Source organism: Flavobacterium sp. T12S277, from assembly GCF_048514875.1.
In the GTDB taxonomy this organism is placed as follows: Bacteria; Bacteroidota; Bacteroidia; order Flavobacteriales; family Flavobacteriaceae; genus Flavobacterium.
Genome location: NZ_JBLYEG010000005.1, coordinates 1 through 115343, shown reverse-complemented (window position 1 = coordinate 115343; position 115343 = coordinate 1). Strand labels below are relative to the sequence as shown.

89 protein-coding genes and 3 tRNA genes (1 of these 92 running past the window's edge) are annotated in these 115343 nt (G+C 35.9%); 54 read left to right on the top strand and 38 right to left on the bottom strand.

All coding sequences use genetic code 11. From position 1 onward, the window contains the following. From nuoL to ACN1CN_RS09665, 5 genes are all read left to right on the top strand, one after another. Positions 1-1003: the 3' portion of an NADH-quinone oxidoreductase subunit L gene (gene nuoL / locus ACN1CN_RS09685; RefSeq protein ID WP_419135490.1), read on the top strand. Its footprint begins 881 nt before the window's first position; 1003 of the gene's 1884 nt are visible here — the last part of the coding sequence; its start codon lies off the left edge, out of view; it ends in the stop codon at positions 1001-1003. Between the two features lie 10 nt (positions 1004-1013). After that, positions 1014-2453 carry a complex I subunit 4 family protein gene (locus ACN1CN_RS09680; protein ID WP_419135489.1) on the top strand — a complete coding sequence of 480 codons (1440 nt, stop codon included), beginning with the start codon at positions 1014-1016 and terminating at the stop codon, positions 2451-2453. Positions 2454-2521: 68 nt separating this feature from the next. Further along, positions 2522-3913 carry an NADH-quinone oxidoreductase subunit N gene (locus ACN1CN_RS09675; protein ID WP_419135488.1) on the top strand — a complete coding sequence of 464 codons (1392 nt, stop codon included), beginning with the start codon at positions 2522-2524 and terminating at the stop codon, positions 3911-3913. A gap of 166 nt (positions 3914-4079) precedes the next feature. Continuing rightward, on the top strand, positions 4080-4853 hold the full coding sequence (locus ACN1CN_RS09670) for a Bax inhibitor-1/YccA family membrane protein (protein WP_017494595.1): 774 nt from the start codon (positions 4080-4082) through the stop codon (positions 4851-4853). Positions 4854-5452: 599 nt separating this feature from the next. Beyond that, positions 5453-8299, top strand: coding sequence for a T9SS type A sorting domain-containing protein (locus tag ACN1CN_RS09665; protein WP_419135487.1), 2847 nt, complete (start codon positions 5453-5455; stop codon positions 8297-8299). A gap of 78 nt (positions 8300-8377) precedes the next feature. On the opposite strand, the gene ACN1CN_RS09660 is transcribed toward ACN1CN_RS09665, so the two are convergent. Next, positions 8378-9931, bottom strand: coding sequence for an aldehyde dehydrogenase family protein (locus ACN1CN_RS09660; RefSeq protein WP_419135486.1), 1554 nt, complete (start codon positions 9929-9931; stop codon positions 8378-8380). A 181-nt stretch (positions 9932-10112) separates the two neighbouring features. Between ACN1CN_RS09660 and ACN1CN_RS09655 the strand changes: the two genes are divergently transcribed. Further along, positions 10113-11072 (top strand): MBL fold metallo-hydrolase, encoded by a 960-nt coding sequence (locus ACN1CN_RS09655; RefSeq protein WP_419135484.1) that lies wholly within the window; start codon positions 10113-10115, stop codon positions 11070-11072. Positions 11073-11290: 218 nt separating this feature from the next. Here the strand turns inward: ACN1CN_RS09655 and ACN1CN_RS09650 are convergent, their stop codons facing one another. After that, entirely contained in the window at positions 11291-11830 is a 540-nt protein-coding gene (locus ACN1CN_RS09650) for a 3-hydroxyanthranilate 3,4-dioxygenase (RefSeq protein ID WP_264525957.1), read from the bottom strand. A gap of 127 nt (positions 11831-11957) precedes the next feature. After that, complete coding sequence (locus ACN1CN_RS09645; protein ID WP_419135483.1) at positions 11958-13055, bottom strand: endonuclease/exonuclease/phosphatase family protein; 1098 nt, start codon at positions 13053-13055, stop codon at positions 11958-11960. Between the two features lie 229 nt (positions 13056-13284). Between ACN1CN_RS09645 and ACN1CN_RS09640 the strand changes: the two genes are divergently transcribed. The 3 genes from ACN1CN_RS09640 to ACN1CN_RS09630 all read left to right on the top strand — a co-directional run bounded on the left by ACN1CN_RS09640 (position 13285) and on the right by ACN1CN_RS09630 (position 15485). Beyond that, a complete protein-coding gene (locus ACN1CN_RS09640) occupies positions 13285-14184 on the top strand; it encodes a S66 peptidase family protein (protein ID WP_419135482.1) in 900 nt (299 codons plus the stop codon). 165 nt (positions 14185-14349) lie between these two features. After that, positions 14350-14709, top strand: coding sequence for a YraN family protein (locus tag ACN1CN_RS09635; protein WP_419135480.1), 360 nt, complete (start codon positions 14350-14352; stop codon positions 14707-14709). A 119-nt stretch (positions 14710-14828) separates the two neighbouring features. Continuing rightward, positions 14829-15485 (top strand): hypothetical protein, encoded by a 657-nt coding sequence (locus tag ACN1CN_RS09630; RefSeq protein ID WP_008466087.1) that lies wholly within the window; start codon positions 14829-14831, stop codon positions 15483-15485. A 68-nt stretch (positions 15486-15553) separates the two neighbouring features. Here the strand turns inward: ACN1CN_RS09630 and mfd are convergent, their stop codons facing one another. Both mfd and ACN1CN_RS09620 read right to left on the bottom strand, forming a co-directional pair. Next, positions 15554-18919 (bottom strand): transcription-repair coupling factor, encoded by a 3366-nt coding sequence (gene mfd / locus ACN1CN_RS09625; RefSeq protein ID WP_419135479.1) that lies wholly within the window; start codon positions 18917-18919, stop codon positions 15554-15556. Further along, positions 18912-19538 (bottom strand): hypothetical protein, encoded by a 627-nt coding sequence (locus ACN1CN_RS09620; RefSeq protein ID WP_419135477.1) that lies wholly within the window; start codon positions 19536-19538, stop codon positions 18912-18914. The genes mfd and ACN1CN_RS09620 overlap by 8 nt, the downstream gene beginning before the upstream one ends. Positions 19539-19848: 310 nt before the next feature. Between ACN1CN_RS09620 and ACN1CN_RS09615 the strand changes: the two genes are divergently transcribed. Beyond that, positions 19849-20787, top strand: coding sequence for an L-threonine 3-dehydrogenase (locus ACN1CN_RS09615; protein ID WP_264525951.1), 939 nt, complete (start codon positions 19849-19851; stop codon positions 20785-20787). Positions 20788-20993: 206 nt separating this feature from the next. Here ACN1CN_RS09615 and ACN1CN_RS09610 read toward each other — a convergent pair whose 3' ends face one another. Then, the gene (locus ACN1CN_RS09610) at positions 20994-22874 is read right to left on the bottom strand and encodes a M1 family metallopeptidase (protein ID WP_419135476.1); all 1881 of its coding nucleotides are present in this window, start codon (positions 22872-22874) and stop codon (positions 20994-20996) included. Positions 22875-22935: 61 nt separating this feature from the next. Further along, entirely contained in the window at positions 22936-24570 is a 1635-nt protein-coding gene (locus ACN1CN_RS09605; RefSeq protein ID WP_419135475.1) for a S8 family peptidase, read from the bottom strand. A 291-nt stretch (positions 24571-24861) separates the two neighbouring features. On the opposite strand from ACN1CN_RS09605, the gene ACN1CN_RS09600 reads away from it, so the two are divergent. The 4 genes from ACN1CN_RS09600 to ACN1CN_RS09585 all read left to right on the top strand — a co-directional run bounded on the left by ACN1CN_RS09600 (position 24862) and on the right by ACN1CN_RS09585 (position 40383). Continuing rightward, positions 24862-30303 (top strand): leucine-rich repeat domain-containing protein, encoded by a 5442-nt coding sequence (locus tag ACN1CN_RS09600; protein ID WP_419135474.1) that lies wholly within the window; start codon positions 24862-24864, stop codon positions 30301-30303. A 164-nt stretch (positions 30304-30467) separates the two neighbouring features. Continuing rightward, positions 30468-36191 (top strand): T9SS type A sorting domain-containing protein, encoded by a 5724-nt coding sequence (locus ACN1CN_RS09595; RefSeq protein ID WP_419135473.1) that lies wholly within the window; start codon positions 30468-30470, stop codon positions 36189-36191. A gap of 2 nt (positions 36192-36193) precedes the next feature. Beyond that, entirely contained in the window at positions 36194-36883 is a 690-nt protein-coding gene (locus ACN1CN_RS09590; protein WP_419135472.1) for a hypothetical protein, read from the top strand. Between the two features lie 170 nt (positions 36884-37053). Further along, complete coding sequence (locus ACN1CN_RS09585) at positions 37054-40383, top strand: T9SS type A sorting domain-containing protein (RefSeq protein ID WP_419135471.1); 3330 nt, start codon at positions 37054-37056, stop codon at positions 40381-40383. A gap of 73 nt (positions 40384-40456) precedes the next feature. On the opposite strand, the gene ACN1CN_RS09580 is transcribed toward ACN1CN_RS09585, so the two are convergent. Beyond that, the gene (locus ACN1CN_RS09580; RefSeq protein WP_419135470.1) at positions 40457-41314 is read right to left on the bottom strand and encodes an MBL fold metallo-hydrolase; all 858 of its coding nucleotides are present in this window, start codon (positions 41312-41314) and stop codon (positions 40457-40459) included. A gap of 339 nt (positions 41315-41653) precedes the next feature. Between ACN1CN_RS09580 and ACN1CN_RS09575 the strand changes: the two genes are divergently transcribed. From ACN1CN_RS09575 to sufD, 6 genes are all read left to right on the top strand, one after another. After that, positions 41654-41983, top strand: coding sequence for a HesB/IscA family protein (locus tag ACN1CN_RS09575; protein ID WP_055097560.1), 330 nt, complete (start codon positions 41654-41656; stop codon positions 41981-41983). A 78-nt stretch (positions 41984-42061) separates the two neighbouring features. Beyond that, positions 42062-43510 (top strand): Fe-S cluster assembly protein SufB, encoded by a 1449-nt coding sequence (gene sufB, locus ACN1CN_RS09570; protein WP_264525943.1) that lies wholly within the window; start codon positions 42062-42064, stop codon positions 43508-43510. A 7-nt stretch (positions 43511-43517) separates the two neighbouring features. Further along, positions 43518-44006, top strand: coding sequence for a flavodoxin family protein (locus ACN1CN_RS09565; RefSeq protein ID WP_264525942.1), 489 nt, complete (start codon positions 43518-43520; stop codon positions 44004-44006). A gap of 13 nt (positions 44007-44019) precedes the next feature. Beyond that, positions 44020-44766: a Fe-S cluster assembly ATPase SufC gene (gene sufC, locus ACN1CN_RS09560; protein ID WP_017494567.1), complete on the top strand. Its 747-nt coding sequence runs from the start codon at positions 44020-44022 to the stop codon at positions 44764-44766. 86 nt (positions 44767-44852) lie between these two features. Further along, positions 44853-45242 carry a four helix bundle protein gene (locus ACN1CN_RS09555; RefSeq protein WP_264525941.1) on the top strand — a complete coding sequence of 130 codons (390 nt, stop codon included), beginning with the start codon at positions 44853-44855 and terminating at the stop codon, positions 45240-45242. Between the two features lie 106 nt (positions 45243-45348). After that, positions 45349-46665, top strand: a complete 1317-nt coding sequence (gene sufD / locus ACN1CN_RS09550; RefSeq protein WP_264525940.1) for a Fe-S cluster assembly protein SufD — start codon at positions 45349-45351, stop codon at positions 46663-46665. Between the two features lie 60 nt (positions 46666-46725). Here sufD and ACN1CN_RS09545 read toward each other — a convergent pair whose 3' ends face one another. Continuing rightward, complete coding sequence (locus ACN1CN_RS09545) at positions 46726-48075, bottom strand: serine hydrolase domain-containing protein (protein WP_419135469.1); 1350 nt, start codon at positions 48073-48075, stop codon at positions 46726-46728. Positions 48076-48295: 220 nt separating this feature from the next. On the opposite strand from ACN1CN_RS09545, the gene ACN1CN_RS09540 reads away from it, so the two are divergent. The 6 genes from ACN1CN_RS09540 (at position 48296) to ACN1CN_RS09515 (ending at position 52419) form a co-directional block, all read left to right on the top strand. Continuing rightward, a complete protein-coding gene (locus ACN1CN_RS09540) occupies positions 48296-49507 on the top strand; it encodes an aminotransferase class V-fold PLP-dependent enzyme (RefSeq protein ID WP_419135468.1) in 1212 nt (403 codons plus the stop codon). Between the two features lie 12 nt (positions 49508-49519). Then, positions 49520-49945 carry a hypothetical protein gene (locus ACN1CN_RS09535; protein ID WP_291286463.1) on the top strand — a complete coding sequence of 142 codons (426 nt, stop codon included), beginning with the start codon at positions 49520-49522 and terminating at the stop codon, positions 49943-49945. Between the two features lie 2 nt (positions 49946-49947). After that, the gene (locus tag ACN1CN_RS09530) at positions 49948-50373 is read left to right on the top strand and encodes a SufE family protein (RefSeq protein ID WP_264525937.1); all 426 of its coding nucleotides are present in this window, start codon (positions 49948-49950) and stop codon (positions 50371-50373) included. 108 nt (positions 50374-50481) lie between these two features. After that, positions 50482-50805, top strand: a complete 324-nt coding sequence (locus ACN1CN_RS09525) for an SUF system Fe-S cluster assembly protein (RefSeq protein WP_017494560.1) — start codon at positions 50482-50484, stop codon at positions 50803-50805. Between the two features lie 73 nt (positions 50806-50878). Beyond that, the gene (locus ACN1CN_RS09520; RefSeq protein ID WP_291286462.1) at positions 50879-51388 is read left to right on the top strand and encodes a DUF2480 family protein; all 510 of its coding nucleotides are present in this window, start codon (positions 50879-50881) and stop codon (positions 51386-51388) included. Positions 51389-51468: 80 nt separating this feature from the next. Next, positions 51469-52419 (top strand): DUF3078 domain-containing protein, encoded by a 951-nt coding sequence (locus ACN1CN_RS09515; protein ID WP_291286461.1) that lies wholly within the window; start codon positions 51469-51471, stop codon positions 52417-52419. Positions 52420-52462: 43 nt separating this feature from the next. Here the strand turns inward: ACN1CN_RS09515 and hflX are convergent, their stop codons facing one another. From hflX to ACN1CN_RS09455, 12 genes are all read right to left on the bottom strand, one after another. Beyond that, positions 52463-53692, bottom strand: coding sequence for a GTPase HflX (gene hflX, locus ACN1CN_RS09510; RefSeq protein ID WP_264525934.1), 1230 nt, complete (start codon positions 53690-53692; stop codon positions 52463-52465). A 188-nt stretch (positions 53693-53880) separates the two neighbouring features. Then, the gene (locus ACN1CN_RS09505; RefSeq protein WP_419135467.1) at positions 53881-54750 is read right to left on the bottom strand and encodes a hypothetical protein; all 870 of its coding nucleotides are present in this window, start codon (positions 54748-54750) and stop codon (positions 53881-53883) included. Between the two features lie 139 nt (positions 54751-54889). Next, positions 54890-56239 (bottom strand): DUF5689 domain-containing protein, encoded by a 1350-nt coding sequence (locus tag ACN1CN_RS09500; RefSeq protein WP_419135466.1) that lies wholly within the window; start codon positions 56237-56239, stop codon positions 54890-54892. A gap of 19 nt (positions 56240-56258) precedes the next feature. Further along, positions 56259-59096 (bottom strand): carboxypeptidase-like regulatory domain-containing protein, encoded by a 2838-nt coding sequence (locus ACN1CN_RS09495; protein WP_419135465.1) that lies wholly within the window; start codon positions 59094-59096, stop codon positions 56259-56261. Between the two features lie 253 nt (positions 59097-59349). Continuing rightward, entirely contained in the window at positions 59350-60567 is a 1218-nt protein-coding gene (locus tag ACN1CN_RS09490; protein WP_419135464.1) for an MFS transporter, read from the bottom strand. A gap of 251 nt (positions 60568-60818) precedes the next feature. Continuing rightward, a complete protein-coding gene (locus ACN1CN_RS09485; protein WP_419135463.1) occupies positions 60819-61859 on the bottom strand; it encodes a Gfo/Idh/MocA family oxidoreductase in 1041 nt (346 codons plus the stop codon). Positions 61860-61928: 69 nt separating this feature from the next. Next, complete coding sequence (locus ACN1CN_RS09480; protein ID WP_419135462.1) at positions 61929-62999, bottom strand: NADH:flavin oxidoreductase/NADH oxidase; 1071 nt, start codon at positions 62997-62999, stop codon at positions 61929-61931. A 214-nt stretch (positions 63000-63213) separates the two neighbouring features. After that, positions 63214-63384 (bottom strand): hypothetical protein, encoded by a 171-nt coding sequence (locus ACN1CN_RS09475; RefSeq protein WP_291286454.1) that lies wholly within the window; start codon positions 63382-63384, stop codon positions 63214-63216. Between the two features lie 113 nt (positions 63385-63497). Next, positions 63498-63968: a hypothetical protein gene (locus tag ACN1CN_RS09470; RefSeq protein ID WP_419135460.1), complete on the bottom strand. Its 471-nt coding sequence runs from the start codon at positions 63966-63968 to the stop codon at positions 63498-63500. Positions 63969-64113: 145 nt separating this feature from the next. After that, the gene (locus ACN1CN_RS09465) at positions 64114-64320 is read right to left on the bottom strand and encodes a hypothetical protein (protein ID WP_419135459.1); all 207 of its coding nucleotides are present in this window, start codon (positions 64318-64320) and stop codon (positions 64114-64116) included. 274 nt (positions 64321-64594) lie between these two features. Next, positions 64595-64732 carry a hypothetical protein gene (locus ACN1CN_RS09460; RefSeq protein ID WP_419135457.1) on the bottom strand — a complete coding sequence of 46 codons (138 nt, stop codon included), beginning with the start codon at positions 64730-64732 and terminating at the stop codon, positions 64595-64597. Positions 64733-64849: 117 nt separating this feature from the next. After that, positions 64850-65095, bottom strand: coding sequence for a hypothetical protein (locus tag ACN1CN_RS09455; protein ID WP_264525926.1), 246 nt, complete (start codon positions 65093-65095; stop codon positions 64850-64852). A 383-nt stretch (positions 65096-65478) separates the two neighbouring features. Between ACN1CN_RS09455 and rseP the strand changes: the two genes are divergently transcribed. The 3 genes from rseP (at position 65479) to ACN1CN_RS09440 (ending at position 67089) form a co-directional block, all read left to right on the top strand. Further along, the gene (gene rseP, locus ACN1CN_RS09450; protein ID WP_291286453.1) at positions 65479-66819 is read left to right on the top strand and encodes an RIP metalloprotease RseP; all 1341 of its coding nucleotides are present in this window, start codon (positions 65479-65481) and stop codon (positions 66817-66819) included. Positions 66820-66905: 86 nt separating this feature from the next. Continuing rightward, positions 66906-66979: transfer RNA gene (locus tag ACN1CN_RS09445), tRNA-Asn, on the top strand. 36 nt (positions 66980-67015) lie between these two features. Continuing rightward, positions 67016-67089: transfer RNA gene (locus ACN1CN_RS09440), tRNA-Asn, on the top strand. A 148-nt stretch (positions 67090-67237) separates the two neighbouring features. Here the strand turns inward: ACN1CN_RS09440 and ACN1CN_RS09435 are convergent. The 4 genes from ACN1CN_RS09435 to ACN1CN_RS09420 form a co-directional block, all read right to left on the bottom strand. Beyond that, complete coding sequence (locus tag ACN1CN_RS09435) at positions 67238-67768, bottom strand: SRPBCC family protein (RefSeq protein WP_419135456.1); 531 nt, start codon at positions 67766-67768, stop codon at positions 67238-67240. A 198-nt stretch (positions 67769-67966) separates the two neighbouring features. Further along, positions 67967-69415 carry a MutH/Sau3AI family endonuclease gene (locus ACN1CN_RS09430; RefSeq protein WP_419135455.1) on the bottom strand — a complete coding sequence of 483 codons (1449 nt, stop codon included), beginning with the start codon at positions 69413-69415 and terminating at the stop codon, positions 67967-67969. Continuing rightward, complete coding sequence (gene dcm / locus ACN1CN_RS09425) at positions 69402-70676, bottom strand: DNA (cytosine-5-)-methyltransferase (RefSeq protein WP_347343900.1); 1275 nt, start codon at positions 70674-70676, stop codon at positions 69402-69404. The genes ACN1CN_RS09430 and dcm overlap by 14 nt, the downstream gene beginning before the upstream one ends. Before the next feature lie 249 nt (positions 70677-70925). Beyond that, a complete protein-coding gene (locus ACN1CN_RS09420) occupies positions 70926-71828 on the bottom strand; it encodes a helix-turn-helix domain-containing protein (RefSeq protein ID WP_155103979.1) in 903 nt (300 codons plus the stop codon). Between the two features lie 1159 nt (positions 71829-72987). On the opposite strand from ACN1CN_RS09420, the gene ACN1CN_RS09415 reads away from it, so the two are divergent. The 3 genes from ACN1CN_RS09415 (at position 72988) to ACN1CN_RS09405 (ending at position 76105) form a co-directional block, all read left to right on the top strand. Next, the gene (locus ACN1CN_RS09415; RefSeq protein WP_419135454.1) at positions 72988-73134 is read left to right on the top strand and encodes a hypothetical protein; all 147 of its coding nucleotides are present in this window, start codon (positions 72988-72990) and stop codon (positions 73132-73134) included. Positions 73135-73288: 154 nt separating this feature from the next. Continuing rightward, positions 73289-73966 carry a recombinase family protein gene (locus tag ACN1CN_RS09410; protein WP_419135453.1) on the top strand — a complete coding sequence of 226 codons (678 nt, stop codon included), beginning with the start codon at positions 73289-73291 and terminating at the stop codon, positions 73964-73966. A 537-nt stretch (positions 73967-74503) separates the two neighbouring features. After that, positions 74504-76105, top strand: a complete 1602-nt coding sequence (locus ACN1CN_RS09405) for a recombinase family protein (protein ID WP_419135641.1) — start codon at positions 74504-74506, stop codon at positions 76103-76105. Here the strand turns inward: ACN1CN_RS09405 and ACN1CN_RS09400 are convergent. Next, positions 76059-76138, bottom strand: a tRNA-Leu gene (locus ACN1CN_RS09400). The two genes, ACN1CN_RS09405 and ACN1CN_RS09400, sit on opposite strands and share 47 nt — an antisense overlap. A 228-nt stretch (positions 76139-76366) precedes the next feature. Here ACN1CN_RS09400 and ACN1CN_RS09395 point away from each other — a divergent pair. The 4 genes from ACN1CN_RS09395 to ACN1CN_RS09380 all read left to right on the top strand — a co-directional run bounded on the left by ACN1CN_RS09395 (position 76367) and on the right by ACN1CN_RS09380 (position 79854). Continuing rightward, positions 76367-77308, top strand: coding sequence for a ribose-phosphate pyrophosphokinase (locus ACN1CN_RS09395; RefSeq protein ID WP_264525923.1), 942 nt, complete (start codon positions 76367-76369; stop codon positions 77306-77308). 123 nt (positions 77309-77431) lie between these two features. Then, positions 77432-78043 carry a 50S ribosomal protein L25/general stress protein Ctc gene (locus ACN1CN_RS09390; protein ID WP_264525922.1) on the top strand — a complete coding sequence of 204 codons (612 nt, stop codon included), beginning with the start codon at positions 77432-77434 and terminating at the stop codon, positions 78041-78043. Between the two features lie 437 nt (positions 78044-78480). Continuing rightward, entirely contained in the window at positions 78481-79107 is a 627-nt protein-coding gene (pth, locus tag ACN1CN_RS09385; RefSeq protein ID WP_264525921.1) for an aminoacyl-tRNA hydrolase, read from the top strand. A gap of 138 nt (positions 79108-79245) precedes the next feature. Further along, positions 79246-79854 (top strand): superoxide dismutase, encoded by a 609-nt coding sequence (locus ACN1CN_RS09380; protein WP_291286451.1) that lies wholly within the window; start codon positions 79246-79248, stop codon positions 79852-79854. Between the two features lie 555 nt (positions 79855-80409). On the opposite strand, the gene ACN1CN_RS09375 is transcribed toward ACN1CN_RS09380, so the two are convergent. From ACN1CN_RS09375 to ACN1CN_RS09360, 4 genes are all read right to left on the bottom strand, one after another. After that, positions 80410-82308 carry an amidophosphoribosyltransferase gene (locus tag ACN1CN_RS09375; protein WP_419135452.1) on the bottom strand — a complete coding sequence of 633 codons (1899 nt, stop codon included), beginning with the start codon at positions 82306-82308 and terminating at the stop codon, positions 80410-80412. 82 nt (positions 82309-82390) lie between these two features. Beyond that, positions 82391-83314 carry a PfkB family carbohydrate kinase gene (locus ACN1CN_RS09370; protein WP_419135451.1) on the bottom strand — a complete coding sequence of 308 codons (924 nt, stop codon included), beginning with the start codon at positions 83312-83314 and terminating at the stop codon, positions 82391-82393. Positions 83315-83554: 240 nt separating this feature from the next. Further along, on the bottom strand, positions 83555-83950 hold the full coding sequence (locus ACN1CN_RS09365) for a hypothetical protein (protein WP_419135450.1): 396 nt from the start codon (positions 83948-83950) through the stop codon (positions 83555-83557). Beyond that, positions 83934-84521 (bottom strand): RNA polymerase sigma factor, encoded by a 588-nt coding sequence (locus tag ACN1CN_RS09360; RefSeq protein ID WP_419135449.1) that lies wholly within the window; start codon positions 84519-84521, stop codon positions 83934-83936. Before ACN1CN_RS09360 ends, ACN1CN_RS09365 begins: the two co-directional genes overlap by 17 nt. A gap of 308 nt (positions 84522-84829) precedes the next feature. Here ACN1CN_RS09360 and ACN1CN_RS09355 point away from each other — a divergent pair, with 308 nt between their 5' ends. Further along, complete coding sequence (locus tag ACN1CN_RS09355) at positions 84830-85177, top strand: DUF6249 domain-containing protein (RefSeq protein WP_264525916.1); 348 nt, start codon at positions 84830-84832, stop codon at positions 85175-85177. Positions 85178-85245: 68 nt separating this feature from the next. On the opposite strand, the gene rnhA is transcribed toward ACN1CN_RS09355, so the two are convergent. Both rnhA and purN read right to left on the bottom strand, forming a co-directional pair. After that, a complete protein-coding gene (rnhA, locus tag ACN1CN_RS09350; protein ID WP_055097607.1) occupies positions 85246-85722 on the bottom strand; it encodes a ribonuclease HI in 477 nt (158 codons plus the stop codon). A gap of 141 nt (positions 85723-85863) precedes the next feature. Further along, positions 85864-86427 (bottom strand): phosphoribosylglycinamide formyltransferase, encoded by a 564-nt coding sequence (gene purN, locus ACN1CN_RS09345; RefSeq protein ID WP_291286447.1) that lies wholly within the window; start codon positions 86425-86427, stop codon positions 85864-85866. 175 nt (positions 86428-86602) lie between these two features. Here purN and ACN1CN_RS09340 point away from each other — a divergent pair, with 175 nt between their 5' ends. The 9 genes from ACN1CN_RS09340 to ACN1CN_RS09300 all read left to right on the top strand — a co-directional run bounded on the left by ACN1CN_RS09340 (position 86603) and on the right by ACN1CN_RS09300 (position 96090). Next, positions 86603-86839 carry an acyl carrier protein gene (locus tag ACN1CN_RS09340; RefSeq protein WP_007137004.1) on the top strand — a complete coding sequence of 79 codons (237 nt, stop codon included), beginning with the start codon at positions 86603-86605 and terminating at the stop codon, positions 86837-86839. Between the two features lie 243 nt (positions 86840-87082). Next, positions 87083-88336 (top strand): beta-ketoacyl-ACP synthase II, encoded by a 1254-nt coding sequence (fabF, locus tag ACN1CN_RS09335; protein ID WP_264525914.1) that lies wholly within the window; start codon positions 87083-87085, stop codon positions 88334-88336. A 9-nt stretch (positions 88337-88345) separates the two neighbouring features. Next, positions 88346-89086 carry a ribonuclease III gene (gene rnc / locus ACN1CN_RS09330; RefSeq protein ID WP_264525913.1) on the top strand — a complete coding sequence of 247 codons (741 nt, stop codon included), beginning with the start codon at positions 88346-88348 and terminating at the stop codon, positions 89084-89086. 125 nt (positions 89087-89211) lie between these two features. After that, a complete protein-coding gene (locus ACN1CN_RS09325) occupies positions 89212-89700 on the top strand; it encodes an IPExxxVDY family protein (RefSeq protein WP_173964763.1) in 489 nt (162 codons plus the stop codon). A 5-nt stretch (positions 89701-89705) separates the two neighbouring features. Further along, positions 89706-91139, top strand: coding sequence for a pyruvate kinase (pyk, locus tag ACN1CN_RS09320; RefSeq protein ID WP_419135448.1), 1434 nt, complete (start codon positions 89706-89708; stop codon positions 91137-91139). A 382-nt stretch (positions 91140-91521) separates the two neighbouring features. After that, positions 91522-92103 carry a DUF4136 domain-containing protein gene (locus ACN1CN_RS09315; protein ID WP_419135447.1) on the top strand — a complete coding sequence of 194 codons (582 nt, stop codon included), beginning with the start codon at positions 91522-91524 and terminating at the stop codon, positions 92101-92103. A 366-nt stretch (positions 92104-92469) separates the two neighbouring features. Further along, the gene (locus ACN1CN_RS09310; RefSeq protein WP_264525910.1) at positions 92470-93666 is read left to right on the top strand and encodes an aminopeptidase C; all 1197 of its coding nucleotides are present in this window, start codon (positions 92470-92472) and stop codon (positions 93664-93666) included. Between the two features lie 204 nt (positions 93667-93870). Continuing rightward, complete coding sequence (locus ACN1CN_RS09305) at positions 93871-94548, top strand: hypothetical protein (protein WP_264525909.1); 678 nt, start codon at positions 93871-93873, stop codon at positions 94546-94548. A 54-nt stretch (positions 94549-94602) separates the two neighbouring features. Next, entirely contained in the window at positions 94603-96090 is a 1488-nt protein-coding gene (locus tag ACN1CN_RS09300; protein ID WP_419135446.1) for a Dyp-type peroxidase, read from the top strand. Positions 96091-96841: 751 nt separating this feature from the next. On the opposite strand, the gene ACN1CN_RS09295 is transcribed toward ACN1CN_RS09300, so the two are convergent. The 5 genes from ACN1CN_RS09295 to ACN1CN_RS09275 all read right to left on the bottom strand — a co-directional run bounded on the left by ACN1CN_RS09295 (position 96842) and on the right by ACN1CN_RS09275 (position 102787). Next, positions 96842-97312, bottom strand: coding sequence for an OsmC family protein (locus ACN1CN_RS09295; RefSeq protein WP_419135445.1), 471 nt, complete (start codon positions 97310-97312; stop codon positions 96842-96844). 478 nt (positions 97313-97790) lie between these two features. Beyond that, positions 97791-99017 carry a DUF4374 domain-containing protein gene (locus ACN1CN_RS09290; RefSeq protein WP_419135444.1) on the bottom strand — a complete coding sequence of 409 codons (1227 nt, stop codon included), beginning with the start codon at positions 99015-99017 and terminating at the stop codon, positions 97791-97793. A 25-nt stretch (positions 99018-99042) separates the two neighbouring features. Further along, entirely contained in the window at positions 99043-101406 is a 2364-nt protein-coding gene (locus ACN1CN_RS09285; RefSeq protein ID WP_419135443.1) for a TonB-dependent receptor, read from the bottom strand. Between the two features lie 120 nt (positions 101407-101526). Next, a complete protein-coding gene (locus ACN1CN_RS09280) occupies positions 101527-102186 on the bottom strand; it encodes a hypothetical protein (protein WP_419135442.1) in 660 nt (219 codons plus the stop codon). Positions 102187-102199: 13 nt separating this feature from the next. Further along, a complete protein-coding gene (locus ACN1CN_RS09275; RefSeq protein WP_419135441.1) occupies positions 102200-102787 on the bottom strand; it encodes an RNA polymerase sigma-70 factor in 588 nt (195 codons plus the stop codon). Between the two features lie 671 nt (positions 102788-103458). On the opposite strand from ACN1CN_RS09275, the gene ACN1CN_RS09270 reads away from it, so the two are divergent. After that, positions 103459-104148, top strand: coding sequence for an NUDIX hydrolase (locus ACN1CN_RS09270; protein WP_264525902.1), 690 nt, complete (start codon positions 103459-103461; stop codon positions 104146-104148). Between the two features lie 51 nt (positions 104149-104199). On the opposite strand, the gene ACN1CN_RS09265 is transcribed toward ACN1CN_RS09270, so the two are convergent. After that, positions 104200-105198: a GntR family transcriptional regulator gene (locus ACN1CN_RS09265; protein ID WP_419135439.1), complete on the bottom strand. Its 999-nt coding sequence runs from the start codon at positions 105196-105198 to the stop codon at positions 104200-104202. Positions 105199-105299: 101 nt separating this feature from the next. On the opposite strand from ACN1CN_RS09265, the gene ACN1CN_RS09260 reads away from it, so the two are divergent. The 7 genes from ACN1CN_RS09260 to ACN1CN_RS09230 all read left to right on the top strand — a co-directional run bounded on the left by ACN1CN_RS09260 (position 105300) and on the right by ACN1CN_RS09230 (position 115117). After that, a complete protein-coding gene (locus ACN1CN_RS09260; protein WP_419135438.1) occupies positions 105300-106355 on the top strand; it encodes an aldose epimerase family protein in 1056 nt (351 codons plus the stop codon). 52 nt (positions 106356-106407) lie between these two features. Then, complete coding sequence (galK, locus tag ACN1CN_RS09255; protein WP_419135437.1) at positions 106408-107568, top strand: galactokinase; 1161 nt, start codon at positions 106408-106410, stop codon at positions 107566-107568. Positions 107569-107585: 17 nt separating this feature from the next. After that, positions 107586-108641: a UDP-glucose--hexose-1-phosphate uridylyltransferase gene (locus ACN1CN_RS09250; protein WP_419135436.1), complete on the top strand. Its 1056-nt coding sequence runs from the start codon at positions 107586-107588 to the stop codon at positions 108639-108641. 240 nt (positions 108642-108881) lie between these two features. After that, on the top strand, positions 108882-110567 hold the full coding sequence (locus tag ACN1CN_RS09245) for a sodium/sugar symporter (RefSeq protein ID WP_264525897.1): 1686 nt from the start codon (positions 108882-108884) through the stop codon (positions 110565-110567). 415 nt (positions 110568-110982) lie between these two features. Next, a complete protein-coding gene (locus ACN1CN_RS09240; protein ID WP_419135435.1) occupies positions 110983-113835 on the top strand; it encodes a T9SS type A sorting domain-containing protein in 2853 nt (950 codons plus the stop codon). Between the two features lie 176 nt (positions 113836-114011). Next, positions 114012-114392 (top strand): hypothetical protein, encoded by a 381-nt coding sequence (locus tag ACN1CN_RS09235; protein ID WP_419135434.1) that lies wholly within the window; start codon positions 114012-114014, stop codon positions 114390-114392. A 119-nt stretch (positions 114393-114511) separates the two neighbouring features. Then, positions 114512-115117, top strand: a complete 606-nt coding sequence (locus ACN1CN_RS09230; RefSeq protein ID WP_264525895.1) for a hypothetical protein — start codon at positions 114512-114514, stop codon at positions 115115-115117. Positions 115118-115343: the final 226 nt, after the last annotated feature.

The following is a 115343-nucleotide window of genomic DNA, read 5'->3' as shown; positions in this document are numbered from 1 at the left end:
TGCGGCAACAATTGGTCTGGTTCAGACGGATATTAAAAAAGTATTGGCCTACTCTACTGTTTCTCAGTTAGGATTAATGTTTTTAGCCTTAGGATTTGGTGCTTACGAAGTAGCCGTTTTTCACGTAATTACTCATGCTTTCTTCAAAGCCTGTCTGTTCTTAGGTTCAGGATCTGTAATTCACGGTTTACACGGAGAGCAGGATATGCGTAAAATGGGTGGTTTGCGTAAAGCGATGCCAATCACTTTCTGGACAATGTTAATTTCATCATTAGCCATTTCAGGTGTTCCGTTTTTCTCTGGTTTCTTCTCAAAAGACGAAATTTTATTAACGGCATTCCATCACAATATTCCACTTTATGTAGTAGGATCTGTTGCTTCGATCATGACGGCATTTTATATGTTTAGATTGATGTTCCTTACTTTCTTCAAAGATTTCAGAGGAACCGAAGAGCAAAAACACCACTTACACGAAAGTGACGGATTGATTACTTTCCCATTAGTAATTTTAGCAATTCTGGCTACTTTTGGCGGATTGATCAGTTTACCAGGAAACAGCTGGCTGAATGGTTATTTAGCTCCTCTTTTCACGAAAGTGGCAGGCGAAGAGCACCATTTAGGTACAACAGAATACACTTTAATGGGTGTTGCCGTTTTAGGCGGATTACTGGGTATTTTAATTGCTTATGTGAAATACTTCAAACAGGATAATGTTCCGGAAGCGGATGAAAACATTAGTGGTCTGACCAAAGTGTTATACAATAAATATTATGTAGACGAAGCTTACGATGCTATTTTCGTTCGCTCTATCAACGGATTATCAAGATTTTTCAGAGACTATATCGAAACAGGTTTGTCTGCTCTGGTTTTTGGATTAGGAAAAGTAGCCAATGAACTGGCTTTTCAAGGTAAAAAATTACAAAACGGAAGTATCGGATTATATCTTTTTGCATTTGTTTTAGGGCTTTGTGCCATTGTTTCCTATATATTTTTAGCTAAATAATTTTACAACTATGAACGTTTCTCTTATATTAATTATTCTTCTAATTGGTGCATTTGCCACTTATTTTGTTGGTGACAAACTAGCATCAAAAGTAGCTTTGTTCTTTAGTTTGGCGGCTTTAGGTTGTTCAATTGTTTTATTAAATCATTTTAGTGCCGGCGAAAATATCAGCCTGATCAATACGTGGATTACACAGCCTAAAATTTCATTTGCTCTAAATGCAGATGGTTTGGGTATGGCCATGCTTTTATTGACTGTAGCGCTAACGCCAATCATCATATTCTCTTCTTTTGGAAATGAATACAAAAATTCAAAAGCATTTTACGCGTTAATTTTATTTATGGCATTTGCTATGACAGGAACTTTCCTGGCAGCAGACGGTCTTTTATACTATATTTTCTGGGAGTTAGCTCTTATTCCTATTTACTTCATTGCCCTAATCTGGGGTAATGGTGATGCCGAAGAGCGCAGAAAAGCAGTAGTTAAATTCTTTATCTACACACTGGCAGGTTCCTTGTTCATGTTAGTAGCTTTCATCTATTTGTACCAGAAAGCAGGTAGTTTCTTAATCGAAGATTTATACAAATTAAATTTATCTGCTTGCGAGCAATTGTGGATATTCTTAGCTTTCTTCCTGGCTTATGCTATTAAAATCCCAATCATCCCCTTCCACACCTGGCAGGCAAATGTGTACCAAAAAGCACCAACTGTTGGAACGATGCTTTTATCAGGTATCATGTTAAAAATGGGATTGTACAGTGTGATTCGTTGGCAATTGCCACTTGCACCATTGGCTGCAAAAGAATACATGAACATCTTTATCGCGCTTGGAATTGCGGGTGTGATTTACGGATCAATTGTAGCTTTAAGACAAAAAGATTTGAAGAAATTATTGGCTTATTCGTCTTTGGCGCACGTTGGTTTAATTGCGGCAGGAACTTACACCTTAACGATTGATGGTTTACGTGGAGCTGTATTGCAAATGATCGCTCACGGTTTTGTGGTAGTAGGTTTGTTTTATGCTGCTGAAATTATCTTCAGAAGATATGAAACCAGAGAAATTTCAAAATTAGGAGGTATCCGTACACAATCTCCAAAATTCACTTCTATGTTTTTAATTTTGGTACTGGCTTCTGTAGCTCTACCAAGTACTTTTAACTTTGTTGGAGAATTTACTGTTTTGTATAGTCTTTCTCAAATTAATATCTGGTTTGCTGTTTTAGGCGGAACCACTATTATTTTAGGAGCTTATTATATGCTTAAAATGTTTCAAAATGTAATGTTGGGAGAAACCAATTCGAAAACATTTGCAGACGTGTCTGTTAATGAAGGAATTTCATTAGTTGCAATTATTGCCGTTTTAATTTTCTTCGGATTCTATCCAAAACCAATTACAGATTTGATTACACCAAGTTTAGAAACGATTCTGAACGTTATCAATAAAAATTAAAAAATATTTTAAATAAAAATAAATTAGGGCGTCATTAGTTTTAGATTTCCTAAATCAAAAAAACAAAAATGAATACATTAATAGCTATAACAGGATTGGGTATTTTCTGCCTATTGTTTGAAATTCTTAATTTAAGAAAGGCCATTGTTCCTATTACCATCGTTGGTTTACTAGGTGTTTTGGCGCTTAACTTTTACGAATTCGGATCAACAGCAAGTTACTATAACAACATGATTACAGTGACTAAATTCTCTGTTACCTTTTCATCGTTGTTTATTGTGCTGACTATTTTCCTGGTAGCATTAAGTCATAATTTTTACGAAAATCATCCAACCAAAATCTCCGATTTTGTTGCGATCAAAGTATTTTTATTAGCTGGTGGAGTAGCAATGGTTTCTTTTGGAAACTTAGCTATGTTTTTCTTAGGAATTGAAATCCTGTCCATTGCCCTTTATGTTTTAGCAGCAAGCGATCGTTTGAATCTAAAAAGTAACGAGGCGGGTATGAAATATTTCCTAATGGGATCTTTCGCATCAGGAATCATTTTGTTCGGAATTTGTTTGATATATGGAGCAATGGGAACTTTTGACGTCGCTGAAATACATGAAGTATCTTTATCTGCCGAATTGCCAATCTGGTTTCCAATCGGAATGATTTTGATGATTATCGGTATGTTGTTTAAAGTAGCAGCAGTTCCATTTCATTTCTGGGCTCCGGATGTTTACGAAGGTTCTCCGGCATTAACTACTGCTTTGATGAGTACTTTGGCAAAAGTAGTAGCCATCGCAACACTTTACAAATTAGTTTATGCCTTAAACTTAGTTCCGTCTTTAGACAACCAGGATCTTTTAGGGACTTTTGAAACGATTGTAGTGATCATTTCAATTGCTTCTATGACTGTTGGAAATATAATGGCATTACGTCAGGTAAACGTAAAACGTATGTTGGCATTCTCAGGAATTTCACATGCCGGTTTTATGTTGATGACTTTGCTAACGATTGCAACCTCAGCAGGTGTTTTATTGTACTATACTGCTGCTTATGCATTGGCCGGAATCGCAGCATTCAGTGTTGTTTTATACGTATGTAAAAATCAGGATAACGAAGATATCACGAACTTTCACGGTTTAGGAAAAACAAATCCGCTATTGGCAGCAATCCTTACAGGATCTTTGTTGTCTATGGCCGGTATTCCTATTTTCTCGGGTTTCTTTGCTAAGTTATTTTTATTCAACCAAACCATTCAGGCAGGATACATTGCTTTAGTGATTGTGGCGGTTATCAACTCCATTATTAGTGTTGGCTATTATTTCAAACTAATCCTGGCGATGTACTCTAAAGAACCTAATCAGGAGCGTACAGGAAAACCTTTCCTTATTTATGCGGTTGCCGTGATTTCAATTGCTTTAAACATTGCTTTAGGTTTATTCCCTTCTTTAGTTTTAGACCTTTTAAAATAAGAAATTAAAAACAACTATACGAGCCGTCAATTTTCATTGACGGCTTTTTTATTTAGAAGAATAACGCCTCAAAACAATCCCCCCGAATTGTTAAAAATTCCATAGTATTAAAGGCGTATCAAAAAATATCGATTATATTTGATGAGTTTTTAAAACCAATTACATTATGAACTTTAATTCAAAAAATCCATTTTTAAGCAACAAGCGTTTCTCCTCTAATGCTGTTTCAAAAGCTGAAGAAGTACACCAGGCACAAATCATTGATTACAATCAGGAAATGACTTTGTCTGGTACGATTAACAAAACAGCTATCTTGTTTTTAATTTTATGCGGATCGGCCATGGTAACCTGGTGGATGGCATTTAATGGAATGAATGTGATGCTGCCTGCTATCGGAGGTGCTATCATTGGACTAATTTTAGTTGTAATTTCAGCCTTTAAACCACAAGCTTCTCCTTACTTAGCTCCTGGTTATGCTTTATTTGAAGGATTATTTATAGGAGGAATTTCAGCCATTTTTGAAGCCAAATATCCCGGAATTGTAATTAATGCCGTTGGAGCAACTTTGGTTACTTTTTTAGTATGCCTTGGTTTGTATAAATTTAGAATTGTAAAAGTTACCGAGCAATTTAAGTCAGTAGTGGTTGCGGCAACATTAGCCATTGCAACTTATTATTTAATTTCATGGCTGGTTTCTTTATTCACAAGCTGGACTCCGGTTCATTACGGAAACTCAATGATGAGTATTGGAATTAGTGTTTTTGTAATTATTATTGCTGCATTAAACTTATTCCTTGATTTTGATCAGATCGAAAAAGGAGTACAGCAAAGAATGCCAAAATTCATGGAATGGTATGGCGCAATGGGATTAATCATTACCCTGGTTTGGTTGTACATCGAATTCTTACGTTTATTATCAAAATTATCAAGCAAAGATTAATTTCTTTTCTTTACTTACCATAAATCAAAGCCTTTTGAACATTCAAAAGGCTTTTTTTATACCCCCTTGTCAAACATTCTCTAAGTAAGAAATACTCAAACCACTCCCCTTACTTTTCATTCCAATTACCCATTATTTTTCTGCACCCAAAGTTAAAATGTCTGCTGCTGCAGAAGTCTGTACTTCTCTTTTTTTACTCAAAAACGATTCCTTTTTTAATCTAAAAAATACAACTAGCGTATAAAAGGGATCATTTTTAGCTTTAAAATATAACTTTTTTCTTACTATAAAATGCTGTTGCTAAAATTGCCGAAAACTCACTATTTTATCCTTTTTGCATCGATTTTATTTCCCAAACAGTACTCCAAATTACATTAAAAATGAACATCGGCGAGGCTTTTTCAAATTATGTAATAAATTGCATTAAATGCAATTTATTACATAATTCATATTCAAAAGCATAAATTTTTAGTACTTATATTATTTTATAGCAAATATTTTACACATATCAAAAAATAAATATATTTTTGTGTAATCGATTACAAGAAACTTATTGATTCAATAACACAAAAAACTTTATTAACCGAAAAACCACAATTATGAAAAGAAACCTACTTATTCTGATGCTTTTACTGCTCACCATTCCCCTATGGGCACAACAAGTTCAGATTACAGAATCTTCAGGCTGGCTCGAGTCGGCATTTGTTAAATGGCAGCCTGTAAGCAATGCACAAACCTACAATGTTTACTACTCCGGTAACGGCATTACCGATCAAAAAATCGACGACCAACTGATCAGAAGTTACGGAAGTTATTTTCGCGCAGACATCCCCGGACTTAAAGCCGGATCGTATACCGTTAAAGTAAAACCGGTTATTTCGGGTGCAGAAGGAACAGGTTCAGTAACTGGTACCTTAACCGTTGCCGCACAGGATCGCAATGGATTTGCTTTTGAAGGCGGTCGTGTTCCCGGAGGTTACAAAGCAGATGGAACGCCAAAAGACAATGCTGTTATTCTATATATTACCCAAAACACCAAAAACACCATTTCGATGAACATCACCGGTGCCAGTGCAAATCCTTGCGTTGGCTTGCAAAACATACTGTATGCGATCAAAAAAGGAAAAGATACGCGTCCGTTTATCATTCGTTTAATTGGAAATATCACTGACCTGACGGTTATGGAAGGCGGAGATGTTGTTATCGAAAATGCCAACAATGCGGCAAGTTATGTAACACTCGAAGGAATCGGAAATGATGCTGTAGCCAATGGCTGGGGCGTACGTCTCAAATCGGCATCCAACATAGAGGTAAGCAATCTTGGTTTTATGAACTGCAACAGCACTGCCGGCGACAATGTTGGCATGCAACAGGACAATGATCACGTTTGGGTACACAACTGTGATTTGTTCTACGGAAATGCAGGAAGCGACGCCGATCAGATCAAAGGAGACGGAGCTCTCGACAATAAAACCTCGACCTACATCACGCTATCGTACAATCATTTTTGGGACAACGGAAAAGCAAGTCTTCTAGGTTTAAGCGAAGGCACTACCAGCGGATTGTATATCACTTATCACCACAACTGGTTTGATCATTCTGATTCACGTCATCCTCGCGTTCGTTATTATTCGGCACACATCTACAACAACTATTTTGATGGTGTATCCAAATACGGTTCGGGTTCTACCTTAGGCTCTTCCTTATTTGTGGAAGGAAATTATTTCCGCAACAGCAAACATCCCATGCTGACTTCTTTGCAGGGTACTGATATCTGGGACGAAGCCAATCAGGTAAACAATGCCGGAACTATGGGAACTTTCTCAGGGGAAGCCGGAGGATCTATAAAAGCCTTCAACAATACTTTTGACGCTTCAAACGGAACTAATAATATGCGTTTTGTCGCTTACAACGACCCTAATCCGTTATACAATATTGCCGGAAAAATTAGCTCAACGACAGATTTTGATGCTTATGTTGCGGCTACAAGAGGGGAAACGGTAAGCAGTTCGGTTAAATCCAAATCGGGAGCCAATACCTACAACAACTTTGATACAGATGCTGCACTATATGTCAAAAATCTAACCATAGAACAGCCGGCAACAGCCAAAACAAAGGTCACTCAATACGCAGGACGTGTTTCGGGAGGTGATTTAAAATGGACTTTCGACAACAGCATAGACGATACCTCTTCACTTGTAATCACAGCATTGAAGTCGGCACTTACCAATTATACAGGAGCTTTGGTTGCGATTCAGGGAGAAGGCAATCCGCCTGCAAGTACTCAAACCCTAACCTCAACCGCCAATAACAATCAAACGGTAAGCAGCGGTACTGCTATTGCCTCTATCGTATTTACCTGGGGAGGAAATGCCACTGACGCAACGGTTACAGGATTGCCTGCTTCAGGAATCAGTTTTGTAAAAAACACTACTGCTAAAACCATCACTATTACCGGAACTCCAACCGCTACTGTTTCTTATTCGATTGCCACAACCGGAACCGGAACTCCTGCTACAGGCTCAGGAACCATTACCCTTTCAGGAGCGGGAGCACAAACCTTAACTTCAACCAGCAACAACAACCAAACTGTTGCCAGCGGAACTGCTATTGCCTCTATCGTATTTACCTGGGGAGGAAATGCTACTGACGCAACGGTTACAGGACTACCTGCTTCGGGAATTAGTTTTGTAAAAAATACCACTGCCAAAACCATCACTATTTCAGGAACTCCAACCACTACTGTTTCTTATTCGATTGCCACAACCGGAACCGGAACACCGGCAACAGGTTCAGGAACGCTTACGGTTACTACCGGAACGCCAACTAGTGATGAAATTCACAACTTTACAACATCGGGAAAAACAAGTTCATTTTACACCATTACCGGAAATATGAATTCAACCAATGGATCAGTAACTTATGCCGGACTCACGCTCACGGCACGTTTAAAAATGGAGTCAAGCACTACAATTGCTTATACCACTACAAACCCTTCTACTTTAACCCTGGTTTTTGATTCTAATTTTACCGGAACCGTTAAAGTAAATAATGTTTCCTATACCGAATCGGCCGGAATTGTAATCGCATCTATCCCTGCGGGTTCCAATACCATTACAAAAGGATCTGTTGCCAATCTGTTTTACATCAGTACAGAATACAACAACGGACCTACATTACGAATGGCACAAGCGACTGACGTGATAGCTGAACCAAAAGCTTCAAAGGTGATTTTATACCCCAATCCGGTTGCTGATGTTTTATACTTCTCAGAATCTAATCAGACTGTAGAGAAAGTGTTCCTTTATAACATCTCGGGCAATCTGGTAAAAACCTCCGGAAAAGAAACTAAAAGTATGGACCTAAGTACTCTCATATCTGGGACTTACCTGCTAAAAGTCGTTACTGCTGACGGTTCCTTTACGCAAACTGTTCTTAAAAAATAACCCAAAAAACCATTCTAAAAACAAAAGGCTTCCCAATTGGAAGCCTTTTACATTTTATCATTTTACAGAAAACAACTATTACAAATCAAATTTAATTCCCTGTGCCAATGGCAAACTTGTCGTATAATTGATTGTATTGGTCTGACGACGCATGTAAATTTTCCAGGCATCAGATCCTGATTCACGTCCACCACCGGTTTCTTTTTCTCCACCAAAAGCGCCTCCAATTTCAGCACCTGAAGTTCCAATGTTTACATTCGCAATACCGCAATCAGAACCCACTACTGATAAAAATCTTTCTGCTTCACGAAGATTATTGGTCATAATAGCAGATGATAATCCTTGTGCAACTCCATTTTGAAAATCGATAGCGTTATCCACTTCACCTGAATATTTAATCAGATACAAGACCGGAGCAAATGTTTCGTGCTGTACAATTTCAAATGAATTTTGTGCTTCTGCAATTGCAGGTTTTACATAACAGCCGCTTTCATAACCTTCACCTGAAAGCACTCCGCCTTCTACCAGGATTTTACCTCCTTCGGCAACTACTTTATTTAAAGCTTTTGCATACTGCTCCACCGCGTGTGTATCAATAAGCGGCCCCACATGATTGTTTTCATCCAACGGGTTCCCAATTCTTAATTGTTTGTAAGCCGCAACCAAAGCATCTTTTACTTTATCATAAATACTTTCGTGAATAATTAGTCGGCGTGTTGAAGTACAACGTTGTCCGGCTGTACCAACAGCTCCAAAAACAGCACCAATAACGGTCATTTTAATATCGGCATCCGGAGTCACAATAATAGCATTGTTTCCTCCTAACTCTAACAATGATTTCCCTAAACGTCCTGCAACCGCCTGTGCTACAATTTTCCCCATTCGGGTTGAACCTGTAGCCGAAACTAACGGGATTCTGGTATCCGCTGTCATTAATTCTCCTATTTTATAATCGCCGTTGATCAAACAAGAGATCCCTTCCGGTAAATTATTCTCTTTAATCACCTGAGCGATAATGTTCTGACAGGCAATTCCACAAAGAGGTGTTTTTTCAGAAGGTTTCCAAACACAAACATCCCCTGAAATCCATGCCAAAGCCGTATTCCACGACCAGACCGCTACAGGAAAGTTAAATGCCGAAATAATCCCTACTACTCCCAACGAATGGTATTGCTCGTACATACGATGTCCCGGTCTTTCAGAATGCATGGTTAAACCGTGAAGCTGACGTGACAATCCAACTGCAAAATCGCAGATGTCAATCATTTCCTGCACCTCACCATAACCCTCCTGCAACGATTTCCCCATTTCGTAAGAAACCAATTTACCAAGTGCCTCTTTATTTTCACGAAGCTTTTGTCCAAACTGACGTACAATTTCTCCACGTTGCGGTGCCGGAATTAAACGAAAAGTTTTAAACGCTTCTGTAGCCGCCTGCATTACTTTTTCATAATCCTGAGGCGTCGACATTTTTACCGATCCTATTAGTTTTCCATCAACCGGTGAAAAGCTCTCTAAAACTTCTCCCGAAGAAAAGTTTTGTAAACCTGTAGATGTTCCTTCGTTGATCGCTTTGATGCCCAATTTTTCCAGAGCCTCATTCATTCCAAACTGTGATGCTATTGTTGTCATTGTAACTTTTTTTGTTAAAATTGTTATATTTTTATGTAAAGATATTATTTCAAGCCGAAATTTAATCGAACTAAGTTGTTAAAATCAGGTAAATTTAGCTTTAATTAAAATGAATTACAGCGCGATAGCATGATTTATTCGTCTTAATTGATGAAATTTGCGGAAATAAAAGTACTCAAATATGTCCATTTTCAGTCGGTTTTTAGTTTGTTTCGTCCTAATTTCAGTTCCTGCTTTTTCTCAAAAAGAGCAAAAAAAATCCTTTCAGGTCGTTCCTTTAGGGATAAAAGGAGGGATAGACGAGAAGAATCTTTCAGCCTATTTAGTTGCACCTGCCAATACGCATGATTTTATCTGTTTAGATGCCGGAACGGTAAACGCCGGAATTGAAAAAGCAATTGAAAATAAAGTGTTTAAAGTTTCAACCAGCGAAGTTTTACGAAAATACATTAAAGGTTATTTTATATCGCATGCTCATTTAGACCATGTTTCGGGTTTAATCATAAACTCTCCGGCAGATTCTTCGAAGACGGTTTATGCCACTGAAAAATGTATGGAAATGATGGAAAACCATTATTTCAACGATCAGACTTGGGCCAATTTTGGAGATAAAGGTCCCGGAACTCCGTTAAAAAAATATCATTTTCAGACTTTAAATGTCGGAGAAGAAATTCCGATTACCAATACCACGATGACGGCAAAAGCATTTCCGTTAAGTCATGTGAATCCGTTTGAGAGTACTGCTTTCCTGATTAAAAGTGGCGAATCGTATGTGCTTTATCTGGGTGATACCGGACCCGATGCTGTAGAGAAAAGCGACAAGTTAAAGTCGCTCTGGACCGCAGTTGCACCTTTGGTTAAAAGCAAACAACTGAAAGGTATTTTTATTGAGGTTTCGTTCCCAAATGAACAACCGGATCAATTTTTATTCGGACATCTGACGCCAAACTATCTGATGAAAGAACTTCACACCTTAGCGGAGTTATCGGGAAAAGATACTTTGAAAGGTTTCAGTATTATCGTTACGCACCTAAAACCGCCCACTAAAAACATTATAAAACTGAAAGAACAGCTGCAAAAACAAAATGATCTGGGACTAAAACTTATTTATCCTGAACAGGGGAAACGTTTTGAGTTATAGTTATAGCATTTAAATTTAAACCCGACAGGTTTTTGAAACGGTTTTAACACATAGAAACATAGGTTCTTCTGCTATAAAAGAGGCGTTTCACTTCATTTAAATACACATATCTTCTGTGTCTTTATGTTTACTTTTTTGTTAATTACGCCAACTGGTATAAGATTTAAATTTTAAACCCGACAGGTTTTTGAAACCTGTCGGGTTTGTTGATTATATCCTTATTTCTTCGCAACAAATCGAGGATCTGATTCCATTACGGTTCCGCAATTATCGCAGGTTCTTAGTGCTACCGAATTATAAAAATGTTCGAAGTGCGGCAGAAAATCTTTTTCTATATTATGCAATTCAAAAAACACTTCATAGAGTTTGTGATTGCAGTTATCACAGTGCCAAAGCAATCCGTCAGTATAACCTAATCCTGCACGTTTGCGTTCGATAACCAATCCAATTGAACCTTCGGAACGAACGGGCGAATGCGGAATTTTAGCCGGATGTAGGTACATATCACCCGCATGTAATTCCATTTCCTTTCGCTCTCCATCTTCCTGAATGATGACTTTTATGCTGCCTTCCAACTGATAAAAAAGCTCTTCGGTTTCATTGTAATGATAATCTTTTCGGGCATTTGGACCCGCAACGATCATCACTATATAATCACCGGAATCAATGTATAAATTTTTATTTCCAACAGGCGGTTTTAGTAAATGACGGTTCTCATCGATCCACTTCGTAAGATTGAAAGGTTTTGCTATTGCCATTTTAAAAGGTAGTAAGTTTCTAAGTAGCTAAGTTAAGGAAAAGTTTTCAGTCGCAGTGCCTGTTTTTAGTCTCAGTCCCAGTCCCAGTTTACAGTGATGAACTGAGACTGAAAACTGAGACTGTGACTTATTTCACCTCTCTGATCAAATAGATGTAAACCGGAAAATGATCGCTGAATCCAACTTCGGTTAAACTATGCCGTAACGGATATCCTTTGTACTGTCCTGAACGCTGAACCAGAAAGGACTTATTGAAAATCCCCGCTTTCCAAAAGTTAAAGGTTGAAAAATCAGCTTTTAGAAGTGATTCTGTGATGATAATTTGATCGAAGATGTCCCAGGAGTCCCGAAATGCAATCGTTCCCAAACCTTTATCAAGCATTGCTGCAAACGGATTAAAAACACCAAATTCTCCCACTTCTGACTTCTTCGCTTTTGCTCCCAGAACTGTTTTTACACTTTTATTAGTAGGGCTATCATTCAGATCCCCCATCGTGATCACTTTAGCAGAGGGGTTTATTTTTTGCAACGAATCGATGATTCTTCGGTTTAAATTTCCGGCAGCTTCCCGAAAAATACTGCTTGCCTTTTCGCCTCCCGATCTGGACGGCCAATGGTTGACAATAATATGCAGTTCCTCTCCTTCCAAAAATCCCGTAATTAAAAGCTGATCTCTGGTAAAAACACGATGGTTGTCAGCCATTTTAATTTCAATATCATCGTCCTGCTGTGGCTCCTCTTCTTTAAGCGTGACCTTATTATGATAGATGCGCAATGGAATGTTAGAATACACGGTAGGTTTAAAATATTTTGTCTGATACAGCAAAGCGACATCAATCCCTCGTTTGTCCGGTGAATCAAAATGAATGATACCATAATCAAAAGGGAGCAACTTAGGCTGTTTGATCAAATCTTCCAAGACGGCACGATTTTCAATTTCCGCGCCTCCAATTAATACCGGAGCATTGGAGTTGTCAGGCATTCCAATTTCAGACAAAACTGTGGACAGGTTTTTTAATTTCTGTTCGTACTTTTCTATAGTCCAATGCTGCGCCCCCTTGGGTGTCCATTCATCATCGTTGGTATTGACATCATCAGTGGTGTCGAAAAGATTTTCAAAGTTGTAGAAGGCAACCGTGTGAATCGAATACTTTTTGGGTTGTGCTCGCACGATGGTCAGAGACAGAAAAACGATACAACAAAGCTGAACAGAAATTACCTTCATAAACTTAGATCCTTAAAAGGTTCAATTTAAACAATTAACTCTATTTGTAGGAATTTTCTAATTATTTTATTTTTTAAAATATTTATATTTGTTCTATCTTTACGAATGAAACTGCAGAAAAAATATGAAAGCGAGCCTACACCAATACTTCAGAAACTACTTTTCTTTTTATAAACTCGTATTTCTTATTTTTGCTTTACAATCCATACACTGTCAATCACAACAAAATATGATAACACCACCTTATTTACAAAAAGGAGATACTGTAGCCCTTTTAGCAACAGCCAGAAAAAATATAGACGATAACTTAAAACCTACTATAGATTTATTGCACAGCTGGGGACTTGAAGCGGTTGTTGGAAGTACGATTGGTTTGGATTTTAATCAACTGGCCGGTACCGACGAACAACGTGCTGCCGATTTTCAGAAGCAGTTAGACAATCCAAACATTAAAGCGATCTGGTGTGTTCGCGGAGGTTATGGCACTGTACGAATGATCGACTTACTCGATTTTACGAAATTCAAACAACATCCGAAATGGATTGTTGGCTTTAGCGATGTTACGGTTTTACACAATCATTTGAATACGATGGGCTATCAGTCCATTCACGGTATAATGCCTGTAACGGTACCACGTGCTACTCCCGCAGCGGTTAGTTCAATGAAATCTGCCTTATTTGGTGAACCGATTTCTTATGCGATTGGTCCGGATAAGATGAACCGATTTGGAACTGCAACCGGTGAATTAGTAGGCGGAAATTTATCGATTCTGTACAGTTTGTTAGGTTCTCCCTCGGCAATTGACTGTAAGGATAAAATTTTATTTATCGAAGATTTAGACGAATACCTGTATCATATCGATCGTATGATGATGAATTTAAGACGCAATGGATGCATCGAAAACCTAAAAGGAATTCTTGTTGGAGGCATGACCAAAATGAAGGACAACGAAGTTCCCTGGGGGAGAAATGCTGTGGAAATTGTAGATGATGTTACCAAAAAATACAATATTCCGGTAATTTTCAATTTTCCGGCCGGACACATTCAGGACAACAGGGCCTTAATTATGGGAAGTACTATTTCAATTGATGTAAAGGAAACAGGAAGTACGGTTACTTTTCAAAAATAATAGTATCTGAGAATTCTTTTTCTCTAAAGAATTTTAAATACCACCTATCATAATTTTACAAAGACACGAAGTCGCAAAGTTTTATTCTATTCTTTGCGACTTCGCGTTTTTACATGCCAATTGCTCTTTACTCCCTAAAAATAGTATAACTCACAATTAAAAAAAATGGCTGAGCATAATGAACTTGGAAAAATAGGAGAAGACCTCGCTGTCGAATACCTGGAGCAAAACGGATACAAAATCCTAGATCGGAACTGGACTTTTCAAAAGGCGGAAATTGATATTATCGCCCAAAAAGAATCCATTTTAGCGGTCATTGAAGTAAAGATAAGATCAAGTCTGGATTTTGGTTTGCCACAGGATTTTGTGAAACCAAAAAAAATTCAGCTGCTGGTAAAAGCAGTAAATGCCTACATAAACGATAGGGAAATAGATTTTGAAGTGCGATTTGACATCGTTGCGATACACAAAAAAAAGGAATCATTTGCAATTGAACACATTACAGACGCTTTTTTCCATTTTTAACATAATTTTACAATGTTATATTTGTAACAAATTGTTCTTTTATTTATATTCGCAAAGTTTTATAACACTACAATTTAACTACACCAACCCAATTAAGTTACAAAAAAAAGAAAAAAACTATGAAAACCGTTTCTTCAATCGTCGAAAATTACATTAAAACAAAACCCTTTTTATTAAATGCATTATCGCTTGGAATCATTAACCTTACTTCTCTTTCGCGGAATATTATGACCGAATTAGAAAGTGAATTTGGTAAAGAAGTAAAACAAGGCGCTGTTGTAATGTCATTGAAACGACTCACAGAAGAACTGGATTTTAAGTTGAATCATAAAATTAATAAAGTAATTAAGAATATTGGCGAAATCACGGTTCGATCTGAGCTGACCGATTATACTTTTGCCGCTTCGGAAACTGTTTTGAACAAACAGGCTGATTTAATTTCTGATATTAATGCTTTATCTGATATCTTTTACACCTCATCGCGTGGGGTAAACGAAACCAATATTGTGGTAAGCAGCAGTGTAAATCATTTGGTTGAAAAACACTTTATGCGCGAAAAACTAATTCAGAAATTAGATAATTTAGCCTCCATAACGGTAAAATTACCAAAAGAAAACATCGTCGTTCCCGGAATTTATTATTTCATTTTCCAGCGTCTGGCATGGGAAGGAATTATTATCAATGAGGTTATTTCGACTTCAAATGAATTTACCATTTTAGTTGGAGAAGATCAGGTTGATGTTGCTTTTAAAGTAATCAAGGACCTGAAAAACTAAATATTCTAAATTACAAAAAATAAAAAACCCGACAGCTTTTTGAAATCTGTCGGGTTTCGTTTTTTATATTACTCTCCCAGTAATTCCATCAACTCCAACGCACGTTTGGTCGATTTTACATTGTCAAAAGTCAATAAAAGACGCAAACCGTTAGGTGTTTGTTTTTCTTTCATCTGACAAAGATTACTATGGGTTTGTACAAATTTGATCACTTTATGGAAACGTTTGGACTGGTAATAATCAGATTGCTGATCTGAAACGAAATAACCAATCATTTTTCCTTTTTTCATCACCAGTTTCTCAATACCCACGCTTGTCGCAATCCATTTGATGCGAATACTATTCATCAAAGCATTGGCACGCGGCGGCATCGGACCAAAACGGTCAATTAATTTATTTTGAAATACCACAAGTTCCTGTTCGTTTTTCACACCGCCCAGCTCGTTGTATAAACTCAGACGCTCCGTAACGTTATTGATGTATTCATCAGAAAACAATAACTCAAAATCGGTATCGATTTGTAAATCTTTTACATATTCTTTCGTTTCAATATCATTCTCTTCCGGATACAAGTCTTTGAATTCATTTTCCTTCAATTCTTCGATCGCCTCGTTCATGATTTTTTGGTAGGTATCAAATCCAATTTCATTGATGAAACCGCTTTGTTCTCCACCCAATAAATCTCCTGCACCACGAATTTCAAGATCTTTCATTGCAATGTTAAAACCACTTCCGAGTTCGCTAAACTGCTCCAAAGCCTGAATACGTTTTCTGGCATCTTCTGTCATGGAGGAATAAGGCGGACAGATGAAATAACAGAATGCTTTTTTATTGCTTCGTCCTACTCGACCGCGCATTTGATGCAGATCAGACAGTCCGAAGTTATTGGCATTGTTGATGAAAATCGTGTTGGCATTGGGTACATCCAGACCACTTTCGATGATGGTTGTCGCTACCAAAACATCAAAATCTCCATTCATGAAGCCCAACATTAATTCTTCGAGTTTGGCTCCTTCCATTTGTCCGTGACCAATTCCGACTCTTGCATTTGGAACTAAACGCTGAATCATTCCGGCCACTTCTTTTATATTTTCGATTCGGTTGTTGATAAAGAAAACCTGTCCGTTTCGCTGAATTTCATACGAAATCGCATCACGGATTATTTCTTCATTAAACCCAACGACATTTGTTTCAATAGGATATCGGTTCGGCGGAGGCGTTGTAATAACCGATAAATCCCTTGCTGCCATTAATGAAAACTGCAACGTTCTCGGGATTGGCGTTGCCGTTAAGGTCAGAGTATCTACATTGGCGGCAATGGTTTTAAGTTTGTCTTTTACGTTTACTCCAAACTTTTGTTCCTCGTCGACAATCAATAAACCAAGGTCTTTAAAAACTACATTTTTGTTGACTAGCTGATGGGTTCCAATAACAATATCGAGTTTCCCTTCTGCTAAATCTTTTAAGGTTTGTGCTTTTTGTTTGGCCGTTCTAAATCGATTCATGTAACCAATGGTAACCGGCATGTCTTTCAATCGTTCTGAAAAAGTACGGTAGTGCTGGTAAGCCAAAATAGTAGTCGGAACCAAAACAGCCACCTGTTTACTATTGTCTACCGCCTTAAACGCCGCACGAATCGCCACCTCTGTTTTTCCGAAACCTACGTCGCCACAGACCAAACGGTCCATTGGGCGATCGCTTTCCATGTCGGCTTTAACCTCTTGTGTCGATTTGGTTTGATCCGGCGTGTCTTCGTATATAAACGAACTTTCTAATTCGTTTTGCAAATAACTGTCCGGTGCAAACTGAAACCCTTTTTCCAAACGTCGTTTGGCATACAATTGAATCAAATTGAACGCAATATGTTTGACACGTGCTTTGGTTTTTTGTTTTAAAACTTTCCAGGCGTTCGATCCTAGTTTATAGATCTTCGGAGGAGTTCCGTCTTTTCCGTTGTATTTTGAAATTTTATGAAGCGAATGAATGCTTACATACACAATATCGTTATCCGCATAAACCAGTTTTATGGCTTCCTGTGTTTTGCCTTCGACCTGAATTTTCTGCAGGCCACCAAATTTCCCAATTCCGTGATCGATATGCGTTACATAATCACCCACCGAAAGCGCGGTTAATTCCTTAAGTGTAATATTCTGCTTTTTGGAGTAACCGTTTTTGATATTAAATTTATGATAACGCTCAAAAATCTGGTGATCGGTATAGGCTGTAATCTGACTTTCTTCGTCAATAAACCCCTGAAACAAAGGCAATACAACGGTATGATATTGTTTTCGAATGTTCTCGGAATTGGCTTCGTCTAAAGTTTCGAAAATATCGTGAAAACGTTTGGCCTGCGTTTCATTCGAACAAAACAAATAGTTTTTATATCCGTTAAAATGATTGTCGCTCAGATTGTTCAACAGCAAATCAAATTGTTTGTTGAAGGAAGGCTGAGGATGAATATGAAATTCGAATGTTTTTGTGGTTTTAAAAACAGGTTTTGAAGCCAGCTCTACTATCGAAAAATCTAATGCCCGTTTGATAAACGAACTTTGATTTAAGAATAGCTTTTCAGGTTCAGCATGTTTTATTTCTTTTGAAAGTTTCTCAAAAGCTTCTTCGGCTCTGGCAAATTGTTTGTCTAACTGATTGAGAAGCCCGTCTGTGTTTTGAACAAACAATACGGTATGTTCTGCAATATAATCGAGGAAACTCTCTCTGTTCTCCTGAAAAAGTTTGTTCTCGACATTCGGGATTATTGTAATTTTTTTGTGCGTTTCTACCGATAATTGGGTTTCAACATCAAAACTTCTGATGCTGTCTACTTCATTTCCGAAAAACTCTATTCGATAAGGGTGATCGTTTGAAAACGAAAATACATCGACAATTCCTCCACGAACAGAAAATTCTCCCGGTTCGGTAATAAAATCGACTCTTTTAAATTCATATTCAAACAAAACTTCGTTGATAAAATCGATCGAAATTTTATCGTTCAAAGCGACTTTCAGTGTGTTTTTATCAAGTTCTCTTCGGGTAACCACTTTCTCAAAAAGGGCTTCCGGATAGGTCACAATTACAGCAGGTTTTTTACGGGAATTAATTCGGTTTAAAACCTCAGCACGAAGCAGCACATTGGCATTATCGGTTTCGTCAATTTGATACGGACGACGGAATGACGCAGGATAAAACAATACGTCCTGTTCTCCGATCATTTGTTCGAGATCGTTCAGATAATAGGCAGCCTCTTCTTTGTTGTCTAAAACAACCAAAAAAGGCAATTCTGCTTTTTTGAAAACGGCACGTATAACAAATGAAACCGCCGACCCTAACAATCCGTTAAGATGCATTTTTATTTGCTTCTGCTCCAGTAATTGTGTAGCAATCTGCTGATTTTTTGGCAGATTATCGTACAGGGTATATAAGGCGTTTTTACTCAACTTTTGGTGTGTTTGGATCTATATTTTTTACCGGAACGGGAGCTGTACCTGCATTTGGAATGGCACGTGTTGTATCTAACATTTTTAAGAACTCTTCCTCTCCTTCTTCTTTTGGAATTTTACTTTTTACCATAATAAGATCCATCTGTCTTTCTAATGAAACCAGTTCTTTGTTGATCTCCCCAATTAAAAATGTTACTTTATCTGATGGAATCTGATTCAGGTGAATAAACAAATCCATCATTCTCACTTTTGTAATCAGAATAGAAATTCGGCTTCTGACCTGTGGGATATTAAACTCCGCAGGAATGTTATTGTTCAAAGCCATTACTTTTTTGGAAATCGCGGTTGATTTCTTTTGAAAGGCTCCAATAGTTTTTCTTGGTTTATCTCCGAGTTCTTTTAAAAAGTCACGCCATTCATTCCACGAATTCACTTTTTGTTCCGAAATTTCGTTAATAGGCTCATCGATAAAATCCCAGCTTTTATTGATCTTATTAAAAATGACTTCGTTTTTTTTGGCTTCTTTTTCGTTTTCAGCACGGCGCTTTTCATCTTCATTCTGACATGAATTCAATACAAAAACAAACAGTAGAAAAAGAGATATCTTATATTTCATTTGGTAAAACATTAAGCTACAAAGTTACAAAGTAATTTTACAATTACGAATTCTGATTTCTGATACAAATTACTTTATCTATCAACTGGTAGCGGATTCTGAATTTGCGAATTCCTATTTGTAAGACTTATCAAAAAACCTCGAATTCCTGATCGAAAATACTTATAAATTTTAATCTACACTCCCTGTCTAACAGCGAATAATCTAAAAAAGAATCTTTATCATTGTTAAATTTATAATTTGTCCTTCTGAAAAGTAAAAATAATTGAGGAAACGTTATATTTGTCTCTCTAAAAAAACCATTCAAAAAATGAATCCAAAAATATTAATCATTGGTGCCTGTGGTCAAATTGGGACAGAACTAACCCAAAAACTGCGCAAACTATACGGAACAGACAATGTTATTGCTTCTGACATTAGAAAATTAAATACTGACGTTGTTAATTCTGGTCCGTTTGAAGTGGTCAATGCTTTAGATTTCAACCAAATCGAACATCTTGTTGAAGTACATAAAATTACTGATATTTATTTGATGGCGGCGCTTTTGTCGGCTACAGCCGAGAAAAACCCTGCATTTGCCTGGGATCTGAACATGAATTCATTATTTCACGTTTTAAATTTAGCAAAAGCCAAAAAGGTACAGAAGATTTTCTGGCCTTCGAGTATTGCCGTTTTTGGACCTACTACTCCTAAAGAAAATACCCCTCAATATACGGTAATGGAACCTTCTACTGTTTACGGAATTAGTAAACAAGCCGGAGAAAGATGGTGCGAGTACTACCATAATATTTATGGTGTTGATGTACGAAGCATCCGTTATCCTGGTTTAATTAGCTGGTCGACGCCTCCGGGTGGTGGAACTACAGATTATGCTGTTGATATTTTCTACAAGGCTATCGCCGATAAAAAATACGAATGCTTTTTATCTTCTGAAACAAAAATGCCAATGATGTATATGGATGACGCAATTGATGCGACCATTAACATTATGAAAGCACCGGCAGAGAAAATCAAAATACATTCCTCCTACAATTTGGCTGCAATGAGTTTTACTCCTACTGAAATTGCTGCTGAGATTAAAAAACATATTCCTGATTTCGAAATAACGTACAATCCTGATTTCCGCCAAAAAATTGCGGACAGCTGGCCGGCAAGCATTGACGATACTGAGGCAAGACAAGACTGGGACTGGAAACATACTTTTGATTTGGAATCGATGACCAAAGACATGTTAGAGCATTTAGGATAACAAACTGCCTACAAAATATAAAAACGCACAAATTGTGCGTTTTTTTTATGCTTTGAATTTGCCCACGGTTTTTACTGGCAGCGTTAATGGATGCCGGTTTTCAATTCTTTTTAGTCTCTCTTCTTTATCACACAAAGGCTATTAAATAAAAAGTCTCGTTTAGAAATAAATTCCAAACGAGACTTTTTTATATGCTAAGATGAAGGTTATTTCACTTCATAAACATTATTTGCCGCTTTTACATCCGCCATTAATCCGCTTGGATCAATTGTGATTTTTTTGATGGCTGTTTTGTTTTTGTCTATTGTAAAACTATAGTTGGATTGTGCCCAAGCCCAGTCGTCTAAAACCGTTCTTTTTACATTCGGATTTGGATTTGGCTTAATGAAGTTCATCATTCTTAACGGAATGTAGAAGCTCTCAGAAGTACCATCTGTATATTCAACTGTTAAATCAATCGGCATTGGCATTCTTCCGATTCTTTCTAAAGTGATATTAGTTTTTCCTGCGTTATCGGCTACATCTTTAATCCCATAATCGATCGTATTGGTTGTTCCTGTCCAGTCAATTAAATACCAATCCAATTCTGCTCCTGAAACTCTCTCTGCCGATCTTTTGATGTCATTTGGAGTCGGGTGCTTGAATTTAAAATCGTTAAAATATCTTTTCAAAGTAGCGTCTACATTGTCTTTTCCAATTACATATTCTAATTGAGAAAGAAAAAGGCTTCCTTTTACATAAGAGGAAATGCTGTACGGACGGTTTTCGTCATAACGGTCTCCATGAGTAGTTTGTGGCTGTTCTTTACCCGAATTTACCAAACTGTAATACGATTTGTAATTTCCAACAAAAGGATTTACTTCTTTTTTATCGCCTTTCAGTTCGTTCAAAGCACTGTCTTCAATGTACGTTGTAAAACCTTCATCCATCCAAGGGTGCTTGGATTCGTTTGAAGCTAAGATATGCTGAAACCAGGAATGTCCAAGTTCATGAGTTGCTGTTCCTAAAATTCCTTCAAGAGTTCCGTTTCCAAGCATCAAAGTACACATTGCATACTCCATTCCACCGTCGCCACCCTGAATAAAAGAGTATTGTTTGTACGGATATGCTCCAACTCTGTGGTTGTAATAATCCATTACTTTAACCATTAAAGGCTCTAATTGTTTCCAATTTGCGGTTGTTTTTGGATTGTTTTTGTAGAAGAAATGCAAATCAACATCATTTGGTCCTTTTACAATATCGTGTGTGTATTCTTTGTCAGCTGCCCAGGTAAAGTCGTGAACATTTGGTGCAATAAAATGCCATGTCAATGTTTTTGTTTTCTTTGGGTAAGTAACAGTTACACCCGCATCTTCATAACCATGACCAATTTGATTTTTGTCTTGTAAATATCCTGAACCACCAATAGTGTAGTCTTTGTCGATTGTAATTTTCACATCAAAATTACCCCAAACTCCGTGAAATTCTCTCGCGATGTACGGATCTGCATGCCAGCCTTCGAAATCAAATTCGGCTAATTTTGGGTACCATTGTGACATTGACAATTCTACTCCTTCTGAATTGTTACGTCCTGTACGACGAACCTGAACCGGAACTTGTCCGTCAAAATCTAAGGTAAATGTCGTTTTAGAATTTGGTAAAATTGGTTTCGCCAAAGTCACTTCTAGAATAGTTCCGGAAACTCTTGTTTGTGCTGAAACTCCATCTTGTTTAAAATCTGAAATTTTTAAATAGCCAATTTCATTTGGTTTTAAAGTTTCGATTCGGCTTTGTTTGGTTTCTTTTCCATCCGTACCTTTCACTTTAGCCACCATTCTTCCATCGGGATCTTTTATGGTATGCAAACGCGCATCCATTTCACTTCCCGGTTGAAATGCATTTAAGAACAAATGATAAAAAACTTTTCTCAACGTATCAGGAGAGTTGTTGGTGTACACCAACTCTTGTTTCCCTTTGTATTGATAATTTTTTACATCCATGGATACTTCCATTTTGTAATCCACATGCTGTTGCCAATAAGGTGCACTTTGTGCAAATGCTGAGTTTAAACCCAAACTCAAAAAAGATAATAGTATAATTTTTCGCATTGTTATTTCAATCAAAATGGAAGAGCTCACACTCTTCCATTAAATTAATATTTGGTTTTCGTTATTTTTTTGACATTTTTTCGGCCATCAATAAAGCATTATAGGCGTTGACCATTTTAGCAGTTCTTGAAGACTCTGCTGAAGAAACAGCCACCGGTTTTGCTTCCGGATTTGGGTTTGTACCTAAAACTACCTTTGATGGAAGTGCAACTCCTGAATCCATTAAAATTTGTTTTACCTGAGCTGCTTTTAATTTTGGATAATACGAACGAATCAATGCAGCAACTCCTGCGGCATTTGGAGACGCCATTGAAGTTCCTTGCAGGTATTTGTATTTGTTGTTTGGCACCGTTGCATAAATTTCTTCACCCGGAGCAAAAACATCTACATTGATTTTTCCAAAGTTTGAAAATCCTGCCACAACAGTTTCTCCGTATTCTTTATTAAGCGCTCCGATTGTAATCAGGTTATTCGCAAATTCTTTGACGTTGTCTTCTGAATCATTCGGATAGTTGATGTTTTTTGTTTCATCAATATTATAACCATCGTTTCCGGCTGCATGCACGATTAAAACATCTTTTTTGGCCGCATATTTTATCGCATCATAAACCCATTTTTTATGAGGAGAAAAGCTTTTTCCAAAACTTCCGTTGATTACTTTTGCTCCATTGTCTACAGCATAACGAATCGCTAAAGCAATATCTTTGTCGTACTCATCTCCATCCGGAACAGCTCTTACGGTCAGAATTTCTACATTGTTAGTAACTCCGTCTCCTCCCAAAGCATTTCCACGAATTTGTGCAATAATTCCGGCTACGTGCGTTCCGTGAAGTGCTTCCTCTTTATCCGGTCCAAAAACAATATTATTTCCATAATTTGTGTTTTTAATATCCTCAGGATTATCGCCTACGATTTTTCTACCGTCGTATTCTTTGTTTAAGTTGTAGTTTAACTGATCGTAAACCTGTTTACTATATTCTTTTAACTCTGTATCAGGATCAAAAGTTGGCCCGGCATTTGTCAAAACCTGAGTCATGATATCTCTGCTCTGAGACACTCTTGAATCTGTAGAAGTTATGGTACTTAAGTCTTCTAATTTATAGGTCGTTTTATTGAGTTCTTTTTGTATTGTTTTATGAACTTCAAGTAAAAAATCGGCTTGTTGTTTATCCTGTAAGGCATCTTCGTATTTTTTAGTATACTGCGCCAAAGCCTCTTTGTATTCGGCAGATCCATCATCTCCTTTTTTAACAACACGTGTCAGTTCGAGATTTTCATGAACAGCGTCTCCAAGAAAATTCCACCCGTGAATATCATCCACAAATCCGTTTTTGTCATCGTCGATTCCATTACCTGGTATTTCTTTAGGATTGGTCCAGATCATCCCTTTTAGATCTTCATGTTCGATATCAACACCCGAATCTACAATTCCGACGATCACTTTTTGTCCTGTTTTACCTTGCAATAATTCAGCGTAAGCCCTATCGACACTCATTCCCGGGATCGAATCTTTGATTAGATCAAGATGGCTCCATCTTTTTAATTCATTTTCGCTAACAGGGGCTTTTTTAACAACGGCTAAAGGAGCTTTAATAAATTCTTTTGTTGCCGATGTTTGCGCTTGCATGGTGGTGCTGCAACCTGCTAAAACGATTAATGCAAAAGCAGATAATTTGAGGGATTTTATAGGTCTCATGTATCTAAATAAATATTGTAAAGTTAAATATGCGCCTAAATTATGATTTTTTGTTACATAAAACTAACGATTAACACTGTCTTATGATTTTTGCCTTAACATTTAAGAAACCTTAAGAGCCTTGTAATCCCTTCCGTATCAAAAATTCTGATCTCATTAACCTCTTTTAAAAAACGACTAATTGATTCTCTGGCTTTTAAACTTTAAAGATAAGTTGCTGAATACGTGTTCCCGTAAGGAAATACCATTTGTATTTTGTACACTTGTTCGACCTAATCCTAACTCTAATCTATGAGAACAAAACTACTTTTGTTGCTGTTGTTAGCAAACTTTTCTATTTATGCTCAATATACCGCAATCCCGGACATTAACTTTGAAAAAAAGCTAATCGCTTCAGGGATTGACTCCGGTGCTACGGATGGACAAGTACTTACTTCAAAAATCTCAAATCTAACTTCTTTGAATGTAACCTCAAGTGATATTTCTGATTTAACCGGAATTCAGGATTTTGTCTCTTTAACGGATTTGTCTTGTTATTCTAATAAACTGAGTAGTCTGGATGTTTCCAAAAATACGCTTCTGGCTGCTTTGTACTGTAATAACAATAATTTAACGACACTCGACGTTACAAAAAACAGGAATCTTATTACTTTAAACTGTCGATCGAATCAACTGACAAACCTGGACGTTTCCAACAATGCGGAGCTTGTCAATCTATCCTGCGATGTAAATAAGTTAACCGGATTGAATGTTTCGCTAAATTTAAAACTACGAAGTTTAAACCTAAGACAAAATCAACTAACAGTTTTGGATCTGACTAAAAACACTAAACTAGAATCCCTTTATTGTCAGGAAAACAAACTTAGTAGTATCAATACCTCCCGAAACACAAGTTTAGCCCGTTTAGATTGTTCACAAAATAGTCTTACCAGCCTGAATGTAACCCAAAATATATCTCTAATAGATTTAATTTGCTATTCCAATCGATTGACAACGCTTGATTTATCTAAAAACAGAGTTCTAACCCGATTAAATTGCAGTTTCAACGAATTAACCTCTATAAACTTAAAAAACGGTGGTAATAATTACATCAACGGTTATAATTTAGATTTTACGTACAATTCTAAATTATCCTGTATTCAGGTAGATAATGCCACTTTTTCAAACAAAAACTGGCCAACCCTTACTAAAACAGGTGGTTTATATTCTGAAGTAAGCTGCGCTGGTATCACTAGGATTCCGGATGAAAAATTTGAAGACAAATTAATCAGTCTGGGTATTGATACTGATGGTAAAAATGGATTCGTTTCAACTGCAAATATTAGCAATATAACGACACTTGACCTTTCAAACAGTTTAATTACTGATTTATCCGGAATTGAATACTTTGCCAAATTACAAGCTCTAAATTGCAGTTCAAACCAGATAAAATCTATTGATATTTCTAAAAATCCGCTTATCAATTCTTTGCGATGTGAGAACAATGCGCTTTATTACTTAAATTTAAAAAACGGAAATAACAGTGCTTTTGTAAGCAACGATATTCTCTTTACCAACAATCCGAATTTAACTTGTATTGAGGTAGATGACGTTTTCTATTCCACTAACAACTGGAGCTCAAAAAAAGACGCAGCAGCCGTTTTTAATAATAGTTGCGGATCGTACACGCTTATCCCCGATCCTCTTTTTGAAAATAAGTTAATTGCATTAGGCATTGACGATGACGGTATGAACGGAAAAGTTCAAACATCAAGAATTTCGGCTGTCAAAACCCTAAATGTTGCCTCTAGTGATATCACCGATTTAACAGGGATAGAGGGTTTCACTTCCTTAACTCAATTGGTTTGTTACTCTAATCAATTAACCCATCTGAATGTTAGTGAGAATTTAGCCTTAAATGAATTATACTGCGACTCTAACCAGTTGACCAATCTGGATGTTACTAAAAATGTAAACCTGACCACCTTGTATACCGGCAATAACCCTTTAGTGAGCCTGGATGTAACTAAAAATGTCAAATTGATTTATTTATCCTGCGACTCCACGACCAATAGCCCTAATAGATTAACAGCTCTGGACGTTACTCAAAACCTTGATTTGACTTATTTAGATTGCAGGTACAATCAATTAACAAGTCTGGATGTATCTCAGAACCTTGCGTTGACTAAATTAGATTGTAATGGTAATTTATTAAAAACGCTTGATGTCACTAAAAATACTAAACTGACGGGTTTATGGTGCCAAAACAATCAATTTTCGGAACTGGATATTACTAAAAATTTAGAGCTGACTTCTTTGCGTGTTAGTTCAAATCCTTTAAAAACTATCGATATCACGAAACATGTTAAACTAACAGAATTGTATACTATTTCAAATCAATTGACAAGTTTGGATGTTTCTAAAAATACGCTCCTTACTCAATTGTTCTGCGGATCTAATGATTTGACTACTCTCGATCTTTCTAAAAATACTGCTCTTTTAGATTTACGATGTGAATCAAATAAACTGACCTCTCTGAATGTTTCTAAAAACATTGCGCTTTACAATATCGACTGTAATTTTAATAAACTAACCAGTCTTGATGTTTCTAAAAACACAGCACTTACTGCTCTATCCTGTAAATCGAATCAATTAACCGATTTCAACTTAAAGAACGGAAAAAACACTTCATTATCAAGCTATATCGATTTTACAAACAACCCTAATTTAACATGCATACAAGTAGACAATGTTGCGTATTCGAATACAAACTGGGGAAGTAAAAAAGATGCTACCGCCAATTATTTGACCGTCTGCGATCCTTATTACACTGCTATTCCTGATCTTAATTTTGAGAAGAAATTAATCGCTTTGGGTATTGATTCCGGTATTGCTGATGGAAAAGTTTTAACATCAAAGATTAAGACTGTAATTTCTCTAGACGTTTCATCGAGCTCCATACAGGATTTAACCGGGATTCAAAGCTTTAGTGCTTTGAAAACACTGGACTGTAGTCGAAATTACATGACAAGTTTAGATGTCTCCAAAAATACTTTATTAACCAGTCTGAATTGTAGTTCAAAACAGCTGTTAAGTTTAGACGTAACCCAAAATACTTTACTAACCAGCTTGCGCTGTAGTGGTCTTGATGGAAATTCGAACACCCGCGGAGAGGGAAAATTAACTAGTTTGGATGTCTCCAAAAACACATTATTAACTACGTTAGATTGCAGCAGCAATCAGATCACCAGTTTAGATCTTTCTAAAAACACAGCTTTAACTATTTTATGGTGTAGTTCTAACCGATTATCAGCATTAAATAGTACCGCCAATATCGAGCTAGTTTCTATGTTTTGTGGCGCAAACGACATTAGTACATTAGATGTTTCTAAAAATGTTATGTTAAAAAACTTCGATTGTGGTTTTAATAAATTAGCGGTTATAGACGTCTCCAAAAACAGCAATTTAGCACAATTCCAATGTAATTCAAACTTTTTAACCACATTAGATGTTTCTAAAAATAGTAATTTGAACTACTTCTCTTGCAGCTCAAATCGATTAAAAGACTTAGATCTTTCTAAAAATCCGGCCCTGATTTCATTTTTCTGCGATTGGAATGATTTGTCTTCTTTGAATTTGAAAAACGGAAAAAACACCTTGTTAAACAGTTCTATTTTAACACTTGTTAAAAATCCAAATCTTAATTGTATTGAGGTAGACGACGTAACTTATGCCAACGCAAATTGGGCTAAGGCTAAAGATGCAACTGCCCGTTTTTCATTGTCATGTTCCTCCTCTGATTTGTATATGCTTATCCCTGATGTGAATTTTGAGAACAAACTGATTTCGCTGGGTATTGATTCCGGCGTTGCTGATGGAATGGTTTTAACTTCAAACATCAACACCGTAACTTCTTTGAATGTTTCCTATAGCTCTATCACCGATTTAACCGGAATTCAGGGTTTCAAAGCTTTGACCAAGTTAGAATGTTATGGTAATTATCAGTTAAAAACACTAGACGTTTCAGAAAACATAGCCTTAACTCATTTAGACAGTAACAACAATTATCTGGTAGCGAAATTAGATGTATCAAAAAATACAGCTTTGACCTATTTAAATTGTTATTCTAACGGGCTACAAACGCTAGATGTTTCAAAAAATAAAGCCTTGGTAACACTACAATGTGCTTCCAATCAGATCGCAATTTTAGATGTTACACAAAATACTTTGTTAACTAAATTAGATTGTGGTTATAATAAAATAGCTCTTTTAGATGTCTCAAAGAATACAGAATTGAAGTCGTTGACTTGTACTTCAAACCAATTGTCTAATTTAGACATTAGTAAAAACACCGCTTTAAATGAGTTATGGTCTGGAAATAACCTTTTTACAACTTTAGACGTCTCTAAAAATACCGCTCTAACCAGTTTAATTTGCAATACCAACAAACTGACAAATATAGATGTCTCTAAAAATTTAGCCTTGACACGATTTCTTGTTTACGGAAATCAATTAACGAGCATTGACGTGTCCTCCAATACTAATCTGGAGACTTTTGACTGTACTTTTAATACGATAACGGCTTTAGATGTTTCTAAAAACCTAAAATTAAATTATTTGTATTGTGCCAATAATAAGCTAACCAAACTGGATGTTTCTAAAAATACCAAATTAGGTTTGCTGGATTGCAATAATAATCAACTGACAACACTGGATGTTTCCTTAAATCCAAACCTTCGTACGTTTAAATGTGCGTCTAATAAACTTATCTATTTAAATGTAAAGAATGGAAACAATACTCTTTTAGTGCCCTACAACCCAAATCCGGGTGTTATTGTTTACAATGTAGATTTTAGAAACAATCCAAATTTAACGTGTATTCAGGTCGATAATGCTGGGTATTCCAACGCGAACTGGTCCACTCAAAAAGATGCCACAGCTACTTACAACACAAGTTGTACGGCAGAATTTGCCTTGATTCCAAATCAAAACTTTGAACAAAGATTAATTGATTTAGGAATTGATACCGACGGACTAAACGGTAAAATCACCATTGCAGATGTAACAGCTATTACCTCTTTGGATCTCTCTAATAGCAACATTACCGATTTGTCTGGTATCGAAAACTTTACTTCGTTAGTACATTTAAACTGTGAAAACAATCAATTAACGTCTTTAGACCTTAGCAAAAATGTGGCTTTAGAAACACTAAATGCCGCTTTTAATCAAATCACCACTCTTGATCTCACTAAAAACAGAAATCTAAAAGTTATCTATGTTGCAAACAATCCGTTAATTTCCCTAAACCTTCAAAATGGTAATAACAGGAATTTTATCGTAGCATCCGAAACTGGCAAAAACGCAGCAAATGCGATAACGACCTCTTTTCTTGGTCTGGACAAATTGAGCTGTATCAAAGTAGATGATCCTGATTATTCTAATGCAAACTGGTCTAAAATTAAAGAACCAACAGCTATTTATTCGGCAACTTGCGCTACGCTGGGTATTGAGGAAACTGCTCTTAAAAATGTAATTTTATATCCAAACCCAACGAAAGGTGAAGTAAACATTACCAATATTACTTTAGAGAAAGCAACTGTTTACAACGCATTAGGACAATTGGTGAAATCATTCACCCTAAACCCGGCTGATACCAATAACACCATTAATTTATCTGATTTGCCAAAAGGAGTTTACTACCTGTATTTAATTAATCAGGAAGCAGCTTCGGCGAAAAAAATTGTGGTAGAGTAATCCCATTTAATTAAAGCAAAAATCCCATTTTCGTTTGAACGAAAATGGGATTTTTTTTATGCCTTTTTTATGTTAACCATTTAAATTCTGCAGATTACGTCTTCCCGTAAGGAAATATCAGTTTCATTTTGTACACTTGCCCGACCTAACTATAAATCTAATCTATGAGAACAAAACTACTCTTCTTACTGTTGTTAGCAAGTTTTTCTATCCATGCACAACAGTACACTTCAATTCCTGATGTGAATTTTGAAAACAAGCTAATAAGTCTGGGCTTTGATTCAGGTGCCCCCGACGGGAAAGTTTTAAAATCCAATGTAGCTGGTATCACTACTTTGTTTGTTGATAACAGCTCCATCACTGACCTTACCGGAATTGAAGATTTTATTAATTTAAAAAGACTAAGTTGTTCCTCTAACAGATTGACACAGTTGAATTTGTCTAAAAATACTCTGTTGGATAATTTAGATTGTTCCAAGAACCTTCTAACCACAATAAATCTATCTAACAACCAGGCACTTACAACCCTTTCTTGTGACGACAATCAACTTACAAGCATCAATACCTCTAATCAACTGATGCTAACCAGTTTAAATTGTGCCAAAAATAAAATCAAGGTTCTCGACTTGTCTTCCAACCTGAATCTGTCCAACTTGACGTGTTATGATAATTTGCTAGAGAATCTTAACCTCGTTAAACATGTTAAACTAACTACCATACAGTGTTCCTTAAATAAACTAACCAGTTTGAATATACAAAACGGAAAGAATTTTTTCCTTATTAATGTAGGCTTCAAATTAAACCCGGATCTAAAATGTATTCAGGTAGATAACGAGGGAGATGCTAATGCGAATTGGTCTAACCAAAAAGATGGAATAGCAAGTTTCAGTACAGATTGTGCCGCTACTACCTTGATTCCGGATATCAATTTCGAAAACAAACTGATCAGCCTGGGTCTTGATTCAGGTAATCCTGACGGAAAAATACCAACGGCAAATGTGGCTTCTGTAACCTCGTTAGAAGTTGAAAGCAGGCTTATTTCTGACTTAACCGGGATTGAAGCCTTTACATCGCTCACCTATTTATCTTGTAAAAGAAATCAATTAACAAAGATCGATTTATCACAGAACAAAAAATTAACCAGACTGGATGTTAGTGAAAATCAACTGACCGAATTAAACCTTACCGCAAATGTTCTTTTACAGAATCTTTATGCGCAGACGAATAAAATTACCAGTTTAAATCTGTCAACAAACACCAATTTGTTATCGGTGAATGTTAACTTTAATCAATTAAGTTCTTTAGAGCTATCGAATAGTAAACTCTTAAAGGAACTAAATGTTGCAGGCAATAAACTAACCAATTTAAACCTTGACAATACTACCGCTTTAACCAAATTATACTGTGGAGAAAATTCTTTAACCAGTTTAAATGTATCAAAAAATACGCTCTTAACCGATTTACTTTGTTACACTAACCAAATTACCACTTTAGATGTTTCCGCAAATACTGAGCTGACTGTTCTAAACGCGTACAACAATAAAATTGCGGCTTTAAACGTTTCTAAAAACTTATTTTTAAAAGAGTTAGACTGTGGAAGCAATCAACTTACAAACCTTGATGTTTCATCAAATAGCATGATCATTTCATTAAGATGTAACAACAATAAGCTGGTCTCTTTAAATCTGAAAAATGGAAATAACGACAGACTTCAAGCTCAAACTTCTAATTTTAAGCAGAATCCTCAGTTAAATTGTATACTGGTTGACAATGTAACTTATGCTAACACAAACTGGAGTCCTACAAAAGATACATCGGCCAGTTATAGTATCGATTGTGCCTATACGCTAATTCCGGATGTCAATTTTGAAAGTAAACTTATTGCACTTGGAATCGATTCAGGTGCTGCCGATGGAAAAGTATTGACTGAGAAGATCAAAACCGTTAAATCGTTAACTATTGAAGCTTCGACAGTTTCTGATTTAACAGGAATAGAGGCTTTTGAGGCTTTAGAGACATTAAGTTGTAATGCCAGTTCATATACGGGTGCCGGAGGAAATGGTAAACTAAAAGCGATAAACGTTTCTAAAAATACTAATTTGACCTCTTTACATCTTTCAGGGAATCAACTTAGCAGTTTAGACATTTCTAAGAATCCGAAATTGACTACTTTGGGTATTAACTATAATAAAATTTCTGTTCTAAGTACCGCTGCGAACCCTGTTCTGGAAAGCTTAAGTATAAGCAATAACCCAATTGCTTCACTTGATCTTTCAACAAATCTGGCCTTAACTTATTTGTATTGTGGATCTACTTCTTTACCAAGTTTAAACATTTCTAAAAATACAAACTTGAAGGAGCTGGACATTCAAAATCTTAAATGGACCACTCTCGATATTTCTAATAATTTGAATTTAGTAGTTCTTAGCTGCATTTCCAATCAACTCACCTCGTTAGACGTTTCAAAACATACCAAATTGCTTTACCTGTATTGCGGTTCTAATCAATTAACTTCATTAGATGTTTCTGCAAATAAAAACTTAGTGTACTTAAGTGCTCCGTCAAATCGTCTAAGCACACTAGACCTAAGCAAAAACACTGCTTTGTCTACTATAATGTGTAATGCAAATCTTGAAATGACAACTTTGAACCTTCAAAACGGTAAAAATAGTCAGATAAGCTCTATCAATTTAAAAAACAATCCAAGTCTAAGCTGTGTACTTGTGGATGATGTTGCTTATGCTAATTCGAAATGGACAACATCTAAAGATGCAAATGTTACTTATTCTTTAACCTGCACAGCTCCGGAATATGTTTTAATTCCAGATGCAGCGTTTGAAAAAGCCTTAATCAGCAATAACGTAGATGGTGTTTTAGATGGAAAAGTTCTAAAATCAAGAGTTGAAAGCACCGAGAATTTATATTTCAACGGAGGATTAGTAACGGATTTAACAGGATTAGAGTATTTTAAAAATTTAAAATCATTAGACTGTTCCGCTACCAACTATTCTACACCTAGTAAACTGACAAAACTAGACATCTCAGCACTTAAAAATCTTACCTACTTAGATTGTTCTTACAATAACATAGCAACACTTGATACTTCAAATAATTTATTTTTAGAGATTTTAAGTGTAACTAAAAATAAAATTTCTAAAGTTGACCTTTCAAAAAATACAGCTTTAAAATCTTTAGACATTAGACAAAATCCTCTAGTCGAACTAAATGTCACCAAAAACACGGCATTGGTTACCCTTAGCGGTTCAGAAACCGGTATCAAAACCTTAGACGTTTCGAACAATACTAACCTTCAATATTTAGGTGTAGAACGCAACGATCTAAAAATACTGGATCTTTCTAAAAACACAAAACTAGGGTCATTATATTGTGAATTTAACGATCTTAGAACTTTGGATGTCTCTAAAAACACTTTATTAACGGCTGTATCTTGTGCCTATAATTCGAATTTAACCTATTTGAATTTAAAAAACGGGAACAATAAAAACTTCTCAACCAATACCTTTGCTTATGCCGGTTTTGTCAATACAAAATTAACCTGCATTGAGGTTGATGATGTTGCGTATTCTAATGCAAACTGGGCAAAATTTAAAGATGCAACTGCCAGTTATTCAAACTCATGTCCGGTTGTAGCAGCATATACTGCAATTCCTGATTCCAATTTTGAAGATAAACTAATAGCGCTACAAATTGATCAGGACGGTAAAAACGGAAAAGTTTTAACGGCCAGTATTATTAATGTTACCTCTTTAAATGTATCGAACAGTAATATTAAAGACTTAACCGGAATTAAGGACTTTAATTCTTTGACTTCCTTAAATTGTTCTAAAAACCAACTGAGCGAGTTACCGGTTTATTATAATACTTTACTAACTAATGTAAATTGTAGTTCTAACAACATTCAGACTTTAGATGTTTCCAGAAACACGCTGCTGCTTACTCTAAGTGCAAGTTTTAATAAAATTACAAATCTGGATGTTTCTAAAAATAAAAGTTTAAAAGAGTTTGATTGTGCAGGCAATAATCTTTATAGTTTAAATGTAAAGAATGGAAACAATGCCAACATGCAACGTATGATTTTTGGAAACTTCACCGAAAATCCAAATTTACTTTGCATTCAGGTTGATGATGCGGCATTCTCTACGGAGAAATGGTTTGCAAAAGATTCACAAGCCAGTTATTCTACCGGAATATGTCCTGAAAATGTTCAGTATACGTTAATTCCGGATAGTAACTTTGAAAAAGTTTTAATCAAAAAAGGTATTGATAAAGATGGTGAAAACGGAAAAATTGCAACTTCCAGCATTAAAAATCTCCAGGAATTAGATGTAACTGATTCCACTTATAAAATTACAGATCTAAAAGGGATCGAAGATTTTACAGCATTAGAAAAACTAACCTGTTATAACGGAGCAATTACTAAAATAGATCTTTCTAACAATCTTAAATTAAAGTATATCGACTTACGTGAAAATAAAATCAGCAGTTTAGACCTTTCTAAAAACACTGCTATAGAATCTGTAACTTTCGGTTTCAACAATTTAACAGCAATAGATCTGTCAGCCAATAAAGCTTTAAAAACGCTTCGTCTTAATAACAATCAAATTACAACTATTGATGTGTCTCAAAATCTTGCTTTAGAGGATTTAGAAGTGGGTTCCAATCAGCTTACAAACATTGATGTGGCTGCCAATTTAGCATTAAAAAAACTCGCTATCTATGGAAACAAAATAGCAGTAGTAAATACCTTTAAAAATGCAGAGTTGACAACTTTAAGTGCTTTTTCAACGGAATTAAAAGCGGTAGATGTTTCTAAAAATAAAGCATTAACTTATTTGAATGTTAAAAAATGTCAATTAACCACTCTTGACGTTTCAAATAATACTTTATTAACTGGTCTGGAAGTAAGTGAAAACAAAATTGGAGCAATAGATGTGTCGCAGAATCCGCTATTAACCACTTTAACGGTTAACTCTAACCAATTGACAAGTTTGAATCTTAAAAATGGTAAAAACACTTTACTAAACAACAATTATGTCTCTTTTTCATCAAATCCAAAACTGTATTGTATTATGGTTGATGATATAAATTATGCCAAGACGAATTGGCCGTATAGCAAAGATGCCTTTGCAACTTATAATACGGAATGTACCGGAGAATTGAGTTTGCCTGCCAACAATTTTACCATTGAAACGAAAAGTGAATCTTGTCTTGGTGAAAATAACGGAGAAATAAGCATTACTGGGAAAGCAACATTTGCTTATACTGCAACTATAAATGACAAGTCTTATACTTTTGCCAACAACAGCTTAAAAGTTACGGCTCTGGCTCCAGGAAGCTACAAGATTAAAATTACGATTCCGGATGTTATTTTCGAGCAAAACTTTACGGTTACCATTGCAAAAGGGGGTACTGTTTCCGGAAAATCCAGCGTAACGGCTAAAACGGTTGCTGTTGAAATTACACAAGGAACAGCTCCATTTACAGTATTTGTTAACGGAACAGAGCAATTTCAAACCAATGATGCCGCTTTTTCTGTAGATGTTACTAAAAATGCCTTGGTAGAGGTAGCGACTGCAAAAGCTTGCGAAGGTGTTTTTGCTAAAACAGTATCGGTTTCAGATTTCGAGTCACAAACTTTATCGGCTTATCCAAACCCGACTTCAGGAAGTTTTGAAATAGAGATTCCAAGTGCTAAAAATGAAGTTAAAATAGAATTATACAACTTCTCGGGTCAATTGGTTTCGACTAAAACGTACACGATTGAAAACGGAAAAGCGCTATTAAATCTTGATAATCAACCGTCAGGAATTTATGCTGCCAAAATCTATTTAGAGACTCCGGAATACATTAAAATTATAAAAAAATAAAGATGAAGAAGTTTATATCCCTCACCATCATTGGTCTTTTATTTGCTGCTTGCGGCAGCGATGATTCAGGATCTCCGGAAGCAGCTAATGAGGCACCAACTGTACCTGCATTAAAACTTCCGGCTGATAACAAATTATGTGTCGATAATACCGTTTCTTTTCAATGGGATCTTTCTACCGATTCAAATAAAGATGCCATAACCTATCAGATTCAGGTAGCAAAAGAAAATACGTTTGCACAAATTGCAAAATCATCAGAAGTAACTACTAATACTACTTCAATCGCATTGGAAAAAAACACTGCCTATTATTGGAGAGTTAAAGCCACCGACAGTAAAGGATTGGCAAGCACTTATTCCGCTACTTTTAAACTTTACACCAGTGGTGATGCAGTTGTAAATCATTTGCCTTTTTCTCCGGAATTAATACAGCCTGTTATAAACTCCGTTTTAAACACAACAACGGCTATTTTAAAATGGAGTGCCACAGATGTTGACAGTAATGATGTTCTTACTTATGATGTGTATTTTGGAACGACGAACCCACCAACTGCAAAAGTTGCCGAAAATACAAATTCAACTTCATTTGATGTAACACTTACCACTTCAAAAGAATATTTCTGGAAAGTTGTTGTAAAAGACAATAAAGGAGGAGAAACAATCGGTCAGATTTGGAAATTCAAAACCAATTAAAATCTTAATAATTACAATTAGTTAAACCAAAAAATCCTGTTTTCGATATACTGAAAACAGGATTTTTTATGCCTCATAAAAACCTCAAAAATTTAATTAAACCTACTACGTCTTTCCGTAAAGAAATGCCGACAAAAAAGCATATACTTGTAGCAACTAACCACTTGTCTATGAAAACAAAACTACTTGTATGGCTACTACTAGCAAATTTTTCTATTTATGCGCAACAATACACTGCGATTCCAGATGTTAATTTTGAAAACAAGTTAATTGCATTAGGAATTGACTCCGGAACTGCCGATGGAAAAGTATTAACTGCCAATATTATAAAAGTTAAAATTTTAGACCTTGCCGCCACAATAATTTATGACTTAACAGGGCTTGAAGATTTTTCTAACTTAGAAACCTTGTATTGCTCGGGAACTTCCGACCCTAATGGAGGAGTAACAGGTAAATTGACAAAATTAAACGTTACTAAAAACACAAAGCTAATTACATTATACTGCTCCGGAAATCAGCTAACAGACTTAGACGTATCCCAAAATTTAGCCTTAAAATTGCTCTATTGTCCTTATAATAAACTGACAACAATTGATATCACTAAAAATTTATCATTAGAGAAATTTTTTATTGCAGGAAATATTCTAACAACTATAGATTTTACCAAAAACCTTTCATTAATTCAATTAAATGTGAGCTCAAATCAAATTTCAAATATTGATTTAACCGCTAATAAAGCTCTGGAAACACTTACTATTAATCAAAATAAAATAACAGATCTTGACGTATCTCAAAATTTAAAACTTACTTATTTGTCCGTCTCCGGAAACAATTTATCAAAAAGTCCTGATCTAACCAAAAACAAAGCTCTTGAGTCTTTCACTGCAGCAAACAGTCAATTAACAACGATAGATCTTTCTCAAAATAAAGCTTTGCGTAGTCTGGACCTTCGTCAAAATAAGTTCGAAACATTAGACGTTTCCAATAATCCGGGACTAACTACTTTATATTTACAAGAGAATCTATTGACAAGTTTAAATCTCACTAACAATACATCCTTACTTAGCAATCAAATCTCTTTCACATCAAATCCAAAATTAACTTGTATTCAGGTTAGTGATGTTGCAGCTGCAAATACAAATTGGTCAACCAAAAAAGACCCAACTACATCTTTTTCCTCAACCCCTTGTATCTCTCCTGGATCTTACACCTTAATTCCGGATATTAATTTTGAGAAAAAACTAATTGCATTAGGAATCGACTCGGGAGCTCCAGACGGAAAAGTTCTAACTTCAAAAATTTCCAGTATCACAGAAATAGATCTTTACTATAGTAATATTAGCGACTTAACCGGAATTCAGGATTTTAAATCTTTAACGTCATTAAGCTGTATTTCTAATAAACTAACTAGTCTTGACATCTCTCAAAACACAGCATTAGTCTCGTTAGCTGCCGGCTATAACAAACTAACCACACTAAACACTTCCAAAAACATTGCTTTACGATACGTATCGCTGCCTTATAATGAAATAACAAATCTCGATGTTTCTAAAAATGTTAATTTAGGAATTCTAAGTGTTCATTCAAACAAATTAACCAATATCGATGTTTCAAACAATAAAGACTTATTCTCTTTATCATGTCCTTCAAACCAATTAACAAATTTAGACCTTTCCAAAAATTCATCTTTAGAAAATCTAATCTGTTCGGAAAATAAGCTATTAACTTCTGTGAATTTAAAGAATGGAAACAACCGTTATATGCAAATTGCTTCTTATACTATCAATTTTACGGAAAACCCACTACTTAGCTGTATCATAGTCGATGATCCGCTTTACTCTAATAAGAATTGGGGAAGTTTCAAAGATGCTTCCGCATCCTACTCCACTATAGACTGTTCTCAAATTACGGCGATTCCCGATCCCGCTTTTGAAGACAAATTGATTGCATTAAACATTGATACAGATGGTAAAAACGGAACGGTTTTAAACAGTAGTATTGAAAATAGAACTTCTTTAGATGTTTCTTCAAGCGTTATAACAAGCTTAACTGGAATCAAAGGTTTTAAAAATCTGAGCACTTTAAACTGTTCTAACAATCTTTTGAATCTTTTAGATCTTTCTAAAAATACCGCATTGAGGAGTTTAAATTGCAGTAATAATAAATTATCCGATCTAAATTTGAAAAATGGGCATAATACAAGTTTTGACCTTACTTCCAATTTCAAGAACAATCTAAATTTAAACTGCATTCAGGTTGATGACGATGTTTATGCCAATACTAATTGGGCCACTCTCAAAGATGCGATTGCAAACTATAATGTAGACTGTACCAGATACACCTTAATTCCAGACTCTAATTTTGAAGATAAATTAATTGCTTTAGAAATTGACAAAGACGGTAAAAATGGTAAAGTTGCAACCGCAAGTGTAAGCAAGGTTACCTCTTTAGATATTTCTAATTCTAGCATTAGTGACATTTCGGGAATAGAAGATTTCATTGCATTAACTTCTTTAAATTGCGGGTACAACACAATAAGCAGTATAAATGTCAAGAATAACGAAGCATTACTTGGTTTAAATTTGTTTGAAAATAAGTTAACCAGTTTAGACGTTACCAAAAATAAAAAGTTACGTGATTTAACTTTTAGCAAAAACCAAGTCTCAACAATTGATTTATCTCAAAATAAGGATCTTCATTTTTTAACCTGTGATAGAAATCTGCTAAATGATCTGGATTTAACTTCAAATACTCGACTAAGATCTCTCTATTGTGGTAATGAGAATTTAACATCATTAGATGTCTCTAACCAACCCGACTTAGAATGGCTAAACTGCACCGATACCAAGATCTCGAAATTAGATGTTTCTTATAATACCAAATTGGAAAATTTATATTTCAATGATGCTCAATTAACCACCTTAGATTTAACCAACAACCCTTTGCTAAAAAGAATAAACCTGAGCAGGAATAAACTAACATCTTTAGATTTATCACACAATCCTCTTTTAGAATTGGTTTTCTTAGAATTTAACCCATTAACCACATTGAATGTTAAAAATGGTAATAACAAAAATTTTATATTACCCTCTCAAACCGGAAAAAATGCCGCTACCGCCATATACACCAGCTTCTTAGAAAACAAAACACTAAGCTGTATACAAGTGGATGATGCCGATTATTCAAATGCCAACTGGGCAAACATTAAAGAAAAAAGCGCCACTTATTCTAACACTTGTAAAACATTAGGTATTGATACCAACAATTTTGAAAAAGTAACAATCTATCCAAACCCAACAAAAGGCGAAGTAAACATTCAAAATGCAAGTTTAGAAAAAGCAAATGTTTATAACAGTTTAGGGCAACTAGTAAAATCATTTACCTTAAATTCAAGTGACACCACTAATACCATAAATTTACAAGGTTTACCAAAAGGAGTTTATTATGTATACTTAATCAATCAGGATGCTGCTTCGGCTAAAAAAATAATCCTAGAATAAACAATACAATTTAGTTCAACTAAAAAATCCCATCTTCAATTTGAAATGGGATTTTTTTATATTTAAGTCTCTTCTAAAGAATTTCTTCGCAAGTAAAAACCTCCTTCAATCGAACTCCTTTTTCGGTATGTTCTACTGTTATGATTTGATTGTGTGCGTCATGTTCTAAAAACAAATAGTAATTGTTGTCTGCAGCAGCATTCAAAAATTTTGATTTTTCGGGCATCGTCAGTAATGGTCGCGTATCATACCCCATTACGTAGGGCAACGGGATATGCCCTGCCGTAGCTAATAAATCGGCACAAAAAACAATCGTTTTATCCTGATACTTAATATGTGGAATCATTTGTTTTTCGGTATGACCGTCTACATAATAAATTCCAAAATTCAATTCTTCAGAAAAGCCAAAATCGCTTTCAGGGCGCTTAATAAAATTCAGCTGTCCGCTTTCCTGCATGGGTAAAATATTCTCTGAAAGAAAAGAAGCTTTTTCACGCGCATTGGGTTTTGTTGCCCACTCCCAATGATTCTCGTTGCTCCAGTATCTGGCATTTTTAAAAGCCGGCTCGTACCCTGTTTTATCTGAATTCCATTGCACACTCCCACCACAATGATCAAAATGCAAATGTGTCATAAAAACGTCGGTAATATCATCTCTGTGAAAACCATATTTCGCCAAAGATTTATCGATGGAATGTGATCCCCAAAGTGAATAATAGCCAAAAAACTTCTCCGACTGTTTGTCTCCCATTCCGGTATCAATCAAAATCAGACGATTTCCATCTTCAATAAGCAGGCAGCGTGCCGCAATATCAATTAAATTATTGGCATCGGCCGGGTTGGTTTTGTTCCAGATGGTTTTCGGAACAACGCCAAACATGGCACCTCCGTCTAATTTAAAATTTCCGGATTCTATAGGGTAAAGTTTCATGAGGATATATTTCTAATAGGAAAACAAAGCTAGCAAATACAATTCCCTTATGCTAAATATTTTTGTTTAAAAAAATCAAACCTTCATATAATAAATGGAATTTGAATGCTTCTTATCCCTTTTTTATGAGTCAGAAATAACACCTCTCTTCTTTAAAATAACTAATATCTATTTTAACATTTGTTATAATAATGTGAACCGTTATGGAAAAAGGTTTTTAAGTCGTATCTTTGCAGATAATTTCATTTCAACATTGAAAGACAGCACTTTAAAATGTAATAATTGGATTACCGTTTTGAATGCCCCTTGAAGTGAAAGCACAAACAAATACTATAAACAATGATAAAAGTTTCTGATACAGCTAAAAAGAAAATCATCGACTTAATGAAAGATGATGGTTTTGATGCCGCTAGCGACTACGTAAGAGTAGGCGTGAAAAGTGGCGGATGCTCTGGTTTGTCATATGATTTAAAATTTGACAAAACGAAAGGCGACGACGATAAAATATTTGTAGACAACGACATAACAATTGCAGTTGAAAAAAAATCATTCCTGTATTTAGCCGGAACAATCCTTGAATTTTCAGGAGGATTGAACGGAAAAGGATTTGTATTCAATAATCCAAATGCAAGCAGAACTTGTGGTTGCGGAGAGTCTTTTTCGCTATAAATTAAAAGAATCTAACAAAAGCAAAAATTTAAACACTTAAGAAAAACCCTTTTCTTAAGTGTTTTAAAAAACTAAAAAATGTCAAAATACACAGAAGACGATTTAAAAATCGAACTCGAAACTAAAGAATACGAATACGGATTTTATACTGATATTGAATCGGAGACCTTTCCTATTGGCTTAAACGAAGACATCGTAAAAGCTATTTCTCTTAAAAAAGAAGAACCTCAATGGATGACTGACTGGCGCATTGAAGCTTTTCGTGCCTGGAAAGAAATGATCGAGCCGGAATGGGCTAACGTACATTATGAGAAACCTGATTTTCAGGCTATCTCCTATTATTCAGCACCCAAACAAGTAGATCCAAACAAAACTTTGGATGATGTAGATCCTGAACTTTTAGAAATGTACAAAAAGTTAGGAATCTCTGTGGACGAACAAAAAATGATGAACAATGTCGCTATGGACATTGTAGTCGATTCTGTTTCTGTAGCCACTACTTTCAAAAAGACACTTGCTGAAAAAGGAATCATTTTTTGTCCGATTTCAGAAGCTATAAAGGAACACCCTGAATTAGTAAAGAAGTACTTAGGAACTGTTGTCCCTCAAAAAGACAACTTCTACGCAGCATTAAACTCAGCCGTTTTCTCTGACGGAAGTTTCTGCTACATCCCAAAAGGCGTTCGTTGCCCAATGGAACTTTCAACTTATTTCAGAATCAACCAGGCAGGAACAGGTCAGTTCGAAAGAACTTTGGTTATTGCCGACGCAGGAAGTTACGTATCTTACCTGGAAGGCTGTACTGCTCCAAGTCGTGACGAAAACCAATTGCACGCTGCGGTGGTTGAATTAATCGCTTTGGATGACGCTGAAATTAAATATTCTACCGTTCAGAACTGGTTCCCTGGAAACAAAGAAGGAAAAGGTGGAGTTTACAACTTCGTTACCAAAAGAGGTTTGTGCGAAACAAACGCTAAAATTTCATGGACACAGGTGGAAACAGGTTCTGCTGTAACCTGGAAATACCCTTCTTGTGTATTAAAAGGAGACAACTCGGTTGGAGAATTTTACTCTATTGCCGTTACCAATAATTACCAACAAGCCGATACAGGAACTAAAATGATCCATTTAGGAAAAAACACTAAATCGACTATTATTTCTAAAGGTATCTCGGCTGGTAAATCACAAAACAGTTACCGTGGATTAGTTCAGATTAGTCCGAGAGCAGAAAATGCCAGAAACTTTTCGCAATGTGATTCTCTTTTAATGGGGAACAATTGTGGAGCGCATACTTTCCCATATATCGAAAGTAAAAATCCATCTGCTAAAATAGAGCACGAAGCAACTACAAGTAAAATTGGAGAAGATCAGGTTTTTTATTGCAACCAGAGAGGTATCCCGACTGAAAAAGCGATTGCCTTAATTGTAAACGGTTTCAGTAAAGATGTCTTGAACAAATTGCCAATGGAATTTGCTGTTGAAGCTCAAAAATTATTAGAAATTTCTCTAGAAGGATCTGTAGGTTAATCACGAAATGGAAGGCAAAAAAGTAATCATTTTAGGTTCATCCAGAAAAAATGGGAATACGACCCGAATTGCGGATGAAATTTCTAAAGAAACCGGAATAGAAGTAATTGATCTGAGTGATTATAATATTTCCTATTATGATTACGAAAGCAAGAACAGAGAAGATGATTTTTTTCCTTTAATAAAAAGGATCATCGAAAAATACGACACTTTAATTTTTGCAACACCCATATATTGGTATAATATGAGTGGAATCATGAAGGTATTCTTTGATCGCTTTTCGGATTTAATTCGAATTGAAAAAGAAACCGGAAGAAAACTCAGAGGAAAGAAAATTGGTGTGATTTCCAATTCACACGATAATGAAATTGAAGATAGTTTTTACATTCCGTTCAAAAAATCAGCCGATTATCTGGGCATGGAATATTTAGGACACGCGCATTTTAATGCCAACATCCTAAACCAAACAACAAAAATAGAATTGACATTTATATAAAATAAAAAAAACAATGTTATCAATAAAAAACCTTCACGCCTCAATTGGTGATAAAGAAATCCTTAAAGGAATTAATATAGAAGTAAAAGCTGGCGAAGTACACGCTATCATGGGACCAAACGGTTCCGGAAAAAGTACACTTTCGGCTGTAATTGCCGGAAACGAAAACTATGAAGTTACTGATGGAGAAGTTTTCCTTGATGGAGAAGATCTTGCCGATCTTGCTCCTGAAGAAAGAGCGCACAAAGGAGTTTTCCTTTCTTTTCAATATCCTGTAGAAATTCCCGGAGTTAGTGTAACCAACTTCATGAAAACTGCAATCAACGAAACTCGTAAAGCAAACGGTCAGGAAGAAATGCCTGCTAATGAAATGCTAAAAGTAATTCGTGAGAAATCGGAGTTGTTAGAAATCGATCGTAAATTTTTATCCCGTTCGCTAAACGAAGGTTTTTCAGGAGGAGAGAAAAAAAGAAATGAGATTTTTCAAATGGCAATGTTAGAGCCAAAATTAGCTATCCTTGACGAAACCGATTCTGGTCTTGATATCGATGCGCTTAGAATTGTGGCTAACGGAGTTAACAAATTGAAAAGCGAGAAAAATGCCATTATCGTAATCACACACTACCAACGTTTGTTAGATTATATCGTTCCGGATTTCGTTCACGTTCTTTACAACGGAAGAATCGTAAAATCAGGAGGAAAAGAACTAGCTTACGAATTGGAAGAAAAAGGATACGACTGGATTAAAGCAGAAAACTAAATTTTCGTTTCAGGTTTCATGTTTTTTTAGTTTCAAGTTAAACTACATTTTTGTAAGTTTAAACTTAATTAATTAAAAACAGAAATATGGCAACGATTAATAGATTTGAGGATTTAGAAATTTGGAAAGAAGCCAGACGATTAGCAAAAGAAATTCATCTTATTGCAACTGAAACAGACTTAAAATCAGATCTCAGGTTTAAAAACCAAATAAAAAGTTCTTCCGGCTCAGTAATGGATAACATCGCTGAAGGTTTTGAAAGAGATGGAAATTTAGAATTTCGACAATTTTTATCCATTGCAAAAGGATCTGCTGGAGAAACAAGATCTCAATTATACCGGGTTTTTGATTTTGAATATATTTCAAAACAAAAATTTGAAGCTTTAAAAAAAGATTACGAAAATTTAAGTGGCAAAATAAAAAACTTTATCACTTATCTCAATAAAAAAGATTTCAAAGGAAATAAGTTTCAATAAAAAACAGAAACTTTAAACCTGAAACAAAAAAACGGATTTCAAAGAAATAAGTTCCAATAGTCAACCTGAAACTTGAAACCTGAAACCCAAAGGAAACAAAAGAACAATGGATTTAAAAGAAAAATTAGTATCGTCTTTTATGGCTTTTGAAGAGCGTGTCGATGTACATTCAGATTTGCATGACATTCGCACCAAAGCACTAAAAAACTTTGAAAATAAAGGTTTCCCAACCAAAAAAGAAGAAGCTTGGAAATACACATCGCTAAATGCCATCTTAAAAAATGACTTTACGGTTTTTCCTAAGGAAGAGAATGCAATCGAGTTTAATCAGGTAAAAAAATACTTTTTACATGAAATCGACACTTATAAATTAGTGTTTATCGATGGCGTATTCAGTTCCCATTTGTCTTCAACTACACATGACGGAATCGATGTTTGTTTGATGTCATCGGCATTGACCAAACCAAAATATAAAATGATCATTGATACTTACTTCAATCAGATTGCAAGTAAAGAGGAAAGTCTGACTTCACTGAACACCGCATTTGCAAGTGAAGGAGCTTTTATCAATATCCCAAAAAAGAAAGTAGCCGATAAACCTATCGAAATCATGTATTTCTCGACGGGTAATGAAGCTGCGTTAATGGTTCAGCCGAGAAACCTTATTATTGTGGGTGAAAATTCACATGTTCAAATTATCGAGCGTCACCAGAGTTTGAATGAAAACCCGGTTTTAACGAATTCAGTTACCGAGATTTTTGCTCAAAAACGTGCTATTGTGGATTATTATAAAATTCAAAATGATAATAGCGAAGCAAACTTAGTAGACAACACTTACGTTTCTCAACAACAGGAAAGTCATGCTTATGTTCATACCTTTTCATTTGGAGGAAACCTAACGCGTAACAACTTAAACTTTTACCATTTTGGAGAAAGACTAACAAGTACGCTTAACGGAATTTCTATTTTGAATGACAAACAACATGTTGACCATTATACCTTGGTAAACCACGCACAGCCAAACTGTGAGAGTTTCCAGGATTATAAAGGAATTTTCTCTGACCGCTCAACAGGAGTTTTCAATGGAAAAGTTTTGGTGGAAAAAGAAGCTCAAAAAACAAATGCTTTCCAAAAAAGCAACAACATTTTATTGAGCGACAAAGCAACCATTAATGCCAAACCACAATTAGAAATTTTTGCTGACGACGTTAAATGTTCTCACGGTTGTACTGTTGGACAATTAGACGAAACTGCAATGTTCTACATGCAATCACGTGGAATCCCGAAAAAAGAAGCTAAAGCTTTATTGATGTACGCCTTCTCAAATGCCGTAATCGAAAGCATTAAAATACCAGAATTAAAACAACGAATCACTAAAATCATCGCTACAAAATTAGGTGTGAATTTAGGATTTGATTTGTAAAAAATACTCTGAATACCATATCCAAACCCGACAGGTTTTAAAAACCTGTCGGGTTTTTTATTACTTTTTTACGGAAGAAATAACCTCCTTCAAAAATTCATTAAAATCAAAACCGGGTCCTGCTTTGTCCACTCCCATCCTAACGATTACCAGATCTAAAGACGGAATAATCGCTACCATTTGCCCCTGATAACCATCACAGTAAAACATATCACGAGGTGCATCAGGAAACTTCCCTCCGGCATTTAACCAAAACTGCGCACCGTAAGCCCCTTTAGAAGTATTTGTTGGAGTTGCCGTATACTTTACCCAACTTTCGTCCAAAACCTGTTCTCCGTTCCAGTTTCCTTTATGCAAATACAACAATCCAAATTTTGACCAATCTCTCGCTGTTGCCCAGGCGTAAGAAGATCCCACAAAAATCCCCGACATATCCTGCTCCACAATCATCGAGTTCATTCCGATTTTATCGATTACGGCGCTGTACCAAAAATCAAGATATTCCTGCTGTGTTTTAAACTGACCTCTTAAAATTCGACATAATAAATTAGTGGTTCCGGAAGAATAATACCAATGCGTATTAGGTTTAAACTTAGCCGGTTTATCCATTTGCACCTTCCCCATATCTTCTGCCTGAAAAAGCATTTCGGTAGCATCACAAATTTTAGTATAATCCTCCTCCCATTCCAAACCTGAATTCATATGAAGCAAATCGTTAGTGGTAATAATTTTACGATCGTCATTTTGCCATTCTGCGATTGGAGCAGGTTTATAGATATCTATTTTTCGTTGTCTGGCCAAAACTCCATAAGCCGAACTCGTAATACTTTTAGTCATCGACCATCCCAAAATCTTACTGCTTTTATTAAAACCTGTATCGTATTTTTCAGCAATCAATTTGTCTTTATACAACACTACCACAGCACGCGTTCGTTTCACCTTTTCTCCGGCTGCATCAAAAGAACCGTCCACTGCCTTTTTCAGCTTGGTATAGTCCACATTCGAAAACATGGCATCCTTGGGCTCTTTATTCCCATAAGGAAAAGCAAGATTGTTCTCTAATTTTGTTCTTTTTGGAAGCAGATAAGGTTTTGCAATATCATACTCATCATTGATCAGGGTCGCTCCCAGCCCTTCCCTGTAAATCGCCTTTCTTTCTTTGAAACCATAAACTGTAGAGGCAGCAAATTTTCCTGTATCATTAATGGTGTTGGTCGCCAAAGTAATCATCTTGATATCATTATCGGTTTTTTCGATTAATTCCTTCGAACGATGATCAATAAAATGGCCTGATGCGATACTTTTGGCCGAAAAACCGGAAATCAAATCCAATTTGGGATAAGTAGTAAACCCAAAATACAAAAATGCAAGAACTAAAACAAGTGCAAATAATTTTAGAAATTTTTTCATAGCGCTAAAGGTAATTTTAATGCAATATAAATAATTTACAATCAAGATTATACAACTTATTTTAGAAATACAATTCATAAAATTTAAAGAACGCGGACAAATTTTGAAGAAACAATACACAAATTCTCAATTGATAGCGCCATAAAAGGAAATTATAGTTTTAATGGATAAACCAATTTTGTTTTAGTACTTTTGTAAGTAGAATTTTTCTAAATAAGACATGTTAGACATCCAAAAAATAAGAGCTGATTTTCCGATACTTTCAGAAAAAGTAAACGGAAAACCTTTAGTATATTTCGACAACGGCGCAACTTCACAAAAACCACAAATTGTGATTGATGCGATCGCAAAATATTATCAGGAAATTAATGCCAATATTCATCGTGGGGTTCATACTTTAAGCCAGTTGGCAACTGATGCTTACGAAATTTCAAGAGTAAAAATCCAACATCATATCAACGCGAAATTTTCGCACGAAGTACTTTTTACTTCGGGAACTACTCACGGAATCAACTTAGTGACCAACGGTTTTGCTTCAATTTTAAAACCTGGAGACGAAGTAGTGGTTTCTTCATTAGAACATCACAGTAATATTGTGCCTTGGCAAATGTTATGTGAAAAAACAGGAGCAACTCTAAAAGTTATTCCTATGAATGAAGAGGGCGAACTTATAATGGAAGCCTATGATGCCTTATTGTCTGAAAAGACCAAAGTGGTAACGGTAAATCATATTTCGAACGCATTAGGAATTATCAACCCTGTCAAATATATGATCGAAAAAGCCCACGCTGTTGGTGCGGCGGTTTTGATTGATGGTGCACAGGCTGTTCCGCATTTAAAACCTGATGTTCAGGATTTAGATTGTGATTTTTATGCTTTTTCAGGGCATAAGATGTGCGGACCAACCGGAACCGGAATTCTTTACGGAAAAGAAGAATGGTTAAATAAACTGCCTCCTTATCAGGGTGGTGGCGAAATGATTAAAGAAGTTACTTTCGAGAAAACGACTTATGCTGAGTTGCCACATAAATTTGAAGCAGGAACTCCAAATATTGCCGGGGGAATTGTTTTAGGAACTGCTGTTGATTATTTGAACCACATTGGTTTCGATGCTATTCATCAGCACGAAACACATTTATTAGAGCATGCAACAAAACGTTTATTAGAAATTGAAGGTTTAAAAATTTACGGAACCGGAAATAAAGCCTCTGTGATTTCGTTTAATATAGATGGAATCCATCCGTACGATATTGGTTCAATTATCGACAAACTGGGAATCGCCGTTAGAACCGGACATCATTGTGCGCAGCCCATTATGAGTTTTTTCTGCATTCCGGGAACTATTCGCGCCTCTTTTTCTTTTTACAACACCATAGAAGAAATTGACATAATGGTTGAAGCCGTTAAAAAGGCAAAAACGATGTTAAGCTAAAAAACCCTTTTTATGAGAATATTATCTTTATTGCTCTTAACGTTTTTTATAGGAACAAGCTGTTCCGGTCAAAAAAAAGCCGACATGAAAGCTACTGAAATTGAATATTCTGCCGTTTCCCGAGGCATTTACAAAGTGATCGTGGTACAGAATAAAACAGTTTCGGTTACCAATGGCCGTAATGCGAAGCCCGTTGAAAGCAAAATAGATGATTTAAAATGGAAACAGATTGTAGCTGAATTTTCAAAAATCAATATTAAAAACATTCCAAACCTAAAAGGACCAACGCAAAAACGTTTTCATGATGGTGCTGCATTAGGAAATTTAAAAATCACTCAGCATCAGAAAACATATGAAACTCTGGGTTTCGATGATGGATATCCGCCAAAAGAGATAGAAAAATTGGTAAATTTGCTGCTGGATTTTACGAAAGAATAATTATGACAATAAAAGAGATACAAAACGAGATAATAGACGAATTTTCGATGTTTGATGACTGGATGCAACGTTACGAGTACATCATCGAATTAGGAAAAAGTCTTCCGTTAATCAAAGAAGAATATAAAACCGACGAGAATTTAATCAAAGGGTGCCAATCGAAAGTTTGGTTACAAGGAGAACAAAAAGAGGATCAAATTGTCTTTACTGCTGATAGTGATGCCATCCTGACCAAAGGAATTATTGCCATATTGATTCGTACATTCTCCAATCAAAAAGCAGCAGATATTTTGAGTGCAGATGTTGATTTTATTGACGAAATCGGCTTAAAAGAACATTTATCCGCAACACGTGCAAATGGTTTAGTATCGATGATCAAAAACATCAAAATGTACGCTTTGGCTTTTGACTCGAAAAACAAAAATTAAAAAAAATTAACCTCTAAGACATTAAGCGTCATAAAGCGTCAGCCCTAATTTCTCTTAATCTCTTAATGGTAAAAAATAAAAACACTTAGTGTTCAAAAAACAAAAACAATGGAACAAGAAATTGACACAAACGAATTAGGAGAATCAATCGTAAAAGTTTTAAAAGGCATTTATGATCCGGAAATTCCTGTAGACATATATGAATTAGGATTAATTTACGATGTAATGGTCAACACCGATTATGAAGTAAAAATCTTAATGACCCTAACTTCTCCAAACTGCCCCGTTGCAGAAAGTTTACCAAGAGAAGTTGAAGAGAAAGTAAAAACAATTGAAAACATAAAAGATGTTGATGTTGAAATTACTTTCGATCCGCCATGGAGTAAAGATTTAATGAGCGAAGAAGCAAAATTAGAATTAGGAATGCTTTAAAAAAGTATGCAGTTTACAGTCGCAGTCGCAGTTAAATACTACGACTGAGACTGCGACTGAAAACTAAATAAAAATGGAAGAAATCATCAATAAAGTTGCCAATAGTGCCCTGGAGGTTTTTGATCTTGAAGATTATTATCCAAAAGGTGTTCGTGTGCAAATCGATATATCGCAATGGCTTTTAGAAGGTTTTTTATTAAAAGAAAAAGACTTTAGAGAGCACTTAAAAAATCACGATTGGTCGCAATACCAGGATCAATATGTGGCTATAAACTGCAGCACAGATGCTATTGTTCCTGCCTGGTCTTCTATTCTTGTGGCCATACAATTGGCACCCTACGCCAAAAAAGTAGTCAATGGAACTATTGAGGATCTGGAAGCAAGTTTGTACGAAGAAATACTGAGCAAACTTGACTATACTGCTTACAAAAACAAACCTGTAATTGTAAAAGGATGCTCACGAAAACCGGTTCCAACCCGTGCTTACATTTTAGCAGCAACTTACCTACAGCCATTTGCAAGAAGCATTATGTATGGTGAGGCCTGTTCGGCGGTACCTTTATACAAAGAATCAAAGAAATAACATCCCTTACCAACTACATCCCATAAGTCTTTTTAACGATTATTTAGTATATTTGTTCTTACACTTTTAAACCAGATATCATGAAAAAGCTAGCGTTATTACTTCTTATTTTAACGAACTTTACTTTTGTTCAAGCCCAAAATTCAGAAAAAGAACTCATCCAAAATACTGAAAAGGCGGTAAAAAAAATAAATGATACAATAGAGGATGAAGGATGGAAAGCCAAAGGAACAGTCTCTCTTTTGCTAAATCAATCCAGCTTTAACAACTGGCTTGCCGGAGGTGAAGACAGCTTTTCCGGAACTTTAGGAATCAACTATGATTTCAATTACAAAAAAGAAGATCTTACCTGGGACAATAAAATCCTGGCCTCTTACGGTATCTTACAAACTAAAAATACCGATTTTGGAAAAAAGACAGATGACCGTCTTGAATTCAATTCGATTGTAGGTAAAAGAGCTTTTGGAGAATGGTACTATTCTTATTTCCTAAATTTCAGAACCCAGTTTACCACGGGTTACATTTATGGTAAAGACGCAAACGGAAAAGAAATCAGAACCGAAAACACCAAATTCATGTCTCCGGGTTATCTGACTACCGGTCCCGGGATTTATTGGTCAAAAGATGAAAATCTTAAAATAAACTTTGCACCCTTAACTTCAAAATTCACTTTTGTCGACAGCGCTTATACTTCAGGAATTGATCAGACAACCGGCTTACCTTATGTCGATGGTGCTTATTTTGGTGTAGATGCCAACAAAAGCATGCGTTATGAACTAGGTTTCTATGCCTCTGTTTATTACAAATTGGCCATCATGACCAATGTTACTGCAGAAAATACTTTGAACCTGTACTCTAATTATTTAGAAGATCCTCAAAATGTAGACATCAACTACTCGTTGAACATTATCATGAAAGTAAACAAATTTTTATCTGCCAATTTATCCTTCCAGGCAATTTATGACGACAATGCTTTTAAAGGCTTTCAAACCAGAGAAGTTTTCGGCTTAGGAGTTAATTTCGGATTCTAATAAAAAACAAAAACGGCTTTTGAGTAATTCAAAAGCCGTTTTTTTATTCTTCTTCTTTTTCGATTGCATCCTTATAATCCGGATACAGAAACTTATTATACGGGAATCTCGTGATGTGAATCTGACGAACTGCTTCGTAAACGATCTCTCTAAATTCCTCAAAATTCTCTTTCTGTGTTGCCGAGATAAACAAGGCTTTATCTTCTCCAACATTACCCATCCAGGTTTGTTTCCATTCCTCAAGCGTATAATGTCTTCTGGTTCTTTCGGTAATCAAATCATCTTCATCAATAGTCAGATGTTTGTAGGCATCAATTTTATTAAAAACCATAATCGTTGGTTTATCATTACTCTTGATCTCTAATAAAGTCTGATTTACCGATGCAATATGATCTTCAAAATCAGGATGTGAAATATCTACAACATGCAATAACAAATCGGCTTCACGAACCTCATCCAGGGTACTTTTAAAAGAATCAACCAATTGCGTTGGTAATTTTCTAATAAAACCTACTGTATCGGATAATAAGAAAGGCAGGTTTTTAATTACTACTTTTCGAACGGTGGTATCTAAAGTTGCGAATAATTTATTTTCAACAAAAACATCACTTTTACCAATCGCATTCATCAGCGTCGATTTTCCAACATTGGTATATCCTACTAATGCCACACGCACCATCGCACCGCGATTACTGCGCTGAATACTCATTTGTTTATCGATTGTTTTGATTTTGTCTTTTAGCAACGAAATTCGGTCACGTACAATACGTCTGTCCGTCTCGATCTCTGTTTCTCCCGGACCACGCATACCAATACCACCCTTTTGACGCTCAAGGTGTGTCCATAAACCCGAAAGTCTTGGTAATAAATATTGACATTGTGCCAATTCAACCTGTGTTCTTGCATAAGAAGTCTCCGCTCTTTGTGCAAAAATATCAAGAATTAAATTCGTACGGTCTAAGATTTTACAATCTATAATTCTGGAAATATTCTTTTGTTGTGATGGCGATAATTCATCATCAAAAATTAAAGTCGATATGTCGTTTTCTTTTACAAAAAGATTGATTTCATCTATTTTCCCTGTCCCTACAAAAGTTTTAGGATTTGGACGTTCCATTTTTTGCGAAAAGCGCTTAATCACTTCACCTCCTGCAGTAAAAGTCAAAAACTCTAATTCGTCCAGATATTCGTTAAGTTTTTCTTCACTCTGATTTTGAGTTATAATACCCACAATGGCAGTTCTCTCAAAATTTATAACTTCTTTTTCTAACATAGCTTTGAATAAGGTGCAAATTTAATGATTTGTAAGGTACTAACACTTATAGAATATCTTTTTTAAGTGCTATTTGGGAAATTACCCCATTCTATAAAAAATTCCAAATCCCAAATTCCAATTGTTTATTGAAGTTTGGGATTTGGAATCTGGAATCTGGGATTTGGGATTTCAGTTTAAAATTTACCTTACTCGTAAATAAAAGTTTTCTCTGTTTTTACAATTCCGTTTTCCTCCACCTGCGAGCAAGAAATCGGGAAATTCAGTTTGTTGTATTTGTATTTTCTGCTCACTCCAACCAAAACAGTAGAAGAAGGGCTAAAAACAATTTCATTATTAGGAGAGATTGATTCAAAACTAAATTCTTCTTCATGATACGAAATCATCGGTACAATTACTTTATAATTGTCTCCAAACAATTTTTTAACAATCAAAAGATCAACCGAATTTTTATCATCAAACGTAAAACTTTTCGAAATTTTGTCTCCTACCAGGCCTTTATGTTTTATGACATTATCATTGAAATAAACATATTCAATTTTGCCAATAATTGCTTTATTTCTGTCACGTGAAGTACGTCTCACGATGGTCCCGTTTTCAACAATATACTCGATATCATCCACTAAATTCTGGTGATTGGTACTCTTTTTCGTAGTTACTTTTACTCTCGCTCCTTCGTAGCCAAAAGTTACGACTTTGGTAATGTAATCGTTACCTTCCTGGTATTTTTTAACAAACTTTGTAATGTTGTTGTCTGCATCATACGTATAATTCACAACTTCTTTCCAATCGCTTCCAACCTTATCTTTTACGGTCATATCCAATAAACCTTTGGTGTTGTAAAAGAAATGCTGAATAACATCTGAAGTCGTAATGGTTTGTATTTTTCCGTCTTTAAAAACAATTGTTTTGTTTACAATCTCACCATCTTTAGAGTTTTGGTAATTTGTTTTTACAATATTGATTTGTTTCAGCCTCACAGGTGCATTGTCCGGATTCTGACTGTGTACTAAACATGGAAAAACCATCATTAAGATGGCAATAAAGTAGATTTTCATAGTTGTATTTGTATTGATTTGGGGTGACCAAAATACAAAATTCCATCAATTTTTAACAGTTTAAATCTGAAAAACAACACACTATTCAATATACCTCCTAAAAATCAATCTCTTAACGGCATCAATAAACAAGAGCTCTTTACTTTTCAGCAAAAATCCTGACGTCGTCAACCATAAAAGCTCCATTCAATGTTTTGTCCTTACCCGAACCAATATATTTAAATGCAATATGAATGTTTTCTGAATAGGCAGACAAATCAATTGCTCCCGAACTTATAAACGTTCGCGGGGGTGTTGCCAAAGAAGGAATTTTTGCGGATAATTTTGTCCACTTTGCTTTGGTTACATTCGAACCGTCAAAATTAGTTGAAATATAAACTTCCAAAATGTTTAATGGTGAATCAAGTTTTAAGTCATGCTGAGCACTTCTAAAAGACAGCACTGCGTTTTTATAGCCGCTCAGATTAATTTTTGGCGTAACCAACCAGGCGATATTTACAGCTCCGGTTGTGCCTGTGGTGTTAAACTCTGCATAACCATTTCCGGCATACACCATGCTTTCCCATAATTTTGAAGCTTTTTCGACAATATTGCTCCAGCCCGGCAGACTAAAATTCACATTATTTTTTACCCCCTGAAAATCTTCTGCAAAAAGCGGAACATTTCTTTTCCCTTTCATCTCCAGATCTTTTTCCGATCTGACTATTAATTGATAATCTGATCCGAATTTTGTCAAAACTCCTCTCACTTTGCCACTGCCTTCAGGCACCAAATTAGCCGCAAAATTAGCGTAAGCACTTGTTCTGAAAATAATCTGATTGCCACTTTTATCCCCAAGATTCCAATTTGTTGCACCACCTATATTGTTCGATTCTTCAAAATAATGACGCCCAATCGCTTCCTCGGTAAACTGAACGTCTTTTAACTCGATCAACGTATTAAGCCACTCCTCGCTTAATGCCTCTTCTATAGCCATCGTTTTTACCAGTTTACTCTCATCAATTAGGGTACATGACGCATTCAGAACGTTTTTATAATCCGTTTTTGAAATTCGGCCAATCGTGGGATCTCCCGAATTGCTCACAAACAAACTTCCGATACGCAGGCCGCCGAAATACAAATCTGTAAACTGATTTTTCAATTTAAGGTATACTTTGCTCCCCACACGAAAATCGATGTACGTACCAGAAACATCAACCGGAACATTCAATCCAATTGCCGGTATGGTTTCGGTTGGTATCGTTTGTAAAAAAAGAGTCTTAAAAAAATTTCCTCCTTCATCGCTGGATACGACATAAGCCTCAATGATATCGTCATACCCATATTGTTTCGGCACTAGCCCTGAAATATCCTTCACTTTCTGAACCTTTTGGTTTACCACTAAATCGGGTTGCGTACATTCCAATTTCGGAATTTCGATTTCATTATTGCAACTATAAAGAAAGAGTACGAACAAGACATAGCCGAAAATTAAAAATCTATTTTTCATTTTAAATTGGTTTTAATTTTTACAAACTGATGGTAAGGTTTACAAAATAAGTTCTACCATATCCATAATAATATTTGGGACCAAATGATGGTGTTTCACTCGACACATCCTGATTGAGAGCCCTGAAATTGGCATTTCGGGCCTGCTCAAAACCACCTGTTTTGTAGCTCACATCCAGAATATTATTGATACTCCAAAAAAGCCCAATGTACTTATGCGATAGGCGCCAGGACTTTCCGCCTGCAATATTTAATAATGAAATTGGATCCAATTTTTCCTGTTTCAGTAAAACGGCTGCCTGTTCTTCCGTCGCCTCCGGAAATACAAGACCATTAACAGAATTTTTATAAAACCGATTCGTTCTTGCAATAGGCGAAACATCGATATAATTCTCAGACAAATAATTAATATTTACTCCAAGCCACCAATATTTAGGATCTCTGTATTCCAATCCCACCGAAAAAGCCTGTTGAGGCATTCCTGGTTGTTTGTAGTTTTTAAGGTAAGATTCTCCAAAATCAAAAACAGCTGAAGTGCTACCTTTCGCAACATTGGCATCGTTCGTAATCGTTACATTGGGGTTACTGCTATAACTATAGTGACCATAAGCTGCACAGAAGGTTGTTTTAAATGTTGATGAAACCTGATATTCCATACTGAATTCCATCCCTATATTCTTCTTGTCTAAATGCATTAACGTCTGACTCACAAAAGCATCTGTATTGTTATAAGCCGCAGCTTTGTCAAAAATTCCTTCTGCATAGAAAAAAGAAGTTCGGGTTGTGTTTTTGATCAGCGAATAATAAACGGTCGAACGAATTTTAAAATTTGGGGAGCGGAAGACATAGTTTCCTTCGGCGCTGCTGATATTTTCATTTTCAATTCCGTCAACAACTGAATTATTCAATCGGGAATTTGCAAACGTATTTCTTAAAGATGGTGCTCTGCTCAGATGCATTCCGTTCAAAAACAACCATTGTTTCCCTGAAATTTTATACGTGAAACCTCCTTTAAAACCAAAATTTTCAAAACCCACATTTTTACTTTTTCCAAGAGAAGAAGCCGGATAAATTCCGTTTTGATACAATCCCTCTCGCTGATAATTGGAAACGGAATAGGACTGACCTAAATAAAAATCTATCTTATTGTAATTGAATTTAAATTGTGTGAAAGCATCAATTGTTGTTGCTAAAAAATTATAATTGTATCCGTAAGTGTCCCCTTTTTTAACCTGCCGATTTGGGTTCTGCAAATCTGACTGCGCCTGACTTCCGCTATAAAAGGGAGCAATATCCTCAAAATATTCCCCACCCAGCAAGTCTAAAAGGTATTGAAACTGATGTGATTTTAAACGCCTAAAAGTTACCCCTCCATCAAAAGTACTGTGCTCTGTTATTTGTAGGTTTAGATTGGAGCTGGCCGCCAAGGTTTTATCATCTGTTCGGTCTTCATACAAAACATAATGACTTTGAGCGGGCTCATATCCTTCAATTGTTCCATCAGAATTTAATATTGGTTTCTGATTGGCACGATACAACTGCTCCCAATTGATCTGCTTATTCTCGGTAAACTTTGTTTTTGCTTGTTCGGCATTTACAGCATCGGGGGCAAAATCTCCCGAAAACTCCCCTTTGTCTTTTCCATAAAGTGAGGTATAATAGCTGGGTAATTTTTGATAATACACAGGATCCGGACTGGCCGTATTTTGATAATCAATCGTACTGTTTCCTACCTGACCCAATTGATACAGGACACTCGTATTCAGATCGGTTTTTTCATTTATTTTGTAATAATGGTTTAGCATCAAGAGTGGTTCTTCGACTCTTTTTACCCTCGCATTTCGTTTTTCTCCGTTTTGAAATCCCCAATAAGAATTGTATTTTTTATTTGTTAATTGAATAACCTCCGCTGTATGGGCTGAATTTTTCCCCCTTGAATTTGGGGTATAAAATCCGGTAAAATTCAACGAATGTTTGTCGCTTAGTTTTTTTTCGATACTCACAAAAAAAGACTCTGCTGCGAAATTTGTCCCTTCAAAATACCCTTCACCCGACCAGCGCTTCCCGCCGGAAAGGACATAAGCCCAACCAGAAGCACTCATTCCTGAAGCATAACTCGTAATAGCCCGCCAGGTGTATGTAGTATTACTTCCTGAAAGAGACATCTGACTGCTTTTCCTGTACATTGAAGCACGTGTCGTGATTTGTTGTGTTCCTAAAATTCCTCCGAAAGTATAATTTGAAGCCGCTGCACCAATCGAAAACTCCTGATTTCGCAATACATTATTCAAACCTCCCCAATTACTCCATTGTGGCCTTCCATCGTAAATTTTATTCATGATCGTGCCGTTTAGCATCATCGTGCCGTTTTCACTGTCTAAACCCCGAACCCTAAATCGGGCCTGTCCCCAATTGAAAGCGGAAGCCTGCATAAAAGCATCTTTTGAAGATTGCAAAAAACCTGAAGTCATTTCAGAGGAACTATTATCCTCAGAAAGTTCACTGTCTGATAGCGTGATTAAGGCTGCCGGTGTTTCATCCGAAAAATTATCTTCTAAGGGCAAGATTCCTAAATCTACCTTTTGCCCCGGATTAGACTGTATTTTTAAAAGGAGATCCTTATAGCCCTGACTGTGTATCCATAATAATTGCTCTCCCTTTACAGCAGCTTGCAATTCAAATTTTCCCTTTGCATTGGTTAGTTGTGTTATGGAAGAATTCTGAATGTTTACGACAATATTCCCTAAAGGATTTTGGGTCTTTGCATCAATCACAATTCCCAAAAAAGTAGTCTGTTCCTGTGCAAATAGAAAACCAATAGGTAATAACACAAATAGTAAGATCCCTTTCTTTGTCATGAACCCCCAATTTACTTTTAGAATTTAGTTTTGGATTGAATTGGTTTTGGTTACAAAACATTCAATCTCCTACATCAAAAGATAAAATTGGTTTTTGGAAGGAATAAAAAAGTACGAATTAAAACCTATTGTTTTAATCCGGAATTCAAATATAAACAAAAAATATTAAAGTATTTTCCTGTTAAATAAAATTATTTAAAAATAGTATAGCTATGTCAGTTTCTTAACCCTGGCCATTTTATGTCTGTTTCAATTAAGAAGTTACTCTAATTTTAGAAACCATAAAGGCGATCAAAACGCCAAAAATCCCAATAAAAGCAAATGAAAACTGAAGTCCAAAAGTTTCAGCAATATGTCCGATAACCGGTGGTCCCATTAAGAACCCCAAAAAACTCACACTCGAAACAATCGTTAAAGCTTCTCCGGGCGGAACTGTCGGGTTTTTCCCGGCCATACTGTAAACGGTAGGAACGATAGTGGCTACTCCTAAACCAACAGCCATAAAAGCAATGGTACAAGGTATAAGATAAGGAAGAAAAACGGCTGTAAAAAGTCCGGCCGAAATCATAACTCCGCTAATCTGCATCACCCGTTCACGGCCAAATTTATTGATAAGACCGTCTCCTAAAAATCGTCCGCTTGCCATCATAATCATAAAAGAAGTATATCCCAAAATGACCAATGGTCCGGGTGCTTTTACAACATCTTTAAAATATACACCACTCCAGTCAAACATAACACCTTCACTGGCCATGCTGCAAAATCCAATCACGCCAAGCCAGATTAAAGCAGTGTCCGGTTTCACAAATAACTTTTTCTTCTCGCCTTTGACTTTGATCTTTTCTTTGGCTTTGATTAAAAATTTAAAGTTAAAAGCAATCATCAGCAATACAACTCCTGCCACAATCATAAAATGATGAAGCGGGCTTAGTTTTAAAGCCAGCATTCCTAAGCCTACTAAAGCTCCGGTAAATCCGGCAAAACTCCACATCCCGTGAAAAGAAGACATTATTGTTTTTCTAAAAAGTTCCTCGGTATAAACACCTTGTGTATTAACGGCAATATTGGCCAGATTCCCAAATAATCCGAACAGGAATAATCCCAATGACAATTGTAGGGCTGAAGTTGCCAAACCTAAATTAGCCAGACATAACACATACATGATTAAAGAAAAAATCAAAATGCGATGGCTCCCGAATTTTGTAACCATCTTACCGGAAAATGGCATAATAACCAATTGCCCCATTGGCAAAGCAAAAAGGATAGAACCCAGATCTCCTTCGGTTAAATGTAAGGCCGTTTTGATATCCGGAATCCTGCTTGCCCAGGTCGCAAAACTCAAACCCATCCCAAAATAAAACATCCCAACAGCAAAACGAATTCGGTTTAAATAAGAGATTTTAGCTTCTCTGTAAACTTTCTTAATCTTCCCTTTGGTTTGGAATAATGCTAGTGGATTGAAGTTGATCAAAATGTTTCGTTTTGGATTTAAAGTATAAAAGTACTAAAAAGCTGCTTTACCACCTATAAAACCTACCAGTTCCTCGATTTACAACGTTGTATGTTTATAATTTTTTTTGAGGGACAAAGGTTCAAAGAGGCAAAGTTTTTTTGTAGGGCCTTAATGTGCTGTACTAAACAAGTGCTTTTTTTTTACCACAGTTTTCAAGAATTAAAAGAATGTTATACTCTGTTTAATCCTTAAATCTATGGGTAAACTTTTTATAAGTTAATTACTTTTTGTTGCGCGTGACTTGCGATTGCCGCTTCGATAATCTGCATTACTTTTACTCCGTCCTGCGCACTAACCGGTTCTTCTTTGTCCTTTACGATAGCATCATAAACACCATCAAAAAAGGAAAAGTAGTTCCCTTGAAGTGTTGGGATTTTCTCCCTGATTTGTTTTCCGTCGATTTCAGTATGCAAAAGCCCTTGTAAGGTTTCTGATTCTGTTCCCCAGGATTCCAGATTAGGTTTTTTTCCCAATTTTAAATCATCCTCCTGAACATCACCACGAGGCTTTAAAAAAGATCCTTTTTTTCCCTGCACTACATAAGCAGGATTGGCTTCTCTCACAAAAAAACTGGCTTTTAAACGAACTCTGAAATTTTCATAGATCAGCACCAAATCAATCCAATCATCAACCAGAGTATTCGTTCTGGTAAAACGAATGTCTCCGAAAACCGATTTTGGAGAACCAAACAAACAAACAGCCTGATCAATTAAGTGCGGCCCTAAATCCTTCAGAATTCCAGCTCCGTCATTCACCGTTTCTTTATGTGCTTTAGGACTCAATAATGGATTGTATCTGTCAAAATGAAACTCGGCTTCTACCAAATCTCCTAAAACTCCATCACTGATTATTTTTTGAACGGTTTTAAAATCACTGTCCCATCTTCTGTTTTGAAAAACGGCCAATTTCAATCCTTTTTCTTTTGCAATTGCGGCTAATTCCTGTGCCTCAGCGACTGTGGTGGTAAAAGCTTTTTCTACTACAGCATGTTTTCCGCTCAAAAGCACCTTTTTTGCGTACTCATAATGCGTTCCAACCGGTGTGTTTACAATGACCAAATCGACATCATCTGCCAGTAACGCTTCAATTGTGGGATAGCTTTTTACCCCCGGATAATCTTCCTGAATGAGTTTTTTACTTCTTTCCCAGGAACCTAATAATTCAAATCCGTCGTGTATGTTTAAAAATGGGGCGTGAAATACTTTACCCGACATTCCGTATGATAATAATGCTGTTCTAATCTTTTGCATTGGTTTTGTTTTTGTTTGATTGCCGCGAATTCATAAATGAAATTCGTGAATTCGCGGCGAATAAAAATATTAAAGTTTTGCTCTTTCGTATTGTTTCGGCCATTGAATATCTTCCTCTAATTCTTTGGCAAAATCCAGAGGCAAATTCGGATTTCTAAGAGACTCTCTCGCAAACAAAATCACATCGGCCTGGCCGCTGCTTAAAATTTCTTCGGCTTGTGCCGCCCCTGTGATTAAACCAACAGCGCCTGTTAAAACAGCAGCTTCTTTTTTGATTTTGGCTGCAAAAGGAACCTGATAGTTTGGTTTTAAAGGAATTTGCTGGTGCGAAACTAATCCGCCTGAAGAAGTATCAATTAAATCCACTCCTTTTTCTTTTAAAATTACGGAAAGTTTCACTGATTCTTCCGGATTCCATCCTCCTTCTGCCCAATCGGTGGCTGAAATTCGAACAAACAAAGGCAAATCTGACGGCCATTCTGATTGTACTGCGGCTACAATTTCTAAAGTAAAACGGATTCTGTTTTCAAAAGTACCTCCATATTCATCCGTTCTCACATTTGTTAAAGGTGATAAAAACTGGTGCAGTAAATATCCATGCGCGGCATGAATTTCCATTACCTGAAAACCTGCTTTAACGGCTCTTTTTGTTGCGGACTTAAAATCGGAAATTACTTTTTGAATTCCATCCTTATCTAAAGCTTCGGGAAGAAAAGGCTCGTCATCATGATACGGAATCGCACTTGCCGAAACAGTATGCCATCCGCCCTGAGCGATGTCCAGTTTTTTATTGCCTTCCCACGGTATCGAAACACTTGCCTTACGTCCGGCATGTGCCAATTGAATTCCGGGAATCGCATTTTGCGACACAATAAAGGTATTGATGATTTGAAGTTTCTCAATATGCTCCTCTTTCCACAGACCTAAATCTGAAGGAGAAATTCTCGCCTCAGGAGAAACCGCGGTGGCTTCCTGAATAATTAAGCCCACTCCGCCACTGGCACGACTGCCTAAGTGAACCAAATGCCAATCGTTTGCAAATCCGTCTATAGACGAATATTGACACATGGGTGAAATAACGATTCTGTTTTTTAAAGTGATTTTTTTTATTGTAAGCGGTGAAAACAATAATGAAGCCATAAGTGTAACTTTTTTTAATGATTTTACACTCCTATTTAAGTAGGTTAGTGTATCAAAAAGTAAAGTTAAAGCATCTGCTTAAAAGTAGAAATCTAAATGTTTATTAATTAACAAACATTTAAAGCAAATGTTGTTTGCTGCAAAGCTTATACTGTTTTTTTTTTGACCAGGCAGACTGTTGCGATCATCTGGTTCTCCATTATAAAGTATTTTTCTAATCATTTTCCCCACCAAATTCTTTGCTTTTTTTATTATTCCTATAATTTAAAACAATTACTATTGTGGCAACTAGTATCATAATAACTACTAGCGCAGAAATTAAAATAACTTCATTACTTACCTCTTTAGCTGCTAGCTTCCCATAATCAAAACCTTCTGATTCCATAATTTTAAAACCATTCATTATTATTTTTGGAAAAATCATTTTTCCGGAAACTTTTTTTTACTGCGACAAACTCATCAGAATTCCGTCTGATAAAATTGGAAGAAACCCTACCGTCATGATCTTATTTTAGGATAACTAAATTTGCCAAAATTCTTAGGCAATTCATTGGTTATAGTTAATTTATTAGATGTAAGAGTAGGTTTTACTCTAATGACTTTTGTTTTGTCATCAATTTCTATTTCATGAGTACTTTTCATGTTAAACATATCAATATGTAATACTTTAAATTTATACACACCATTCTTAAGATCAATCACTACATATTCACTTCCCCGAAGCTGTCCTAATGGTCTATCATTTATCCATATATTTAATCTTGCCGTATTATCGACTTTATGTAAAAAATCTGCTCCGTTATAAATTAGAATCTTTCCATTTCCTAACTTGTTAAGATCTGTAATCTTAAAATCCGTTTTTACAAAATTATATTCAGAAGGAATCGATTTTAAGGCACACGAACCTGTTAAAAATAGTACCGAAAACAGCACCATAGTTTTGATTGTATTTAAAAAGGAATATTTCATTTGTACTTGATTTTAAAGTTCTTTTTTAGTATCCATTTATTGAAGAAATAATAATGCTAAATTGCAATCTAGATATTACTTCACTAACATAATATATTAATGATGCCCTGACTGATCAGGGCATTATAATTTAAAGTACCTGTGCTCAATCTAAAAGCAAATCTTGCTTGTAATACCCGGTTTCATTCTGTCCATTTCCACCAGGGCCATTAACTCTCCTACTATGATTCGAAATAAGACCAACCCCTATTATTAATAAACCAAGGGCAATAAAAGTAAAAAGACCTCCACCTTCTACTTCTTGTACCTCCTGAGCATTAAGCTCTACTAAATTCATTTTTTCTAAATTCATAATTTTAATTTTTAAAAGGTTCATTAATACGTTATAAATCATTTACTAGCAACTATTTATTCATAACAAAATCATCAGAATTCCGTCTGACAACCTTGAACGAAAGTGCTGATCCCTATGACAGGAATCTTTAAGTACTGTATACTTTCTAAAAATTAGAGCCCAAAATACAGGCGTAGTAGCTCATGCAAATACGAGGAGAAATTAAAATGCAAAAAGAACCTTCTTTGGTTAGAGTGTCTCTATACCAAATAGAAAACTAAACCTCACTTTTTTAATGTACCACAAAGTGTAAAGCATCCCCCATCAGTTTCCTCACAAAATAAAACACTACCATGAATATCGAACAGGTATAAAAAATAATCAATGTACTTAAAAACAAGTTTTCGACTTTTACTATTTTCTTTCTCATTTTGGTTTATTCTAGTTTAATCGCAAAAGAAAAAAGCAAACAAAGCCAATTTCTTTCATAAGTATTTTACTACAACAAACTTAGCGGAGTTCCGTCTAATAACATTGGACGGAACTCTTATCCTCCAAAAATTTCTTTCCTTTCTTCATTTTTAATGGTACTTAGAGAATAATGCACTACTAATTCAAAAGAAGTTTCATAATAAAAGCTCTCTCTCTTTTTACAATACTTCAGAGGCGCATCAAAACCTTTAATTATTTCCAGTTCATTATAGAGCTGACTTCTGCTTAGAAACATTTTTTTTGCAAAAGCAGCCGGCGAACCTGTTTTTTCTTCACAGATTAACTGATGAATCCTTTTCATTCGCTCTATTTTCTTTATAAAACTCATCGCCTGCCTTAATAAAATAGGTGAAACATAAATCGTCCAGAATTGAATCCTTCTTAAAAAAGTTCTATTCTCAATAAAGTAGGAAAATTAGAAAAGATTTTCACAACCACTTGTCTCAATAAGCCATAAGACTATCGTAATAAGACTTATTTTACATGCGTGTGTTCTTTTTTTATGAAGCAAGAGAAAAAGAAATGCAATTTCTTCGCCTTTTTACGAAAAAGACTTTAGTGCTGTCTTAAAAAAAATAAGAGTGAAGTATTAACAAACATTTAAAGCCTTATGTATTATATTGCGCTATCAAATTAAAATAGAAACGTTACTTTTGTGCGTTAAATACGAACTAAAAATACAAAATGGATATAGTTATCAAACTCTCTCAATTTCTATTGAGTTTATCTTTACTTATTATTCTTCACGAATTAGGGCATTTTATTCCTGCAAAATTGTTTAAAACAAGAGTCGAAAAATTTTACTTATTTTTTGATATTAAATATTCTCTCTTAAAAAAGAAAATTGGAGAAACTGAATACGGGATTGGATGGCTGCCATTAGGTGGTTATGTAAAAATCTCCGGAATGATTGATGAAAGTATGGACAAGGACCAAATGGCCCTTCCTCCACAACCTTGGGAATTTCGTTCAAAACCGGCATGGCAACGTTTAATCATCATGTTGGGTGGTGTTACGGTAAACTTTATCCTGGCCTTTATTATTTATATCGGAATGGCATTTGTTTATGGCGATACCTATGTCGCTAATGCCGACCTGAAAGATGGTGTTTTAATTGAAAATCCGGTAATGTTAAAAGCGGGTTTTAAAACAGGGGACAAACTCCTGACTGTTGACGGACAAAAACTCGAAAACTTCGACAACGATATCAACATGAAAATTATCATGGCGAAAGAAATCTTAATCGAAAGAAACGGACAACAGCAAACGATAAAAATGCCAACTGATTTTGTAGATCAATTGTCAAAACAGGAAAAGGCGCCTCTTGTAAATATGAGAATCCCTTTTGCAGTAGCAAACGTTACAGAAGAATCCGGAAATACTGCTTTAAAGGCAAAAGATTTAATTGTTAGCCTAAACGGTCAGGACGCAAGATACTATGATCAGGTAAAATCTATTTTAGAAAGCAACAAAGGCAAAACAATTCCTGCAGTTGTTTTACGTGATTTAAAGAAAGTACCGATTACAGTTAAAGTTTCAGCAGCCGGAAAACTGGGTGTTGGCGTTGGAGGTTTAAATATCGAATCTTTAGAAAAATTAGGATACTATAAGGTAAGCACTAAAAACTATTCTTTCTTTGAGTCTATTCCGGTTGGACTTACAAAAGGTAAAGATCAGTTGGTAGGTTATGGAAAACAACTTAAGATGATTTTTAATCCTGAAACGAAAGCTTACAAACAAGTAGGTGGTTTTGCAGCGATTTTTAACATTTTTCCAAGCAGCTGGAGCTGGGAAACCTTTTGGTCGATCACCGCTTTATTATCAATTATGCTTGGAGTAATGAATTTATTACCAATTCCGGCTCTTGATGGTGGTCATGTAATGTTTTTATTATACGAAATAATTAGTGGTAGAAAACCAAGTGATAAATTCCTTGAAAACGCCCAAATGGTTGGTTTCGTTTTACTTATAGCACTGCTTTTATTTGCTAATGGGAACGACATTTATAAGGCAATTATGAAATAGAAAAAAAAATCAATAAAAAGTGTCAAAATATTTTTGAGAAACTAAAAAACCTCTTATATTTGCACTCGCTAAAAAGAACAGCAACTTCCTCCTTAGCTCAGTTGGTTAGAGCATCTGACTGTTAATCAGAGGGTCCTTGGTTCGAGCCCAAGAGGGGGAGCAACTTTTTAGCAAACATATTTACCTTTAAGGTGATTCCTCCTTAGCTCAGTTGGTTAGAGCATCTGACTGTTAATCAGAGGGTCCTTGGTTCGAGCCCAAGAGGGGGAGCTTATTAAATACCACTTACAAACGTAAGTGGTATTTTTTTTACCCTTTATTTTATTCCAGCACACAGACTATGCGCGGATCTTACTCATCCTTTCTTCAAAATACCCAACAATCTAACACACCAACCGTCTTTTAAACAACACTAAAGCTAAAACTTTCGTTTTTGATACGGAGTCCCCTCCCCGTCTTCACAATACCCCTTAAGACTCAAAAGAAACATCGCCCAGTTGTAATTGCACCATTGATAGAATTCCGTTAGCTCACGCCAGCCAAAATGCTTTAAAACAACCGCCGTTACCCCGTCCTTTTCTTTTAAATCAAACGAAATACCCGTTCCAATCCATTCCGGGTCCGAATCTATACATTCCCACAACACTCTTTTATTTTCAGCCAATTCGACCACCTTCATTTTCGTGACATCCTCGTCCCCGAAATTAAACTCATTAACAAAACCCAATTCCGGTCTAACAACTAATTCTTCCGTCCAGACAGCACCAAGCCCCTCCCGCGTCGTTAACACCTTATAAACCTCCGAAATTGGTGCCTTAATATAATTGACATGCTCTATTTTTTCCATTTTCAACTGATTATTGTTCCTATACTCAAAGTTAACAAGTTTTACCACACTGCAATACAAAGCTTTATCAACCAGATTCCACTCACATCTCCACTCCACCATTTCTTTCCAAAACAAAAACCATTCTATAGCACAAAGTTGAAACTGCGGGCAAAATTTAAAAAAAAGACAAAAAAAAAGCCCCTTCTTTTCAGAAGAGGCTTTAAGTACCCTTTACGGTTGAATTGTCGAACCTTTTTATTGAAGATTTGAAGAAATTATCTTATGCCTTTAATCAATTAACCAAATCCAAAACACAATTTAAGTATTGATTTTTGATTCAATAAAACTCTTATTTAGCCAAAAACTTTGCCATGAGATACTGATTCTATTACCAGTAAACTGATAGAAAGGCAAATCTATATGTTTAGAATTTTGGGCATGAGGCCGTATGTGTATGATTTCTGTATTACTAGATTTTAAGAGGTTGTTTTCTTGTCTTTGTTTAGAACCATGTTTAACAGTTTTTACTTGAACTCCGTTTTTAACAATTTCCTGAGCTTCTTTCCATTCCTTCTCGATAGTGGATAATTCTGCATCAGAAGCTTTCCAGTAAACTGATTCTCCAATTGTCCATGTTTTCCAGTCTTTGTATCGTTTTTTTATTTTGCCATCTTTAAGATACTTTTCTTTCTCCTTGATGATTGTAATGAAAATGAACCCATTAGATATGATGTTTTTAAAAACGGCTTCTCCTTCTTCTTCATCTTCATCAATATCCCATTTCTCAACAATTAAATCTACTAAACTAAACTTTGGAAAAGACATTGCTTCCCAAGGCTTTTTTTCTGGGTCTACAGGAACTGTTTTGATTTCGATACCATTCTCTTCCAGTTCAAGTATTTTTTTGTTGTCAGCAACATTTAGTACCCTGTTGATTAAAAGACGAAAAGACGATTTTGCTTTAGGAGAAAAATCAACTTTATACTTCTTTACTACAGCTTCTAAATTTTTTCCTCGCAGTTCATGATTAAGTTTGTTTAAAACATAATCCTGTGGAATAATTTCTGCTACTAAATTTAATGATGCATATTTTTGCTTCTGTGTTTTTTCTTCATAAAAGAATTTCATGTAGCTATGCTTTAAACTATAGCTTCTTTGTTTTGCTTTTGCTAGTTTATCCTTCCCATAAGGAATTAACTTGCCACTTCCAGATGTACATGCTCCTAAAATTTTCCCATCTCCTTCAGAAATACTTTCGGCAATTTCATCAACAACTTTCAGCTTAATTTGTTCCCAATCTTCTTGGACTAGATTTTCATTTTCATGCTCAATTTCGTAAAGAAGAGTTCCTTTAAAAATAAATTCTTCCCAGTCAAGATATGTCTTCCCAGTTGGATGTTCATAGAGAAGAAAAAGCATCTTTTCCATTTTCTTCCTTACTTCAGAAGTAGTCCATTGTTCACTAGTAATGGTGTTATAGTTAAGTGATTTAATTTTAGACCTTTCCTTCGGTTGAATCTTTTGACTTATTTCTCTTAAAGGAAGAACTTTCAATTCTACATTAATACCACGAACATCAGCTTGAGGATTAGAGTTTGGAGCATTTCCTATAATTGCTTCTAGTACTTGACCCGCAATTCCCTTGTTGGGTGTAAGAATTATTTCGGGATATGTGGCAGAAACATAATCATGTAAATCCCTTAAAGTGCAATTTTCAAAATTTCTATAAAATTCCTTTAAATTGTCAACGCTTTCAAAATCTTCCATCTATCTTTTTTTGTAGTGATATGCCTAATTTTTCAATAACTCCAACAACTAAAGCATTTCCCATAAAAAATGCTCTTTTGGTCGGCAAAACACCAGCTAGTTCCGTATGATTGTCGGGAAACATATTTAATCTCTCTAGTTCAATTGGTAATAGCCTACGATATCCATTTGCGGTGTTAATTACATGCTTAAATCTAGAAGGCGACTTACCTCCTTCGCCTGTTATTATTGTTCTGGCAGGCTTGTCTAAAGAGTCAGGAAAACTCATACTACCTTCACTATATTTGTATTCAAAGCCCTCAGCATTGACTTTTGAATGACTTTTTGCTCCTTTAAGATAAGTCCATTTCTCAAGCTCTTCTTCATTAATATAGTAATCTTCTTCAACTCTATCTGATAAAACAATATCTCTAAGGGTAACATACTTATCCTCATAACTAGGTACTGATTTTACAGTTGTAACCTGTCCATTAATCATAATACCAGTATTCTCAAAAGAACTTTTTTTCCCGCCTTTGTTAAATTCATTAGATATATTGACAATATCGTTATCTAATTGAAAAACGTTATAACTTTTTTTGTTATCAATTGAAATAGGAAAAGAATCTGCTATTGTTCCTTTTTCAAGAATCCATTCTAATGAATCCGATTCCAACATTTGATTGAAAGTTTCCGAAGTATTGTGGTATGCTAAAATGAAAATTCTTCTTCTTCTTTGTGGCATGCCGTATTCGGCAGAATTAATTATTCTCCATTCAACAGCATATCCCAATTCATTTAAACTTTGTAGTATAATTGCAAAATCCCTTCCTCTTTGACTGGATGGAGAAATTACAAGCCTATCAACATTTTCAAGTAGTAAGTATTTTGGTTTGATTTCCTTCTCATTTAGAATTTTATGAATTGACCACCACAAAACCCCTTTTTTTCCTAGTAATCCTTTTGAATTTTTTAAAGTTGTTGCTACCGAATAATCTTGGCATGGAAATCCTCCTACTAGCAAATCATGGTCTGGTATCTTGCTCACATCAACAGAAGCAATATCTTCATTGCTATGATTTAATTTGCCCCATCTATTTTCATAAACCATTGAAGCATGCTGTATTTTAGTTGAAGGCTCCCATTGATTACTCCACACCACTTCGTATGAAGAGTTTACTTTTTGTTTATATAAGCTAGATGCAGATTTACCATTCCATCCCTCTAATCCAAGTCTAAATCCACCAACACCAGCAAACAATTCCACAACTTTAACCTTCATAACCATTTATCTATTTAAAAAATTTATTCGATTCACAAAAGTATTCAATTAGTAACAATTTATACGAATTAATAATTTTGAATTTTATTTATACTATTAATCTTTTCGAATCGTGCATCGCACGATCCGTAAAGATTAAATTATATTTTTTTCATAACAATATAACCTATCTATTTAAAAATGGTATTATCAATATTCCCAACCCTTTTTAAAGTACACTCGGTATCAATATTAATTGAATTGTTATTCTTAGTCATTATATTTTTGGTCAATTTCTCGACCTGCTGTTTTGCTAATGTGATGTGTTATAAAGGTTTTGGCTTCAATTTCATCATGGGTCTTGTTGTATTGTGCATCAATAAACCATTGCAATACCTTCTTATGAGTGTCTTTGCGTTGGTTAACAGTTCCCCCTGTCATTTTGTTTTCAATTATCTTAATGCATTCCGTTTCAGTTATTCTTGATGGTGCAACTGGTACGGGTTCATTGATGATAAACCTTTCTATTATCAGATTTATATTTTCAACGTTTAGCTGGTCGGCACTTTTAAGTGTGCCATTAGCAATTGCAGTCTTAAAATACTCAATGCAATTTGTAATATCAACGTCCTTGTCGTTCATAATTGATTTGTCAATCTCATCAAAAATTAAATTAGCATAGTCTTTTAAAACTAGTGGTTTAACATCAGATTCAACCGTTAGGGTTGAATCATGTATTGTTTGGCTTACGTGTTCCGTTGATGATATTTGCTCGGATGGGTCGTATGTGTTTTCCACCGCTGGGGCTTCCAATTCTGGCGTTTGCTTGGATTGTTGGTTTAGGTTTCCGTATTCGCTTATTTTATATGTCCACATGTTGAAGCGTTTATCTACTTGGGTTTGCATGATATACCCAGCCTTTTTAAGCCTTTTGATTGATTTACCTATGGTATCATCGCTACACCCAAATCGATTAGCATACGTCATAACATTAAATATGTAAGTATCGTCATCGCTTAGGATGCTAATAAGTAGCAACTTATCGAAATGAGTTAGGTTTTTATTATATAGGATTGTGTTTGATACTAGGCTGAAAGTTCCTGCTTGTCTTTCTTTTACATGAAATGTTATTCTATTGTACTTTTTTTCTTGGGTTGGTTTTTTCTTTTCCATCTTGTGGGGCTTTATCTTAGCGTTATGATTTTAGTCCTTGACCTAGACTAAGAGCTGGGCAGGTGTCGACTCCTGTTTATCCCAGCACTAGGGATTTTAGTTGAAGCGGTTTACTCCGCTAGTTATATTCAAGTATAATGATACTCATTGATAAGGTCAATACTTATTGAAATAAACTGGTAGGTACAGGTTGGGTCGTTGAAGTGTTATTTATGATAAGACATCCATGACCATCATAACAATCAATGATAGCGCAAAGTAGCGGTATCGTAAGTGGCAAGAAAATTTACAATACCGCACATCTACGGTATTGTAACAAACCCACTAAAATCAGCAATACCGCAAAACAAAATACCGTAATATTGCGGTACTTAACTATATAAGTTATTGCTGACGGAAGTAGACAGCGGATAACTGAGAGACAAAGAAAGATATGTCTTATGTGGTCATCAAGACCACAAAGACAAGTTAAAGGATAAGACAATACTCCAACACAAATCGATTCATCCAACTCAAAGATTATCAAACTAACTTCAACGAAAGGAAAAGGCTAAGTGCAAAGATTATCTACTGGAGGAAACTCCCCACGCACCAGTTAAACACAAAGGATAGACTAGCAAGGCTGGCACAGTTGCACAGCAAGCCTAGGTGTAAAGATTGTCAATACTATTCCAACGAAAGGAAAGACCAACTGCAACACACTTCAACGTAGAGAGAATCCAGCTCTGGTCAATAGCGCAAACTGCGCATAGCCCCATAGGAGGCAATATGCTCTCAAGTCTTGCTATTACTGAAATTAAGCTCTTATTTTTCTATAGGATATTAAGTAACATATATGATAGAGGAATGAAGAGAGAGTAATCAAACCTTATCAGCTATTTCATGTACCTTTAAGTACCGTATTGCGTTCTGATAGGGCTACAGATGCTCCTGTAAAAGCGAGGGGTCACGAAATGGAGCAATGTACCTCAACAGACGACTGCGTGACCATGAAATCCCCCCTCACCCCTGTAAAAACGAGGATTAAGAGTCTTAGTTACCTCCCCGTCACTCTTCCAAAATGTACACATTGCCAGACGTAGCGACGGATATGTCCGTAAATTGCGCTAAAAAATTTCTGAGCAAAAAATTTTAGCAGATATTTATACTTAAAGAGAACATGAAAATAGTAATAACCCTATCCCAACTAAAACAAGTACTTAAGACCCAAAAAGTCAGATACCCGCTTTCATTCAAAGCAGGAAACTTCACGGAGCAGGAACTTGAAGAGTTTTCACGATTAATACAATCCAAAGAACGAGGCTAAAGACCTCGTTTTTTTGTGCTCAGAAACGACCCAAGAATCCGTGAGCCCAGGAAATCCAGGATTTTTCTAGGATAGTTTAAAAAAAACCTGGACTATTGCAGTGTAATAATTCATAAACGGTCGTCTAAGATTTATTACATTAAAAATTGAAGCTATGAAAAAATTTGTGTCTTATTATCGTGTTAGCCGAAAAGAACAGGGAATTAGTGGTTTGGGATTGTCTGCTCAAAAAAGCTCAGTCGTAAAATATGTAGAATCACAAGATGGTGTCATTATTAATGAGTTTACTGAAATTGAAACAGGAACAAATAAGCGTGAACGTATCGAAATCCATAAAGCAATTCAATTGGCTAAAAATGAAAATGCTGTTTTGGTTATTGCAAAATTAGACAGATTAGCAAGGAACGTAAGTTTTGTAAGCTCTCTCATGGATGCAGGTATTGAGTTTTTGGCTGTAGACATGCCATCAGCTAATAATTTTACAATCCATATTTTTAGCGCTCTGGCGGAACAAGAAGCGAAGCTTATAAGTTCCAGAACAAAACTCGCATTAGCCGAATTGAAGAAGGGTGGTTCTGTGCTTGGGAATCCAAAGAACCTTAATGATGAAGCAAGAACCAAAGGACTTGCAGTAATCAAAGAAAATGCTATTAACAACGATAGGAACAGACAGGCACAGTCTGTTATTTTAAGTTGCAAAGAAAAAGGTATGAGTTATAGAGAGATAGCCAAATACCTCAACGAGCTAAATTTCAAGACTCGTTATGGAAATCAATTCCTTGCTCCAACTGTGCATCAATTATACAATAGAACAATACTAAAATCAGCTTAATATAATTTTTGTTGGAAAAATAGTTGGCATCACTTAGAATAAAGTAGTAACTTTGTATAAGTTCCTTAAAAAGGTATAAACTGACTCTTAAATCAGCTCTTTTTTAGAAATTTACTCAGAAACGTATGAGGGCAGTATTTTACTGTTTAGGCGATAATCATATCCAGTCCACTTTGTATTCCAAAAAGTGGTTTCAGCAAAAAAACAATAAAAACAATTTTTTAGACAAACATCTTGTCTAATTCGTCGTGATCCTTATTTCTTTGAAATAAGGATTATGCGAATAATTTATCCAAACCAGTTTATGAGATTGATTTGGACGAGGTCTTGCTGTGACCAAAAATAACGAGAATATTCCACCGTCAAATTAAAAAATAGGAAAATGACGACTGAGAAACTAAGTGTTAAGTATAACTGAATGCAAAAAAATATTAAATAAAAAAGGAATAAGCTACACGGATGCAGAAATAGAAATTATCCGAAATGCACTATATAAATTGGCAGAGGTGTGCCATAAAATAATTAAAAATCAAAATAATGAACAAAATAAATAACGACGGAGAAAATGTTATACTCTATTTGAGAGTTAGCACCGATGAGCAGGCTAATGGCTTTAGCTTAGATTACCAAGAAGACTCTTTAAAAAGATTTTGCCTTGTAAGAGGTTATAAAGTGTTAGCAATTTATAGAGAAGACCATTCCGCAAAAAACTTTAAGCGTCCAGAATGGAACAAGCTTCAAGCATTTGTAAAAGGTAACAGAAGAGAAGTAGATAAAATACTATTTGCAAAATGGGATAGATTTTCTAGAAATATCCATGAAGCATTTAATGTAATTTCTCAATTTGAAAATATGGGAGTTGAAGTCAATGCGGCTGAACAATGGTTAGAGCCAGATAATCCAGACAAAATCATTCTTTTAAGTTTTTACTTGTCGATTGGGGAAGCTGAACGTAGAAAAATAGCAAACAGAACAAAAGATGGTACTTATCAAGCTAAAGTAGAGGGATATTATGCAAGTAGGGCTCCTTATGGGTATGATAGTCATCGAGGAGGAAGAATAAATCAAAGAGGCGTTTTTAAAGGAAAAAGGTCTCTTCTGGTTCCAAATGGCAATGCTCATTTTGTTACTAGAGCTTTTAAAGAAGTAGCTATGGATATTGAATCGATTGAAACTACTAGAAAAAGACTTGTAAATGATGGGCTAAAATTAGGAAAAAGTTCATTTACTGAGATGTTGAAAAATATCGTTTATGCAGGTAAAGTTATAGTTCCTGAATATAAGAAAGAAGTAGCTAGAATTGTGGATGGAGTGCATGAACAATTAATTGATATAGCAACCTTTGAAAAGGTACAACAAGTATTTAGTGGCAAAAGATGGCATGGTTTAAAGCCTAGTCATGAAAATTTTGAATTCCCAATGAGAGATTTTCTTACTTGTGAAGTTTGTGGTCGTCAAATCACTGGTAGCATGTCGAAGGGTCGAACTAAAAAATATGGTTATTATCATTGTCGTGAACAATGCAAGACAAGAGTTTCAACTGTAAAAACACACGCTAAGATTTCTGGTCTGTTGGGAAATCTTAAAATAAATGAAAATGTTAAGGATTTATTTGCGCAAGTTTTAAAAGACTCTGAAGCGCAAATAAGCGGGAATAAAGCTATTCGTCTAAAAAACAGAATTGAGCGTAAGCAGACATTACTAAATCAACTAGACAATGCTGATGATATGAGACTTGCTAATGAATTGCCCGCTGATAGATACAAGAGTATAGTTGAAAGATATAATACTGAACTAAGGGATATTAATATGGAAATTGAGGTTTTAGAAGCGGATAGTGATTCTATAAAGCAGTATGTAAGTACAGGTTTGGAACTTCTTACAAGTTTAGATATTGTGTTTGAAAAAAGTGATTATGAATGCAAAAGAATATTGATGGGTTCTTTATTTACGGGAAAATTAATTTTCAGTAATGAAGATTGTCGAACCACTAATGTGAATGAAGTATTAAGTACTTTTAGTAGAGTTAGCGGGGGTTTAGAGGAAATGAAAAACGGTCAAACCGTTAAAAAAAACAGTTTGACCGTTAATGTACCCGGAGCCGGAGTCGAACCGGCACGGTTTCCCACAGGTGTTTGAGACCAGCGCGTCTACCAATTCCGCCATCCGGGCTTAGCAGACGAAAAAACAATCAAAATTTGATTATTTCAACGCAATAGAATAAGCGAATTATGATGTCATAACTGTGCTTATTCCTTTAACACGGTGCAAATGTAAAAAATAAAATTAAAAATTCTAATAAAAATACTTAATTTTTTCCTTTCAGTGTCCAATAAATTTTCTAAATTTGCACCTCGTTAAAACGAAGCACACACAACTAACTACAAAACAACAAATTAAATGTCGCACCTAGAACCAGAAGCTAAAATTTTTGCTTGTTCACAAAGTGTCTATCTTGCAGAAAAAATTGCGGAACAATACGGAATTCCGTTGGGCAAAGTAACGATGTCGAAGTATAGTGATGGAGAATTTCAGCCATCTTACGAAGAATCAATTAGAGGATTACGTGTTTTTATCGTGTGTTCAACTTTTCCAACTGCCGATAATTTGATGGAATTGTTACTCATGATTGATGCAGCAAAACGTGCATCAGCAAGACACATTACAGCTGTCATGCCTTATTTTGGTTGGGCAAGACAAGACAGAAAGGATAAACCAAGAGTTCCGATTGGAGCAAAATTAGTAGCTAATTTATTAGATGCTGCCGGAGCAACAAGAGTAATGACAATGGATTTGCACGCAGATCAAATTCAGGGGTTTTTCGAAAAACCAGTAGATCATTTATTTGCTTCTACGATCTTTTTACCATACGTAGAAAGTTTAAAATTAGACAATCTGACTATTGCATCTCCGGATATGGGAGGTTCAAAAAGAGCATATGCTTACTCTAAGTTCCTGGAATCAGATGTAGTAATCTGTTACAAACAAAGAAAAGCAGCCAACGTTATCGACACTATGGAACTAATTGGTGAAGTAAAAGGCCGTAACGTAATATTAGTAGACGACATGATCGATACAGGCGGAACATTAGCAAAAGCCGCAGATTTAATGATCGAAAAAGGAGCATTAAGCGTTAGAGCTATTTGTACACACGCTATTTTATCGGGTGATGCCTACGAAAAAATTGAAAACTCTAAATTAAGTGAGTTAATTGTTACTGATTCTATTCCATTAAAGAAAGAATCAAAGAAAATCAGAGTGGTGAGTTGTGCACCTCTTTTTGCAGAAGTTATGCACATGGTGCACCACAACAATTCCATTAGTGGAAAATTCATAATGTAAGAAGCTATACGCTTTAGGCTTTAAGCCATAAGCTATTTCACGATTACAAAAAAGCCTAAAGCTTATTGCCTAAAGCTTACAACAGATTTAGAATATTTATTTAATAACTATATTTTTTTTACAATGAAATCGATTACAATTAAAGGATCAGAAAGAGAAAGCGTGGGCAAAGTGTCAACTAAAGCCTTACGTAATGCTGGAGCGGTTCCTTGCGTGTTATACGGAGGAAATCAGGCAGTACACTTCTCAGCAGACGCTGCAGCGTTCAAAAACTTGGTTTACACTCCAAATGCACACACAGTTGTGATTGAACTTGGAAAAGGAAAATCATTCAATGCAATTTTGCAAGATATCCAGGTTCACCCTGTTACTGACAGAATTTTACACATTGACTTCTTCCAATTGTTTGATGACAAAGAAATCACTATGGAAGTTCCTGTGAAAATCGTTGGTACATCTAAAGGTGTTCTTGCGGGAGGTGTTTTACGTTTGAACCAACGTAAATTAAAAGTTAAAGCTTTACCTAAAAATCTTCCTGATTTTGTTGAGGCAGACATCACTCCACTTGAAATGGGTAACAAATTATACGTTACTAAAGTTGGTGCTCCTGAATACAAAGTTATGCACCCAGACAACACTGTTGTTGCTCAGGTAAGAATTTCTCGTGCTGCTATGAAAGCTGCTCAAGAAGCTGCAAAAGCTGCAAAAGCTCCTGCAAAAGGAAAGAAAAAATAATTTTTTTCAATTCAAAATACAAAGCATCAATCGAAAGGTTGGTGCTTTTTTTTGCTTTAGAAGTTCTGAGGTACTGAGGCGCTAAGGTACTGAGGCTCTAAGATCCTGAGGTTCCAAGTTTTTTTTTACTACAGGACAGCTTCGACTTCGCTCAGCTTGACACGCGCTTCGGTTCCGCTAGGCCTGACACCCTTACTATTTGTCAAGCTGAGCGAAGTCGAAGCTTGTTTTTTGTTTTAGAGGTTCTGAGATACTGAAGCTCTAAGGCTTCCTGCTGCCGAGGTTCGACTTCGCTCAGCCTGACAGCAGAAAATCATGTTTTCATAAACCCCCTCAATAAATCCAACAATCCAATTATCTCATTATCTAATTGACACATTTACAAATTATCCAATTAACCCATTGGCACATTCCCCAATTAAGTTTATTTTTGCGTCATGATAAAATGGATAACAAAACTGTTTTCATCAACACCAAAAGAAGAGAACACTGATCATATGAAAAAATATTTAATCGTCGGATTGGGCAATATTGGCGCCGAATACGTAAACACACGACACAACATAGGCTTTAAAGTACTTGATTTTTTAGCCAAAAAAGAAGGTCTTTCATTCGAGACTGTAAAATTGGGTGCTTTGGCCGAATACAAATTCAAAGGAAGAAGCTTTTTTCTGCTCAAACCAAACACCTATATGAACTTAAGCGGTAAGGCCGTGAAGTATTGGATGGATAAAGAAAATATCCCACTGGAGAACATTCTGGTAATCACCGACGATTTAAACCTTTCTTTCGGAACGATTCGAATCAAACCAAAAGGCAGCGACGGAGGACACAACGGACTTAAAAACATCAATTTAGTTTTAAACACACAACAATACACCCGCTTTAGATTTGGCATCAGCGATCAGTTTAAAAAAGGGCAACAGGTAGATTACGTTTTGGGAGACTGGGACGAAGAAGAAAAAGCAAAATTACCAGAACGTCTGGAAGTCGCTTCGGAGATTATTAAATCTTTTGGAACGGCCGGTCTTGAAAACACCATGACGACTTTCAACGGAAAGTAAAGATTTCCAATTCGTTATCCTTCCAAAAAACAAACCATCAATTAATTAAATGGAATAATAACGAAATAGTATTTTCTATTCCAAAGTTAAATGTCTAAATTTGGAATAAATAATTATAAATCATAAAATCATAATATCATGGCTTTTGAATTACCTCAATTACCTTATGCATATGATGCATTAGAACCACATATTGATGCCCGCACAATGGAAATTCACCATTCAAAACATCATAATGCTTACACAACAAATCTAAATGCAGCTATCGCCGGTACAGATTTGGAAGGAAAAACAATCGAAAACATCTTAATCAATCTAGATAAATCAAACGCAGCAGTTCGTAACAATGGTGGAGGTTTTTACAACCACAATTTATTCTGGACTGTAATGGCTCCAAACGGTGGCGGATTACCAACAGGTGATTTATTAGCTGCTATTGAAGCTTCTTTTGGAACTTTTGAAGAATTTAAAGCAAAATTTGCTAAAGCTGGTGCTACACAATTCGGTTCTGGATGGGCTTGGTTATGCGTACAAAAAGGTGGAAAGTTAGACGTTTGCGGAACTCCAAATCAAGACAATCCATTAATGCCGGAAGTAGGCTGTGGTGGAACTCCTATTTTAGGAATGGATGTTTGGGAGCACGCTTACTACTTACACTACCAAAACAGAAGACCTGATTATATTGAAGCTTTCTTTAATGTAATTAACTGGACTGAAGTTGCAAGAAGATATGCTTTAGACAAGTAAGAAGACTTCAGTCTGTAGAATAAAGAAGATAGAACAAAGACTATAAACTACAGAGTAAAGATTATAAAAAAAGACGGATAGCTTAACAGTTATTCGTCTTTTTTTTGGCTTTATATTTTTGTGACTTTTCAACAACCTCTTTATTCTATCTTCTTTATTATACAATCTTACTTCTCTTTAAATCCAGACTTTATTCCAATAAAAAAGGCGGAATCACTTCCACCTTTTTTGCCCCAAATCTACCATAAACTTAACCTACTAATGTTATGGTTCTGTAAATGTATGGCAGCTATTTTAATGAAAAAAACTTTCTAGACGAAAAGCAAATATATCCGATGAAGTGACGTAAAATCTTACTTTAGAAATAGTTGACTTTATTCCAATAAAAAAGGTGGAATTACTTCCACCCTTTTTGCCCCAAATCTACCATAAACTTAACCTACTAATGTTATGGTATTTCAAAAGTATTGTAGCTTTTCATTTTCACCAAACAAATAAGATGAACGGTAAAAAAAACCGATGAAATGCACAAATTAACCTTTTGTTAGTATTTTATTAATACGCTCTGGCGTCTTTTCCTTCGTAGAAATTCATGAAAGCCCTGTTCACAACACGGTTTCCGCCTGGTGTTGGATAATCTCCGGTAAAATACCAGTCTCCAAGATTTTTCGGACAGGCAGTATGCAAATCTTCTACTTTTTGGAAAATGATTTTTACTTCTGCATTAATTTCAGGTGAACTCAACATTTCAGCAATCTTATCTGAAATTTCCTCAGGAGTAAACTGATCGTAAATCGCAGTAACGTAGTTTACAACGTCGCTGTCTATATAATTTTCCTGAGCTTTACACTTGGTATAAACTTCGTCGACAATATGATATAAATTTCTTTCTTTCAATAAAGCCAAAGCTGCTCTAAAAGCCACGAGACCTTCCAGCTTCGCCATATCAATTCCGTAACAGTCAAGATAACGAATTTGTGGTGCCGATGAAACGATTACGATACGCTTAGGTTTTAAACGATCCATCATCTTTATAATACTCATCTTTAAAGTAGTACCACGAACGATACTATCATCTATAATAACCAGATTATCCGTTGGCTTGATTACTCCGTAAGTAACATCGTAAACGTGTGCCACCAAATCATCACGGCTGCTGTCTTCGGTAATAAAGGTTCTAAGTTTAGCATCTTTAATCGCCACTTTCTCTGTACGAATCTTTACAGCCAACAATTCCTGTAAGGTTTCAGCCGTAAGCGTATTCCTGTTGGCTAAAATATAGTTGTTCTTTCTCTGGTTTAAAAAGTCCTGAGCCGCTTCAACCAAACCATAAAAGGAGGTTTCGGCTGTATTTGGAATATAAGAGAAAACCGTATTATCTGTATCACTGTCAATCGATTCAAGAACAGCAGGTAAAATTAATTTCCCTAAGTTCTTACGTTCCTGATAAATTTCGGCGTCACTTCCTCTTGAGAAATAAATCCTTTCAAAAGAACATGCTTTTTTAACCGTTGGCTCCAGGATTTGGTTCATAGAAACTTTTCCGCTTTTTTTGATGATCAAAGCATTTCCCGGTTCGATTTCCTGCACACTTTCAAAAGGCACATTAAATACAGTTTGAATAACCGGTCTTTCAGAAGCCACAACTACCACTTCATCATCCTGATAATAATACGCTGGGCGAATTCCGGCAGGATCTCTAAAAACAAAAGCATCACCATGACCTAATAATCCGGCCATTGCGTATCCTCCGTCTAAGTTTTTAGCCGAACGGGCCAAAATTTTTGCAATATCCAATCGGTCTGCAATTACAGGAGAAGCCTCTCTCTTAGAATACCCTTCAAGTTTGCAATCCTGATAAAGCTGCATCACTTCTTTGTCTAAGAAATGACCAATTTTTTCCATAACGGTAACCGTGTCAGCCATTTCTTTTGGATGCTGACCCAATTCCACTAAGTTTTCAAAAAGCTCCTTAACATTGGTCATGTTAAAGTTACCTGCTAAAATCAGATTGCGGTGCATCCAGTTGCTTTGACGCAGGAACGGGTGTACGCTTTCGATACTGTTTTTTCCAAAAGTTCCGTAACGAACGTGTCCCAGAAATAACTCTCCTATATAAGGTATGTTTGCTTTTTGTTTGGCAACATCATCTGCATATTCCGGATGAGAACTCATCTCTTCATTAATACGCTCATTGATTTGCTTAAAAACATCCTGAATGGGTTGTGAATGATTGGAACGAACTCTGCTGATATAACGTTCACCGGGAGCTACATCTAATTTGATGCTTGCAAAACCAGCTCCGTCTTGTCCACGGTTGTGCTGCTTTTCCATCATCAGATACATTTTCTGTATTCCGTAAAAAGCTGTTCCGTATTTTTCTTTGTAATATTCAAGCGGTTTAAGAAGTCTAACCAAAGCTATACCACATTCGTGTTTTAAAGCGTCGCTCATTGTGTTTTGTATTTTGTGTTGTTGTAAGTTGTGTGTATTAACGTAATAAAAAAGCCCCGCTATTATTCGAGGCTTTTGGGCATTATATTTCTATGTCAAACTGAGTTAACGACTTAAACTGTTGTAATCGAATCGCCACTTCAGCTTTGCTTAAGGTTTCCATCCTTTCTGTTCCGAATTTCTCTACACAAAATGAAGCTAAATTTGAACCGTAGATAATCGCATTTTTCATATTGCCAAACGAAATGTTTTCGCTTTGCGCAATGAATCCTGAGAAACCACCCGCAAAAGTGTCTCCTGCTCCTGTTGGATCAAAAACATCTTCCAATGGCAATGCCGGAGCAAAGAATACTTCTCTGTTGTGGAATAAAAGCGCACCGTGCTCTCCTTTTTTGATCACCACATATTTTGGTCCCAATTCCTGGATTTTAGCCGCAGCTTTTACTAATGAATATTCTCCTGAAAGCTGTCTTACTTCTTCGTCGTTGATTGTGATTACATCTACACGTTTGATAACGTCCAGTAATTCAGGTAACGCACAATCCATCCAGAAGTTCATTGTATCTAAAACTACTAATTTTGGTTTTTTCTCTAACTGATCCAAAACACTGCTTTGTACTAACGGATGTAAGTTTCCTAACATTACCACATCAGCATCTTTATAGTTTTGTGGAACTTTTGGTTGAAAATCAGCCAAAACATTAAGTTCTGTTACTAAAGTGTCTCTTGAATTTAGATCGTTGTGATACAAACCGCTCCAGAAAAAGGTTTTTCCGCCTTTTACAATTTCGATACCTGAGATATCAATATTTTTTGAAGTCAATAAATCCAAATGCTCTTGAGGGAAATCGTCTCCAACTACAGAAACAATAGCCGATTGCAGGTTGAAAAAAGATGCTGATAAACCAATGTAAGTCGCAGCACCACCTAATATTTTATCTGTTTTTCCGAAAGGAGTTTCAATCGCGTCGAAAGCAACCGTTCCAACAATCAATAATTTATTCATTTTATGAATTTCGAATTAGGGTGCAAAGATACTTCATAAGTTACAATATTGCAACGGTTTAGGTTCTCAAAATTTTCATAAAAAAACAAGGTCGTTTTTAGGGATAAAACCATTGTAAATGAGAACTTTATATTTAATCCTTTTAAAAGATTAAAATAGGTTTTCCGGATTTAAATCGCAAGATTTATTTTTATAAAATACTTTAAAAGCTTTTGCAGAATAACTCCCCAAAGACAGGATCTATAATTGATATTTTTTATCAAAATAATTCTTCAAAACCCCAAGCTGAATGAGCATCATAAAAGGAACCACTAAAATCGCATACAAAACATTTTCAGAAAAATGGATGCCTGAAAACAGTGCCGAAATTTTATCTGCATAAGTGCTTCCTGTTTCTACAGTAGCATTGCTTCCGTTAAAAAACGAAGCATAAACAGCCAAAGCCGCCAAACCAAAACCAATCACAAACCAGGTAAATTTAGAAATTAAAGGTTTGTAAATTTTAACCTTGCTCTGTTCAGCCACCAAAACCTGAGCCATTACTTTTGAGGTAAAATCAATTGACGGCGCATCCAAAGGGATTTCGCTCATCATTTTATCAATAAGATTTTCTAAGTTTTTATCGCTCTCTTTCATAACACTGTACTATTTCTGGTTCTAATTGTTTTTTCAAAATTACGGCTAGTTTTTGTCGGCTTCTAAATAATTTCACCTTGACATTGTTGGCTGTAATTCCCATAACTTTTCCAATTTCTTCTAAATTCTGATCTTCAAAATAAAATAAAGTTAACAGAACATTTTCTTCTCTTGGCAACAGGTTTAAACAGTTCTGAATCGCCTGCTTTCGTTCTTTATCCTCCAAAGCACTCAAAGCATTGTCCATCGTCTTAATCAAATGTGCCGAAAACTCATCTATCGAAATATTAAGATCTTCTTTTTTATTTTTCTTCAAACGGTCCAAACAAGTATTATAAGCTACTTTGTAAGCCCAGGTTGAAAATTTTGAATCTCCCTTAAATTTACTCAGCGAACTATAAATTTTGATAAAAGTATCCTGAGAAACTTCTTCCGCCTCTTCCCTGTTTTTAACCATTTGAAGCGCCAGAGTAAAGATCATATTTTTATAACGATCTACCAGCACGGCAAACGCATTGGTCTCGCCCTGCAGAATTTTATCGATATAATGTTGATCCGGTATTGTACTCATATTATATAGGACGATAGTTTGTTGTTGCAGGTTACAGGAATTTTGAAATTTCTTTCAAAATAAATTCCAAATCTCAAAATCCAAATTCCAAGTTTCAGGTTTCAGGTTTCAGGTTTCAGGTTTCAGGTTCTAAAATCTGATTATTGAATATATTAGCGCTTTGTTAAGGTTTCGATATCCAAAATTAACTCATAATCAACAAGTTTTGGAATTTGGATTTTATTTTTTGAATTTTTTCACCTAAAGTTGTAACCTAAAATTAAAAGGTATCGTCCTATGGAGTATCAATCAATTAAACAATAAAAATTATGGGACCAGAAATTTTAGTACCAATCAGCCTGTTTCTAATGATCTTCGGGATCATTTATCTTATTTACTCAACCAGAAACAGAGAGCGTTTAGCACTTATCGAAAAAGGCGTTGACGCCAGTATCTTTTTAAAAGGAACTGGAAAAGGTGTTCCCACCTGGAAGGTTTTGGTTTTAAACCTGGCCTTTTTGTTAATAGGAAGCGGGGTTGGAATTTTTGTTGCCTTACTGATTACAACTTATACTTCACTGTCAGATTCAGCAGTATACCCGTCTATTATTTTTATTATGGCAGGAGTTGGTTTACTTGCCGGATTCAGCAAAGCAAAAGACTTAGACAAAGAGTAAAAATAGTAAGCAGTACTTTAACAAAAGTAATAACGCGTCGAAACCATTGTTTCCGACGCGTTATTTTTTTATGACTTTGAACCGATGGTTTCGTAGTAAACATCGACAGAAAGATTCTTTTGCATCGATGCCATAACTGCCAGTTCATCGCAGCGTTCGTTCTGAGGGTGATTGTTATGGCCTTTAATCCATTTAAAATCGACCTGATGTTTTCGGTAGATAATCAGAAAACGTTTCCATAAATCCGGATTCTTCTTACCGGTATAGTTTTTTTTCTCCCAGCCAAAAACCCATTTTTTTACAACAGAGTCAATAACATATTTTGAATCTGATACGACCAAAACTTTCATATTTGGCTTTTTCAGTTTTTCGAGCCCGACAATTACAGCCAAAAGCTCCATTCTATTATTGGTTGTAAGACGAAAACCCTCATAAAATTCTTTCTTATGTGGAGTTCCTACCAATTCCATCACTACTCCATACCCACCGTTTCCGGGATTTCCTTTTGCAGCGCCATCCGTATATATATGTACTTCGTGATTCATTCTTTCTTTTTAGACTTCTTAGACTCCTTAGACTCCTTAGACTCCTTAGACTCCTTAGATTATTAGATTGTTAGACTATTGGATTGTTCGATTTCTTTGATTTTAGTAAACCTTAAAAAGAAATCTAAAATTCTAAAGAGTCTAAGCTTCTAACAATCTCGAAATGATTTCCGGAAAATACTTTTGTTCCAGTTCATGAATCTTTTCGGCCACTGTTTCCGGGGTGTCCTGTTCGGTTAAGGCTACACTTTTCTGAAAGATGATACCACCTTCATCATAATTCTCATTTACAAAATGAATAGAGATTCCGGTTTCTTTTTCTTTATTGTCCACTACAGCTTTATGTATGTGCATGCCATACATTCCTTTACCTCCATAATGAGGCAAAAGCGCAGGATGTATGTTTATTATTTTATCGGGATATTGTTCTATTATATGTTCTGGAAATTTCAATAAGAAACCTGCAAGAACTATCAGATCCGGACCTATTTCCTGTATTTTTTGTAAAACATTTCTTTCTAAAAGTTCGTTTTTTGAGAAGATTTCGACTGGAATTTGATGATTTTTTGCTCTTTCAATAACTTTTGCCGAAGCGTTATTTGTAAAAACCGAAACGACGTTCGCAAATTTGGTCCTTGCAAAATATTTTATAATGTTTTCAGCATTAGTTCCTGATCCTGAGGCAAAAACAACAATTTTTTTCATAATCCAATTTATTTTTAGACTGCAAAAAACGGAATAAAAATCGAAAATAAATAGCTTTAAAAAGTCTTTCTTGAAATTAATTTTATAAATTAGTGTTACATTTATAAACTAAATCGTTGTTTTAAAATAAAGTTTTTTATTTTTGCCAACAAATTAAATTCTAAAATTAAAGATTATGTCAGACATTGCATCAAGAGTAAAAGCGATTATCGTAGACAAATTAGGTGTTGACGAAAACGAAGTTGTAACAGAAGCAAGCTTCACTAATGATTTAGGAGCTGACTCATTAGACACTGTTGAGCTTATTATGGAATTCGAAAAAGAATTTGATATTCAAATTCCAGACGATCAAGCAGAAAACATTGCTACTGTTGGTCAAGCTATTTCTTATATCGAAGAAGCTAAAAAATAATAATACTGCACCCGATTTCTAAAAAGCCCCAATTTTTGAAATTCAAAATTCCAAAATTTGGAATTTGATTTTTGAAATTTGATTTTTTTAAGAGTCGGGTGTTATTATTTTTTTTCAAATTTAAATTTCGATTGATTTTCAATCAAAAAGATATATTTATATTGTAATGCCCATGGCTCTTAAGTAAACAATACAGTTAAGAAAGCGTGGGTTTTATTTGTTTAAAGTACAAAATACATATTTATGGCATTAAGGCGAGTTGTTGTAACAGGATTAGGTGCACTTACTCCTATCGGGAATAATATCCAGGAATATTGGAATGCACTTGTGAATGGAGTTAGCGGAGCCGCTCCTATCACATATTATGATACAGAAAAGCATAAAACGAAATTTGCCTGTGAAGTAAAAAACTTCAATATTGAAGATTTTATGGATCGTAAAGAATCTCGTAGATTAGATAAATTTGCTCAATATGCGGTTGCTGCCAGTGATGAAGCTATTAAAGATGCCGGACTTACTAATGATAATATCGACAAACAAAGAGTAGGTGTTATCTGGGGAGCAGGAATCGGAGGTCTGGAAACTTTCCAGGAAGAAGTAATTTATTATGCAAAAGGAGACGGAACCCCAAAATTCAATCCGTTTTTTATCCCTAAAATGATTGCCGATATAGCACCTGCACACATTTCGATGCGTAACGGATATATGGGACCAAATTATACTACTGTTTCTGCATGTGCATCTTCTGCAAATGCATTAATTGATGCTTTCAACTACATTCGTTTAGGAATGTGTGATGTTATTGTATCCGGTGGTTCAGAAGCTGCCATTACCATTGCCGGTATGGGAGGTTTTAACTCTATGCACGCCTTATCAACAAGAAACGAAAGCCCTGAAACAGCTTCAAGACCTTTTGACGGAACCAGAGACGGTTTTGTTTTAGGTGAAGGAGCCGGAGCATTAGTACTTGAAGATTACGAACATGCTAAAGCCAGAGGCGCAAAAATTTACTGTGAAATTGGCGGTGGCGGAATGTCGTCTGATGCTTACCACTTAACAGCACCACATCCGGAAGGAATTGGCGTTATTGCGGTAATGAAAAACACGCTTAGAGATGCCGGAATGACTCCTGAAGATGTTGATCATATCAACACACACGGAACTTCTACTCCATTAGGAGATGTGGCTGAATTAAAAGCAATCAGTGCTGTTTTTGGAGATCATGCAAAAACAATCAATATCAACTCTACAAAATCAATGACAGGTCACTTATTAGGTGCAGCCGGAGCTATTGAAGCAATTGCTTCTATTTTAGCAATGCAGCACGGAATTGTGCCTCCAACGATTAATCATACTGTAGTAGATGAGAACATTGATCCTTCATTGAATCTTACCTTAAACAAACCTCAAAAGAGAGAAGTAAATGTTGCGATGAGTAACACTTTTGGTTTTGGTGGACACAATGCTTGCGTATTGTTTAAAAAATTAGTGGACTAATTTCTGCATATGAATATTATCAAAAAAATATTTTCAAAATCCCGTTCTCTAGAAGACGGGATTTTTTTTGACACTATTCAGAAAATACTTGGTTTTCAGCCTGCCTCTATCGATTTTTATAAGAAAGCTTTTACACATCGCTCTTCAAATAAACTGGACGAGTCAGGACATCCGATCAATTACGAGCGATTGGAATTTTTAGGAGACGCTATGTTAAGTGCCGTAATTGCTGCACATTTGTTTAATAAAGCACCCAACGGCGATGAAGGTTATCTGACCAAAATGCGTTCGAAAATCGTAAGTCGCGAACATTTGAATGAATTGGGTAAAGATCTGAACCTGGTTCGCTTTGTAGAAAGCAAAGTTCCGATCCAGCATTTCGGCGAAAATATTCATGGTAATATTTTCGAATCCCTTATTGGAGCCATTTACCTCGATAAAGGTTATTCGTTTTGCGAACGATTTATTCAAAAAAGAGTAATTACACCTTACGTCGATATTGCACGACTTGAGGGAAAAGTAATTAGCTATAAAAGTTTGGTTATCGAATGGTGTCAGAAAGAAAAAAGAATCTTTCACTATGACATTTTTGAAGATAACGGCATTGATGGCCAACGCTTGTTTGGTGTCAAATTAAGTATAGACGATAAAGTAGTCGCAAGAGCACGCGCAACTTCAAAAAAGAAAGCAGAAGAAAAAGCTTCACAAAGGGCATATTTTGCATTTCAGGAAAAAATAGACAAGAAATAGCTACAAAACACTTGTAACTATCTTAAAGCTATAACGTTTTCGTTTATAATTTAACAAAAACATACACTTCTTAACTATCGATGCTCCGTTAGAAATAGTATATTTACACCTTTATTTTTCATGACATGGCTATTCATAGATTGGATTTAGACGAATTTGACGAAATTGATTATTATTTAATGGCAATCCACACTTCATTGGAAGATTACAGATTGGCCTATTTTATCAATAAAAACCTTCCGATAAACTTAAGTAAGAGCAAAAACGAGATCCATGCTCAGACTAAAGAAGGCGAGGCAAATTTTTCGAGATTTTATTATTATGATTCCGAAAAAGCAGTTTCATGGAATCTGATTCAGAATAAAAATGAGATCATTTCAGTGAGTAAAAATGATTCTCAAGATTTGTTTTCCAATGAGACAAGTGAGGTTTCAACAACAATTCATTTACTTCCTGAATTCAAAAAAGTAGATTTTTTCCTGAAAGTAGACAATAGCGAAGAAGCTCTTGACTTTTCAGAAATTCAACAACAATTAAACAAAATAGAAAGTATTGCGGCTATATATGCCGTCGATACCGACAAAATAAAATCAAAAAACAATCTAATTTTTTAAAAAAAATGCTAAAAACAAACAAAAAAACCAAAATTGTTGCTACACTTGGGCCTGCATGTAGTACGAGGGAGATTATCAAGGATATGATCGAGGCAGGGGTTAATGTGTTTAGAATCAATTTTTCGCATGCTGATTACGACGGAGTAAAAGATAAAATAAATATTATTAGAGGTCTTAATGAAGAGTTTGGTTATACTACTGCAATCTTAGGAGATTTACAGGGGCCAAAACTTAGAGTTGGGGTAATGGAAGAAGGAACAGTAGTAAATGACGGTGACGTTATTACGTTTACAACTGCTGAGGATATTATTGGAAATGCTCAGAAAGTGTTCATGAAATATCAAAATTTCCCAAATGACGTTAACCCGGGAGAGCGTATTTTATTGGATGATGGTAAATTGATTTTCGAAATCCTTACTACTGATAAAAAATCAGAAGTTACCGCTAAAGTTATTCAGGGTGGAGAATTAAAGTCTAAAAAAGGAGTTAATCTTCCAAACACCAAAATTTCTTTACCGGCTTTAACAGAGAAAGATATTGCTGATGCGATTTTTGCTATTGAACAAAAAGTAGACTGGATTGCGCTTTCGTTTGTAAAAACACCACGCGATTTACAAGATCTGCAAGAATTAATCGCCAAACATTCAGAGCATAAAATTCCGATCGTAGCTAAAATTGAAATGCCGGAAGCTCTTGAGAACATCGATAAAATTGTAGCGTATTGCGATGCTTTAATGGTGGCCCGTGGAGATTTGGGTGTTGAACTTCCAGCTCACGAAGTACCATTAGTACAAAAAGATTTGATCCGCAGAGCAAAAACTGCCAGAATTCCGGTTATCGTTGCGACACAAATGATGGAAACAATGATTACAAGCTTAACTCCTACCAGAGCTGAAGTAAACGACGTTGCTAACTCTGTAATGGACGGTGCCGATGCTGTAATGTTATCGGGAGAAACAGCTACAGGAAATTATCCGGTACAGGTTATCCAAAAAATGACACAAATTTGTGAGGCAGTTGAGGATTCTCCGCTTATTCAGGTTCCACAAAACACACCACAAATTAAAACTAAACGTTTTGTTACCAAAACAGTTTGTCATCAGGCCGCTTTATTGGCTAATGAAATCAAAGCAAAAGCAATTTGTACTTTAACAAACAGTGGTTATACTGCTTTCCAAATTTCAGCCTGGAGACCATCTGCACACATTTTAGTATTTACTTCAAACAGAAGAATCTTAACTCAATTGAATTTATTATGGGGAGTAAGATCTTACTTCTACGATAAAGACGAAAGTACTGATGATACTGTAACGGATGTTAACGAAATCGCAAGAGAAAAAGGATATGTTGTAAAAGGAGATTATTTAATCAACCTTGCTGCAATGCCGATTAAAGAAAAAGGAATGGTTAACACCATGAGAGTTTCTGAAATAGAATAGTTTACTTCTTAAAGTTTACATTTACAACGAAAGCCATTCCTAATCGAATGGCTTTTTTATTGTTTAATTTTAAATTTCTATCACTCGCTCCGTGGCCAAAATCATAGACGAACAGAACAGTTATGTTGTATTTCAGGGGAAATGATCCCCCCATAAAAACCGCATTTTTTTAATAGTGATAAACCCTTGCGAACTAACAAGTAAGAATTTTACCTCTAGTATTATGTCGTTTAAATAAAATAATTTATCTTTAACTATAAAGCGGTATATATTACTAATAATTACTTACCCAAACACTTCTGTTTATTTATACTCCGGATTTTATCAAAATTTTAATAATATCAAGTTAAACTAATTTAATCATTAATTTAAATACCACAAGATGAATATTAAAAGAAAGAATCTTCGTATAATCCCAATGCTTCTATTGGGTTTAATTTACAGCTGCTCACCAACTGTAAGAGTTACCACCGATTACGATCCCAGTACTAATTTCAACGAGTACAAAACTTTTGCTGTTTACGACTTAAAAGCACAGGAAGGACAGGTTAGTCAACTAAATGTTGATCGTGTAACAAAAGCCATCCGTAGCGAAATGATTAGTAAAGGTTTTACAGAAACTACGACAAACCCGGATCTCAAAGTAAATGCGGTATCGATTTTAAAAACCAAAACTTCTGTATCAGCAAACACTGATTTTTATGGTTATGGCGGTATGTATCGTCCCTATCGATATTGGGGTGGAGGCGCGATGATGGGAAGCGCCAATACAACGGTCAACACCTACGATTATGTAGATGGTTCTCTGATCATTGATATTGTATCTTCAAAAACACAAAAACTAGTATGGCAAGGGATAGGTAATGCTAAAATAGACAGCAAACCCAGCAATCCGGAAGAGTTTATTACCTCAGCGATCCAAAAAATTATGGCTGGATTTCCTCCCGGATTAACAAAAAAATAAGCCTATACCCTCAAAAGCAATCACTAAAATACACTACAGAACAGATTTTGGATATTTACGGGTACGGAAATTCAAACTCTGCATGGATGTCGATGTCGCAAAATTCCCGAAAGACCGGGTCTGCTCTATTGTTTTTGTAAATAACTGGCTGCGTTGATTCTCTATCACTATCAAACACAACAAGTTTAAAAAACAGTCGGATTTACCCACTTTTTTGTTTTGCGTATTTTGTAAGTTTATATCGATTAAGAAAAACATTTTATAAAAATTAACGGTTGCAGGTTAGTTTTATTAGTTAAAATTTAATTGTTTTGTAACAAAATTTAAATTACCACAACTAATTTATCAAAACATTAAATATAAATTATGAATACATTTTCATTCAAATCAGTGTTTGCAGCATCGGTATTTTTGGCTGGAACAGCAGGCTGTTTTGCGCAGGACGTTTTAGTTAACTCACTTAAATTAAACGCCAGCGACAAAAGTAAAGAAAACTTTAAATTTACCGAAGTGATCAATTTAGGAACAACTTCTGTAAAAGCTCAGGGTTCATCAGGGACTTGCTGGAGTTATTCAACCAACTCATTCTTAGAATCAGAAATGATTCGTTTAGGAAAACAACCGGTTGAATTGTCTCAAATTTTTTCGGCAAGAAACGTGTATGTTGACAAAGGAGAAAACTATGTTCGTATGCATGGAGCCATTAGTCTTGGTGACGGTGGAGCTTTGCATGATGTAATTAATATGTACAAAAAGTACGGAACTGTTCCGAGAGAAGTATATACAGGATTAAACTACGGAACTGATAAAAACAAATTTGGCGAAATGGGCGCTTTAATCGAAAGTGTTTTGGCAGCAGTAGTTAAAAACCCTAACGGAGAGCTGACACCAAACTGGAAAAAAGCTTACGCAGCGGTAATTGATTCTTATTTAGGTAAAGTACCGGAAAACTTTAACTACAAAGGAAAAAACTATACACCTCAAACTTTTGCTAAAGAAGTAGTAGGAATTAATCCGGATGAGTATGTAGAAATGTCTTCTTTTACTACCTCTCCATACTACCAAAAAACGACTATGATGGTGCCGGACAACTGGTCATTGGATCAGGTTTACAACGTAAAAGTAAACGACATGACCGATGTTATCGATAATGCATTGAAAAAAGGATATACTGTAGCGTGGGCAACTGACGTAAGTGAGAAAAGCTTTAGCTGGAAAAATGGTGTGGCTTATGTGGCTAGTAAAAAATTCGACGATATGACTGCTGAAGAAAAAGCAGACATGTTTAACGGACCAAAAGCTGAGCCGGAAATTACTCCTGAAATGCGTCAGACTGCATTTGACAACTACACTACAACAGATGATCACGGTATGCACATCATTGGTTTAGCCAAAGATCAAACCGGAAAAGAATATTACATCGTAAAAAATTCATGGGGAGAAACAAACGACTACAAAGGTTTCTTGTTTGTAACTAAGAATTTCGTAAAATACAAAACAACTGCTTTATTAGTAAACAAAGGCGGAATCCCTGCTGAGATTGCTAAAAAATTAGGGGTATAATTTATTCCGGATTTTTGAAAATATAGAAATAGCGCTGCAATTACTTGCAGCGCTATTTTTTTTAAAAATTAACCGTTGGTAAATCAGGTATAAGTACTGGTATTGGTTGTGTTTAGTATGCCTAAATTCGTCCTGCTTAAGCAATTAAGAGGCGTTTCCCGAAAAGCCTTAACAGAGTAGGGCGATCCAATAAACAACTAAATCATGTCAACATCCCCGGTAATCACAGTACCTATTTCAGATCAGCAACATCTGTTATTTTTATTTATTCCATTAAAAAAAGGCGCTTTACCCGAAGCATTACTTGCTGCTCAAAGCATTAGAGAAGCTGCCACTACAGAACCTCCGGTTGGAGATCTTCGTAAAACAACAGGAGTACATTATTTTACGATTTATGCACAAGCAGACGGTGCTCCAACTCCGGGAATACCCGTTCCGGGATTTCAGTCTTATCCGGGAAAAGATGTATTGGTAGTAATGTCTATCTACGACGGACAATTTGATGATTATATCAGAGCATTCTTCAAGATAGAGCAGGTTGTCAATGGTTTAAACCTCTTGTTACACCTTATAGACGAAGAAGGAATTCCGGGTGTGGATCCGGATGGACCAACATCAGCAAAATTCATTAGAGCCAAAGACAGAGGCGGAGTAGTTAAAAATGCAGCTGCATTTTACTGCTTGTTGATGCGTTACAATTTTGGAGATCCTGTTTTTTCCGCAGGTGATAAAGACGGAAAATATGTTTTTGGCACCAACTTTCCGGGACTTACCGTAGCAAAAGTTATCGATAACTATCCAAATGCCGATAAAATATGGCCACCGGTTCCGGGTCAGGTAAGTTATAATTTTCCAAAAGCTCAAAAACCGGATTGCGAATAGTTTTAAATCTAATCTTAATGAAGATAAACTATGAGTAATTCCAAATCAGTTGAAATGAATGATATACAGGGACTAATATTACGAGGCTATAATTTTCCTCACATCAGATATATTATTTTCCGTATAGAAGATACCGACGGAGCAAAACAATTTTGTGCAGATCTTGCTTCGGGAACCGCTCCCGGTGGTTTGTCGATCACCAGTGCAGAGCCCTGGGAAAACCTGCAAAAACCGGACTATTGTCTTAATATTGGTTTTACGTACTCCGGTTTAGAAAAACTGATAGGTAAAGATAATAGTAAAACGGTCAAGGATGATTCGAGTGCCGAAGTATTTGTAGCCTTTAAAAAAGGAGCAATAAATGATGCCGGGCTAATGGGTGACACCGGAGAGAGTGCTCCTGCAAACTGGTGGAAAAACGGAGGATGGATTGCAAAAGAAGCACCAAGTACTGATGGGAGTGATCTTCATATTCAATTGACGCTTTTTACCTTAACGCCCGAAAACAGAGAAAAATACTATTCGGATTTGTTGGGTATGATAGCCAAAACGCCATCAGGACCAGCTGTAGTTCCGGTATACTATCAGGATTCAGATCCCATAACCGTCGACGGAAATTCAGATTATGTACATTTTGGATATCGCGATAGTCTGTCTCAACCACGTATTGATGATATTTTGTGGAACAAGCCCAAAATGCTAAAATTAATGGGCATAAGCAGCATCGATGACAGGCCAAAGGTGCCTTTGGATCGTTTTGTAATAAGTCAGAGCGCAAAGGATTATAATGCCCATGCCTTACTGGTAAACGGTACTTTTGCAGCTTTTAGATTGTTGTATCAGGACGAAGCTAAATTTAATGCGTTCATTCATTCCAACGGTGAAACTTCACCCGAATTAATGGCTGCAAAGATTTGCGGACGCTGGCGCGACGGTACACCTCTTGTTGTTTCACCCAATAAAGAAGATAAAAGCCTGGGAGAACCCAGTACCAAAAACTTCAATTTTACCAACTTTAATTACTTAACGCCAAGTCGAAATCAGCAAGGCGATCAAAGCAGTGATGAACTGGCTTTAAAATGTCCTTATGGGGCACACATCCGAAGAGCAAACCCACGTGATGATATAAACGTAAAAGATAATGATGATAATGCCGAAACTCATCGAATTCTTAGACGTGCATCGCCGTACGGGCCCGTGTATGATCCTGCTGAGAAACCGGGTATACAACGCGGATTGGTTGGTTTGTTTATTGGGGCTGTTCTTGATTTTCAATTTCGCTTTGTTACCAAAGTCTGGTTGGAGCAGGGAGGTTTTAGAAATCCGGATGCATCGCCTAATTACAGTGGTGTTGATCCAATTTTTGGACCACAGGTCGCAGATACTAGTCCGGACAATTCTATTTTTGCTTATAATAAAAAGGGAACTTATGTAGAAACCCCAAACCTAACGCGTTTTGTGCGTACAGATGGCAGTTTGTATTTGTTTTTACCCGGAATTTCAGGTTTGAAATTCATCTCGCAAGGGAAAATACCGGTGTAACTTAACATCGAGAATTCTTTTTTATATTGCTAAAAAATAGAAGTTTACTCTTTTTTTGAAATAGAAAAGCGCTGCAGGATTTGCAGCGCTTTCTTTTAGTTTATAAAAATTAAGCACGCGGATCGTACAGATTCGCCAGGCGAAAACACGGATCTACGCAGATTTTTTTCTTTGTAATAATAGTAAAGCAAAAGCACTGGAATCCTTCAGCGACCAGGAAATCGAAAAAGCCTGTGTTCAAACTGAACCCGTGACCTTATGACAAAGAAAAACGCTGCAAAATTTGCAGCGTTTCCCCAATTAACTACTATAAAAAAAAATAAACTATTTAAACTTCTAATTCGTAAACCATTCGTAAACAACTCTTGTTCAATTCTTATAGTACAAATATACGCCGCATAATACCTAACATTTTTCGGTTTGTAAGACATGGTATAACCTATGTAATAATTGGATTTTCTGTGCAAAATTCAGTGAAAAATAATGCCTTTTCAGAACAACGAAACTATGTTTTACTCACATTATCAAACACTTAAAAGCAAAAAAAGTCCAAAAAGGAATTGCTCCAAGGAAAGATAACCTCTGAAAATGATGAAAAGGTTTGAAATTGAAAATTTGATTTCTAAAAACAACCAAAAAAAAGCGAATTAAAATTAAAGCTTTCGTTTTTCAGGATTTGAATCTGTTCCAAAATCGCAGAAGTTGAATCCCGATGTTTATTGGCTTTTTGAAGTAAAATGTTCTTTATAACTTATGCGGTAAAGAGCTCGCAACTCCCGTGATGTAGTACAGGAAAATTACAGGAATTAGCAATAAAACACAGTTGGTTGGCTTTGGTATGAAGTGTATTCGCCAGTTCGATTTGATCGGCGTTCGCAATTTTTACTTTGGGGTTTAAATGAACGGCAACAAAGCGCCCGCTTCCGTCAGCGGAAACTTCAAGTGTAGCCTCTGCCTCATCTGAATACTCCAGAACTTCTATTCCGTTTTGAGAACATACATACAAATACGACATCATATGGCAGGAAACCAAACTGCTCAGCAACAAATCTTCGGGATTGTACAATTCCGGATCTCCCTTAAAAGCTTTGGCAGCCGAAACCTCTAAAACTGCTTTTCCCTCAATCATAATCTGATGGCTTTTACTGTAAAATCGCTTTGTTGAATCTTTCTGATTTTGCTTTAAGGCCCATTTTACGGCTACTCTGAATAGATGTTTCATTTCGATTGTGTTTTTGTTCTTGCGAAGTTACCATTTTATATGGTTTGCGAATTAGTCTCCTCTTACCGTATTGTCATTTCGACCGAAGGGAGAAATCACACCAAAAACTCCGCTCCAGCAGTCCCAATCTTTGTCGAATTTTGTATGTGATTTCTCCCTTCGGTCGAAATGACACTAGGAACTCCACTCCTGCAATCCCAATCTTTGTCGAATCTTGCATGTGATTTCTCCCTTTGGTCGAAATGACACAAAAGCTCCGCTCCCGGAATCCCAATCTTTGTCGAATTTTGCTTGTGATTTGCTACGCCGATTCGCTATCGCTCGGTTCTCCCTTCGGTCGAAATGACACACGTGAGTTAAATTACTTCTTCTATTTGTTATTATTGAAATGGTGACGCAATTCAACCTTCTTTAAAAACAAAAAGTGGCCGGAATTGCTTCCGGCCACTTTTACTCAAATGGGGGTTTGAGTATGTGATTATTTTGTTGGATGTGGTGCTATCAACTGAACACTAACAGAACCTCCACCATCTAATGTAGTTCCTTTTTTGAAGGTTCCTGTGGCAGGATCAACTTCGTAAATTGAAGCTACAGCATCAATAGGAGAAATTGCTGTGTAATACTTTCCTTTGTATACCAATGGCGAACGAACCATTGAAACCGGGCTTAAAGGTGTATTAATCAACGAAACTGTTTTGTTTTTCAAATCAATTCTAACCAATTGCCCCACGTTTTTTAAACGATCTCTTACCGAAGTCATTAACTCTTCGTACTGAACGGTACCAATTGCAATTCCGTTACCCACATAATTTATTCCCATCAAACAGGCTTGTTTGCCCAATGGTGTTGTTACATCAATAAAATAATCTTTATCAAAATCTGCTGTACCTTTTTTAATACGCACAACTCCTGATTTTCCACCTACACCAGTCCAGAATTTACCGGCACTAGCTACAAAATAGTGATTGCCTTCTTCGTCTTTGTCTAATGAGTTTAAGTAATCGTAACCTACTCCACCAGCAGTTGCCGTAGTTTTAATTACTTTTAAATTGTTCATTGCCGGATAATCATAAACTAAAGCTCTTACTCCATCAACGGTATAGGATTTTGATTCGTTATCATAAAAATAACCTCCCAAAATAAGCTTTCCATTGTCTACAAATGCTTTTCCAACAGAAAACTGAACTCCTTTATTCGCTGCGTCATAAGGTACAGCCATTGTTCCTTTTGCTTCTATTGTAAAATCACTTAGTTTAATTCTTGCCCAGCCTACTGTACCGTTATTCAAATCCAGTCCGCCTAAAACCAACATGGTATTATCGTCTACGATATTCAGAGATTGAAAATAATTTGGAACCACTCCATCTGTAAGTATAGCCCCTTTTTCTTTTAAACTTCCGTCTTTACTCATTTCGTACTGAATGAATTTTTTCTGCGGAAGGTTCATCAAATAAACATATTGTTTGTGCCAGATATAACGGGAACCGTTGGCCTCAATACCTTTTCCTTTAAAAGTAAGCGAACCTTCTGTTAAGGAAGGAACCGATGCGATATACTGCAAGTCCTGAGTCCAGCTTGCTATTGTAAAATGTTGTGCGCTTTCTACTTCCACTTCATCTGATTTTGAACTGCAAGATGTTGCAGCTGTAGCAAACAAGACCACGGCAGAAGCCATAAATGTTGTCTTTTTTAAGAATGATTTCATTTTCATTGAATTTAAATTTAATTGGTTATTGTAAAAAATATCTTAGTTTGAGACTGAAAAACCTACCTGGTTTTTGCAGCAGAAAATTATCGTAAACCTGCTTGTCTAAAATATTGCGGCAGGCAAAATTGGCACTGTAACGTCCGTTTTTTCCAAAAGTATAGCCCAAACCGGCATCCTGGACAAACTGAGTTGGGATGTACATTTTTTCGGGTGCTGCTCCAAGGCTTGGCCAACCCAGGTAGTACTGATGTACATAATGTGTACTTGCAAAAAAGGAGATCTTCGGTGTAAATTGAAAAAGCTGATCTAAGAATAGCCTTGCCTCGGCATTGGCCATTAAATAAGGTGTATTTCGCAATCTGTCTTTATAAACATGATTGGGGGCACCATTTTCCTCAAAACGCTGCATATTTCGGATGTCCTGATAGGTAAAATTAACTGATGTTTCAAGCCATTGCTTTCGGGCATAGTTAACCTCAGCCTCCACTCCAACGGTTTGTATTTTTCCTAAATTTTCATAGCGGGCGGTTCCCATCAAATCTCCCTCTGCTAACCAAATCAAATTTTTGGTGTCTCTAAAAAACCCATTAAGACCAAAATTTACATTCTGAACCGCAGTATGTATTGTTTTCTGAATGGATGTATTAACGTTGAAACTTCTTTCAGGCTTTAAATTGGGCGCATTTACAATCGTATTACCGTTACCCAAAAGTTCTGTCGCTTCGGGCAATCGGGCTGCATTTTCGACCGAAAACTTTATCGTATATTCTTTTGGAAGCAATACTTTAGACGAGTATCCAAAGGCCCAGGCATTGTCTTTTGTTTGCTGATAAAAGGTTTCTTTCAAACTTTCTCCGTTGTAATCAAATACTGCGGCGTTGGCATTGTAAGCAAAATATTTTGTGAAGAAAATATTCTTCCAGCGATCCTCAAATGAGGTGATCTCATACGATAAACCCGCAATATGTTTATCCAGATCCTGCGGTTCTCTAAGCGGAACGGTCCATTCGGCTTCGGCAATAACGTCACTGCCCTTTCTTCTGGTACCGGTAAACACATAATTTAAATTTACCTCCTGATTTTCTTTGATCTGATATACAAAATTAACTCTGGCCAATTGCGTATGGTCCTGAAACGAATAAATCGACTTTCCTGATCTGATTCCTCCCAATTCTCCATTTACTGTTCCGATAGGTTTTCCTGTCCAATTGTATTTATAGGAGCTGGTATCTGTTGTGGTACCCCTTAATTTATTTACAGAAGCATACAGGTCTACATTTAAATTTGAAAATAAAAATCCTTTTTTAGAATAACGTACAGACGGCATGACAAACTTTTCATTGTAGCGCACATCGCCATATACATAGGCCATTGTTCTTCCGGTCTGTATTCCTCTGTCCTGATCAGATATCGTAATACCGAATAACAAGGCATCGGCCCATTTGACATTGGTAAACCCAATATCTGTTCGAATCGTGTAGGACTTATAATCGTCGTTAAATCTTCTAAATCTTGGATAACCCGGAATAGGTCTTCCGTCTTCTCCTGCAATTTCTACGGTTGGTCCCCAAACGGGATAGTTATTGTCTGAATAGTTAAAAAAAGAATTGGTCTGCAAAGTAAAACCCGATTCATTTCTCCATTTTCCGGATATTGCCGAACGATAGGTGTTAAAGGAACCGATGGTTTGCGACACATCTATATAATTTTTAAGGCGACTGCGGGTAACCAGATTTATAGACCCCCCAAGGGCATCACCACCAAATGAAACCGGGGTAACTCCTTTATAAACTTCAATTCTTTCAAGCGTATTAATCGAAAAATTATTAATACTAAACGATGACCCGAAATTTTCCATTGGAATACCGTCTATAAAAAACTTTACGGCCTTACCGGATAATCCATTAATTGAATAATTGGTTTCAGATCCCATTCCACCTGATTCCAGTACACGAACACCAGCTGTTCCGTCCATCAGTCGGTTTAAGTCAACATCACGTTCAGCCAGTTTTTTTGTATTGATGACAGAAACGGCAAACGGCTGTTCTTTGATTTTGGTTTCAATCGTTTTGCCAAACAAATCAACAGAATTTAACTCAACCGAATTCGATTTTAACGCTATAACAATTTCTTCTTTCTGATTCTGTCCGACAACAACAGCCATTTCCCGGATTTGATAACCCGTCATCGATACGACTAACTGGTATTTTCCTAATGCAATATTTTGAAAAACGAATCTCCCTAAGCTGTTACTTTTGACTACAGCAGCAGTGTTTTGCAATTGAATTTCGGCACCGGCAACAGGTTGATTGTCATCGTCAATTATAGAACCCGTAAAAGTGGTCTTACTATCATTCTGAGCATAAACCGTAGTACCTGCGATCATAAAAATGACCGTTAAAAAAATTCTTTTAAATTGCATCACTGATCATTTATTCCCTAAATCCATAACTTTTTAATTTCAGTTATATCGATTTTATTATCTATTCTTCTTATTTATTGTCTCTTACAAATTAAAACGTTCCGACAGCCTTGAGCTAAATAATCTCGGCAGGCCTTCTGCTATTTCATCTCTGGTTGCCGTGATTACGTTATACTCAGCATCTGTCATCGCGAGGTACGTTTGTCCTTTCTGTAATTTTACTTTGTCCTGATACATATTGGTGCAGCCCGAAGTTCCTGTACCAATGTTAAACTCCCGTACGGTCGCCGAATCACTAATAACCGAGACGGCACCGCAAAACTTAACATCGTTTGCCTGACCCAAAAAATCCATTGAAATGTTGCACTGACTGCCTGGCTCGACCAAAAAAGATAAATTACCAATGTTTATTCTCTTGATCTCCTGCCCATTCAGGTTGTTCACCAAAATGTGTGAAGCAAATGTTGACGAGTTGTAATAATGCAAACTGATAATGCCAAATAACACACAGGCCGCAGTAGTTAGTGCTGTATAAAGAAATCTATACTGAGATTTTGGTTTTGCAAGAATGGTTCTGGCCGCAATATTGCTCCACATTTCCTCTTTTAATCCCTGTTGTTGCGGAGAAGTTATGACCTCACGTTCAAAATCTATAACCTTTAACCATTGCTCAACCAATACCCTTTCGGCGGCATCGCATTCTTTTCGCGCATATTTTTCTAATAAATCTGATGTAATAAACACTGTCTTGGTTTTGTTATGTAATTATGTAGTTGCACAAGTCTTCGCTAACCCTACACAGCGGAGTAAAAAAAAGAAGTAAACTGCGAAAAACTTTTAAACGGTCACGAATGTGCCGGAGTGCCCTTGTAATATTTCCTTCAACAGCTTTCTCTGTAATAACAAGCGAAGCGGCAATAGAACGATTGTCCATTCCGTCTTCTCTGCTCATTAAGTATACTTGTCGACAACGTTCCGGAAGAGTATTGATGGCAAGCTGCAATTCCCGAAGCAAATCCTTATGCAAAATATGCTCTTCTGTATCGTTAGAAACTTTGCTCATTTCAGCAAAATGAGTACTTTCGTGTTTCTTTTTCGTGGCCCGCTTTCGGTGATACTCCAAAATTTTGAGTTTTAAAGAGCCATATAAATACGCTCTGACCGAGGTTTCAATTTGTAGTTTTTCGCGCCTTTCCCAAATACTGATGAAAATTTGCTGAACAATTTCTTTTGCTGCCTCCTCGTCGCCTGTATGATGTCTGCAAAAACAAAACAGCTCATTCCAATACAAATCATAGATCTCGGGGAAGTTTTTGGCATTAATATTTAAATATTGCTTTTCCATAGAAATAAAAATATGATGCAAAACTATCTTATTTAGACTAAATAAGATTAGTGATATTAAAAATTTCTGCTGAGATTTTAAATTTGGTATGGGCAATATTCTGATTCTTTGCCGTTTGAAAATTTCAAAAAAAAGTAATTTATAGGCGATTTTACTGGGCTGAAGCCTGCATGTACTAACGATGTGTAAGGAAATTCGGCAACGTTCTTTTGCTTCAAAAGCCTTCAATTTTCAAGAACGGCTCTTAGAATGATTTTTCTTTTTTTAAGGATTTTTCATTCTTTTCTCCGATGTCTTTTCCAATTCATTCCCGCATTCCAGACTTGGTATTGGCTAAAACATTTCATTTTCGGGTCGAAGTCAGAATTGCATTTAAAAAGCCAATTTGCCCCAAAATAGCGTTTAAAAGATTCTTTAACAAAGTACGAATTTTCTTTCGGTTAGATTGCGTAAAAATGACACTTTGCAGTATAAATAGGCGTTTTATTCAAAAAAACTCGTGAAAAAAGTTAAAAAATGATCGCTTTGATAATGATTTTAGCATCAAAAAACCATTACTTTTGTAGCATGTAACTTTTTCAAACAGTTACATTTTTAAATGCAGAAACGGCATTTACTAAATGAGATAACAGAATAAAGAGACTTATATATTTACCACTAAAAATTTGAATATGCTTAACAGTTATAGTGCTGCAGATAAAGTTTTATTAGCAGTAGATTGTATTATTTTTGGATTTGATCGTGAAGGTTTAAAAATTCTTTTAATCAAAAGAGGTTTTGAGCCGGAAAAAGGAAAATGGTCATTGATGGGAGGTTTATTAAAACAAGATGAAGTACTAGACAATGCCGCGATAAGAGTTTTAAATACCTACACAGGTTTACATGATGTTTATATGGAGCAACTCTATGCTTACAGTGACATTGATCGCGATCCGGCCGAAAGAACCATTTCGGTTTCGTATTATGCTTTGATTAATATTGAAAACCACAATGCCGAACTCATTAAAAATTACCATGCCCAATGGTTTAGTGTTGCCGATGCACCAAGTTTAATTTTTGATCATAACGAAATGGTGGAACAGGCAATCCGAATATTGCGTTATAAAACTTCGATCAAACCGATTGGCTTTGAATTGCTTCCTGAAAAATTCACCATGCGCCAATTATTAGAGTTGTACGAAGCTATTTTGAGTAAAGAATTAGACAAGAGAAACTTTATCAGCAAAATTAATTCAATGGAGATTCTGAACAAACTGGACGAAAAAGACATGCAGTCTTCCCGAAAAGGATCTTACCTCTATACTTTTAATAAGGAAAAATACGAGGAAAAATTACGCAACAATTTTGTCTTAAACTTATAAAAACCCAGATTATACGGGCACAGCCGGAACAATCGCACAAAAGCTAAAAAATTACAGCGAGTTCCGAATCAGCAAAGACGATTTGTTTTCTATTTGTTCTTTCTGTCCCTGGAGTACCATATTGGCCAAAATTTCCCCCATCATTTCAAAATCAGTTGAAATGGTGGTAATGCCATTGGCCACAATCTTTTTTAAAGGGGTTTCGTTATAGGAGATAATCCCGAAATCGGTGCCAAGTTTGAGACTTTGTGATCTTGCATTTTCAATTACACGAACCAAATCACGATCGTTTGGAATGATATACAAATCCCCTACTCCTATTTCTCCGTTTGTAAATTCGGTGATGATATCATAGTTCAGATTGTACTGGGTGCAAAAAGCAATAAATCCGGTTTTCATTCCCAATGGTTCTCTAAATCCGGGGAAAATCAGAATGAGTTTTTTATACTTATTCATTCTCGCTTTTCCTTTAATTAGACCTTCAAAAATATCTTTTTCGTGGTTTTGATAGATCGCCGGATACGATTTCAAATCCGGATTGGTTTGATCCAGTATGATAACTTCCCCTACTGGTAGGTTTTTTATCGCATCGGTCACATCGGCTAAATTGGTCGGCATGATAATGTATTTGGTGTAATTTCCGTTACTGTCTGTAATCAGTTTTTGAAATACCTGCACATTAAAGTGATGAAAGAAAATATCGACCTGAACATTTTTTCCAATGTTTTTTAGAAACGAATTGTAGATGTCTTCCTTAAAACTATTTAACTCGTCAAACAATAAAAAAATCTTCTGCTTGATATTGATTTCAACGCTTTTAACATAATATCCCTTACCTGGAATGGCATAAATAATTCCTCTTTTTTTGAGCTCATCGTAACCCAACAATACCGTATCCCGCGATAACGAAAAAGCCAGACAAACTTTATTTACCGATGGAAGCCGATCGCCTTTTACCAGTTTTTCTTCTTCAATTGCTTTTTCAATCGACAGGATTATCTGTTTGTATTTGGGCAAACCAAGATTACTTTGAATGGAAATTATATTCATACAAAATGGATTTTGGCGCAATATACAAAAAACTGGTAGGTACTGGTATGTAAAAACAGATATTGTTTCTATTTTTGGATTTCATTTTTGGTAAAAAAAATATGGAAATAAAACACATATCTCATATTCTGGATGGATCTGCTATAAAATCATTTGGTTTATTATCTGATAACGAAGAAATTCTTTCTTTGGAATTAAAGAATAAAAACGGAATGAAAGCGCAAATTATCAATTACGGTGCAACCTTGACCTCTTTACAAATTCCGGTTGCAACGGGCGGGTATGTTGATGTTGTTTTAGGTTTCGATACTTTAGAATCTTATCTGGCTTCTTATCATTTACCAAGTGCTCCTTATTTCGGGACTACCGTTGGGCGTTATGCCGGACGAATCGATAAAGGCGCTTTTACTTTAAACGATACAACCTTTCAACTGAATACCAATAATAACGGCAATGCCTTACATGGCGGAAGCGTTGGCTTTGGACAAAAAGTATGGAATATTACGCATATTACTTCGGGCGATAATCCTTCGGTAACTTTAAGTCTGTGGAGTGCGGATTTAGAAGAGTATTATCCCGGAGATTTACAGGTTGATCTGACGTATACTTTAACAGAAGAAAACGAATTAAAATTAGACTATACCGCTACCTCAACAAAAGATACTGTTGTAAATCTTACGCATCACAGTTATTTTAATCTTGACGGGCATGCTGCAGACCTGTCCAATCAAACGCTGTTTATTGCTTCTGAAAAAATACTGGAAACCAACGTTGAGCACATTCCAACCGGAAATTTCACGGCTCTCTTGCATCATGATTTTGATTTCAGAACGGCTAAAAAATGTCCGCAATCCATTGACAATTCTTTTGTAATTGAGTCAGAAAATGAGGTTGCTGCCATTTTATCCAGCACTACAAACAAGTTGCAAATGAAGGTTTTCACCGATCAGCCCAGCGTACATATTTATGTAGGCGGAAATTGTTTTGAGACTTTAAAAGGAAAAGAAAATGCCGCTTATCATCCCTTTAGCGGAATTTGTTTTGAAACACAAAACTTTCCGGATGCGCCTAATCACGTGCATTTTCCGAATTCGGTTTTGAAGAAAGGTGAGACCTACCGTCACAAAACCGTTTACCGATTTGAAAACATAAACTAATCCTTTACTAAAAACAACCCTAAATAAAAGCTATTTCTTCAACCACAACACAATGAATGATATTTTAATACAAAACACCACCGCTTTTTTTGAGAAGTCGTTCGGATCGGCTCCTCAAAAAGTGGTGCTCTCTCCCGGAAGGATCAATATCATCGGAGAACATATTGATTACAATGACGGCTATGTTTTACCTGCAGCCATCGACAAAATAATTTGTTTTGCCTTTGAGAAAAACAATACCAAAAGCTCCAAAATAATTGCAATCGATTTGAACGAAGCCTTTGAAATTGATTTAACAGCAGAAATCCGTTTGAGTGATGACGTCTGGACGAATTATCTTCGTGGTGTGATCAAACAATTACAGGATAACGGTTTTGTATTTGAAGGTTTCAACTGTGTCTTTAGCAGCAACATTCCGGTAGGCTCCGGTTTATCCTCTTCGGCCGCTTTAGAATGCGGAATGATTTTCGGGATCACGGCACTCTTCGATCTGGAAATCAAAAAGGCCGACATCGCTTTGTTAGGACAAAAAGCCGAACACTGGGTGGGTATCAATTGTGGCATTATGGATCAGTTTTCAAGCGTTCATGGCCTTACAAACAAGGTTATAAAACTAGATTGCAATACTTTGGATTTTGAATATCACAATGCCGATTTTAAAGATTATGCACTGGTTTTGTTTGACAGCAACGTAAAACATTCGCTTTTCAGCTCGGAATACAATACCAGAAGACTGGAGTGTGAAGAAGGTTTGGCTATTATAAAACATCATTTTCCACAAATAAAAAGTTTTAGAGATTGTACCGAAGAACAACTTTTAAGCATTGAGGATCAAATGACTCCTGTCGTTTTTAAAAGGGTACATTTTGTTGTAAAAGAAATCAACCGTGTGATCAAAGCCTGTGAAGCTTTAGATCAGGGAAATATTGAACTTTTAGGACAATTGCTTTTTGAAGCACATTATGGGTTATCACAAGAATATGAAGTAAGCTGTCCCGAACTGGATATGCTCGTAGAGAATGCCAAAGCAGATGATTTTATTGTTGGATCTCGCCTAATGGGGGGTGGTTTTGGGGGGTGCACCATCAATTTTATTAAAAAAGGGCATGAAAATGAGGTGAAAAATAAGTTTTCAAATCTTTATTTAAATACATTTGGGATTGAATTAAAATTCTATGATGTAACAATCTCTAACGGAACAAGACTACTTTAATATCACAAAAACTACAAATGAAAAATTTTGACATTAACGAAGATCCACACAGACGTTTCAATCCATTACTAAACGAATGGATTTTAGTATCACCACACCGTGCAAAACGTCCGTGGCAAGGGCAAAATGAGACTCTTGCAACTGAAACTCTTCCAAAACATGACTCCACCTGTTATTTATGTCCGGGTAATGTTCGTGCTAACGGAGATCACAATCCTGTTTACAAAGACAGCTTTGTCTTTGAGAATGATTTTGCTGCTATGAAGCAGGACGAAATCATATTTGAAGAAGATATCAAACACACTTTTTTTAAGGCAAAACCCGAGCAGGGAATTTCCAGAGTAGTTTGTTTCTCTCCAAGACACGACCTTACTTTACCCGAGATGGAAATCGACGGAATTGAAAACATTATCAAAACCTGGCAAAAAGAATACACCGATCTGGGAAGCATCAAATACATCAATCACGTTCAGATTTTTGAGAACAAAGGAAGTATTATGGGCTGCAGCAATCCACATCCTCATGGGCAAATCTGGGCACAATCATCCCTTCCAACCCAAGTGGAAAGAACGCAAAGCAGTTTAAAATCATACTTTGACAAAAACCATCGAACGCTGCTTCAGGACTATATTCAGGCTGAATTAAGAACAGGAGATCGTGTGGTAATCGAAAACGATGACTTTATTGCTCTGGTTCCATTTTGGGCAACATGGCCTTACGAAACGATGATTGTCAGCAGAAGAGCCCTGAATAAAATCACTGATTTTACTCCGGAAGAAACCAATTCTTTTGCCCTGATTTTAAAACAACTGACCATTAAATACGATAATTTATTCAGTACTTCTTTTCCTTATTCTTCAGGAATTCACCAGTCGCCTACAGATGGTTTAGAGCATCCGGAATGGCATTTTCACATGCATTTTTATCCACCTTTATTGCGATCAGCAACAGTAAAGAAATTTATGGTGGGTTATGAAATGTTGGGCGAATCGCAAAGAGATATTACCCCTGAAAGAAGTGCCGAAATTTTAAGACAGCAATCAGACATTCATTACAAATCAAAAACAAAATAAGACGCATAAAGTAAATACTCTTTTAAAAATCGCATAACAACAGTGTGTTCGCAATTGTTTATTATACTTTTTGGCTCTGGACCTCATTATTACAATACCAATCAAAAAAAAGACAGTTAATTAATTTTAAACCCATATCAAAACAAAAAACATTATTTAAACCACCTATCGAAATACTGTTTTTTTACCCTACTATTAATCAAACAATCACCTTTACTAATTATAAAATTATTATCATCAATGAACCAGACCCTTGCCTTCGCAGATTATGCGGTTTTTATTATTTACTTTATCGTGGTCTCGGCCTACGGTTATACGGTTTACCGAAAACGTAAACAAGACGAACAAGATGCTAAAGCTTACTTTTTGGCCGAAGGAAACCTGACCTGGTGGGCTATTGGAGCCTCTTTAATTGCCTCTAATATCTCGGCAGAACAATTCATCGGAATGAGTGGTGAAGGTTTCTTTTTAGGAATTGCCGTTGCCGCTTACGAATGGATTGCCGCTATTAGTTTAATCGTAGTAGCCGTTTGGTTTATTCCCGTGTACCTTAAAAACAAGATCTACACGATGCCGCAATTCTTAAAAACACGTTACAATGAATCGACTGCTTTAATCATGGCAGTTTTCTGGTTGTTTTTATATGTTTTTGTAAACTTAACTTCGATTTTGTATTTAGGAGCTGTTGCTATTAATGGTATGGCCGGAGGCGAATATCTGCATGTTATCATGATCGGATTGGCGCTGTTTGCTTTGTTTATCTCTCTTGGAGGTATGAAAGTTGTCGCTTATACCGACGTTATTCAGGTTGCCGTTTTAATTATTGGAGGTTTGGTCACTTCTTATATTGCTTTAACAACCGTGGGGCATTATTTTCATGTTGGTGAAAATGCAATCGAAGGTTTTAAAGTATTAATGAGAGAAGCTCCGGAACATTTTAAAATGATTATCCCAAAACCAACTGCAACATCCTCTCAGCTTGACATCAACAAATACCTGACATTCCCAGGCCTAATGTCTTACCTTGCCGGTATCTGGATCATCAACTTAAATTACTGGGGATGCAACCAATATATTACACAAAGAGCTCTGGGTGCCGATTTGCAAACCGCACGTACCGGTATTTTATTTGCAGGTATGCTGAAATTGTTAATGCCTTTAATTGTAATGTTACCTGGTATTGCCGCTTATGTTTTGTATCAAAACGGACACTTACCACAATTAGTGGGCGGAAAAGACGGAGCTTATTCTGCTGTACTGACTTTCCTGCCTACTGGATTAAAAGGCCTTTCGGTAGCAGCATTAACCGCCGCAATCGTAGCTTCGTTAGCCGGAAAAGTAAACAGTATTTCGACTATCTATACACTGGATATTCATAAAAAATACATTCAGAAAGAAGCTGGCGAAAAACAACAGGTAAACATTGGCCGAATTGCCGTTTTTGCCGCAATGCTTTTAGCCGTGTTGTTTACATGGAATGATATTTTAGGAATTGGAGGCGTTGGCGGATTTACGTACATCCAAAAATACACCGGATTTATTAGTCCCGGAGTTTTTGCCATGTTTGTTTTAGGTATGTTCTGGAAACGAACTACCGGAGCTGCTGCCGTAGTGGGTGTAATTTTAGGATTTGTACTATCGGTACTATTCAACGAATATGCTCCTGCATTATTTGGAAATGAGACCTTGTTGTATACCGCTTATCCAAACGGAAAAGGAGCCTTTGAAATCCCGTTCCACATCTGTATGGGGCTATCCTTTATCTTTACCGCTTTGGCAATGATTGTGATAAGTTTTGCGGGACCAAAAGTAAACCCTAAAGCATTTGAAATCGATTCTGAAATGTTTAAAGTAAAACCGCAAACCACCGTTTTAATCGTCATTACCCTATTGATAATTGCAGGTTTGTACATTAAGTTCTGGTAGTATACCTTTTTGAAAACAAAAAATCACATTTTTTTTTATTATGTGATTTATTTAGCATAAAACTTCTTTTTTACAAGCTATTAATCAGGCTTTTACGCATTAAAATTCATTTAAACCCGACAAGTTTTAGAGCTTGTCGGGTTTTTAATTTTTACAGGTCACTGCCTTATTTTACACTATTTCTCACAAAATAGTCGGCACTGAATTTCTTACTTTTTTCTTCGAAATAAAAAACAAAAACACTCAAATTCAAATATTTCACTTACAATATGCTATGCTTGCATAAAGTAATTTCTTACTATATTTGATTTTGATATTGCTTTTTTCAGCTGCAGCAAATTATTTTTAGAAATAGGCAATACATCTCTAAGTACTTAGAATTAACAGAATGTATAACAAAACAACCTTTTTTATTATGCTGAAAAATTTAAAACTTTTATTACTATCTATTTTTATCTGCTGTATTCCTACTGTAACAAAAGCACAGTTGGGCAGCTCTTGTGGAATTCCAAATTGGTATTCCGCCACACAATATTCCAGTAACTCTTATGTCCGTTACAATAATATTGTCTACAAAAACAATTCCTGGTCACAGGGAGCCGGCACCACTCCCGGTTCTAGCAGTGTTTGGTCGGCAATAGGAAACTGTGACGAACAGTTAATTCTTAATAATCCATCTCTGGCTTATACCGCATGCAGTACCGTTTCTGACTGGAACAGCGCAACCCCCAACTACAATGCAAACAACATTATAAGATACAGCAATGGTGTCTATAAAGCCAAGTACTGGGTCGCCGGAACAGAAATTCCTGATCAGTCTTCGGCCTACACCTTTCTTGGTGTGTGTATCAAGCCCATAGCCATTTCTCCTGCCTACGCAGATGGACAAATTATTATAAAAAGTACCTTATCGGCTATCAATCTTACCGCATCACTCAATCTGTACGGTTTTTCGGCCACACAAAATAAGGTCGAAATAAAAAAGACAACAGAGCCTTCTTATACAACTTACAATATGAGTTTGTCCGGCAACACTATATCGTACAACTGGACCCCAACCGCTTATGGGGATTACAACATTCGATATACCACTGTAAATTCGATCGGAATAAGCACCGTAGTAAACACAACTGTTAAAATTGCTGTTACTGCTCCTGCTGTGATAACGATTACCGGTCCGCCAAACACTACTTCCTATTCTCAACTTAATTTCTCTCCTATAAGCATTACTTTTACTATTCAGCCTTCGTCCGGAAGTTCCATTAGCAGCATACTGTTTAAAGATCTCACCGCCGGAACGAATACTAATGTGACTACCAATCCCCAAAATTCTTATACCTTTAATTGGACACCACAGAATTATGGAAACAATTCACTACAAATAGCAGTCACAGACAACAATGGGACCACAGCAACATCCGGTTTACAACTTACGATTGTGAATCCTGCCACACAAAATATTTCTTTTACTTCGCTTCCAAATCAAATAAAAGCGATTAGTGGAATACAAAAAACATTCGTGTTCGATAAGACTATCACTTCATTAAAAAGAAGGAACGTTACGGTATTTGATTACACGATTACCGGAAATACTTTAAAAATTACCCCTAAAAAAGCAGGCAGATCCGGACTTCAAATAACCACTTCAGATGGTGCGATATACCATCTTGGTTTAAGAATAGACAATGCCAATGGAAGCCCGTTACGATATCCTGATTATGTTTCTGTTGGATCTGTATCCGAAGACACTAACGATGATGTCAATTTTTTCAACGACGGTATCGACAACACCAATCTCCTCAAGAACAACAGAATGGATGTAAGATACATCTATATCAATGGAGGACCAATAGCCGGATGGAATACGTGGCAGCCTGACAGAGCTATAAAATTTGCAAAGAATTCTTTAAAAATGGGACTTATTCCTTTCTTTATTTTTTATAACATTCCAGACGGAAGCGAATCTTACGACCTGGATCTGGCACACGTAAAAGATCCTTCCTATATGACGGCTTATTTCAATAACCTCAACCTTTTTCTGAATCAGGTTAAAGCTGAACTGGGAGATGAGTTTTTTGGAGTGGTATTAGAGCCTGATTTTCTGGGCTATATGCAGCAATATAACGAACCGATAACTACTACAACAGCCGTAAATGCAACAAGTATTGCCCAAAATGTAGGTACTTTGAAAACGCTGGTAGAAAGAATCAATTTTGAGCTCAACAAAAAAAGAACAGACGAAAACCTGAATATGGAATTTGGATGGCAGCTCAATCTTTGGGCAAAAGCTGGTGTAGCCGGTCCAAAAGGAATTATCAGAGAAACGGATACCGGTACCTTTACTACCCAGCTTAACAAAATTAAACAAACCGCTGTAGATATTTTTCAATACACCAATAGTATGGGAATTATGTCTAATAATGCCGACTTTATTTCTATTGACAAATATGGTCTTGATGCCATGGGCGCCGGAAGTACAGGTAATCCCGCTGATCCCTTCTCTTATACCTGGTTCTGGAATAATGACCACTGGATGAATTACCTGAATTTTGTTCAAAAACTTTACGAAACCTCTGGTAAACATGTTGTCCTCTGGCAAATCCCGGTAGGACACATCAATGGTTCAGAGACTCTAAATGAACGAACAGCAGGTCCTTTTCAAATTTTAAATAATACCAGCCAGCACTACGAAGACTCTGCTACTACTTTTTTCTTTGGGGATACCGTAAATTTCTCAAACGACGCGACACGTTATAACTATTTCAGCCAGAATAAACATGCCGACCCTAAACTTCAGGTTAATCCCACCACAAAAAAAGTGACTTTTGGAAATCACTTTGCAGAGGTAAAAAGCAGCGGAACCAAGCTTGTCTTAATGGGAGCAGGTGTAGGAGCTAGTACGGATGGAATTGGAAACCCGGGAACTACTCTGACTGATGATCATTTTTGGATTCAAAAATTGCAGGATTATTATATCAATCAAACTTCCGGCACTAGCAAGTCCAGTACTGCTGCTACTACTATAAATGATGATCTAAAATTTGATTCTTCTCTAATTGTCTATCCTAACCCTGTTAAAGAAGAACTGAACATCAACACAGAAGAAAAAATCGACGTTGTATATGTTTTTGATGTGAATGGTAAAAATGTTCTTACCGTAAAAAATAAAAATAGAATCAATCTCTCCGAACTTCAAAGCGGATGGTATATAGTAGCCGTAAAACTTGAAAATGGTAAAAAGATCTCTAACAAAATATTAAAAAATTAAAATAGGATCTTAAGCGTAGAAATTATTTTTGAATAGAAAAAGGATTCCAAAATTGGAATCCTTTTTTTTATTTTTGGTTTTGATTAGCATTAATTAAAATTTTATGAAATGTCATAAATAGCCGTTTCTTGCAAATCACTATTCTCCTAAACAATCAATAAAAAGCTCTACATTCTATGATAAAAAAAGAAAACATACTTAAAATTCTGGTTTTAGTGATTCTTCTAACTGCAATTGGTTTTTGGGCAGATTATCTTTCAGGGAATGACGATTTTTATAAAAGGGCACTTGAGAATCGCAAAAAAGAATCATATTCAGGCATTGTGATTGAAAAATATATTGATTCATCACAACATCGTACACCAATGCTTAAATTTACAAGTAGTTCCAATACTGCAGTAGTAAATAGCTTTTGGGATGAAATAGAAGTTGGAGATTCAATAGTAAAGGTTAAAGGTCAGCCCAACATTTATTTATATAAGAATAATGAGCTAGTACAAGTATTTAACTATAATACATATTACCAAAATTTAATGGCTCAAAAATCAAAAAAATAAATCCTCACACTACGTAGTCTGTGTTAAATGGAATCCTCTTTTTTATTTGCAAAATAAATTTTAATTAATTGTTTTTGTTAATTTTAGCAAAAGAAACTAACCTTAATCAAACCAAAAAAATGAAAAAACTAATTCTTACCGTATTCCTTATTTCCAGTGCTGCTTTTGCTCAGGACATGAATGTTGTTCAGGGAAATTTTGATTTCTTAAAAGATCAGAAAGAGATCAATACCGAATTTGATTACAGCAACTTTACGATGATGAAAGAAAAAAAATCGGAAGCACAGTATGTCCAGGAGCATAAAGCCGAGTTAGATCAAAAAGCAAAAGGCAATGGAAACATCTGGGAGAAAAAATGGATCAATGCAAAAGACCAAATCTGGACTCCTAAATTTCTGGAAATTGCAAATATTGTTTTAACTAAAGAAAAAAAGGATTTGAACTTTCAGGAAAATTTAAAAACACCTTATACTTTAATCGTGACTGCGGTATGGATTTATCCGGGTTGGGATGCCGGAATTATGAAACAACCTGCAAAAGTAACTACCAATTTAAAATTTGTTGAAACCGCAAATAAATCAAAGGTACTTTTGGAAATTACAAGCGAAGAAGCTCCGGGGGATCAATGGGGAAGCAATTTTAGCAACGAAACCAGAATCGGTGAAAGCTTTGCCAAAACTGCAAAATCAATGTCTAAATTGATCGTAAAAAAAGCTTATAAATAAAAAGATAAAAGGGGCAGTCTAAAACTTGCCCCTTTTCTATACCTCAAAGAGACAAACTATAGAGCTGAAACATACCGCTCCGCCGGAGCTTTCTTCCTGACTGGCCATATGTGCTATAAATATTTTGCTCCGATGGAGCAAACAATCTTAAATATCTAAATAAAAATAGAAAAAAAACATTCTCTTTTTTTATCCCAGAGGGATTAAATATTTATAGAAAATAGGG

Excerpts from the sequence above, each read along its gene's own strand:
- sufD (WP_264525940.1), top strand. The coding sequence starts at position 45,349 with ATGGATTTAAAAGAAAAATTAGTATCGTCTTTTATGGCTTTTGAAGAG.
- ACN1CN_RS09355 (WP_264525916.1), top strand. The coding sequence starts at position 84,830 with ATGGGACCAGAAATTTTAGTACCAATCAGCCTGTTTCTAATGATCTTC.
- pth (WP_264525921.1), top strand. The coding sequence starts at position 78,481 with ATGATAAAATGGATAACAAAACTGTTTTCATCAACACCAAAAGAAGAG.
- galK (WP_419135437.1), top strand. The coding sequence starts at position 106,408 with ATGAATGATATTTTAATACAAAACACCACCGCTTTTTTTGAGAAGTCG.
- ACN1CN_RS09370 (WP_419135451.1), bottom strand. The coding sequence starts at position 83,314 with ATGAATAAATTATTGATTGTTGGAACGGTTGCTTTCGACGCGATTGAA.
- ACN1CN_RS09360 (WP_419135449.1), bottom strand. The coding sequence starts at position 84,521 with ATGAGTACAATACCGGATCAACATTATATCGATAAAATTCTGCAGGGC.
- ACN1CN_RS09580 (WP_419135470.1), bottom strand. The coding sequence starts at position 41,314 with ATGAAACTTTACCCTATAGAATCCGGAAATTTTAAATTAGACGGAGGT.
- ACN1CN_RS09460 (WP_419135457.1), bottom strand. The coding sequence starts at position 64,732 with ATGAGAAAGAAAATAGTAAAAGTCGAAAACTTGTTTTTAAGTACATTG.
- ACN1CN_RS09235 (WP_419135434.1), top strand. The coding sequence starts at position 114,012 with ATGATAAAAAAAGAAAACATACTTAAAATTCTGGTTTTAGTGATTCTT.
- ACN1CN_RS09590 (WP_419135472.1), top strand. The coding sequence starts at position 36,194 with ATGAAGAAGTTTATATCCCTCACCATCATTGGTCTTTTATTTGCTGCT.
- ACN1CN_RS09415 (WP_419135454.1), top strand. The coding sequence starts at position 72,988 with ATGAAAATAGTAATAACCCTATCCCAACTAAAACAAGTACTTAAGACC.
- ACN1CN_RS09305 (WP_264525909.1), top strand. The coding sequence starts at position 93,871 with ATGTCAACATCCCCGGTAATCACAGTACCTATTTCAGATCAGCAACAT.
- ACN1CN_RS09635 (WP_419135480.1), top strand. The coding sequence starts at position 14,350 with ATGGCTGAGCATAATGAACTTGGAAAAATAGGAGAAGACCTCGCTGTC.
- ACN1CN_RS09375 (WP_419135452.1), bottom strand. The coding sequence starts at position 82,308 with ATGAGCGACGCTTTAAAACACGAATGTGGTATAGCTTTGGTTAGACTT.
- ACN1CN_RS09315 (WP_419135447.1), top strand. The coding sequence starts at position 91,522 with ATGAATATTAAAAGAAAGAATCTTCGTATAATCCCAATGCTTCTATTG.
- ACN1CN_RS09405 (WP_419135641.1), top strand. The coding sequence starts at position 74,504 with ATGAACAAAATAAATAACGACGGAGAAAATGTTATACTCTATTTGAGA.
- ACN1CN_RS09575 (WP_055097560.1), top strand. The coding sequence starts at position 41,654 with ATGATAAAAGTTTCTGATACAGCTAAAAAGAAAATCATCGACTTAATG.
- ACN1CN_RS09620 (WP_419135477.1), bottom strand. The coding sequence starts at position 19,538 with ATGAAATATAAGATATCTCTTTTTCTACTGTTTGTTTTTGTATTGAAT.
- ACN1CN_RS09295 (WP_419135445.1), bottom strand. The coding sequence starts at position 97,312 with ATGAAACATCTATTCAGAGTAGCCGTAAAATGGGCCTTAAAGCAAAAT.
- ACN1CN_RS09585 (WP_419135471.1), top strand. The coding sequence starts at position 37,054 with ATGAAAACAAAACTACTTGTATGGCTACTACTAGCAAATTTTTCTATT.
- ACN1CN_RS09595 (WP_419135473.1), top strand. The coding sequence starts at position 30,468 with ATGAGAACAAAACTACTCTTCTTACTGTTGTTAGCAAGTTTTTCTATC.
- ACN1CN_RS09505 (WP_419135467.1), bottom strand. The coding sequence starts at position 54,750 with ATGAAAATCTACTTTATTGCCATCTTAATGATGGTTTTTCCATGTTTA.
- ACN1CN_RS09615 (WP_264525951.1), top strand. The coding sequence starts at position 19,849 with ATGAATCCAAAAATATTAATCATTGGTGCCTGTGGTCAAATTGGGACA.
- ACN1CN_RS09645 (WP_419135483.1), bottom strand. The coding sequence starts at position 13,055 with ATGAAGGTAATTTCTGTTCAGCTTTGTTGTATCGTTTTTCTGTCTCTG.
- ACN1CN_RS09525 (WP_017494560.1), top strand. The coding sequence starts at position 50,482 with ATGGAACAAGAAATTGACACAAACGAATTAGGAGAATCAATCGTAAAA.
- ACN1CN_RS09310 (WP_264525910.1), top strand. The coding sequence starts at position 92,470 with ATGAATACATTTTCATTCAAATCAGTGTTTGCAGCATCGGTATTTTTG.
- rnc (WP_264525913.1), top strand. The coding sequence starts at position 88,346 with ATGAATATTATCAAAAAAATATTTTCAAAATCCCGTTCTCTAGAAGAC.
- ACN1CN_RS09530 (WP_264525937.1), top strand. The coding sequence starts at position 49,948 with ATGACAATAAAAGAGATACAAAACGAGATAATAGACGAATTTTCGATG.
- ACN1CN_RS09605 (WP_419135475.1), bottom strand. The coding sequence starts at position 24,570 with ATGAGACCTATAAAATCCCTCAAATTATCTGCTTTTGCATTAATCGTT.
- ACN1CN_RS09600 (WP_419135474.1), top strand. The coding sequence starts at position 24,862 with ATGAGAACAAAACTACTTTTGTTGCTGTTGTTAGCAAACTTTTCTATT.
- ACN1CN_RS09275 (WP_419135441.1), bottom strand. The coding sequence starts at position 102,787 with ATGGAAAAGCAATATTTAAATATTAATGCCAAAAACTTCCCCGAGATC.
- fabF (WP_264525914.1), top strand. The coding sequence starts at position 87,083 with ATGGCATTAAGGCGAGTTGTTGTAACAGGATTAGGTGCACTTACTCCT.
- pyk (WP_419135448.1), top strand. The coding sequence starts at position 89,706 with ATGCTAAAAACAAACAAAAAAACCAAAATTGTTGCTACACTTGGGCCT.
- ACN1CN_RS09515 (WP_291286461.1), top strand. The coding sequence starts at position 51,469 with ATGAAAAAGCTAGCGTTATTACTTCTTATTTTAACGAACTTTACTTTT.
- rseP (WP_291286453.1), top strand. The coding sequence starts at position 65,479 with ATGGATATAGTTATCAAACTCTCTCAATTTCTATTGAGTTTATCTTTA.
- ACN1CN_RS09480 (WP_419135462.1), bottom strand. The coding sequence starts at position 62,999 with ATGGCTTCATTATTGTTTTCACCGCTTACAATAAAAAAAATCACTTTA.
- ACN1CN_RS09300 (WP_419135446.1), top strand. The coding sequence starts at position 94,603 with ATGAATGATATACAGGGACTAATATTACGAGGCTATAATTTTCCTCAC.
- ACN1CN_RS09475 (WP_291286454.1), bottom strand. The coding sequence starts at position 63,384 with ATGGAATCAGAAGGTTTTGATTATGGGAAGCTAGCAGCTAAAGAGGTA.
- ACN1CN_RS09245 (WP_264525897.1), top strand. The coding sequence starts at position 108,882 with ATGAACCAGACCCTTGCCTTCGCAGATTATGCGGTTTTTATTATTTAC.
- ACN1CN_RS09285 (WP_419135443.1), bottom strand. The coding sequence starts at position 101,406 with ATGATCGCAGGTACTACGGTTTATGCTCAGAATGATAGTAAGACCACT.
- ACN1CN_RS09495 (WP_419135465.1), bottom strand. The coding sequence starts at position 59,096 with ATGACAAAGAAAGGGATCTTACTATTTGTGTTATTACCTATTGGTTTT.
- ACN1CN_RS09520 (WP_291286462.1), top strand. The coding sequence starts at position 50,879 with ATGGAAGAAATCATCAATAAAGTTGCCAATAGTGCCCTGGAGGTTTTT.
- ACN1CN_RS09540 (WP_419135468.1), top strand. The coding sequence starts at position 48,296 with ATGTTAGACATCCAAAAAATAAGAGCTGATTTTCCGATACTTTCAGAA.
- ACN1CN_RS09260 (WP_419135438.1), top strand. The coding sequence starts at position 105,300 with ATGGAAATAAAACACATATCTCATATTCTGGATGGATCTGCTATAAAA.
- purN (WP_291286447.1), bottom strand. The coding sequence starts at position 86,427 with ATGAAAAAAATTGTTGTTTTTGCCTCAGGATCAGGAACTAATGCTGAA.
- ACN1CN_RS09455 (WP_264525926.1), bottom strand. The coding sequence starts at position 65,095 with ATGAAAAGGATTCATCAGTTAATCTGTGAAGAAAAAACAGGTTCGCCG.
- ACN1CN_RS09610 (WP_419135476.1), bottom strand. The coding sequence starts at position 22,874 with ATGCGAAAAATTATACTATTATCTTTTTTGAGTTTGGGTTTAAACTCA.
- ACN1CN_RS09340 (WP_007137004.1), top strand. The coding sequence starts at position 86,603 with ATGTCAGACATTGCATCAAGAGTAAAAGCGATTATCGTAGACAAATTA.
- ACN1CN_RS09675 (WP_419135488.1), top strand. The coding sequence starts at position 2,522 with ATGAATACATTAATAGCTATAACAGGATTGGGTATTTTCTGCCTATTG.
- ACN1CN_RS09430 (WP_419135455.1), bottom strand. The coding sequence starts at position 69,415 with ATGGAAGATTTTGAAAGCGTTGACAATTTAAAGGAATTTTATAGAAAT.
- ACN1CN_RS09365 (WP_419135450.1), bottom strand. The coding sequence starts at position 83,950 with ATGAAAGAGAGCGATAAAAACTTAGAAAATCTTATTGATAAAATGATG.
- ACN1CN_RS09660 (WP_419135486.1), bottom strand. The coding sequence starts at position 9,931 with ATGACAACAATAGCATCACAGTTTGGAATGAATGAGGCTCTGGAAAAA.
- ACN1CN_RS09465 (WP_419135459.1), bottom strand. The coding sequence starts at position 64,320 with ATGAATTTAGAAAAAATGAATTTAGTAGAGCTTAATGCTCAGGAGGTA.
- ACN1CN_RS09390 (WP_264525922.1), top strand. The coding sequence starts at position 77,432 with ATGAAATCGATTACAATTAAAGGATCAGAAAGAGAAAGCGTGGGCAAA.
- ACN1CN_RS09545 (WP_419135469.1), bottom strand. The coding sequence starts at position 48,075 with ATGAAAAAATTTCTAAAATTATTTGCACTTGTTTTAGTTCTTGCATTT.
- ACN1CN_RS09500 (WP_419135466.1), bottom strand. The coding sequence starts at position 56,239 with ATGAAAAATAGATTTTTAATTTTCGGCTATGTCTTGTTCGTACTCTTT.
- hflX (WP_264525934.1), bottom strand. The coding sequence starts at position 53,692 with ATGTTAGAAAAAGAAGTTATAAATTTTGAGAGAACTGCCATTGTGGGT.
- ACN1CN_RS09640 (WP_419135482.1), top strand. The coding sequence starts at position 13,285 with ATGATAACACCACCTTATTTACAAAAAGGAGATACTGTAGCCCTTTTA.
- sufC (WP_017494567.1), top strand. The coding sequence starts at position 44,020 with ATGTTATCAATAAAAAACCTTCACGCCTCAATTGGTGATAAAGAAATC.
- dcm (WP_347343900.1), bottom strand. The coding sequence starts at position 70,676 with ATGAAGGTTAAAGTTGTGGAATTGTTTGCTGGTGTTGGTGGATTTAGA.
- ACN1CN_RS09630 (WP_008466087.1), top strand. The coding sequence starts at position 14,829 with ATGAAAACCGTTTCTTCAATCGTCGAAAATTACATTAAAACAAAACCC.
- sufB (WP_264525943.1), top strand. The coding sequence starts at position 42,062 with ATGTCAAAATACACAGAAGACGATTTAAAAATCGAACTCGAAACTAAA.
- ACN1CN_RS09485 (WP_419135463.1), bottom strand. The coding sequence starts at position 61,859 with ATGCAAAAGATTAGAACAGCATTATTATCATACGGAATGTCGGGTAAA.
- ACN1CN_RS09230 (WP_264525895.1), top strand. The coding sequence starts at position 114,512 with ATGAAAAAACTAATTCTTACCGTATTCCTTATTTCCAGTGCTGCTTTT.
- ACN1CN_RS09470 (WP_419135460.1), bottom strand. The coding sequence starts at position 63,968 with ATGAAATATTCCTTTTTAAATACAATCAAAACTATGGTGCTGTTTTCG.
- ACN1CN_RS09665 (WP_419135487.1), top strand. The coding sequence starts at position 5,453 with ATGAAAAGAAACCTACTTATTCTGATGCTTTTACTGCTCACCATTCCC.
- ACN1CN_RS09380 (WP_291286451.1), top strand. The coding sequence starts at position 79,246 with ATGGCTTTTGAATTACCTCAATTACCTTATGCATATGATGCATTAGAA.
- ACN1CN_RS09250 (WP_419135436.1), top strand. The coding sequence starts at position 107,586 with ATGAAAAATTTTGACATTAACGAAGATCCACACAGACGTTTCAATCCA.
- ACN1CN_RS09240 (WP_419135435.1), top strand. The coding sequence starts at position 110,983 with ATGCTGAAAAATTTAAAACTTTTATTACTATCTATTTTTATCTGCTGT.
- ACN1CN_RS09565 (WP_264525942.1), top strand. The coding sequence starts at position 43,518 with ATGGAAGGCAAAAAAGTAATCATTTTAGGTTCATCCAGAAAAAATGGG.
- rnhA (WP_055097607.1), bottom strand. The coding sequence starts at position 85,722 with ATGAATCACGAAGTACATATATATACGGATGGCGCTGCAAAAGGAAAT.
- ACN1CN_RS09555 (WP_264525941.1), top strand. The coding sequence starts at position 44,853 with ATGGCAACGATTAATAGATTTGAGGATTTAGAAATTTGGAAAGAAGCC.
- ACN1CN_RS09435 (WP_419135456.1), bottom strand. The coding sequence starts at position 67,768 with ATGGTGGAGTGGAGATGTGAGTGGAATCTGGTTGATAAAGCTTTGTAT.
- ACN1CN_RS09270 (WP_264525902.1), top strand. The coding sequence starts at position 103,459 with ATGCTTAACAGTTATAGTGCTGCAGATAAAGTTTTATTAGCAGTAGAT.
- ACN1CN_RS09670 (WP_017494595.1), top strand. The coding sequence starts at position 4,080 with ATGAACTTTAATTCAAAAAATCCATTTTTAAGCAACAAGCGTTTCTCC.
- ACN1CN_RS09290 (WP_419135444.1), bottom strand. The coding sequence starts at position 99,017 with ATGAAATCATTCTTAAAAAAGACAACATTTATGGCTTCTGCCGTGGTC.
- ACN1CN_RS09410 (WP_419135453.1), top strand. The coding sequence starts at position 73,289 with ATGAAAAAATTTGTGTCTTATTATCGTGTTAGCCGAAAAGAACAGGGA.
- ACN1CN_RS09650 (WP_264525957.1), bottom strand. The coding sequence starts at position 11,830 with ATGGCAATAGCAAAACCTTTCAATCTTACGAAGTGGATCGATGAGAAC.
- ACN1CN_RS09680 (WP_419135489.1), top strand. The coding sequence starts at position 1,014 with ATGAACGTTTCTCTTATATTAATTATTCTTCTAATTGGTGCATTTGCC.
- ACN1CN_RS09325 (WP_173964763.1), top strand. The coding sequence starts at position 89,212 with ATGGCTATTCATAGATTGGATTTAGACGAATTTGACGAAATTGATTAT.
- ACN1CN_RS09420 (WP_155103979.1), bottom strand. The coding sequence starts at position 71,828 with ATGGAAAAGAAAAAACCAACCCAAGAAAAAAAGTACAATAGAATAACA.
- ACN1CN_RS09535 (WP_291286463.1), top strand. The coding sequence starts at position 49,520 with ATGAGAATATTATCTTTATTGCTCTTAACGTTTTTTATAGGAACAAGC.
- ACN1CN_RS09265 (WP_419135439.1), bottom strand. The coding sequence starts at position 105,198 with ATGAATATAATTTCCATTCAAAGTAATCTTGGTTTGCCCAAATACAAA.
- ACN1CN_RS09395 (WP_264525923.1), top strand. The coding sequence starts at position 76,367 with ATGTCGCACCTAGAACCAGAAGCTAAAATTTTTGCTTGTTCACAAAGT.
- ACN1CN_RS09655 (WP_419135484.1), top strand. The coding sequence starts at position 10,113 with ATGTCCATTTTCAGTCGGTTTTTAGTTTGTTTCGTCCTAATTTCAGTT.